Source organism: Gluconacetobacter azotocaptans, assembly GCF_014174355.1.
In the GTDB taxonomy this organism is placed as follows: Bacteria; Pseudomonadota; Alphaproteobacteria; order Acetobacterales; family Acetobacteraceae; genus Gluconacetobacter; species Gluconacetobacter azotocaptans.
Map to the genome: position 1 here is coordinate 1 of NZ_JABEQF010000010.1, position 111986 is coordinate 111986.

A 111986-nucleotide genomic window follows, 5' to 3' on the forward strand; every position below is an offset into this window, starting at 1 on the left:
ATCGGCACCGCCTTCGGGCCGCTGGCCGGGCGGATCTGGCGCATCGGCGCCATGGGCTACAACGCCATGAAGCACAAGGTGCTGCTGACCTTGGGCGCGCTGGAGGCCGTGTTGCGCCAGGAAGGCCACGCCCTGGCCTCCGGCGCCGCCGTCGATGCCGCACGCGCTGCGTACGAGGATTTGTGACGGATATGGCCCCCACCGATACCTATCCGCGCGACCTGATCGGCTATGCCGGCCGGCCGCCGGACCCGCACTGGCCCGGCGCGGCGCGGGTCGCCGTCCAGTTCGTCATCAATTACGAGGAAGGGGCCGAAAATTCGGTCCTGCACGGCGACAGGGGGTCGGAAGCCTTCCTGTCCGAGATGGTGGGCGCGCAATCCGTCCCGGGCGCGCGGGCCATCGCGATGGAAAGCCTGTATGAATACGGCGCCCGCGCCGGGTTCTGGCGCCTGCACCGGCTGTTCACCGAACGGTCTCTGCCCGTCACAATCTTCGGCGTCGCGGCGGCGATGGCGCGCAATCCGGGTGCGGTGGCGGCGATGCAGGACGCGGGATGGGAAATCGCCAGCCACGGCCTGCGCTGGATCGACTACCAGCATGTGCCCGAGGAACTGGAGCGCGAGCATATCCGCCAATGCATCGCCCTGCATGCCGAACTGACCGGGTCGCGCCCGCTGGGCTGGTACCAGGGACGCACCAGCCCGAACACCGCCCGTCTGGTCGCCGAGGAAGGGGGGTTCGTCTATGATGCGGATTCCTATGCCGACGACCTGCCCTATTACGACCGCCGGCACGGACGGGCGCAGTTGATCGTGCCCTATACGCTGGATGCGAACGACATGCGCTTCGTCGCGCTGAACGGCTTCACCGAGGGCGAGCAGTTCTTCCGCTACCTGCGCGATACGTTCGACGCGCTGTATGAAGAAGGCGCCGCGTCGCCCAAGATGATGTCCATCGGACTGCATTGCCGTGTTGCCGGCCGGCCGGGCCGGGCCCGCGCGGTCGCCCGTTTCCTGGACCATGTCCTGGCGCAGGACGGCGTATGGATCGCCACCCGCCTGGATATCGCACGCCACTGGCTGAAGGTGCACCCCACATGACCCCCCGGACGACCGACATCATGGATCGGGTCAACACGCTGGATGCCGAAGGATTCGTGACCCTGTTCGGGCCGTTGTTCGAGCATTCGCCCTGGGTGGCGGAACGCGCCGCGTCCCTGCGGCCCTTCGCCGGGCCGGAGGCGATGCTGGCGACGATGAAGGCGTTGGTGGATGGCGCGACCGAGGCCGAGAAACTGGCGCTGGTGCGCGCGCATCCGGAACTGGCGCGCCGGGCCGGGCTCGATCCGACATTGACGCAGGCTTCCGCCACCGAACAGGCATCGGCCGGGCTGGACCGGTTGAGCACGCAGGAATATGGCCGGTTCAACCAGCTGAACGACGCCTATGCCGCGCGGTTCGCCATGCCGTTCGTCATCTGTGTCCGCCTGTCGGACAAGGCTTTCATCCTGTCGGAAATGGAACGCCGCGTCGCCCATACGCCCGAGCAGGAACTGGACACCGCGCTGGTCGAGATCGGCAAGATCGCCGGCTTGCGGCTGGTGGACATTCTGGCGAAACTGGAGCGTACGGCATGATGACCCTGTCCAGCCACGTTCTGGATCTGGTGTCCGGCCGCCCCGCGGCCGGCATGGACATCGCCCTGTGGCAGGGCGAGCGCTGCCTGTTCAGCGGCCGCACGAACGCGGACGGACGCTGCCCGGATCTGGCGACGCTGGGCGGGCTGGCGCCGGGCCGCTATCGGCTGGAATTTTCGGTGGCAGCCTATTTCCAGGGGCAGGGCGTCGCCCAGAGCGACCCGCCTTTCCTGGATATCGTGCCGATCGCCTTCGGGATCGCGGTACCGGGCGCCGACGGGAAGGGGGGGCACTACCATGTGCCGCTGCTGGTTTCGCCCTACGGGTTTTCGACCTACCGGGGAAGTTGAGCCGGCCCTGAAACGCCAAAACGCGCGACGGGAGTAATTCCCGTCGCGCGTTTCGATATCCCTATCCCGCCGGCCTTTCAGGCCGGCGGAATGGATCAGACCAGCTTCTGCTTCAGCGCGGCCGTCAGTTCCCGCGTTCCGGCGGTGCCGCCCAGGTCGCGGGTCCGGACCTCGCCGGTGGTGATGACGGCTTCGATCGCGCCCTCGATACGGGAGGCCAGGTCCTGGCGGCCCACATGCTGCAGCATCATGTTCGCAGCCATCAGCAGGGCCAGCGGGTTGGCCAGGTTCTTGCCGGCGATATCCGGAGCGGAACCATGGACGGCTTCGAACACCGCCGCCTTCTCGCCGATATTGGCACCCGGGGCCATACCCAGGCCGCCGACCAGGCCGGCCGTCAGGTCGGACAAGATGTCGCCGAACAGGTTGGTGGTGACGATCACGTCGAACTGCCACGGGTCGATGACCAGTTGCATGGCGCAGGCGTCGACGATCCGCTCGTTCACCTCGACGCGGCCCTCGTATTCCTTCGCGACCTTGCGGCCCTCTTCAAGGAACAGGCCCGTCAGCAGCTTCAGGATGTTGGCCTTGTGGACCAGCGTCACCTTCTTGCGGTTGTTCTTGACCGCGTATTCGAAGGCGAAGCGGACGATGCGGTTGCATTCGGCGCGCGAGTTGTAGCCGGCGCCGGTGGCGATGCCATGCGGGTCGTCACCGACGGGGATGTAGCTTTCCATCGCCGCGTAATACCCCTCGAGGTTTTCACGGACGATGACGAGGTCGATCTTGTCGAAGCGGCCGCCCGGCACGATCGTGTGGGTCGGACGAAGATTGGCGTAGAGACCGAACTCCTGCCGCAATGTGACGTTGATCGACTTGAAGCCGCCGCCGACGGGCGTGGTCAGCGGCCCCTTGAGCGCGAGGCCGGTGCGATGGATGCTCTCGATCGTCTGGGCAGGCAGCGGATTGCCGGTGGCGTCGACGGCCGCCATGCCGGCAAGCTGGCGGTCCCAGTCGAACGGGGCGCCGACCGCGTCCAGGATCTCGATGACGGATTCGACGATCTCGGGGCCAATCCCGTCGCCGGGAATCAGGGTGGCCGGGATGTTTTTTTCTGCAGCGGACATTATGGAACGTCTCCCTCTGTGCAGGGTCTTTGACAGGGTGCGCGCCGGCGTCGGACTACCTGGTCGCGAGGCAGAGCAGCCGTGTCGGAACCCGTATGGTCCTAGGCCCGTGACCGGCATGTGACAATTCCACAGCCCCCCGGCAGGGCCGCTTTCACGGTCACATTATCCGGCGCTATCCCCCCGCCAGCGGGGCACAGGCTGCCCGCAGCCACGTCTGCCCGGCACTGTCCAGATGCGGCGCGATGTCTTCACAAACCCGTGCATGATAGGCGTCCAGCCATGATCGCTCGCCCTCGGTCAGAAGCGCGACGTCGATCAGCCGGCGGTCGAAGGGCGCCAGTGTCAGCGTTTCGAATTCCAGAAAAGCCCGGCCGGGGGCGCCCACCGGGGCCGGACGCACCAGCAGCAGGTTTTCCAGCCGGATCCCGAACGCGCCGGGACGATAGTATCCGGGTTCGTTCGACAGGATCATCCCGGCCTCGATCGCCACCGGGCGGTACACCGCCGAGATCGAGGCCGGCCCTTCGTGAACCGACAGGTAGCTGCCGATGCCGTGACCGGTCCCGTGATCGTAATCCAGCCCCGCCTGCCACAGGGCGTAGCGGGCCAGGGCATCCAGCGCATGCCCCGTGACCCCGGCCGGGAAGCGGGCTTGCGCCAGCGCGATATGCCCCTTCAGCACCCGGGTGAACGGTCCGCGCACATGATCGGGGCCCGCGTCGGGGCCGGTCCAGATCGTGCGCGTGACGTCGGTGGTGCCGAACGGGTACTGACCGCCGCTGTCGATCAGATAGACCTCGTTCGCGCCGAGCCTGCGATTGCTCTCCGGCGTGACGCGGTAGTGGATGACCGCCCCGTTGGGGCCGGCGCCCGAAATGGCGGGAAAGCTTTCCTCGCGATAATCGGGGCTGCCGGCGCGGCACGAATCCAGCCGGCCGGCGGCCTCCAGTTCGCCCTGGCCCACGCCCGCCTCATCCAGCCAGTGCAGAAAACGGCACAACGCCACGCCGTCCTGCATATGGGCGCGCCGCGCGCCGTCCTGCTCGACCTCGTTCTTGACGGCTTTCGGCACCACGCACGGATCGCTGCCCCGCACCACCGTGGCGCCCGCCGCCTGAACCGTCTGGATGAACCAGATGGCGGTGCCGACGGGATCGATCCGCACCCGCTGGCCGGTCAGCGCCGCCAGCGCCGCCTCCAGCCGGTCCGGGGGCGTGATGGAGACCTGCGGCCCCAGCCAGGTGCCGGTGTCGGCCGGCACGCGCGCGGGGTCGATGAACAGGTCCAGCCGTGCATCGGCATGCAGGATGGCAAACGCCAGGCAGACCGGAATGTAGGGTATATCGCCGCCCCGGATATTCAGCAGCCACGCGATCGAGGTCGGATCGCCAAGGATGACCGCGTCCTGGCCCTCGGCCTTCAGTGTGTCGGCAATCCGCTCCCGCTTCGCGGCGCTGTCGACCCCGGCATAGGTCAGCGGGTGGGGCAGGCAGGGCGTGGCCGGGGCGGCGGGGCGGTCGGTCCAGACCTGGTCCACCGGGTTGGCGGCCAGCGGAACCAGCGTCAGGCCGGCATCCAGAAAGGGCTGGAGCCCTGCCTCGCCGACCAGCCGGGGATCGTAGCCGATGCGCTTGCCCGCGCCGCCGTTGGCCGCCAGCCAGTGGGCCGGGGGCGTGTCGCGGATATGCAGGCGGGACCACAGCGCGCCGTCGATCTGCTGGTCCATCTGCGTGATGTAGCGGCCGTCGGAAAATACGGCCGACGGTCCATCCCGCTGGACCACGGTCATGCCGGCACTGCCGGTGAAGCCGGTCAGCCACGCCAGACGCTCGGCGCATGGCGCGACATATTCGCCCAGATGTTCGTCGCCGCGCGGCAGGACGAAGCCATCGACATTCATCTGGCCCAACGCCGCGCGTAGGGCCGCCAGGCGGGATGCAGAATCGGTCATGTCATCGTCCTTTATCTTTTAAAGACAGATTTTTATCCGGATATGTTCGTAAATCAGATGACCGCGCCGGACGGTTTGCGCAGGACCAGCGTCGTCCAGTCGCCCTCGCGCAGGCGGCGTTCCAGAACCAGGCCCTGCCGCCGGTGAGCCGCCAGGACCATGCCGGCCTGGCTGTTCAGCAATCCGGCCAGGATTGCCGTCCCGCCGGGCGACAGATGCAGCGCCAGATCCTGCGCCATGAGGCACAGCGGGCGGGCCAGGATATTGGCGAAGACCAGGTCGAACGGCGCGCGGCGGGACAGTCCGGGCGTCCGCCAGCCATTGCCCAGGCGGGCGTCGATCAGGGGCCCCAGCCCGTTCAGTTCCGTGTTCCGTGCCGTGGTGCGGACGGACCAGGGCTCGATATCGATCGCCAGGACCGGACGATGCAGCAGGGCCGCCGCCGCCATGGCCAGGATGCCCGAACCGCAGCCCATGTCCAGAATCCGGCGGGGGCGGCGATGGGCGACTGCCTCAAGCGCGCGAAGGCAGCCGCGGGTCGATCCGTGTTCGCCCGATCCGAAGGCGACGCCGGCATCCAGCGTGATGGTGATGCGACGCGAACGCTCCGACGGGGCCAGATGCGTGCCGCGCACGGCGAAACGCTGCCCGACCGTCTGTTCGGGGAAGGATTCGTAGGTGCGGGCCAGCCAGCCCTCGGCCTCGGTGCGGGTGCGGTCCAGCGTGGCCTCATGCCCGGTCACGGCGGCGGCTATGGCCAAAGCGCCGGTCAGTTCCACCTCGCCATGGCCGGCGTCGCGGACGCCCTCGACCCGCCAGAAGAGCTGGCTGTCATCCATTTCGAATATGCCGATCGTCGTGCAGACGACGGCCAGGGCGTCTTCGTATGCCTCGACGGCCTCGGCCGGTACGGTGACGGAAATGGTTTCCAGTTCCGTCGCGTGTCGACGGGTCAGTCTTGTCATGATGTTTTCTCAACGAAGGTATCGAGGACACGCTTCAGGCCGGCTTTCTCGAAAGCGACCTCCAAACGGTTTCCGTCCTTGGACGAGACCGTTCCGTATCCGAATTTCTGGTGGAACACCCGGCTGCCCACGGCGATGCCCCGTTCGGGGCTGGTGGTGCCGCCATCGGGCACATCCGTCACGCGCGGACGGCGCGCCATCACCGGGAAGGCGGTGGCGAAGATGGGGGCATGCCCATGCCCCCGCTGGCGGGCCTGCGACGCGGCGCCGGTCACGGTGACATGTTCGGGCGGCAGTTCGTCGATGAACCGGCTGGGAATCGCCGACTGCCAGTTGCCGTAGATCCGGCGGTTGGCGGCGTGGCTGATGATGGCGCGGTGCCGGGCACGGGTGATGCCGACGTACGCCAGGCGCCGTTCCTCCTCCAGCCCCTTCAGGCCGCCCTCATCCAGGGTGCGCTGCGAGGGGAAGACGCCTTCCTCCCACCCCGGCAGGAAGACGGTATCGAATTCCAGGCCCTTCGCCCCGTGCAGGGTCATGATGCTAGCCCGCTCGGCGCCGGCATTCTCCTCGTTCTCCATGACCAGGGCGACATGTTCCAGGAACCCGGCCAGGCTTTCGAAATCGGCCAGCGCGCGGACCAGTTCCTTCAAATTGTCCAGCCGGCCGGGGGCCTCGGGCGAGGTGTCGGCCTTCCACATGTCGATATAGCCGCTTTCCTCCAGCAGGGTTTCGACCACCACTACGTGGCCCTCGCGCGGCAGGGCCTCGCGGCCCCGGGCCAGGCACGACATCAGGGCGGTCATCTGTTCGCGCGCGCGGCCCTTGAGTTCGTTGCGCGCGATCAGATCCATGACCGCGGCGGCCAGGGGCATCTGCCGCTCGCGCGCAGCCAGGTGGAATTTCTGCATCGCGGCGGCGCCGATGCCGCGTCGGGGCACGTTGATGATCCGCTCGAACGCCAGATCGTCCGCCGGCTGGTTCATGACCCGCATATAGGCCAGCGCGTCGCGGATTTCGGCGCGTTCGTAAAAGCGCAATCCGCCCACCACCCGATAGGGAATGCCCAGGGTGATCAGCCGTTCCTCGAACGCGCGGGTCTGGAAACCGGCGCGGACCAGGATCGCGATTTCCGACAGCGAATGCCCGCCGGCGCGCACGCGCTCGATCTCCTCGCCGACCAGGCGGGCCTCGTCGTCCGAATCCCAGACCGAAACCACCCGCACCTTCTCGCCCGTCGCATCGTCGCGTCCGGGGCGCAGCGTCTTGCCCAGCCGCCCGTCGTTATGCGCGATCAGCCCGGATGCTGCGCCCAGGATCTGCACGGTCGAACGGTAGTTGCGTTCCAGCCGGACGACCGCAGCCCCGGGGAAATCTCGTTCGAAGCGCAGGATGTTCTCGACCTCGGCCCCGCGCCAGGAATAGATCGACTGGTCGTCGTCCCCCACGCAGCAGATATTGGCGGGCTGGCCGTCGCGCTGGGCCAGCAGGCGCAGCCACAGGTACTGGATGGTGTTCGTGTCCTGATATTCGTCCACCAGGATATAGCGGAAGAACCGGTGGTATTGCGCCAGCACGTCCGGATGGGTGCGCATGATCTCGGTCATATGCAGCATCAGGTCGCCGAAGTCGCAGGCGTTGAGCTGCGCCAGCCGGGTCTGGTAGTCGGTATAGATCGCGCAGCATTTTCCGCCGGCGAAATCGCTGTCCTCGGCCGGGGTGACGCGCGCGGGCGTCAGGCCGCGATCCTTCCAACGCTGGATCACGCCCAGGATGCCCTGGGGCGGCCAGCGCTTGGTGTCGATGCGATAGGGTTCCATCACCTGCTTCAGCAGGCGAAGCTGGTCGTCGGTGTCCAGGATGGAAAAGCCGCTGGTCAGCCCGACATATTCCGCGTGCCGGCGCAGCATGCGCGCGCACAGCGCATGGAACGTCCCCAGCCACAGCCCCTCGACCGGGGTACCCAGCAGGGCGCCGACGCGCTCGCGCATTTCGCGCGCGGCCTTGTTGGTGAACGTGACGGCCAGGATCTGGTTCGGCCGCGCCCGGCCCGATAGCAGGATATGGGCAAATCGCGTGGTCAGGACGCGCGTCTTGCCTGTCCCGGCGCCGGCAAGCACCAGCAGCGGGCCATCCGTCGTCTCGATCGCCGTCCGCTGTTCGGGATTGAGTCGCTGGAGGTAATCGGGACTGTCGGAAAGGGGGGGCGAAATCTGGGTCACGGTTTCCGTATAGGGCGTCCCGGGGCTATGACCAAGCATCTGGGGGCGCGCCGCGCACGAAACAGGGGGCCGGATGGCACGACAGGGCGGGAAGGGGGCGGCGACGCCCTCGCGGAATGCTCCGTTCAAGGACACCGGGCCGCAGGGGCACCGGGCCCGCATGCGTGCACGGGTGCTGACGGCGGGCGCGCACGCGCTGGCCGACTACGAAATCGTCGAGATGCTGCTGTTCCCGGGGATTCCGCGACGCGATACCAAGCCCATGGCCAAGGCGCTGATCAACCGGTTCGGCAGCTTGGCGGCCCTGCTGTCGGCCTCGTCCGACGACCTGCGCGGGGCGGGCCTGTCCGATGGGGTCGCGCTGCCCCTGATGCTGCCCGCGTGCGCCGCCACCCGCCTGTCGCGGCCCGAGCCGGTGACGCGCGCGCATGTCGGGGACTGGGACGCCGTGATGACCTATTGCGACACGGTGCTGGCCGACGCCCCGCCAGGGCAGTTGCGGATCCTGTTCCTGGACAGCGGCAACCACGTCATCGCCGACGATACGGTGTCGGCGACGCTGGATGGCGGCGAACTTGACGCCCTTCAGCGCCATATCCTGCTGCGGGCGCTGGACGTCCACGCCACCGCGTTCGTCGGCGTCCGCATTGCCGCGTCCTGGCCGCCGTCGGCAGCACAGATCGATCGCGACACCGTCCTGATGCAGGCGATATCCCATCATGCCCAGGCACTGTCCCTGACCGTGCAGGACCATCTTCTGCTCGGCCGGGGACGGTGGATCAGCCTGCGGCAGGAACGACGGCTCTAGCGCCTCAGATCTTACCCTGTTCGTCGGCCTGGGGCATGGCGTGCACGACCTCGGCGTGCAGATGCGCCGCCGCCAGTTGTTCGCGGATCGCAAGCAGCAATTCGCCGGGGTCGTTGACCAGCCCATCCGCGCCGGCTTCGGTCAGTTCGGTCTCGCCGCCATAACCCCACAGCACGCCCAGGGCGCGGATATGGTTCGCATGCGCGCCGCTGATGTCGAACCGGCGGTCGCCGATCATGACCGCGCGATTGGTCGGGATGGCGTGTTCGCGCAAAAGATCCGCGATCAGCTCCGGCTTCTCGGCACCGCTGTCGTCGGGGCGGGCGCCGTACAACGCCGTGAAATATTTCGTCAGCCCCCGCAGGTCGAGAATCGCACGCGCGAGGTGAACGGGCTTCGAGGTGGCAAGGAACAGCCGCGCGCCGGATGCCACCACGCTCTCGATGACCTCCTGCATGCCCGTGAAGACCGGGCTGCGGTGCATGCCGTGCCGCTCGTAATGATAGCGGTACAGCTTTACGGCTTCTTCGGCGCGATCGTCGCCGTAATGCTCCAGGACCCGGGCGACCAGATCGTGCAATGGAGGACCGACCACCCAGGTCAGGTCTTCCTTCGGATCGGGTTCATGGCCAAGATCACGCAGCGAATCGTGTAGAGAGCCAATAATTCCGGCCCGCGAATCAACGATGGTGCCATCAAGGTCGAGAAGAACAGCGTCATGATGGCTCAGAAACGACTGGAAATTCATTCGGATTATGGTCCTTCAGGCTCCATGAATCCCACGTATAGCAACGATGGTACGCCGATGCGACCTGTCCCGCGCCACGATCCCGTGTCCTGCCGAGATAGCGGGTGACGGCCGGGCCTGCCGCCCCGGGGGCGGCCGATTCTGCCCGCGCCGCGATCCTGTCGGGGGCGGGGGACGAACTGGACGACCGGGCGCTGATGACCGCGATCCTGTCCCTGGCCCTGCCGGCCAGCGCCGATCTCTCCGGCATCGCCGGCCGGCTGCTGGCCCGTTTCGGAACGGTTGGCGGCGTGCTGTCGGCCGAGGCGGACGATCTGGCGGTGGCGGTCGAGGGCAGGGCGCCGGTCGGCGTTGCCATCCTGTTGCTGCGCGAGGCCGCGATCCGCCTGATGCGGGCACGGATCAGGCAGGGGAACGTGCTGTCGTGCCATACGGACCTGATGGCCTATCTTCAGGCCGCCCTCGCGCGGGACGATGTGGAACAGTTCCGGGTGCTGTTTCTGGACCATCATGCGCGGCTGATCTCGGACGAGGTGCTGGCGCGCGGGACTGTCGATCACACCCCGGTCTACCCGCGCGAGGTCATGCGCCGCGCCATCCGGCTGAAGGCGCGCGAACTGATTCTGGTGCATAACCACCCGGGATGGAACCCGATGCCGTCGCGCGAGGACGTCGCGATGACGCGCCGCCTGGAACAGATCGCGACCGTACTGGGACTGTCCATCCGCGACCACATCATCGTCGGCAACGGGGCGTCCACCAGTTTCCGGCAATCCGGGCTGCTCTGAACCCGGGGGCGGGTTTCAGGACAGGACCTGGTCGGAGGGCATGGGTGCCTCCTCGAGACGATTGCGCCCTGTGCGCTTGGCGGCATAGAGCGCCTGGTCCGCCCGGGAAATCAGCATGTCCCGGTCCTCGTGATCCGTGCGGGTGGCAAGCCCCATGCTGATGGTGACATGGATCGTCGGGCCATCGGGCAGGACGATCGGAGCCGCCGAGACGGCGCGCAGGGTCCGGCGCGCCATAGCCACCGCCTGCGCGTAGCTTTCGCCCACGATCAGGATGGCAAATTCCTCCCCGCCGATCCGTGCGACCATGTCGCACTCGCGCATCGTCGCGCGGACGGTCTGGGCGACATGGCGCAGCACGACATCGCCGGCCGGGTGACCGTACTGATCGTTGACGCGCTTGAAATGATCGAGGTCGAACAGCGCGACGGTCAGGTTGTCGGACGGCGTGGCGTCCGACAGATGGACGCCGAGCACCTGGAAGAACGCGCGGCGATTGGGCAATGACGTCAGTTCGTCGGTATTGGCGGCGGTTTCGTAGGCGGCGGCGATCTGCCGGTTCTGCGCCTCCAGCGTCATCTGGTCCGTCACATCGCGGATCAGGCCTCCGAATCCGTCCCCCTCGTCCAGCCGGTAGGCCAGGATTTCGACATGACGGACGGTGCCGTCGCGGCGATGAATGCTGACGACCAGCCTGATCTCGTCGCGCGTGCCGTTGGTCAGTTCCGCCTGGGCCTGGGTCAGGGCCGGCCGGTCCTCGGGCACCACGTCGTCCAGGATGAGCTGACCCAGCTTGCTGTTGACGTCGAAGCCGGACATCCGCGCGTAGGCAGGGTTCAGGTAGCGCCACCGACCGGCGCCATCGGCACGGAACAGCACGTCGCCGACCCGGTCGGCCAGATGCCGGAAATCCTGGAAGCGCTGTTCCGCCAGGCTGGTCTTCTGGTCGCGCTGGGTCAGCACGGCGCCCAGGGGCAGCGCGCAGAAGAAGATGGTCACCAGGTAAAGCTGGAAAAGATAGATCTTCACCGCGGCGGGACCGTGAACCTGCATCAGCGGCCCGGTTTTGGTCAGGATGAAGAAACTGCCGATCACGGCGACGATGGCCACCGACAGTGCGGCCCCCTTGGCGTTGAGATGATACGTCGCCAGCAAAAGCGAGGGCAGGATCAGGAACTGGATCGGATAGCGGGATTGCGAGAATATAACGACCGATGTCGCAGCGACGAAGGCCATCAGGAACAATGTCGTTGTCATGTGCGGTTCGGCGGTGGCAAGGCGATGCCTGTCGCCTTGGGGATACAGCGCCAGAAGCATGGGGACGATGATCAGCAGGCCGGGCAGGTGCGACATCGTCCAGAATTCGCTGCCGGCGATCCATGGATGATGTTCGCTGAGCGAGAGTGCCCCGCCCGCTATCATGGCGGATACGACGACCGAGGCGAAGATCGCCACCGCGAAACGAAAGGCCCACCCCGGCTGTTCGAAGGAATGCGCGATCGGGCTGATCCGCCGGACCAGCAGGGCCGCCATGGTGACTTCGGCCATGTTGGCCACGGCAAACCCCAGGACGACACCCCAGGGGCGGTGGTCGCCGAGATTGATCAGGACCGTCATGACGCACAGCGCCATGACGTAAAGCCAGCCGTCCGATCGGGACGACCGCAGCATCGCAACGACAATGATCGCGTTGGCAGGCCAGATGGTGGCGACCCCGCCCGCATGCTTGGTCCATGTGACGCTGACGAACGCGCAGACCGCCGCCAGCACGAAGACCAGCACATGCGCCATTTTTCTGTTTTCAAATAATATGTCAGTCATTGCCCATGACCTGCCGGCGCCGTTTCCGTCGTAACAGGAAACACGCGACCCGAGAACCGGGGGAGAGGCGCGTTGGCCGAAAATCGGAACCAGCGACGCCGGGACTTTGGAATGTCGATGGTCTGGTGCCGGGTGAGGGATTTGAACCCCCGGCCTTCGGTTTACAAAACCGCTGCACTACCGCTGTGCTAACCCGGCAACGCCATGATAAAGCGTGGCTTTTATCATGAGAGAAAAGCCCGGCCGATCGTTCCGGCACGTGTCCGGCATCGGTCGGCCTTGCGCGCCTTTCTGCCTTTCCCGCCCGTCCCGGTCAAGGGCCGAGTGCGCTCCTGCCGGAAGGACGGTTTTCGCATCAGATCCATCGCCCGCACATCACCGTGACGACCCGGGACGCGCCACATTCATGCCGTCATTATCTCGTTGAACTGCCGCGCGCCGATGACATTCGTTTGAAAATATGCCCCGGGACGAAACCCGGATCGCCCTCTAACCGTTTGTTTCTGGAAAAAAGAGGGGGGCAATTCGCCCTCTCCACATTGCTGTAGGTATCTTGAGGTTTTTGATGATGCTGGAGTCCACGATTATCGAAATCGATGGCGTTTTCCTGGGTACGGCTGTCCTGTTTACCAGCGGCCTGCTGCGGTTCCACGCGGTGCATGACAGCGTCCGTGCCCTGCACAACCAGCTTCTGCCGGATCTGGACTCGCTGCGTCACAAGGTCGGCCTGCATTTCCGCAAGGTGAGGCATCCCCCCGTTGCGCGCGAGCTGAAACGGAGGGGGCCTCGGAAGGGTCGGGCCGGTCAGGACTGCTGATACAGCAGCCTGGCCCGGATCGTGCCCTTGAGGTCGCGCAGGCGCGCAAGGATGCGATTGTCCTTTTCGATGTCGCGCCCGGTGTCGGCCTCGACGACTACATAGCCCAGTTCGCCGTCGGTCTGCAGGTACTGGGCGGTGATGTTGCTGTTCTCGGACATGAAGATCTCGTTGATCTGCAGCATGATGCCGGGAACATTGCTGTGGACATGCATGAATCGCGTGCCCCGCGGGCTTTCGGGCAACTGCACGGTGGGGAAATTGACCGCCCCCAACGTCGAACCGATGTCCGAATATTCGATCAGCTTGCGCGCGACCTCGACACCGATGCGCTCCTGCGCCTCGGCGGTGGAGCCGCCGATATGCGGGGTGAGGATGACGTTATCCAGTTCCTGCAGCGGCGAGGAGAACCGGTCGCCCGCGCCCTTGGGCTCGGTCGGGAACACGTCGATCGCGGCGCCCAGCAGGTGCCCGTCACGCAGGGCCGCGGCCAGCGCGTCCAGGTCCACGACATTGCCGCGCGCGTTGTTGATCAGGAAGGACCCCGGCTTCATCGCGCGGATCTGCGCCTCGCCGATCAGATTGGCGGTGCTGGCCACCTGCGGCACGTGCAGGCTGACCACATCGCTCTGCGCCAGCAGGTCGTTCAATGTATCGACCGGGGCGGCGTTGCCGTGCACCAGCTTGTCGATGACGTCGAAATAGACCACCCGCATGCCGAACGCTTCGGCCAGAACCGAGAGTTGCGAGCCGATCGAGCCGTAGCCGACGATGCCCAGCGTCTTGCCGCGCACTTCCCAGCTGTTGGCGGCGGATTTGGTCCATCCCCCCGCGTGACACTGCACGGATTTGGGGAAAATCTGACGCATCAGCATCACGATTTCGCCCATCACCAGCTCGGCGACCGAGCGCGTGTTGCTGAACGGCGCGTTGAACACCGGAATACCGTGGTGCCGCGCCGCCTGAAGGTTGACCTGGTTGGTCCCTATGCAGAAACAGCCGATGGCGATCAGGCGATCGGCGGCCGCGATCATCTCCTCGGTCAACTGGGTACGTGACCGGATGCCGACGATATGCACGCCTTCCAGGGCCTCGCGCAACGCCGGGCCTTCCAGCGCCTTGGTCAGCCGGGTGACATTCTCGTAGCCGTTGTTCTTCAGCAGGGCCACCGCACTGTCGTGAATGCCTTCGAGCAGCAGGATACGGATCTTGTCCTTGGATAGGGAAAGCTGGCTGGTGGTCTCGCTGCTCATGTCGAATACTCGCGCCTATTCGAAGAAGATGTCGCTCCTATCCGATCGACGGATAAATGCCTAGGGGCCACACCGACATCGGAGGTATGTCGTCTCTGTTCAAGAGCGCGTCGGACGCCCCTCGCACAGCAGCGCCGACGCCGTGGCCAGCAACGTCGGGTCACCGACCGCCAGCACCGTTCCATCGCCGTCGGCCCGCAGGGGGCGGCCGCTCCAGTCGGTGACGCGGCCCCCGGCGCCCTCGATGACCGGCACCAGCGCCGCCCAGTCCCAGATTTTCATCGTGCATTCAGCGACGACGTCGATCTGACCCAGCGCCAGCAACCCGTAGGCGTAGCAGTCCCCGCCCCAGCTGACGCGCTTCGCGCTGCGCCGCAGGGCGTCCCAATGTGGCGTAGGGGCGCCCTCGATCATCTCGGGCGCGGTGCAGGACAGTTCGGCCTGTCCGATATCCGGGCAGGGGCGGGTGCGGATCGCGCCAGGCCAGCGGGACTCGTAGCGGGTCGGGCGCCCCCGCACGCCGATCCAGCGTTCGCCGGTCACCGGCTGGTCGATCACGCCCAGGACGGGAACCCCGTCCTCCAGCAATGCGATCAGGGTGCCGAAGGTCGGCCGTCCGGTCAGGAAGGCCCGGGTGCCGTCCACCGGGTCGATGACCCAGCAATAGCGCCCGCCGGGGCGTTCCTGCCCGAATTCCTCGCCCAGCACCCCGTGGTCGGGCAGGCGTTCGGCCAGCACGGCGCGGATGGCGCGTTCGGCCGTGCGGTCAGCGATGGTGACGGGGCTGCGGTCGTCCTTGTCGTCGGCGCCGATGCCCTGGCGAAAGAAGGGGCGGATCACACAGCCGGCGACGTCCGCCGCGGCCGTCGCCGCCGCGACCAGCCGGTCGCTGTCATGCAGGGTCATGGTCATTTTCCGCCGTCCGACAGGCTGCGCAGGAAGGCGATGATGGCGGCACGATCATTTTCGTCCGACACGCCGGGAAAGGCCATTCTGGTGCCGGCGGCGAAAGCCGACGGGCTCTGCAACCAGGCCGACAGGTTGTCGTCGGTCCAGCTTTCGGCCTTATGCGCGGCAAGGGCCGGTGAGAATTCATAGCCGGGAAGGTCGCCGATGTGTGTACCCACGACACCATACAGCGCCGGGCCGATCACGGCCGGCCCGTCCTTGGCGAAGCTGTGGCACATGGCGCACATACGCTCCGCCAGCGCCTGTCCGGCCTTGGGGTCGGCATGGGCGACCGCGTCGGCGATGGAATACGGGGCCACGGCCGTCGCCGGCGACGCGGGTGCCGATACAGGGGTGGGCAGGACGAAGGCCGGACGTGCCGGGGCGGCGGCGGGCACCGCCAGATATCCGGCGCCCCAGCTGCCGCCCAGGGCCAGGGCGGCCACCAGGACGGCTGCTGCGATACGGTTGGCGTCCTTGCTGTCCAATACGATGCTCCAGCTGGGGTACGGTTGCATGAGGGCGGGTCCTTACCTAGACTGCCGCCCGCCTTGTGTGAAGCATTGCCGGATTGTCCCGTAAAGGCGGGATTCCCATGTCCGCACCGGCAGTTCCATCATCCGGATCGTTTCCGTCGCTTCCGACCTGAGGCCCCGCTTCCCGCATGAACCCGATCGTTGTCATCCCCGCCCGCATGGCCTCGACGCGGCTGCCGGGCAAGCCTCTGGCCGTGATCGGCGATCGCCCCATGATCCTTCATGTGCTGGACCGTGCCCGGGCGGCGGATATCGGCCCCGTCGTCGTTGCGGTGGCGGACGCCGAACTGGCCCGGATCGTCGAGGCGGCGGGGGGCACGGCCGTCATGACCGACCCGGCGCTGCCGTCCGGGTCGGACCGCGTGTGGCAGGCGCTGGGCCAGGTCGACCCGCAGGCGCGCCATGATGTCGTGGTCAATCTGCAAGGCGACCTGCCGGGGCTGGACCCGCGCGCCCTGGGCGCGGCACTGCGTCCCCTGGCCGACCCGGTGGTCGATATCGGCACGCTGGTTGCCCCCATGACCGACCCCGAGGAATCGGGGCGCGAGTCGGTGGTCAAGGCAGCCTGCGCCTTCGACGACGACGACGCGGGGACGGTTGCCCGGGCGTTGTATTTTTCGCGTGCTTCGGTGCCCTGGGGGCACGGGCCGTTATGGCATCATGTGGGGATCTATGCCTATCGCCGGCAGGCGCTGGCCCGCTTCGTCGGTCTGGCGGAGTCGCCGCTGGAGAGGAGGGAGAGGCTGGAACAGCTCAGGGCCCTGGAGGCCGGAATGACGATCGGATGCTGCCGCGTCGCCACCGCGCCCTTCGGGGTGGACACGCCGGACGATCTGGAACGCGCCCGTCGCCTGCTGGCAGGTGCACGATGACCGCTGCGCCTCCCACCTCGTCTGCGGGCACGATCGCGTTCCAGGGGCAGCCCGGCGCCTATTCGGACCTGGCCTGCCGCCAGGCGCGGCCGGGCTGGACGACGCTGCCGTGCGCGACGTTCGCCGACGCGATCGCCGCCGTGCACGACGGCCGGGCGGAACTGGCGATGCTGGCCTGCGAAAACAGCCTGGCGGGGCGGGTGCCGGACATCCATGCGCTGTTGCCGCAGGCCGGCCTGTATATTGTGGGCGAGCACTTCCAGCGGGTCGAACATTGTCTGATGGGGGTGCCGGGCGCCCGCCTGTCCGATGCGCGGCGGGTCCACACGCACCCCGTCGCCATGGCCCAGATCAGGGGGATCATCCGCGAGTTGGACCTGACCCCGGTCGTGGAATTCGACACCGCCGGGGCCGCCGAACTGGTGGCGCAGTGGGGCAATCCCGAGGACGTGGCCGTGGCTTCGTCCCTGGCGGCGGAACTGAATAATCTGACGATCCTGCGCCGCAACGTCGAGGACGCGGCCCACAACACCACCCGATTCTACATCGCATCGCGCGAGGCGCTGCGTCCCGCCCCGGGGCAGGCCGACACGATCACGACCGTGCTGTTCCGCGTCCGCAATGCGGCGGGCGCGCTGTACAAGGTCCTGGGCGGCTTCGCGACCAATGGCGTCAACATGACGCGACTGGAAAGCTACATGCTCGACGGGTCGTTCGCCGCCACCCAGTTCCTGCTGGACGTCGAGGGCCATCCCGACGACCCGGCGCTGGGCCGCGCGCTGGCCGAATTAGCGTTCTTTTCCGAAGTGTCGACGATCCTGGGCGTCTATCCCGGATCACCGTTCCGCCGGACGGTGGAACAGGGCACGGCCGGCTAGGCTGCCCCCAACGGAGGGTGGTTGGCCCGCGCCGCTGCGGGCTTTATGATGCGGATGGGGTGGGACAGTTGTCTTCCCGGGCCGTCCCGCATTAACAGGACAGGCAGGATTGCCGTTCATTCCGCTGCATCGGGCAACGGATGGACGGCGCATTTTTCAGAACGTACGACATCAAATGGAAACGACCATGTTCAAGGGTTCCCTCACCGCCCTGATTACGCCGATGAACGATGACGGATCGCTGGATCTCCCGGCATTCGGCCGATTTGTCGACTGGCAGGTCAAAGAGGGATCGTCGGGCGTGGTTCCCGTCGGCACGACGGGCGAAAGCCCGACCCTGACGCATGACGAACATGCGCGCGTGGTCGAATACACGGTCGAGACCGTGGCCGGGCGCGTCCCGGTGATCGCCGGCGCCGGCTCGAACAGCACCGCCGAGGCCGTGGGCATGGCGCGGCACGCGAAGCAGGTCGGGGCGGATGCGGTTCTGGTCGTGACCCCCTATTACAACAAGCCGACGCAGGAAGGGCTGTACCGCCATTTCATGGCGGTCGCCGACGCGACGGACCTGCCGCTGGTCCTGTATAACATTCCCGGGCGTTCGGTGATCGAGATCACGGTCGACACCATCGCGCGGCTGGCCCGGCATGCCAATATCGTGGGCATCAAGGACGCCACGGCCAATCTGCTGCGCCCGCTTCAGGTTCGCCAGGCGATCGGGCACAAGCCGTTCAACCAACTGTCCGGCGAAGACGGTACGGCGGTGTCGTTCCTGGCGGCCGGCGGCGACGGCTGCATCAGCGTCACCTCCAACGTCGCGCCGCGCCTCTGCGCGGAAATGCAGCTTGCCTGGCAGGATGGACGGGTGGCGGAGGCAATGGCGATCCAGGACCGGCTGCTGCCGCTGCATGATGCGCTGTTCTGCGAAAGCAGCCCCGGCCCGGTGAAATATGCGGCAAGCCTGCTGGGTCTGGCCAACGAGACCTGCCGCCTGCCTCTGGCGCCTCTGGCCGAGGAGTCGCGCGCACGGGTGCGGAACGCCCTGCAGCTTGTCGGCCTGCTGGACTAGGGTCATGGCCGAAAAACGCAAGAGCGGCATGATCTCGACCGGGATTGCGGCCCAGAACCGCAAGGGCCGTTTCAACTATACGATCCTGGAGACGATCGAGGCCGGGCTGGTGCTGAAAGGCCCCGAGGTCAAGAGCCTGCGGCTGGGCAGGGCCACGATCAACGAGGCCTATGCCGGCGATCGGGACGGCGAGATCTGGCTGTTCAACAGCTATATCCCCGAATATCAGGGCGGCGTCCTGTCGCGCTTCGAGACGCGCGCGCCGCGCAAGCTGTTGCTGCACGGCAAACAGGTAGACAAGCTGCTGGGGGCCGTGGCGCGTGAGGGTGTCACGCTGGTACCGCTGGACATCCATTTCAACGCGCGTGGCTTGGCCAAGGTGACGCTGGGCATCGGCGAGGGCCGCAAGAAAGCGGACAAGCGGCAGGCGATCGCCGATCGCGACTGGCAGCGCGACAAGGCGCGGCTGATGCGGAACAAGGGCAGGGGCGATTAAAGAGGCCCGCATCAGGGCGTTGCCCTGAACCCCGCCAAAGGGCATCGCCCATCCAGGATCGGGGTCCAGGGCCTCAGGCCCTGGTGGGTTCGGGCAAAGCCCGACTTTTGTCGGTCGGATATGGACCCGGCGCGGGCGGTTCCTCCAAACGCAGACAGGGCCGCCCGAGAGCGGCCCTGTCCTGTATTCACCGGTAAACCGGGGTGTGTCAGTCGACGCTGACGGACGCGGCCTCGGGGCCCTTCTGGCCCTGAACGACCTGAACGTTCGCCGTCTGGCCCTCGGTCAGGCCCGTCAGGCCCGAACGCTCCAGAGCGGATGCATGGACGAAGATGTCCTTGCCGCCGGTTTCCGGCGTGATGAAGCCGAAGCCCTTGGTGGCGTTGTACCACTTGACCACGCCGCGCATCTCCTGCGCATGCGACAGGTCAGGGGCGGGGCGCGACGGACGGGCGCCGCCGAAGCCACCGGGGGCACGCGGGGCGCCGAAACCACGGGGACGTTCCGGCTGGGCCGTGCTCTCGTCCACCGAAACGACGGCGGCGACCTGGCGGCCCTTGGGGCCCTGGCCGATCCGCACAACCAGAGTCGTGCCGGGGGACACGGAGTCATGGCCGCTCTGCGTCAGCGCGTTGGCGTGGAGGAACACATCCCCCGAACCATCGGCCAGCTCGACGAAGCCGAAGCCCTTTTCGCCGTTGAACCACTTGACGGATGCACCAATTTCCGGCCCCGAGGCGAGGACCTGAGAAGGGCTGCTCCCCATCGGACGACGAGGTGCGCCGCCGCGATCGCCAAACGAAGGCGACGGCATGAAATCGTCATCAAATCCGCCGCGGCGCGGGGAGCGGGGGCTGCGGTCGGTCCTGTTACTTCTCAACGGTCGTAATCCCGAGGTCTAGATGGCGGGTCCCTGTCCCAGGAAACCACCGGATGAAAAACTTTTTACGGAACAAGGCGTCCTGTCCCCATGTCCCTGCCGTGACGGACGACCGGGCCGGAAAGCATCCTGTTCCGCGCGGACCCTAGCACGAAAGCGCCGGTGTCCGATATAGATAAGCATATAGGCCGCCCCGGGTTCCATCATGATTTGGCCTCGCTGACCGGTTCGTGAGCACAAGAATTATGTCAGCTCTGCGTTCACGATGTCCGTTCCGGGCTTTCTCGGAAAGGCCGAACGATTTAGAGAGGTCAAAACAGATCTTTAGGAGCCAGGAGCCCATGAGTCAGCCGAGGATTTCGACAATGACCGACCGGCTGCTGCGGATGGGCGCGCTGGCGGCGGGTTTCGGCGGCCTGGCGACATGGGCAGCCCCGGCCGGCGCGACGCCGTTGCAGGATCCGTACGGCACCTGGACCCTTCAGGGCGAGAACGACGCGGTCAGCACCCTCAAGGGCACGTCGGACCAGAATTATACCAGCGGCCTGCGCCTGAACTGGACATCGGGCACCGACAACCAGCCCGCGCCGATCGAGACGATCAACCACGCCATCATGGGCCGCGGCGTCACCCGCATCAGCCTGGGCGTCCAGCAGCTGATCTTCACGCCGCAGAATACCCAGACCCCGCTGGCCCAGCCGCACGACCGTCCCTATTCCAGCCTGCTGCTGGGCACCGTCAACCTGATCAACGACACGGATCTGTCGCGGACGGTGTTCGGTATCCAGTTCGGCGTCATGGGCCCTGCGGGCCTCGGGCGGCAGTTGCAGAACGGTTTCCATGGCGCGATCGGCGATACCAAGAATCTGGGCTGGAACCATCAGTTGCAGAACCAGCCGATCTTCCAGGTCCAGATGGGCCGCACTTGGCGCCTGCCGCTGGCCGAGGTGTTCGGTATCTCGATGGACATGCTGCCGGCGGCCTCGGCGGCGGTGGGCGATTACCGGATCTACGGATCGGTGGCCGACACGTTTCGGATCGGGCAGGGGCTGAACAGCGATTTCGGTACCCCGACCATCGGGCCGGGCGTCGATGGAACGGATGCCTATACCCTGACACGCCCCGTTGCCTGGTACGCGTTCGGCAACGTCACGGGCAGCGCCGTGGGGTATGACGCCACGTTGCAGGGCAACACCGTGCGCAACAATTCGCCGCATGTGCCCGTCAACTGGGATGTCGGCGAGATCCATGCCGGTGTGGCGATCATGTGGCACGGCATGCGCCTGTCCTACAGCCAGGTCTGGCAGACCCAGCAGTTCCGTGGGCAGCGCAGCGGCCTGTTCAACTACGGATCGCTGGCGCTGTCGGCGAAATTCTGACCTGACAGCCGGGCAGTGCCGCGACGGGAGCGTTCGCGGCACGCTCCCATGCCGGTGGGGTCATCCGGACCGCAGGATGCGGGCCGCGTCGTTCCTGGCGAACAATTCCAGCAGTACGGCCAGCGCATCGCGCCGAGGGCCGGTGATCCGGCCGTCCGGCGCCACCACCCGTTCCGCGTCCTGCGCCGCCAGCGTGACCAGCAGGTCGAGGCGCGCGCCTGTCGCCAGCCGCAGATCCGGCAGGCCGGACTGGCGCCGGCCCGTCAGGTCACCACCGCCACGCAGGCGGAAATCCTCATCCGCGATCAGGAAGCCGTCGTCGGTATCGCGCAGCAGGGCCAGCCTGCGCCGCGCCGTCTGTCCCAGCCCGTCATCATGCAGCAGCAGGCAGAACGATTCGTCGGCTCCGCGCCCGACACGCCCGCGTAGCTGGTGCAACTGGGCCAGGCCGAAACGCTCGGCATGTTCGATGACCATGACCGTGGCGGCCGGAATATCCACCCCGACCTCGATGACCGTCGTCGCCACCAGCAGGCGGGTCCGCCCCGCCGCGAAATCGGCGATCGCGGCCTCGCGCACCGCGATGTCCTGCTGGCCGTGCGCCAGGCCGACGATGGGGCCGAAACGTTCGGTCAGGGCGGCGAAGCGGGCCTCGGCCGCCGCGATGTCCACCGATTCGCTTTCGGTGACCAACGGGCAGACCCAGAAGATCCGCGCGCCCCGCCCGATCGCGCGACTGACGCCGTCCAGCAGGTCGGCAATGGACGCCATGCCGTGCAGCGAGGTGCGCACCGGTTGCCGTCCGGACGGTTTCTGGTCCAGGCGGCTGACCTGCATTTCCCCCCATTGGGTCAGCAGCAAGGTGCGGGGAATCGGGGTGGCGGTCATGACCAGGACGTCGGTCAGATGACCCTTTTCGCCCAGCAGCAGGCGTTGCTCGACGCCGAAGCGATGCTGTTCGTCGATGACGGCCAGCGCCAGGTCGTCGAACACCACCTTGTCCTGAAACAGCGCGTGGGTGCCGATCACCAGGGGGGCCGTGCCTTGGGCGATCTCCTCCAGCACCGTCTTGCGGGCGCGTCCCTTGATGCTGCCGCTGAGGAAGGTCACGGGTACCGGGGCCAGTTTCTGGAACGTTGCGTAATGCTGCCGCGCCAGGATCTCGGTCGGCGCCATCAGCACGGCCTGGTGCCCGGCCTCCGCCACGCCCAGCATCGCCATCAGCGCGACCAGTGTCTTGCCCGCTCCGACATCACCCTGCAGCAACCGCATCATCGGGTTCGGGGCGGCCAGATCCTGGTCGATATCGCGCAGCGCGCGGATCTGCGCGCCGGTCGGGGCATGGCCGAAACGCGCCAGGGCGGTATTGCGCAACATGCCGGTTCCCGCGATCGCGCGGCCGGGCCGGTTGCGGTTGCGCCGCCGCGCCTCGACCATCGCGATCTGCCCCGCCAGCAATTCGTCACAGGCCAGGCGCAGGCGCGCGCGTTCGGCGGCGGCCGTATAGGCGTCATCGCGCAGCAGTTCGTCGAAGGCGGCCGGGCAATGCAGATGGCGCAGCGCCGTTTCGAAATCCGGCCATTGCCGTTGCGCCACCAGCGCGGGGTCCAACCATTCCGGCAACGCCGGAAACCGCAGGAACGCCTGGTGCAACGCCCCGCGCACATGCCGGGGAAACAGGCCCGCCGTCAGCGGCCAGACCGGTTCCAGGGCGGGAATCGAGTCGGCGCGGTCCTGCGGGACGATATGGTCGGGATGGGCCATCGACAGGCGGTCACCGAATTTCTCCAGCATACCGGACACCGCGATGGCCGAACCCACGACCATCTGCCGCGCCTGATAGGGCGAGAAGAACACCAGGTCGGCCACGCCGCTGTCGTCCGCCACCTGCACCCGCCAGGGCTGGCGTGTCCCCCGCGCGGGGGCGTCAATCCGCCGGACGGTGACCGCCAGCGTGCAGATCCGCCCCGGAATCGCGTCGCGCAGAAGGGGGCGGTAGCGGCGGTCGATGACCGATTCCGGAAGATGGAACAGCAGGTCCATCACCCGCTCGCCCCGCACGGCCCGCGCCAGCAGCCGCGCGACCGCCGGCCCCACGCCCGGCAGGCTGCCAAGCGGGGCAAGCAGCGGGGCGAGGTTGTTCCCCCGGCCGTCCTGAAGGATGATGCCCGACACGCGTTCCTTGTCCGCTTTCTTTCCTGATGCCCCAGCCGGGCTGACAGAACCCTGTCGCAGGGCTATAGGACAGCGACGCCGGGGAACAAAACGAAACCATATCTGGGCAGGGTACTATGGCTGTCGATATTTCCGATCTCGCGACCCTCGATCCGCGCCGCCGCCGGATCTATTACCGCGCCACCCATCGCGGCACGCATGAGACCGATATCCTGATCGGCGGCTTCGTCGCCCCGCGCCTTGCCGGCATGACCGACGCCGAGCTGGACGCGCTGGAGGCGGTCATGGACCTGCCGGATGCCGACCTCGCCGACTGGCTGAGCGGCCGCCGTCCGGTCCCGACGGAAGTGGATGGACCGATGATGCGGGCCATCATCGCCGATGCGAACGACCCCGCCCGCCAGGCCGCGATCCGGGGAGTGCGATGACCGCGGTGGCCGGATCGCCGTCCCCCGCCATCGCCGCCATATGGGGCGTGCCGGACGGCTATGACGCCTTCCTGCTGGCCCGCCGTCTGGGCGAGCATGGCGGCCCCGTCCTGCATGTGGCGCGGGACGATGCCGGAATGGCGCGGATCGGCGACCAGTTGGCCCTGGTCGCCCCGAACGCCGAAATCCTGCGTTTTCCGGCCTGGGACTGTCTGCCTTACGACCGGGTGTCGCCCAACCCCGCCATCGTCGCCGAGCGCGTGGCGACCCTGACCCGGCTTCTGGAGCCCACGACGGCGCCCCGGGTGGTCCTGACCACGGTGGGTGGACTGGTGCAGCGCGTGGCCCCCCGCGCGGCGTTCCAGGGCCAATCCCTGACGCTTGCCGCCGGCGAAAGCCTGGACCAGGCTTTCCTGGTCGAATTGCTGGTCGCCAACGGCTACAACCGCACCGATACGGTCATGGAGCCCGGCGAATTCGCGACCCGGGGCGGCATCTTCGACATTTTTCCCGCCGGCGAGGCCGAGCCTGTGCGCCTGGACCTGTTCGGCGACGAGGTCGAGAACATCCGCCGCTTCGACCCCGCCACCCAGCGATCCACCGAACGACTGGACCGGTTCGTCATGCGGCCGGTGGCGGATTTCTCGCTGGACCAGGCCTGCGTGTCGCGCTTCCGGACCGGATGGCGCGACCTGTTCGGCCCGGCGGCAGCGGCCGATCCGATCTATCAGCATGTGTCCGACGGGCGGCGCCATCCCGGGCTGGAGCATTGGCTGCCGCTGTTCCACGAGCATCTGGAAACGCTGATCGACTATCTGCCTGGTGCGTCGATCATTCTGGCGCATCAGGCGCAGGACGTGCTGACCGCGCGGCTGGAGATGATCGCCGATCATTTCGAGGCCCGCCGCCAGCCGGTGCGCGAGGGCGAGGTGCCCTACCGCCCCCTGCCGCCGCACCTGATGTATCTGGACCGCAAGGGCTGGGATGGAATCCTGTCCGGCCGCCCGGTCATGGCCTTCAGCCCCTTCGCCCGCCCCGACGACGGCCCTGGCATCGATGCCGGGGGCAGGCCGGGCATTCTGTTCGCACGCGGTACCGGCACCGAATCCCGGGAAAACGTGTTCGCGCTGCTGGAGACGCAGGTGCGGCAGTGGGCCGAGGTCGGGCGTCGTACCTACGTCACGGCCTGGAGCCGTGGCTCGCGCGAGCGGATCGCGACGCTGCTGCGCGAACATGGGATGGCGGTCGAGACCTACGAGGGCTGGACGCGTGCCCGCGACCTGAAGCCCGGGGCGATCGGCCTGCTGACGATGGGGCTGGAACGCGGATTCATCGCCGATAACCTGGCCTTCGTGTCCGAGCAGGATCTGCTGGGCGAGCGGATATCGCGTCCGCCCCGCCGCCGGAAGAAGGCCGACCAGTTCATTGCCGAGGCGTCGGAAATCGCCGAGGGCGATCTGGTCGTCCATCAGGATTACGGAATCGGCCGCTATGACGGGCTGGAGACGATCGGCGTGGGCAGCGCGCCGCACGACTGCCTGCGCCTGGTCTATGACGGCAATGAAAAACTGTTCCTGCCGGTCGAGAATATCGAACTGCTGAGCCGCTTCGGTTCGGACCAGGCCGGGGTGGCGCTGGACAAGCTGGGCGGGGCCTCGTGGCAGAGCCGCAAGGCCCGGATGAAGCAGCGCATCCGCGACATGGCGGGCGAGCTGATCCGCACCGCCGCCCTGCGGGCCCTGCGCGAGGCGCCCAGCCTGACGCCCGCCGAAGGGCTGTGGGACGAATTCTGCGCCCGCTTCCCCTTCGTCGAGACCGAGGACCAGTCGCGCGCCATCGCCGACGTGCTGGAAGACATGGGATCGGGTCGCCCGATGGACCGCCTGGTCTGTGGCGACGTGGGGTTCGGCAAGACCGAGGTCGCGCTGCGCGCCGCCTTCGTCGCCGCCATGTCCGGCGCGCAGGTGGCGGTGGTGGTGCCGACGACCCTGCTGGCGCGCCAGCATTTCCGTACGTTCTCGGCCCGGTTCGCAGGCCTGCCGGTCACGGTCGCGCAATTGTCGCGCATGGTCACCGCCAAGGACGCCACCGCCGTGCGCAAGGGCCTGACCGACGGGACGGTCAACATCGTCATCGGCACCCATGCGCTGCTGGCCAAGACGGTGCAGTTCGCCGACCTGGAACTGCTGATCATCGACGAGGAGCAGCATTTCGGCGTCGCCCACAAGGAGAAGCTGAAGGCCCTGCGCGAGGACGTGCACGTCCTGACCCTGTCGGCGACACCGCTGCCCCGTACCTTGCAACTGGCGCTGACGGGGGTGCGGGAAATGAGCCTGATCGCCACCCCGCCGACCGATCGCCTGGCGGTACGCACCTTCATCATGCCGTTCGACAGTGTGGTGATCCGCGAGGCGATCCAGCGCGAACGGTTCCGGGGCGGGCAGATCTTCTGCGTCGTGCCCCGGATCGAGGATCTGGACCGGATGGCCACCCGTCTGCACGACATCGTGCCGGACGCCCGGATGGTCCAGGCCCACGGACGCCTGTCGCCGACCGACCTGGAACGGGTCATGACCGAATTCAGTGACGGCAAATACGACATCCTGCTGTCGACCAACATCGTCGAGAGCGGGCTGGACATGCCGGCGGTGAATACGCTGATCATCCATCGCGCCGACATGTTCGGGCTGGGGCAATTATACCAGTTGCGCGGCCGGGTGGGGCGCGGCAAGCAGCGCGGTTATGCCTATCTGACCTGGCCGCAGACCCATGTCCTGTCCGCCGCCGCCGAAAAGCGGCTGGAGGTCATGCAGACACTGGACACGCTGGGCGCGGGCTTCACCCTGGCCTCGCACGATCTGGACCTGCGCGGCGCGGGCAACCTCCTGGGTGACGAGCAGTCGGGACATATCCGCGAGGTCGGGATCGAACTCTACCAGCAGATGCTGGAAGACGCGGTCGCCGAGATGCGGGCCGAGAAGGGACGCCGCAAGATCCAGGACCGCGACTGGACGCCCAACATCATCCTGGGCCTGCCTGTCCTGATCCCCGAAACCTACGTGACCGACCTGCCGGTGCGGCTGGGCCTGTATCGGCGGATCGCCGCCCTGGCGGGCGACGCGGAAATCGAGGCGATGGAGGCCGAACTGGTTGATCGCTTCGGCACCCTGCCGGACGAGGTCCGGAACCTTCTGGACGTGGTCGCGATCAAGCGACTGTGCCGCGAGGCCGGTGTGGAACGGCTGGAAGCCGGGCCGAAGGGCATGGTCATCCAGTTCCGGGGCAATCATTTCGCCAACCCGGGCGGGCTGGTGACGTGGATCGCGACGCAGAAGGACGGCAATGTCCGCCTGCGCCCGGACCACAAGCTGGCCCTGGTGCGCGAGATGACGAACGCGCAGCGCATTCGTCTGGCCAAGGACACGGTGCTGACTCTCGGCCGGCTGGCGGGCCAGGAGAAGGCGGCCTGAGGACGACAGCACGAAAGGAACAGGCGACATGAAGATCGATCTGACGGGCAGGACGGCCATCGTCACGGGCTCGACAGCGGGAATCGGGCTGGCCATCGTGATGGCCCTGGCCGAAACCGGGGCGGAAGTCATCGTGAACGGTCGCGGCCAGGACCGGGTGGACGAGGCCCTGGCCCATGTCCGCGCCCGTGTGCCGACGGCGCGGCTGCGCGGGGTCGCGGGCGACCTGGGGACCGAGGCGGGGGTCGACGCCTTCATCCAGGCGGTGCCGCGGGCCGATATTCTGGTCAATAATCTGGGCATCTTCGAGCAGGTCGAATTTCTGCAGACGCCCGATTCCACCTGGCAGCATTTCTTCGACGTCAACGTCATGAGCGGCGTCCGCCTGACCCGCCACTATCTGCCGGGGATGGTGGAGGAAAAATGGGGGCGGGTGGTCTTCATCTCCAGCGAATCCGCGCTGAACATTCCGGCGGACATGATCGCGTACGGCTTCAGCAAGGCTGCCCAGGTCGCCATCGCCCGTGGACTCGCGGAAAGCGTTCCCGGCACCGGGGTCACCGTCAATTCGGTCCTGCCCGGCCCGACCCGGACCGAGGGCGTGATGGCGATGTTCGAGCACGCCGCCCGCGAGAGCGGCCGTCCGGTCGCCGAGATCGAGGCCGAGTTCATCCCCGCGCACCGTCCGACCTCGCTGATCCGCCGCCTGGCCGAGCCGGAGGAGATCGCCAGCATGGTGGCCTATGTCTGTTCGCCGCAGGCGTCGGCGACGACCGGGGCCACGTTGCGGGTCGAGGGCGGGCTGCTGCGCCACCCCGGCTGAGGGAACTCAGCCCCGGAGACTCAACGCAGGGGCAGGGGGATCCGGTTGACGGTCAAAATTCCTCCCTGCCACGCCACATCCCACGAGGTGTCGTCGGCATCGGCATGATGCCCCACCAGATTGGCCAGGATCAGCGCGGTGGCCACGCGGGTCTGGCCCATGGCGCGCACGGCCGCGATCAGGTCGGGCAGGTTGCGCATGCTCATGTGCCCGCTTGCCGACGCGGCGTCGGGATTGCCGGTCAGGACCGCCGACCCGCTGCCATCCAGGCGCATGTCCGAACGCTGGGCCGACAGGCTGCGAATGGTGACGGGCACGGCGACACCCTGTGTCGGCCGTCCACTGATGGCCGCCAGAAGCGGGCCGAGGGACCGGGCCGGAATCGAAAAGACCGAACGTGCCTGCTGCGGCAGCAGGGATGACAGGTCGGCCTGACCGTCCGTGGCTGCATCCTGAATATCGAGGGAGGCCACCACCGGCATGTCCGGCCCGGCGCCCGTCAGGTGCAGATGGATGGCCCGGAACGAAATCCGGGTCGATCCATTGACGATCGTCGGGTTGGACCAGGCCAGGTCGTAGGACCGGTCTGCCCCCAGCCCGCGCAGGACGGGACGGACGGTGTCGGCGAAATAGCCCGGCGTGCAGCCCGGGGCATGGTGGTTGGTCAGCGCCCCCAGCAGCACCACGGATGCCGCATCAAGGATATCGCGGCCGGGCGTGGCAGCCTCGCCGCCCTTGACACTGACGGTGGCGGCGTGAAGAGAAGGGGGCGCCATGCCGCCGGAAAAGCGCAGGCGATAGCCATGGGCCGTGGCGGCGCTTCCGCCCCCCGCCGGGCTGTCGGCCCCTGCGACCGCGCAATCGGCCGGCAGCGGCGCGGCCCTGGCGGATGGAAATATCGCGACGGCGGCGGCCAGAACGACGGCAGGGGAAAGGATTCGCATCTTCATCATCTCGGCCAGACAGTGACGCGACCGCGTCCATAAGGCAATTTGGCATGAGAGTATGGCGGCCCGGAGGCGATAGCCCGTCGGCCAGCCGATGTTCCAACGTGCTTTCTTCTACTGCCCCGGGGCCCCCATCGATGCTCAAGCCGGATCCGTTTCTGCTCAGCCTTATCTGCACCGTCATTCTGGCAACGATCGTGCCGTGTCATGGCGCCGCCGTGCCGGTATTCCAGGATCTGGCGATCGCGGTCATCGCGCTGATGTTCTTCATGCAGGGCGCCCGCCTGTCGCGCGACGCGGTGCTGGGCGGCATCGTGAACTGGCGGCTGCATCTGGCGATACTGCTGTGCACGTTCGCCGTGTTTCCCGTGCTGGGGCTGGGACTGCACGCGCTGTTCCCCAACCTGCTGGAACCTTCGGTCTGGCTGGGCATCCTGTTTCTGTGCTGCCTGCCGTCCACCGTGCAGTCGTCCATCGCGTTCACCTCCATCGCCCGTGGCAATGTCCCGGCGGCGGTCTGCGCGGCCACCACATCCAATATCGTCGGAATTTTCATCACCCCGGTGCTGACGGGGCTGGTGCTTGCCCGGCATGGCGCCTCGGCCGGGCATGGCGGCGTGCTGGCGATCATGACGCAGTTGCTGCTGCCCTTCATCCTGGGGCAGGTGCTCCAGCCCTGGCTGGGGGCGTGGGCGCACCGCAACAAGAAGCTGCTGTCGATGAGCGACCGCGGATCGATCCTGATCGTGGTCTACACCGCGTTCAGCGAGGCCGTGGTCCAGGGCCTGTGGCACACGCTGCCGCTGTCGCAGATCGGCCTGGTGCTGGTCGTCGACGGCGTCCTGCTGGCACTGGTGCTGCTGGCGACCACGCTGGGCAGCCGCGTGCTGGGCTTTCCCAAGGATGACGAGATCGCCATCGTCTTCTGCGGGTCGAAAAAGACGCTGGCATCGGGCGTGCCGATGGCCAACGTGCTGTTCGCACCGAGCACCGTCGGCCTGGTGGTGCTGCCCCTGATGATCTACCACCAGATCCAGCTTTTCGTCTGCGCGATGCTGGCACGGCGCTACGCGGCGGCGCAGGACGCGGCCGGAAGCGCGGGTCGCGCCACGCCCCCGCTGACGTCGCGATAGGCCCGGCGCGCGGTCAGGCCGGTCCGAAGAAGCCGGCCAATGCGCCGGCCAGGGCCTGCGGCGCCTCCTCGGGGACGTAGTAGCCGCAGTCCAGTTCCAGGCCCGTCACGCTGCCGCCCATATAGGGACGCCAGAGATCGCAGGGATCGTACCAGCCGCCGATCCGGCCATGGCGCGACCACACCACCAGCACCGGGCACTGGATCCGCATGGTGCCCGGATAGGGCGGAAAGTGGGAATGTCCCGTGCTTCCCGGGGCCTGCCCTGGGGAGGCCTCCAGATAGTCCGCCACCGCCGAGGGGTTGAACGGCCCCGGCGCATCACCGTCCGGCTGCGTCCATTCGTCGGGAATCGCAACCGTCGTTGATTCCGGCTTGGGATGAAGCTGGGCGAACCAGCACGCCTGATAGCGCGAGAGTTCGAACGCCAGATCGGCACGGCCGTGATGGCCGGGCGAGGGGATGCATTCGATTTCCGCCAGGCGGCTGATCCGGTCGGGCGCGGCGGCGGCGGCATAGGCGCCGACATGCCCACCCGTACCGTGCCCCGCGATGGACAGGGTCTGGTGCCCCAGCGCGGTGGCCAGGGCCAGCAGATGGCGCGCCTGGGCGGCGAAATCGCTGTCCGAGGGCAGGTCGGGACAGACCACCGTGTGCGTGGCGGCCAGCAGGGGCGCCACCTCATGCCATGCGGCGTGGCTCTGCATCCGTCCGTGCAGCAGCACCAGCAGGGGGCCGCTGCCGCCGATCCGCGCGCGGCAGCGGGTGGTGCCCCACGCCAGTTCCGTCAGTTCGAGTTGGCCAAAAAACATGGAAGATCCACAAAAGACACGGGCCGATTATAAGGGCATTATCCGACAATGGACAGAACCGGGTGCGTCGCCCGGATCGCATAGCCTGTCACTCAGGCAAAAGGATGGCGGGAGCGCATGACCGGACTGGACCCCGAGAACTGGGACGAACTGCGGGGCCTGGGGCACCGGATGCTGGACGACATGATCGACCGGCTGGCGACGCAGCGGGACCGGCCAGTCTGGCGCCCCATGCCCGACGCCGCCCGCGCGGCGCTGCGGACCGGCCTGCCGGTCGAGCCGACCCCGCCCGAGGCCCTGTACGATCGTTTCAGCGACCTGATCGCGCCCTATGCCACCGGCAACACCCATCCCGGCTTCATGGGGTGGGTGCATGGGGGTGGTACTGCGGTCGGCATGCTGGCCGAACTGCTGGCCGGCGGCCTGAACGCGAATTGCGGCGGCCGCGACCATGCGCCGATCGAAGTTGAGCGCGAGGTGATCCGCTGGGCCGCCGACATGCTGGGCTTCCCCCCGGACTGCTCCGGCCTGCTGGTCACGGGGTCGTCGATGGCGAACATGATCGCCGTCATCACCGCCAGCCGGGCCACACCCGACGGACAGGCGCTGCGCCGGACGGGAGTCGGTGGACGCCGGCTGGTCGGATATGCCGCCGCCACCGCCCATGGCTGCATCGCCCGCGCGTTCGACCTTGCCGGGCTGGGGACCGACGCCCTGCGGATCATCCCCGTGGACGATCGTCATCGCATGGACCTGCCCGCGCTACGCGCCGCGATCCGGTCGGACCGCGACAGCGGGGCCGAACCGTTCATCGTGATCGGCACGGCCGGAACCGTCGATACCGGCGCGATCGACGATCTGGACGGGATCGCCGACATCGCCCGGCGGGATGGGCTGTGGTTTCACGTCGACGGCGCCTTCGGCGCGCTGGCCATGCTGTCGCCGGACCTGCGCCCGGCCCTGTGTGGGCTGGAACGTGCCGACAGCGTGGCGTTCGATTTCCATAAATGGGCGCAGGTGCCCTACGACGCCGGCTGCATCCTGGTGCGCGAACCGGGGCGGCAGGCGGCGGCCTTCGCACAGTCCCTGGCCTATCTGTCGCGCGAGGACCGGGGCCTGGCGGGAAACGCGCCATGGTTCTGCGACCTGGGGCCCGACCTGTCGCGTGGCTTTCGCGCCTTGAAGGTCTGGATGACGCTGGGCACCTACGGCACGGCCCGCATGGGGCGCATGGTCGATGCCTGCTGCGCCGTGGCGCGTCACCTTGCCGAGCGGGTGGAACGCGAACCCATGCTGGAACTGCTGGCCCCGGTCACTCTGAACATCGTCTGCTTCCGGGTTCGCGTGGCAGGTACGGACCTGGACGCGCTGAACGGCGAACTGGTCAAGGATCTGCATGAATCCGGTGTCGCCGCACCATCGACCACCATGGTCGGCGGGGTGAAGGCGATCCGTGCCGCGATCGTCAACCACAGGACCGTGCCGGGAGATGTCGACCGGATGGTGGATGAAGTGCTGCGCCTGACCGGGCTGCGGCACGAGGCGATCTAGGCCCGCAGGACAGGTCGGGCGTTGCCCGAACCCACCAGGGCCTGAGGCCCTGGACCCCGGTCATGGACAACAGATGGGTTGCCACTGGCCGGTGGCCTTTGGCGGGTTTCAGGCCACGCGCCGCCGCCCCGCCGCCGCCGCTTTTTCGTCGAACAGTTCGGACAGTTTCTGCATCATCGTGCCGCCCAGTTCCTCGGCGTCGGTGATCGTCACCGCCCGCCGGTAATAGCGGGTCACGTCGTGGCCGATGCCGATGGCCACCAGTTCGATGGCGCTGCGTCCCTCGATCTGCGCGATGACCTCGCGCAGGTGGGATTCGAGATATGACCCCGGATTGACCGACAGCGTGCTGTCGTCCACCGGCGCTCCGTCGGAAATGACCATCAGGATCTTGCGGCTTTCGGGCCGCCCCTGAAGCCGCCGCCACGCCCACAGCAGGGCTTCGCCGTCGATATTTTCCTTCAGCAGCCCTTCGCGCAGCATCAGGCCCAGATTCTTCCGCGCCCGCCGCCAGGGCATGTCGGCCGCCTTGTAGACGATGTGCCGCAGGTCGTTCAGCCGCCCCGGATTGCGTGGCTTGCCGTTCGCGACCCAGCGCTCGCGGCTCTGCCCGCCTTTCCAGGCGCGGGTGGTGAATCCCAGCACTTCGACCTTCACGGCGCAGCGTTCCAGCGTCCGGGCCATGATATCGCCGCACATCGCGGCGACCGAAATCGGCCGCCCGCGCATCGAACCCGAATTGTCGATCAGCAGCGTGACGACGGTATCCCGGAAATCGGTATCCCGTTCATGCTTGTAGGACAGCGACAGAGTGGGATTGACCACCACCCGCGACAGCCGGCCCGCATCGAGGATGCCTTCTTCAAGGTCGAATTCCCATGCCCGCGTCTGCTGGGCCAGCAGGCGCCGCTGCAACCGGTTGGCCAGCCGCGACACCACGCCCTGCAGGCTGACCAGCTGCTGGTCCAACTGCTGCCGCAGGCGCGACAATTCATCGGCGTCGCACAGATCCTCGGCTCCGACTTCCTCGTCGAAGGCGGTGGTGTAGGCGTGATAGGCCAGGGCCGGGTCGGGGCCCTCATGGTCCTCGCCCGCACGTGGCCCACCGGCCTGGTCGGACCCGGACGCCGTACCGGATTCCGACTCGTCCGCGTCATCGTCGCCCACCCCGGCGCCCTGCGCCATCTGGGGTTGCAGGCCGGTTTCGTCCTCTTCCTGGCCGGTGCCGTCTTCATCTTGTTGCTGTGGCTTTTCGGGGGCCTCGCCCGGTTCTTCCTCGGCCTGGTCGGAGGGGGCGCTGTCGTCGCCTTCGGGGCTGTCCTCGATTTCGGCCTCGCCCTCGATCAACTCGCAGGCCACCAGCAGGCGCCGCGCGGCACGGGCGAACGCCGCCTGGTCATCCTGGGTCGCGGCCATGTCGTCCAGCGCACGGCGGGCCGCCGCGCCCAGATGGTCACGCCATTTGTCGGCGATGCCCCGCATGAAATCGGGGACCGGCTCGCCCGACAGGCGCTCGCGGGCCAGAAGACCCAACGCCGTCTGGACCGGCAGCTGGTCGATCGACTGCGCCTTGTCGTAGCCGCTGTCGCGATAGTCCTGCGCCAGCCGCTCGCGCAGGTTGGCGGCGACGCCGGCCATGTAGCGCGCGCCGACGCTTTCCACCCGCGCCTGTTCCAACACGTCGTACGCAACACGCGCGTCACCCGGGTCGGGGCGGACGGAATCGTGGATGGCCTGGTTGTGGTGACGCAGTTGCAAGGCCGCAGCGTCGGCCGCGCCCCGCAGCCGGCGGACATCGGCCTCGGGCAGTTGCAGGCCCGGCTGGGGCAGTCGGACATGATCGCCGGTCAGCGCCCCCGTCGGCGGGATAGGCCCGCTTTGGAACGTGACTTCAGTGGTGGGCCGGCCGCCCATGGCCCGGACTGCGCCGACGGTGGCGCGCTTGAAGGCATCGGCGCGCTCCGTCGTCGCGTTGACGTACCTGTGACGGTTGTTGTCTTTCCTGTCCGGCATGCGTCCGCCCTGCTCGGTCAGCGCGCCCGCAACGCCGTCCCGACCGGATCGACGTTGAAGCAGCGCTGGTAATATTCGGCCACGATGGGGCGTTCCGCTTCGTCGCACTTGTTCAGAAACGACACGCGGAATGCGAATTCCAGATCTTGGAAGATCCGGTAATTTTCCGCCCAACTGATGACGGTGCGGGGGGACATGACGGTGGAAATATCCCCGGCGATGAAGCCCGAGCGCGTCAGGTCGGCCAGCGCCACCATGCTTTCGATCCGCTTGCGGCCCGGGGCGTCGCTGGCATCGACAGCCATCTTGGCCATGATGATCGCGGTTTCCTCGGCATGGGGCAGGTAATTCAGGGTGGTCACGATGTTCCAGCGGTCCATCTGGCCCTGATTGATCTGCTGGGTGCCGTGATACAGGCCCGTGGTATCCCCCAGGCCGACCGTGTTGGCCGTGGCGAACAGCCGGAAGAAGGGATGGGGCCGGATGACGCGGTTCTGGTCCAGCAGGGTCAGGTGGCCTTCGATTTCCAGCACGCGCTGGATGACGAACATGACGTCCGGCCGACCGGCGTCGTATTCGTCGAAGACCAGCGCGCAGGGGTGCTGCAGGCCCCAGGGCAGCAGGCCCTCGCGGAATTCCGTCACCTGCATGCCGTCGCGCAGGACGATGGCGTCCTTCCCGATCAGGTCGATGCGCGAGATATGGCTGTCAAGGTTGATGCGCACGCACGGCCAGTTCAGCCGCGACGCCACCTGTTCGATATGCGACGACTTGCCCGTGCCATGATACCCCTGGATCATGACCCGCCGGTTGAACGCGAACCCGGCCAGGATGGCCAGCGTGGTGTCATGGTCGAACCGGTAGGTCGGATCGGCGTCGGGCACATGATCGGTCCGTACCGAAAAGGCGGGCACCTGCAGGTCGCTGTCGATGCCGAAGACATCGCGCGCCGAAACCATGCGATCGGGGGCGGACAGGACCGAGATCGGCGGAAGCGTGTCTCCGTTCTCGGCTACGGATCCGGCGGTCAGGGTGGCTAAATCATTCATCAGGATGGCATCCGTCACGGCTGGTTCGTCCCGGCGGCGTCGCAATGCGGGGAATGCGACGGGACGCTTCATCTTCTCGGGGGAGTATAGACCGGATCGGCCGCGTGGCCATGCTTATGCGGTCTTTTCCAGATCAGCCTGCCGCGAGGACGCAAGATGAGTCCGCACGGTGGTGTAGGCGACGTTGATGATCTTCAGCCGCTCCTCGGCGTGCCGGTCGCCCCCGTTGGCGTCGGGGTGATGGCGGCGCGCCAGATCCTTGTAACGGACCTTGAGTTCGTCCATCGACAGCGGCCAGTCCAGACCCAGCGTGCTCAACGGCTGTCGCAGGGCCTCGGGCGCTTCGGGGCGCGTGGGGGGCGCGCCGCGCGCGCCCGGACGACGCGCGCCGTTCAGCAGGTCCAGCGGATCGAGCACGTCTTCTTCAGTGAAGTAGGCGCCACGCTGTCCCAGCCGCCAGGACGGCCGGTTCCACGAGACGTCGTCACGGATGTGCGCCTCGATCTGGCCGGGGGACATGCCCTTATAATAGTCCCACTTGGCATTATATTCCCGCACGTGGGGCAGGCAGAACCAGAAATATTCGTTCAGGGTCTCACGCGATCGGGGCGCACGGTATCCGGCGGGCTCGTCGCAGCCGGCCATGTCGCAGCACCGCCCCGGCGCGTCCGGATCGGGATCGAAAGCCCTGTGTCGTGTGTTCCTTCTGTTCATCATCTGGCGTTATGTGCGCCCGAACCGTATTCGTGCAAGTGAGAAGCGCACGTTGAAACAGGAAGGCAGATCAGTGACCCAGACAGGACAGGACCGCGCGACCCGGATCGAACGCGCCATTCGCGACCGCCTTGCGCCAGCTACGCTGGACATCGTCGATGACAGCGCCCGCCATGCTCACCATGCGGGCGCGCGCGAGGCGGGCAGGGCGGGCGAGACGCATTACAACGTCCTGGTTGTCAGCGCAGGGTTCGATGGCATGGGGCGGGTCCAGCGGTCGCGGCTGGTGCACGATCTGCTGGGCGGCGAGTTCTCCTCGGGTCTCCATGCCTTGTCCCTGACCCTGCGCACGCCCGAAGAACATGACCGGATGCCCCGCGGATGAACGCGCGGCCCGTGACCCGCCGCCTTCTACTGGGGGCGCCCCTGGCGCTCGCGGCCTGTCAGGCCATGCCCAGAACGGGGGGCGGGCATGACGTCGCGCGGATCGCACATTATCTGAACACCACCCGGGGGCTGACCGCGCGGATGGTCCAGACCTGGCCGGACGGCGGCACCGGCGAAGGACGGCTCTCGTACGATCCGGGATATCTGCGCCTCGACTACGATACGCCCCATCCCATGAAACTGGTGGCGGCCGGCGGCCATCTGGTCTTCCGCGATTCGCTGCGTCAGTCGGTCACGCGCATGACGCTGTCGCGCCAGCCGCTTGGCCTGCTGCTGGCCACCCCCGTACAGCTTGGCGGGGCCATTACGGTGACATCGGTGCAGCATGGCAGCAACGTCGTGCAGATCTCGCTGGCCCGGACCTCCAACCCGTCGCAGGGCCTGCTGACGCTGGGGTTTTCCGACTTCGCAGGCCAGCTCTCGCTGGTCGCGATCGAGATTCTGGATGAGCGGCGGAACCGCACGCGCCTGCACCTGACGGACGTGCAAACGGGCGCCACGTTCCCCGACGGCTATTTCTCGTTGTCCACCGGAGAATAGGGGACGCTGCCGAACAGTTCCTGCCAGCATGCGCGCAATGCCGCGTCGGCCTCGGCCATCGTGACGGTTCGCCCCAGCGCATGAAGGCTGGTGACGCCATGTTCGCGAATGCCGCAGGGTACGATCCCGCCGAAATCGTCCAGGCGCGGCGCGACATTCAGCGCGACGCCATGCCAGCTTGTCCAGCGGGACACCCGGACCCCCAGGGCCGCAATCTTGTTTTCCGTCCCGGTGCGGGGATCGGCAACCCATACGCCGATGCGGCCGTCGCGCCGCTCCCCCGTTACGTCGAAGCGCCGCAAGGTCCGGATCAGCCATTCTTCCAGCGTCTGGACATAGTCCCGCAAATCACGCGCGGGAACGACGCCGTGCGGCCGGGTCAGGTCCAGCATCACATAGGCGACCCGCTGACCCGGCCCATGATAGGTCCATTGGCCGCCGCGGCCGGCGGCATAAGTCGGGAAACCCTGGGGATTGAACAGATCTTCGTCCCGGGCCGATGTTCCGGCCGTGAAGGTGGGCGGATGTTCCAGCAGCCAGACCCGTTCGGGGGCGGTGCCGCCGCGGATTCCCGCCACCTGGCGCTCCATCTCGGCAATGGCATCGGGATAGGGCACGAGGCCGGCGCTGGAATTCCAGAGAATCGTGTTTTCGGTCATTGCCCGTCGGTCATGCATCAGTTATACGGCCTCCGTCACACGGTATCGCCCAGGCGGTGACCGTTGTCACGGTGCGGTCGTGGCGGAATGGTAGACGCGCAAGCTTGAGGTGCTTGTGGGGGAAACCCCGTGGAAGTTCGAGTCTTCTCGACCGCACCAATATCCTGTCCCGTCCGGGGCGGTCGATAAAAATCCCTGCTTGAAAATTCGTGGGGGATGGTCGGCGGATCATCTCGCCTCATGCTGTCCCGGGAATCCCCGATCCGGGCAGTCGCGCACTTATTTTTTCGCCTTCCCGCAACGCTGGAACACGTTCCATCGTTAACCCCGACGGCGGGAAACAGCAGTTCGGATGCGCTTGAAATCAGGCATGGTGACCGGAAAATCGGATCAACTGTGCAATGATGCCTTACATAAGTCATTTTTTTCTCAAAATTTGCGGATAGAAGAATTTCACGAGCAACCGGTTAACGGCTGTTGTTTCCCTCCGACGGAAGCGATTGAATGTTCTGGATTCATAACGCGAATAGAAGGTGACGTTTGTGATAAAGCCCTTGCGAAAAGCCGTCCTTCCGGTGGCGGGCCTTGGCACGCGATTCCTGCCGGCGACCAAAGCAATGCCAAAGGAAATGCTGCCTGTCGTCGACAAGCCGCTGATCCAGTATGCGATCGACGAGGCACGCGCCGCCGGGATCGATCAGTTCTGCCTGATCACGGGACGCGGCAAGGATTCGCTGATCGATTATTTCGACGTTGCCTTCGAACTGGAAACGACACTCCGCGAGCGCAACAAGATCGAGGCGCTGGAGGCACTCGCCCCGACCAGTATCGAAGCCGGGGCGCTGAGCGCCGTCCGCCAGCAGGAGCCGCTGGGCCTGGGCCACGCCATCTGGTGCGCCCGCAGCTTCATCGGGGACGATCCGTTCGCGATCCTGCTGCCCGACGATATCGTCAAGAGCGATGTGCCGTGCCTGAAGCAGTTGGTGGACGCCTACAACCAGACCGGCGGCAACGTGGTGGCGGTGACCGAGGTGCCGCGCGAACACACCAACCGTTACGGCATCCTCAAGACCGGCCAGGATGACGGCAAGCTGGTCGAGGTCGCGGGACTGGTCGAGAAACCGAAGCCCGAGGATGCGCCGTCGAACCTGTCCATCATCGGACGCTACATCCTGACCGCCGACGTCATGCCCCATCTGGCGAAGCTGGAGCGCGGCGCGGGTGGCGAAGTCCAGTTGACCGACGCGATGGCCAAGGTCATAGGACATGTGCCGTTCCACGGCCTGCGCTACGAGGGACGCCGCTTTGACTGCGGCAACAAGATCGGTTTCCTCGAAGCCCAGATCGCGTTTTCGATCGACCGCCCTGACCTGGGGTCGGCCGTGCGCGAATTCCTGAAAACCTATACCGGTGAAATTTGATGTCTTTCACGCATAAGTTCGATCCGACCAGCCTGCGCGAATACGATATCCGTGGAATCGTGGGCAAGACCCTGCATCTCGAGGACGCTTTCGCGATCGGCCGGACGTTCGGCAGCATCGTGGCCCGCAAGGGCGGCCGGACGGTCGTGATCGGATATGACGGCCGCCTGTCGTCTCCGTCGCTGGAAGAGGCTCTGGTGCAGGGCGCCCTGGCCTCGGGGGTCGAGGTCGTGCGCGTGGGGCGCGGCCCGACACCGATGCTCTATTTCGCCTCCGTGACGCTGAAGGCCGACGGCGCGATCATGGTGACGGGCAGCCATAATCCGCCGAACTACAACGGCTTCAAGATGATGCTGTCCGGCAAGCCGTTCTTCGGCGAGCAGATCAAGGAACTGGGCGCGCTGTCGGCCGCCGGCGACGTCGTGCCGGAAGCCGCGGGGACCGTCCGCAGCATCGACATCAAGGACGATTACATTGCCCGCCTGATCCAGGACTGGGACGGCGGCACGCGTAAGCTGAAGGTCGTCTGGGATAACGGCAACTCGGTCGCGGGCGAGGTCCTGGCCGAACTGGTCAAGAAGATCCCGGGCGAGCACACCATCCTGAATGGCGAGATCGATGGAACCTTCCCGGCCCATCATCCGGACCCGACGGTTGCCAAGAATCTGGAACAGATGATCGCCAAGGTGGGCGAGATCCATGCCGACATCGGCATCGCCTTTGACGGCGACGCGGATCGCATCGGGATTGTCGACGACAAGGGACAGATCCTGTGGGGCGACCAGATCCTGGTCATCCTGGCGCGTGACGTCCTGCGCGAACGGCCGGGTGCGACGATCATCGCCGACGTGAAGGCCAGCCAGGTCCTGTTCGATGAAATCGCCAAGGCCGGGGGTACGCCGCTGATGTGGCGTACCGGTCATTCGCTCATCAAATCGAAGATGGCCGAAACCTCCTCGCCGTTGGCGGGCGAAATGTCGGGCCACATCTTCTTCGCCGACAAATGGTACGGCTTCGATGATGCGCTGTATGCCGCGATCCGGCTGCTGGGCATCGTCGCCCGTCTGGACGTGCCGCTGTCGGCGGTGCGCGACGCCCTGCCCGAAACGATCTCCACCCCCGAATTGCGGTTCGACTGCGACGATACCCGCAAATTCGCGGTGATCGAGGAGGTAGCGGCCCGCCTGAAGGAAAGCGGCGCCGACGTCTCGCTGATTGACGGGGTCCGCGTCAACACGAAGGACGGCTGGTGGTTGCTGCGGGCCTCCAACACCCAGGCGGTGCTGGTGGCGCGGGCCGAGGGCAACACCGAAGCCGGCCTGGAGCATCTGAAAAGCGCGCTGACCGAACAGTTGGAGAAATCGGGCATCGCCGCGCCGGATTTCTCCGGGGAAAATGCCGGCCACTGATCGCTGCCTTTCATAGGCTTTGAATATTCGGAGACGGCTTGGTATCCTGCCAAGCCGTTTTTCGTTATGGCCGATGGGGCGCGTGCACCCCATGCGATCGCCGCCAGCGCGGCGCGTCCCGGTCCGGAGTTCCGTGATCTCATGCCCGCTCCCTCAGCCTTCCGGTCGTTCCTGGAACCCGGACAGTCCGTTATCCATCCCGATCATCCGGAATGGGGACGAGGACAGGTGCAGTCGGCCGTCGCCCACCGCGTGACGGTCAATTTCGAGAATCAGGGAAAGGTGCTGATCGACGCCTCCGTGATCACGCTGACCCTCCTGTCCTGAGATCCATGCAGTGATGACGCCGTTCCAGGATTCCTTCGGTCGATCGGTGACCTATCTGCGCGTGTCGGTGACCGACCGGTGCGACATGCGCTGTGTCTATTGCATGTCGGAAAACATGGTGTTTCTGCCGAAGGCGGAGATCCTGTCTTTCGAGGAGCTGGAGCGCATTTGTGGGGCATTCATCCGCACTGGCGTGACACGGATCCGTATTACCGGGGGCGAACCCTTGGTGCGTCGGGATATTGATTCATTTTTCAACGCCTTGGGGAAATATATTCATAAACCGGGTGATGATGGCCATCTGGACGAACTGACCCTCACCACCAATGGCTCCCGCCTGTCGGTCCACGCGGAGATGTTGCGACGGGCAGGGGTTCGACGGGTGAATGTCAGCCTGGATTCCCTTGATTTTGAACGATTCGGCCGCATTACCCGCCGCGGGCGCCTTGATCAGACACTGGAGGGCATTCGCGCCGCGCGCGACGCCGGCCTTGCGGTGCGGATCAATACCGTTGCCATGGCCGGCGTAAACGACGACGAATTCGACACCCTGCTGTCCTGGTGTGGTGAGATCGGCGCCGATCTGTGCCTGATCGAGACGATGCCGATGGGCGAGACCGGCGAGGACAGGACCGACCGCTATCTCCCGCTCTCGACGGTCCGGGCCGATCTGGAACGGCGTTGGACCCTGGAGCCCCTGTCCCTTCGGACAGGAGGGCCGGCCCGCTATCTGCGGGTTGCCGAAACGGGCCGGCTTCTGGGCCTGATCACGCCGATGACCCATAATTTCTGCGAAAGCTGCAATCGGGTCCGGCTGTCTTGCACCGGGCAGTTCTATACCTGCCTGGGGCACGAGGGAGCGACCGACCTTCGTCAACCGGTGCGGGACGGGGCCAGCGACGCGGAATTGCTGGCTCTGGTCCGGGACGCCATCGGCCGCAAGCCGAAGGGTCATGATTTCGTAATCGGCCGTCGGCCGGATGACCCCGCGGCCATCAGGCGGCACATGAGCGTGACCGGGGGATAATATTTATTCTATTATCATATAGTTATTTTATATTCTTCAGGGCGTCTTCCAGCGGCGTCGTAAATTGCCCGGGACGTAACGGCTTCGGCTGAGCCGCATCGGGGGCCCAGCCGGTCATGATCGCAAGGCGCAAGGGCACCGCCAGACTCTCGCCTTCGGACGACGCCAGATCGGCCAGCGCCGCCGGAAACAGGCTGATGGGGGCGAAGCGGCGGCTGCGCAGGGTCAGGGCGTTGGTTTCCCCGGCGGCCCGCAAATCCCGCAGCAGGCCCATGGGCGTGCGATAGTCCAGCAGGATCGTGTCCGCATCCGCGACGGGCAGCGCGAATCCCGCCCGTTGCAGCAGTGACGCGCAATCCCGCAGGTCGGGGAACGGCGATACGCGCGGCGAGGCGCCGCCCAGCAGGGCGCATTCGGCGTCGGTCAGCGCATGTCGCAGGCCCGACAGGCTGGGCAGCACCGGCAGGCTGGCCAGGAACAACCCGTCCGGTTTCAGCGCGTGACGGATCTGCGCCAGGGCGCCGGGCAGGTCGTTGACCCAATGCAGCGACAGGTTGGCGACCACCAGGTCGAACGCGCCCGGTCCGAACGGCAGCCATTCCTCGTCGGCGCACAGGCAGGGCGTGCCGTTCAGCCGGGCCATCTCGGGCGCCAGATCGCACGAAATCACGCTGTCGATGCCCCGGCCGCGCAGGCGCGGGGCCACGACGCCGCGCCCCCCGATATCCAGCGCCGCGGCGAAACGGTAGGTCGTATCGTCCAGGCGATCGAGCAGGCGCTCGGCGACCTCGTCCAGGATCGCGGTGACGCTGCCCACCTGCCGTGCGGCGCGATCGCGATGCTGGCGCACGGCGCGGCGATCGAAAATCACGGAATCGTTCATAGGGAGGATGTGCTCTTTCGACCCGGCGCCGCCAATGGCACCTTTGCGTGATGAGTCTGTATCGCGACACCGGGGCAGTCGTCGCCCGGGGAATCATTCCCGGCGCGACACGCGCGCTGCTCCGGGCGGGATCGTTGCTGCTCGATACCCTTCTGCCGCCCGATTGCCCGTCCTGCCACGGCGACGTGGATCGGGCCGGACATTTCTGCCCGACCTGTTTCAGGCAACTGACCTTCATCGCCGACCCGTGCTGCGCGCGGTGCGGGCAGCCCTTCGTCTCGGCATCGTTCGGCGGTGCGCGGATGATATGCGCCCCGTGCGAGGAAACGCCGCCCCCCTGGCACGCCGGGCGGGCCGCGCTGGTCTATGACGAGTGGTCGCGTCGCCTGATCCTGGGACTGAAATACGGCGACCGCACCGAACTGGCGCCGATTCTGGCGGCCCATATGGGCCGGATCGGGCGATCCATGCTGGACCGTGCGGACATCGTGGTGCCGGTTCCACTGCACCGGCGGCGGCTGTTCGGGCGACGCTACAACCAGGCGGCCCTGCTGGTTTGGGCGCTGGCCCGGCAGGCGCGCATTGCCGTGGGTCCCGACACGCTGGTTCGTGTCCGGGCCACCGCGCCGCTGGCGCGGCTGGGCCGTGCGGCGCGGCGCGATATCCTGCGTGGCGTCATTGCGATTCGACCCAGGCGGCGTGACGCCATCGCGAATCGGCGCGTCGTTCTGGTGGACGACGTCATGACGACAGGTGCGACTCTGGGGGAATGCACGCGCGTCCTGCTGGCGGCCGGGGCGGCGTCGGTCGATGTGCTGGTCGCGGCCCGCGCGCCCGCGCCGGACGAACCTCGCCATTCCGAGAAAAGCGCCGTATCGCGAGAACGGTATGCCGTGGCGAGATGAATGCGCTATGTTTATCATGCCGTGTCTGACATTCCCCCTGCTGCCCAACAGAGGACGAGCATGCCCAAGATCGAGATCTATACCCAGCCGGGTTGCCCCTATTGCGTCCGCGCTGTGCGCCTGCTCGAGCAGAAGGGCATGAAATTCAACGAGATCCGCGCCCTGCACGGCACGCCTGAACGCAAGGAGGCCCAGGAGCGTTCGGGCGGCCGCACGACGGTGCCGCAGATCTTCATCGACGGACGGCATATTGGCGGGTGCGACGACCTGATGGCACTGGAACGCAGCGGCAAACTCGATCCGCTTCTGTCCGTCGCCTGACAACCCCCGGGAGGTCGTGTGATCCGCTATCAGTTGCGTTGCGGGGACGGGCACGGGTTCGAGGGCTGGTTTCCCAGCAGCCACGCATTCGACACCCAGGCCCAACGCGGGTTGCTGTCCTGCCCGCAATGTGGCGCCTCCGACGTGACCCGTGCGCTGATGGCCCCGGCGGTACGCACCGTGCCAGCAACGCCGCCGGCGCCGGCCGGAGACCACGCGGCACCGACCGAACGCGACGCGGCGATGCCGGCCACCATGCGGGCCGCATTGCAGCGGTTGCGACAGGAGGTGGAACAGCGATGCGAGGATGTCGGTGATCGTTTCGCCGAGGAAGCACTGAGGATCCATCGGGGCGAAACCGAAGAGCATGGCATTTACGGCAACGCCACGGAGGAGGAGAGGGAACGCCTGGCCGACGAGGGCGTGGACATCATATCGGTGCCCTGGGTCAGGCGTGCCGACAGCTGAGAAACGTCGGGGATGAATGTGTGTGACGGTGCGGCCTGATGCAGGACCGGGAAAAATGGTGCGTATGCAGGACAGAAAAGACAGGCCGGACGCGGCTTTCCCTGCCTGGAACCGACTGATGCGGGGATGGCTGCCTCATCCGGTCGCGGCGGCCGGCATTGTTGCCGTGGTCGCTGCCCTGAGCGGACCTCCGGCGATGCCCGCGTGGGCGGACGAGCCGGGCAACACGGTAACGTTATCCGCCCTGGGGTTGTGGGAAACCCAGGAACACGATGGTGTATTCGAAGTAAAATCCTGTGGGGACGGACAAATCTGCGGCCGCCTGGTGGGCATGCGCTATACCGGCGAGGTCCCGAAGGCCAAGGATGGTGGCTCGGAATGCGGTTTGCTGATGCTGACCGGATTCACGCCCGATTCGGACAAGGCCGGGCGGTGGAACGGACATATTCTCGATCCCGATACGGGTCGGGTCTATCACGCGCAGATCTGGTCCCCGCGGGAAGGCGTGCTGAAGCTGCGCGGTTATATCGGTATTCCCCTGTTCGGCGAGACCCATACGTGGACGCGCTATACGGGAACGATCGGGCCGCGCTGCCAGATGCCCTGACTTGTCCTTCCTGTGAGCCGAGACCGCCGATTCATGAGCCCGACCCTTTCGCGACGCGCCCTTCTTCTCTCGCTTGCAGCGTCCGGCGCGGCGCCGCTGCTTCGGCCGGCACCGGCCCGGGCCGCCATACCGGGCGGATCGCGCACGATCTGCTATATCGGCGGCTATAACAAGCATGCGCCGCCGGGCGGCGCCGGCAACGGGCAGGGCATAGCGGTATTCGAGATGAACCGGGAGACGGGTGCGCTGACCCCGCTCACCACCTATGTCGACATCGCCAGCCCCTCGTTCATCACGCTGTCGGCCGATACGCGCTTCCTCTACGCCCTGAGCGAGATCGACGATTTCAACGCCGCCCGAGACGGGTGCGTCACGGCGTTTTCGGTCGATCGGACGTCGGGCGAACTGACCATGCTGAACCGGGCCAGTTCGGGCGGCTCCATCCCGGCGCATCTCAGCCTGGATCATTCCGGGCGCTATGTCCTTGTCGCCAACTATGTCGGCGGCAGCATCGGGGTCCTGCCCATCCGGCCCGACGGCAGCCTGGGGGACCCGACGGACGTGGTGCACAATACCGGCCCCAGGATGCCGGAGCGCGCGGAGGACAATCCGCCTGGCAATTACGCCGTCAGCGATCATTCCGGACCCCATCCGCATATGGTGGCCTGCGATCCGTCCGGCCGGTACGTGCTGGCCTGCGACGCCGGGCTGGATCGTGTGTATGTCTGGACGCTGGACCTCGCCACGGGAAAATTGCGGCCGGCCGCGACGCCATACATCGCCCTGATGCCGGGGTCGGCCCCCCGTCATTTCGCCTTCGGCCATGACGGACGGATCGTCTACATCCTGTGCGAACAAAATTCGAAGGTGATCGTGGCGACCTTCGATCCCCGAACCGGCGCGTTGGTCCCGCAGCAGAAGGTCAGCACCGTGACCCCCTATTTCCAGGGAAGCTCGCTTGCGGCGGAAATCCTGGTGTCGCCGAACGGTCGCTATGTCTATGCGTCCAACCGGCTGGGCGATTCGCTGGCAATTTTCCGAGTCAGTCCCGACGGCTCGCTGACCCTGATCGACGAAGTCTGGATGCACGCCGATTACGGACGCGCGATGATGTTCGATCCCAGCGGAAAATTCCTGTTCTGTGCCAACCAGCGCAGCGACTCCGTGACGTCCTTCAGGGTCAATCCGGAAACCGGCGCCCTGGATTTCACCTGGCATTTCACCCCGGTCGGCAGCCCGACGACCTTCGCTTTCATGCACACCGCCTGAACCCTCCGAAAACGCCCGCAGGGGCGTTGCCGGGGAGCGCGGCGGGCCTCTTCAGTCCGCTACCATGCAGGCGATGTAGTTCACGCTCAGATCGTGACTTTCGCGCCAGCCGCGAATGGCGGGCACCATACCGGCGATGTCGGACACGCGCAGGCCCGCCTGGCCGGCGAGGCCGCCCAGTTCGACCGGGGTGATGAATTTCCGCCATTCGTGCGTCCCCGGCGGCAGCAGGCGCAGGATGTATTCCGCCCCGATCTTGGCCGTTGCCAGCGCGCGCAGCGAGCGGTTGAGCGTTGACAGGATGAGGGTGCCGCCGGGGCGCAGCATGCCGGACAGCAGGCGCAGGAAGGCCGCGGGATCGGTCACGTGCTCGATCACCTCCAGCGCCGTGATGACGTCGAAGCGCGCCCCTTCGGCCTGGAGATCCTCGGCGCTGCCGACCCGATAGGCCAGGGGGCCGCTGCCCGGGGGCAGGGGGTTGCGTTCCAGATGCATCCGCCCCGCGGAAATCGCCGCGGCCGCCGCATCCAGGCCCAGCACGTCATATCCCAGCCGGGCCAGCCCCTCGCTGGCCAGGCCGGCGCCGCACCCGATATCCAGCACCTGCCGCAGCCGTCCGCTATCGTCGCGGGGCGCGGGAAGGTGCCGGCGCGCCCAGTCGATCCGCAGGCCGTTCATGGCATGCAGGGGCCGCATCGGGCCGGACGGATCCCACCACCGGTCGGCCAGGGCGCTGAAGCGCGCGATTTCGTCCGGTGCGACGGACAATCCTGCCGGAAGGGACGAATCGTTGACCTGCATGGCGCCACTACCTTTCCACTTGCCATCTCCCGCTGGACGGCGCAGCGGGGGAAGGCTATGTGACGCGCCTTACAGATAACCGCAATGCCCCGGCTGCCGCCCAGGCGGCGCCCGTCGGGCTGGATCGGCCGTCACGCCGAGCTGGAGAGCCTCGTCCATGTTTCCTACCGTACCGCGGATCGTGATGAAATTCGGTGGCACTTCGGTGGCCGATATAGATCGCATTCGCGCCGTAGCGGAAAAAGTGCGCAAGCAGGTCGCGTCCGGCTGCGAGGTCGCGGTCGTCGTCTCGGCGATGTCCGGAGTCACGAACCGCCTGGTCGGCTATTGCCAGTCGCTGTCGGCGTTGCACGATGCGCGCGAATATGATGCCGTCGTCGCGACGGGCGAACAGGTTACCAGCGGCCTGCTGGCCATCGCCCTGCAGGCGATCGGGGTGGACGCGCGATCCTGGCAGGGATGGCAGATTGCCCTGAATACGGACGACGCGCACGGCAAGGCCCGGATCGCGTCGATCAATGGCGCGGCGCTGATCGAACGGATGCAGGCGGGGCAGGTGCCCATCATTGCCGGCTTCCAGGGGGTCACCCCCGACGGGCGGATCACGACGCTGGGCCGGGGCGGGTCGGATACCTCGGCGGTCGCGCTGGCGGCGGCGCTGAAGGCCGATCGCTGTGACATCTACACGGACGTTGACGGCATCTACACCACCGACCCGCGCATTGTTGCGAGGGCGCGGAAGCTGGATAAGATCACGTACGAGGAAATGCTCGAACTGGCGTCGGTCGGGGCCAAGGTGCTTCAGACCCGCAGTGTCGAACTGGCGATGAAGGAACGGGTGCGTGTGCAGGTGCTGTCAAGCTTTGTCGACGGCCCGGCGCCCACGGAAGGCAGCCTGCCGGGTTCATTAGTGGTGGATGAGGACGAAATAGTGGAAAAGGAACTGGTCGCCGGCATCGCCTATTCCCGCGACGAAGCCAAGATTTCCGTCAGAAGGGTGCCCGATCGGCCGGGGATCGCGGCGGCGATTTTCGGGCCGCTGACGGCCGCGAACGTCAATGTCGACATGATCGTGCAAAGCACCGGTGCCGACGGCCTGACGAACATGACGTTCACCACCAGCAAGTCGGACCTCGCCCGCGCCATCCAGTCGCTGGAACAGGCCCGCGACATCATCCAGTACGGCGAACTGGTCACGGACGATGACGTGGTGAAGATCAGCGTCGTCGGCGTCGGCATGCGCTCGCATGCGGGGGTGGCCAACACGATGTTCCGGACCCTGTCGGATCGCAACATCAACATCCAGGTCATCTCCACCAGCGAGATCAAGGTTTCGGTCCTGATCGCGGCGGAATATGCCGAACTGGCGGTTCGTGCCCTGCACACCGCCTATGGCCTCGACGCTGCCTGACATGGTGATGGACAACATGATCGTGGCACCGACCGAGGATACGGCGCAGCGCGCCGCCGCCCGCGCCAGGCTGGACCGGCTGTGGGCCGCCGGCACCGCCTTCCTCGGCACCGAGTTCGCCATCCTGGCCGGCGCGATGTCGTGGGTCAGCGAACGGAACCTGGTGTCGGCGATCTCCAACGCCGGGGGGTTCGGAGTGCTGGCCTGCGGGGCGATGGAGCCCGACCGGCTGGCCGAGGAAATCGCCGCCACGCAGGCCCTGACCAGCCGCCCGTTCGGCGTCAACCTGATTACGATGCATCCGCGGCTGGACGATCTGGTCCGCGTCTGTATCGAGGCGGGGGTGGCGCATGTGGTGCTAGCCGGCGGCATTCCGCCGGGGCCGGCGATCCGCGCCATCAAGGATGGCGGGGCGAAGGTGATGGCGTTCGCGCCCGCCTTGGTCCTGGCCAAGCGTCTGGTCCGCATGGGCGTCGACGCCCTGGTCATCGAAGGGGCCGAGGCCGGCGGCCATGTCGGCCCGGTGTCGCTGACGGTCCTGGCGCAGGAAGTCCTGCCGTTCATCCGCACGGTTCCGGTCTTCGTGGCCGGCGGGCTGGGGCGGGGTGAGGCCATCCTGTCCTATCTGGAACAGGGCGCGGCCGGCGCGCAGTTGGGGACCCGCTTCGCGGCTTCGGAAGAAAGCATCGCGCACGAACGCTTCAAGGCCGCGTTCGTCCGCGCGAACGCGCGTGACGCGGTGACGTCGGTGCAACTGGACGAGCGCTTCCCCGTCATCCCGGTGCGGGGCTTGTCGAACGCCGGCGGCCGGCGGTTCCTGCAGCACCAGGCGGATACCATCCAGCGGTTCCTGAGCGGCGAACTGACGCGGGAAGAGGCACAGCTGGATATCGAACATTTCTGGGCGGGCTCGCTGCGCCGGGCGGTCGTCGAGGGGGATGTGGAAAACGGATCGGTCATGGCCGGGCAATCGGTGGGCATGATTTCAGCCGTGCAGCCGGTCGCGTCCATCATTGCCGAACTGGTCGACCAGGCCGTCGAGGCGCTGGTGCGGCGCGAGGCGCCGGCGGGGGAATCGTGACCGACGGCGGCGACGCGCCGGAACCGGCTGCCGGGACCAGGGCGGCCGACACCCCGCAAGGGGTCGGGCCCACGCTGCGCGCGCGACGCGAACAACTGGGCTGGGGGCTGCCCGACGTGGCCACTTGGCTGCGCCTCCGCCTGTCTTTTCTCGAGGCCCTGGAAGAAGGCCGCCTGAAAGATCTGCCGGGCAACGTCTATACCGTGGGCTTCCTGCGCACCTATGCGACGGCGCTGGGGCTGGACGGCGAGGCGATGGTCCATCGTTTCAAGGCCGAGGCCCGGGGCAGCATCGACTACCGGCCGGAACTGTCGTTTCCGGCCCCTGTGCCCGACCGGAGTGTGCCGGCCGGCGTCATCGCATTGCTGGGTGGCCTGGTCGTCATCGGGGCCTATGTCGGCTGGTATCGGATGACGGGGTTCCAGACCACGCCGCCGCAGCAGGTGCCGTCCGTCTCGTCGGCCATTCCGGGGATGGCCCGTCAGGCCGCGACCTCGCCACAGGTGGCCTCGGTCCTGCCGCCGCCGGATCAGGCGCCGGTTCGTCCGCCGCAGCCTTTGTCCAGCGCCGAAAAATCGGCCCTCACCGGGGACGGCGCGTCATCCGCGCCCGCCATGCCAGCGCCGACGCCGCCGCCCACCTCGGCCCCTGTCCCGGCCCCGGTTCCCGCCGCCGGACCTGCGGGCACATCGCTCGCCGCTGCTTCGCCGGCCCAAACGGCCGACGCGCCGGCCGCGCCCCAGGCATCCGCTCCGGGCCAGATGACCCTGAGCGCATCGGCCCAGACCTGGGTGCAGGTCAGGGTTGCGGGTGGTCCGGTCATCTACGATCATATCCTGCAAGCTGGCGAAAGCTGGTCCCCGCCGGTGGACAAGGACAATCTGCTGCTGACGGTCGGCAATGCCGGCGGACTGGTATTGAGCAGCGGAGGCGTAACCACCCAGCCGCTGGGCCGGAACGGCGCTGTCCGCCGCAACCTGCCGCTGACGCCCGATGCGATCCGAAGCGGGGCCATCGTTGCAGCCCCATCGGCGCCCCCCGCGGCACGCCAGGTCGCGAACCCGCAGGCGCCGACCGGCGGGGCAGGGCATGGCCCGGCGGTTGCGCCGCCGGCCGTGTCTGCACCGCCTCCGAACGTTCCGCCTGCCGTCCCGTCAGGGGGCGGTCACTAATCTTGTGCCGGTGCGGGCTGGTCAAGAGAGGCGCTTTTTGGCAGGAAGCACCGACGGGAAGGCACCTGGCCGTCAGGCCGTCGGATAGAACCGTGTTACCATCGCCTCATCCGGAGGGCAGACCATGAGCAGCTATCGTCCGTATCAGCATATCGAACGTCGCAAGTCGCGGCAGATCCATGTTGGCAAGGTCCCTGTCGGCGGCGACGCACCGGTGTCGGTGCAGACGATGACCAACACCCTGACCACGGACGCCGAGGCGACGATCGCCCAGATCCGCCGGGCCGAGCTGGCGGGCGTCGACATCGTGCGCGTGTCATGCCCCGACGAGGAAAGCACCGCCGCCCTGGCCGAGATCGTGCGCGAAGTGAACGTGCCGATCGTCGCCGACATCCATTTCCACTACAAGCGCGCGATCGAAGCCGCCCAGGCTGGCGCCGCCTGCCTGCGGATCAACCCGGGCAATATCGGCAGCCCCGAGCGCGTGCGCGAGGTCGTGAGGGCGGCGAAGGATCATGGCTGCTCGATCCGGATCGGCGTGAATGCCGGGTCGCTGGAAAAGCACCTGCTGGAAAAATACGGCGAGCCGAACCCCGACGCGCTGGTCGAAAGCGCGCTGGAACATGCCAAGATCCTGCAAGATCACGATTTTCACGAATTCAAGATCAGCGTGAAGGCGTCCGATGTCTTCCTGGCGGTTGCCGCCTACCAGCAACTGGCCGAAGTCTGCGACCACCCGCTGCATATTGGCATCACCGAGGCGGGCAGCCGGCGCGCCGGCACCGTCAAATCCTCGATCGGCCTGGGCAATCTGCTGTGGGCGGGCGTCGGTGATACGATGCGCGTGTCCCTGTCGGCCGAGCCCGAAGAGGAAGTCCTGGTCGGGTGGGACATCCTCAAATCGCTGGGCCTGCGCCATCGCGGGGTGAAGATCATTTCCTGCCCGTCCTGCGCGCGCCAGGGTTTCAATGTCATCCAGACCGTGCAGACGCTGGAAGACCGGCTGGCGCACATCCAGACGCCGCTGACGCTGTCGATCATCGGCTGCGTGGTCAACGGCCCCGGCGAGGCCCTGATGACCGATATCGGCCTGACCGGCGGCGGATCGGGCCGCCACATGGTCTATTCCGCCGGCCGTCAGGACCACACCATCCCGGCCGACGACATGATCGAGCACATCGTCGACCTGGTCGAAAAGAAGGTCGAAGTCCTGCAGGCCGAGGATGCCGCCCGCAAGGCGGAAGCCGAGGCCCAGGCCGTCCTGTCCACCGCGCTCTAACGACCCAGGCCGTCCGAAGACGGCATCGGCGGTCGCGCCTAGTATCTTGGGGTCCCGCCTTTGAAATTCGTTTGCGAATTCAGAAGCAGGACCCTGGTCCATGTCAGGAATTCCATTCGTGAGCAGCTTGCAACCCGTCCGTGGCACCCATGACCTGATCGGCGAGACGCAGCGGCGCCATGCCCATGTGGTCGAGACCGCGCGGCGGATTGCCGGCCTGTACGGGTTCGACGAATGGGCGACGCCGATCTTCGAGGATACGCGCGTCTTCGCCCGGTCCCTGGGTGACACTTCGGATGTCGTGTCCAAGGAGATGTATTCGTTCGAGGATCGCGGCGGCGAATCCCTGACGCTGCGGCCCGAGGGTACGGCAGGGGTATGCCGGGCTCTGGTGACCAACGGCCTGACGCAGTCGCTGCCCCAGAAAATATTCTATGCGGGGCCGATGTTCCGCTACGAACGTCCGCAGAAGGGGCGCTACCGCCAGTTCCACCAGATCGGGGTGGAACTGATCGGCGCGGCCGAACCCCTGGCGGACGCCGAGACGATTGCGATGGGCCGCGACATCCTGCGGGCGCTGGGCATCGCCGATGAAACGGTGCTGGAGCTGAATACGCTGGGCGATGCCGAAAGCCGCACCGCATGGCGTGCCGCGCTGGTCGCCTATTTCACCGAGGTCAAGGACCAACTGTCCGAGGACAGCCGCAACCGCCTGGAACGCAATCCGTTGCGCATCCTCGACAGCAAGGCGCCGCAGGACCGGGCGCTGGTCGCCGATGCGCCGATGATCGGCGCGTTCCTGACCGACGACGCGCGCGCCTTCTGGGACGGGCTGCGGTCGGCGCTGGACCTGCTGGGAGTGCCGTTCCGCGAAAATCCGGGCATCGTGCGCGGGCTGGATTATTACGGCCATACCGCCTTCGAATTCGTGACCGAACGCCTGGGCGCGCAGGGTACCGTGCTGGCGGGCGGCCGCTATGACGGGCTGGTGGCCGAGATGGGCGGGCCGCGCACGCCGGCCATCGGCTGGGCCGGCGGCATTGAGCGGCTGTCGATGCTGCTGGAGGCGACGCCGCCCGCGCCGCGTCCCGTGGCGATCGTACCCATGGGCGATGCGGCCGGCGGTGTTTCCGTCATGCTGCTGCAGGCCCTGCGCGCCAGCGGAATCCGGGCCGAGATCGCCTATCGCGGCAATGCCAAGCGCCGGCTGGAACGGGCGAACCGGATCGGGGCAACCCATGCCGTCCTGATCGGCGAGGACGAGATCGCGCGCGGTGTGGCGCAGGTCAAGGCGCTGGACGAAGGAAGCCAGGGCGAAATCGCGCTGGACGCGGTGGTCGCCTATCTTGCCGGGGCGATGCGCGGGTAACGATCATGGGGCTCGACGACAGGCTGGACAGGATCGTCGCACGGTCCGAGGAATTGCAGGCGATGCTGTCCCAGGGGCTGGATGGCGAAGCCTTCAGCAAGGCCTCGCGCGAATATGCCGAGCTCGAGCCGATCGTGACGAGGATCGGCGAACTGCGCCAGGCCGAGCAGGAGGAACGTCAGTCGCAGGCCCTGCTGTCCGACCCCGAAATGCGGGAGTTGGCGGAGATGGAATTGCAGGCGCTGCGCGCGCGCATTCCCGATATCCGGCAGGATATCCGCATCGCCATGCTGCCGCGCGACGAGGCCGACGAACGCAGCGCGATCCTGGAAATCCGCCCGGCGGCCGGCGGGGACGAGGCTGCCTTGTTCGCGGCGGCCCTGTTCGACGCCTATCGCCGCTATGCCGCGCTGCGGGGGTGGCGGTTCGAGGTCATGGAATTCGACGAATCCGAACTGGGCGGCCTGCGCGAAGGCATCGCCAACATCACCGGGCGTGGCGTCTTCGCGCGGCTGAAATACGAATCGGGCGTGCATCGGGTCCAGCGCGTGCCGGCGACCGAAAGTCAGGGGCGCATCCATACTTCGACCGTGACCGTGGCCGTCCTGCCAGAGGCCGGCGACGTCGACGTGCAGATCAATGATGGCGACCTGCGGATTGATGTCTATCGCGCGTCCGGTGCGGGCGGCCAGCATGTCAACAAGACCGAAAGCGCGGTGCGCATCACCCATCTGCCCACGGGGCTGGTGGTGGCCATGCAGGAAGAAAAGAGCCAGCACAAGAACCGCGCCAAGGCGATGAAGATCCTGATGGCCCGCCTGTACGAACGCGAACGTGCCGCCGCCCACGCCACCCGCGCCGCCGATCGCAAGTCGCAGGTGGGAACGGGCGACCGGTCGGAACGGATCAGGACCTACAATTTTCCGCAGGGGCGGGTGACCGACCACCGCATCAATCTGACCGCCTACAAGATCGATCGGGTCATGGCCGGCGAATTCGATGAATTCGTCGATGCGCTGACCCAGGACGAGCAGGCGACCCTGCTGGCGGCGGAAGGGCTGTAGCAGGCCGGTCCCACCGTTACGAGGATGGCGCGGCGCATAGGCTGGACCGCCCGGTGTGGCGTTCCACCACGGTGGGGTCTTCAGGGTCGGACAGGTAGAATTCGGTGAAATTCCGCGTGCCCAGGGCGTCCAGCGTGTGCCCGTCGGGGTGATGCAGGACGCCTTCGCCGTTGACCTCGTGCATTTCGGTGCGCCCATCGGGCAGGCGCAGGGTAATCTCGCCACACAGCACATAGCTGTGGTTCATGCGCTCGGCCGGGGTTTCGATCCGGGCGATCTGATGTGGGTGGTCGGCGTCCAGGCGGAACGTGGCGGCAAGCTGGTCATCGACATAGAGTCGGGATATTTCCGACACTTCAGACTGGGCCCGCATATCGACCACGACGAACGACCCGGCACGGGCCTGCCGCAGCGGTGCCGCCAGGGCCAGGCCGGCCAACACGACGCAAACGCATATCCGTGGACGGACGGGAACGTTCATGGAGGCAAGATTAGGATGGATCATCGTTGAAATGAAAGGGGCGGATACAGCAGGCCATCAGGTGCCGGGGCCGCTTCTGGCCGAAGGGACCGAACGGCTGCGGGCGGCCGGGCTGGACAATCCACGGCGCGAGGCGCGGCTGCTGATGGCCCATGTCCTGCGGACCGACCTTGCGGGCCTGCTGGCGCGGCAAAATGTGGACATGGCGGCAAGCCGGGCGTTCTTCGATGCGGTCGGCCGCCGCGCGGCGCATGAACCGATCGCCTATATTACCGGTCATGCCGGTTTCTGGTCCCTGGATCTGGAAACCTCGCCGGCCACCCTCATTCCGCGTCCCGACAGCGAAACGCTGATCGAGGCCCTGCTGCACCACCGCCCGGATCGCGCATCGGTTCGCAGCGTGCTGGACCTGGGAACGGGCACGGGCTGCCTGTTGCTGGCCGCCTTGTCCGAATATGACGACGCCTGGGGGCTCGGGGTCGATATCGCGCCTGACGCCGCCCGTCTGGCCGCCCGTAATGCCCGCCGTACAGGGCTGGGGGCGCGATGTGCCATGATCAACGGCAGTTGGACGTCGGCGATCCAGGACAGGTTCGACGTCGTATTCAGCAACCCACCCTACATTCCGCACGGGGATCTGCCTGGGCTGATGCCCGACGTGCGCGACCACGAACCCCCACGGGCGCTGGATGGCGGGATGGACGGGCTGGACGCCTACCGTATTCTGACGGCTGCCTTACCGTCGCTTCTGGCGCATGGCGGCATTGCGATTTTCGAAATCGGGATCGGTCAGGAACGCGACATGCCGATGCTGGCGCGGCAGGCGGGGCTGGAAATCCTGGACGTCCGTGCCGATCTGGGCGGTATTCCGCGTGCAGTCCTGATGCAGAATTGCAGGTGTTGAACAAAAAACCATTTGGCAGAGCGTGTATAAGGGAATAAATTGCCCGTGGAATGCCGGCAGGGGGCGTATGGCTCCTCATAGCTGCCGCGTCCCGATCCTGAACGCATGACAATGGATCTGACCGCAAAGGCGGCAGAAAACTGCGATCGTTGCGTAGGGCGATGGGATCACATGCCGGGTGGTATGCCGGGCACCCAAAATGGCAATAGGGGACAGGTGGTCCCGACGGTTCCCCGATGGCGACCGTTAACAGGAAAGTGCTGCGACAGCTTATGAACATGAAACGCATGCGAGGCCGTCACCATCGTACGGGCGGCAGCAGTGGCGGCGGTGGCGGTAGTGTACGCCAGCAGAACGGCCAGATCCCGCTGAACCGGAACCATGTGTTCGACAGCAATGGCCCTGATCTGCGTATTCGCGGAACGGCCCAGCAGTTGTTTGAAAAATATCTGCAACTGGGCCGCGACGCCAGCGGTTCGGGCGACCGGGTCATGGCGGAAGCCTACTTCCAGCATGCCGAACATTATTTCCGCATTCTCAACGCCATGACCCAGGCGGCGCAGCAGAACCAGCAGGAACGCCAGGCGCGTCAGCGTCCCGCCGCCGCCGCCGCCAGCGATGACAGCGAGGGCGACGTGCCTGCGCCGGCCGAAGACGTGTCGAATGACAAGGGCAAGCCGCAGGCCGACGTGGAACTGGCTTCGGCCGAGGTCTGACCTTCCCCCGCAAGGCCTGCCCGGAACATATGCTCCGGGCAGGCCCGATCGCGGATCAGGCGGGATCGGACAATACGGTCCGGATGGCGCGGGTTAGCTGCGCCAGTTCCACCGGTACGATGGTAAAGGATGGCGTCAGATAGACGATCGTCCGGAATGGGCGGATCCAGACGCCCTGGCCGACAAGGCGCGCCTTCAGGCGATTCATATCCTCGATCCGGTCCAGTTCCACGACGCCGATGGCCCCCATGACCCGCACATCCCGGACGCCCGGCAGGCTGCGACACGGCTCCAGTTCCGTGCGCATCTGCGTGCCGATCGCCGCGATCTGTTCCAGGCGCGGTTCGCGCTCGAACAGGTCCAGCGACGCGTTGGCGCAGGCGCAGGCCAGTGGGTTGGCCATGAAGGTCGGACCGTGCATCAGGGCATGGAGCGGATCGTCGGACAGAAATGCCTCATGGACATGCCGCCGGGCGACGGTCGCGGCCAGGGGAACGGTGCCGCCCGACAGCGCCTTCGACAGCGTCACGATATCGGGCACCACCCCGGCCTGCTGGCAGGCGAAGAATGTACCTGTGCGTCCGAACCCGGTGAAGATTTCGTCGAAGATCAACAGGATGCCATGGCGATCGGCGAGGGTGCGCAGACGGCGCAGGGTCGCCGGATCGTGGAAGACCATTCCGCCCGCGCCCTGAACCAATGGTTCGACCAGGATCGCCGCCACATTCTCACCTTCGGTGGTCAGCAGCGCGTCCAGCGCCGCCCGCGATGCGTCGTCGCGGGGCAGGTCGGCGATGAAGTGGGTCGGCAGGACCCCTGAAAACAGGCTGTGCATCCCTTCCTCGGGGTCGCAGACGGCCATCGTTGCCAGCGTGTCCCCATGGTAGCCGCCACGAAACGCCACCAGGCGGGTGCGCCGGCTTTCGCCCCGGTTCAGCCAGTACTGGATCGCCATCTTGATGGCGACCTCGACGGCGACCGAACCGGAATCGGTGAAGAACACGCGCTCCAGGTCGCCCGGCAGCAGGTCGGCCAGGCGACGCGCCAGACGCAGCGCCGGTTCATGCACCAGTCCGCCGAACATGACATGCGGCATGCGCGCCAACTGTTCGATGGCGGCCTGCCGGATGTAGGGGTGGTTATACCCGTGGCAGGCCGTCCACCAGGACGCGATACCGTCGATCAGTTCGCGACCATCGGCCAGGCGGATCCGGCAGCCGTCGGTCGCGACGGCGGCCAGCGGGGGCGATGCCGTTTGCATCTGCGTGTAGGGCAGCCAGATATGGGGCAATCCGGCCTCGAACCAGTCCGGCGCGGTCATCGCTGCGTCCTCCGACATCATAGACGGGAATTGACCGGCACCCTGGGGTCCGGCAGAAAACGTCGCTTCATGACCCGTTTCGATCCTTTTTTCCAGAGCGCCCTGGACGACCTGTCCCGACGACAGGTGCGTCGCAGCCTGTCGCCGGTCGAGCGGGAGGGGCCGGTGGTCGTCCGCAGGGACGGCGCAAGGCTGCTGAATTTTTCGTCGAACGATTATCTGGGCCTGTCCTGGCATCCTGCCCTGCGCCAGCGCGCTGCGGAATGGACCGACCGGTTCGGAACCGGCAGCGGTGCGTCGCGGCTGGTGACGGGCACCAGCGCGCAGCATCTGGCGGTCGAGGACAAGCTGGCCCGTTTCAAGGGCACGGAGGCCGCCCTGCTGCTGGCGTCGGGCTGGCAGGCTAATGCCGCCGTCCTGCCGGCCTTGTTCCGCCTGTCGGTCGAGCAGACCGGTGCCCCGGCCCTGGTCTTTACCGACCGGCTGAACCACGCCAGCCTGCATCACGGCTGCCTGGCCGCCGGCGTAAGGCAGATCCGCTTCGCGCATAACGATCTCGACCATCTTCAACGGCTTCTGGAACAGAGGCGCACCGAGGCCGGCCTGCGCTTCTTCGTGACCGAAAGCGTGTTCAGCATGGATGGCGACCGTGCGGACGTCGCGGCCCTGCGCGCTCTGGCCGATCGGCACGACGCCTTCGTGTATCTGGACGAGGCCCATGCGACCGGCGTCCTGGGGCCCGGCGGCCGGGGATTGTCCGTCGCGGCCGGCGGCGTCGACCTGACCATGGGAACGTTCAGCAAGGCCCTGGGCGGGTTCGGCGCCTATATCGCGGGGTCACGGGCGCTGTGCGACTGGCTGATCAGCACCTGTTCGGGATTCATCTATACGACGTCCCTGCCGCCGGGGGTACTGGGCGCGATCGACGCGGCGCTCGACCTCGTGCCCAGTCTGGACCATGAACGCCGCCGTCTGGCCGACATGGCTGACCGGGTGCGGTCGAGCGTCGCGGCGCTGGGGCTGTCCACGGGGGCGTCCAGCACCCAGATCGTCCCGATCATGGTAGGGCAGTCCGGAGCGGCGCTGGCCCTGGCAGAGGCAATGGCGGCGCGCGGCATCGTCGGCACGGCGATCCGACCACCGACGGTACCAGCGGGCGGCGCCCGCATCCGCCTCGCGCTCAGCGCTGCACATGAGGACGACATGATCGACAGCCTGCTGCATGCGCTGGGCGCCGCCGTGAAGGAGCTCGGCCTTGGCATCTGATGCGCCGGATGGGGCCGGAACGGCATCCGTGCCCGGCCTCCTGTTCGTGCATGGGTGGGGATTTGACCCCGATTTCTGGACCCCCGTGCGCTCCGCTTTGGGCAGGGCAGACGGAATCGACCTCGATTTCGGATTTTTCGGGCCGGAACGGATGGCGGCGCGCCCGGCACGCCCCTTCGTGGCCGTCGGTCATTCGCTGGGGGCGTTGTGGCTGCTGCGCCATCGCCCCGAAAGGTGCATCGGGATGGTGCTGATCAACGGCTTTGCCCGCTTCAGCGCGGCAGCGGATTTTCCCCCGGGTGTACCGCCCCGCGTCGTCGGGCGCATGATCCAGGGGCTGGAACAGAATCCCGACGACGTTGTCCTGACATTCCGCCGTCGCGCGGGAATCGCCGCCGGCCTGCCGGGTCCGGCGCAGGCCGGGCGACTGGCGGCCGGACTGGCGATGCTGCGTGACGAAGACGCCCGCCCTGCACTGGACGAGAGAGCGAGCAGCGCGATTCTGCCGCCCATGACCGTTCTTGCCGGGCAGGACGATCCGATCGTGACGGCCGACATGACACGGGCCAGTTTCAGCACAGGCATGCCGATCGAATGGGTGGCGGATGGCGGACATCTTCTGCCGTTGACCCACCCGGACATCTGCGCCGCCACCATATCGCGGATGACGCAACGGAGCAGGGCCGCATGACGACACGCCGCCAAGCCATCGCCGCACGATTCGGCGGTGCCGAATCGTACGATGCCGCCGCCCGTGTCCAGTTTCTGGTGGCGCGCCGGCTGGCCGACCGCATTGCATCGGCGTATCCCGCCACCCGCCCGCCGGCCCGCATCCTGGAAATCGGATGCGGCACCGGCTTCCTGAGCGACATGCTGCGCCGGATGTTCCCCGATGCCGCCCTGACGGTAACCGACCTGGCCCCCGCGATGGTTGAACGCGCGCGGCGGCGGCTGGCCCCGCTGGGGGGCGATACCCGTTTCCTGGCGATGGACGCGGAAGACCCCGCCCTGGCGGGGGAGAGCTTCGACCTGGTCTGTTCCAGCCTGGCGATGCAATGGTTCGCGGACCGCGCGGGGACGTTAAGCCGGTTGTCCGACCTGCTGGCGCCGGGGGGTACCCTGGCGCTGTCCACCCTGTGCGCCGGCAGTTTCGCCGAATGGCGCGCGGCCTACACCCGGCGGGGCCTGGATTGCCCGATGGCATCCTATCCGGACGTGCGCCATCTGGATGCGGACAGGCCCTGGCCGCTTCAGGGCGGATGGGACAGAGAGACCATCCTCGATCGGCCGGCCACGGCCCTCGGTTTCGTGCGGGAACTGCGCCAGATCGGCGCCTCGCTCCCGCGCGAGGGGGCACGGCCCGCCGACCCGGGCACGTTACGGCGCCTCCTCGGCGATCTGGGGCAGGGCGGAGCGATCACCGCGACCTATGAAATCGGCTACGGGCTTTTTCGCAGGCCGGTGCGGCAGGGTGTTTTCGTCACCGGCACGGATACCGGCGTCGGCAAGACGCTGGTGTCGGCGTGCCTGCTGCGGGCGTGGGATGCGTCCTACTGGAAACCGCTGCAAACCGGCATTGCCGAGGAGACCGCCGACAGCGACACGGTCACGGCGCTGGCCGGCCTGGACGCCGCGCGACTGCACGCGCCTGCGGCAGTCCTGGCGGCGCCCCTGTCGCCCTTCGATGCAGCCGAACGGGAAGGAACTGCGATCAAGGCCGAGGCCATCGCCCTGCCGCCCGCGATCGACGACAGGCCGTTGGTCGTCGAGGGGGCAGGGGGGGTCATGGTTCCCGTCAGCGCCGACTGCATGATGATCGATCTGATCGCCCGCTTCGCGCTGCCGGTGGTGCTGGTCGCGCGCAGCCAGTTGGGCACGATCAACCATACGTTGATGAGTTTGTCGGCCCTGCGGCAAAAGGGGATCGCGGTGGCCGGCGTGATCCTGAACGGACCGCCGTCCCCCGAGGCCCGGCGGGCGATTACTTTATTCGGCGAGGCCCGAATCCTGGCGGAATTTCCGCATCTGGACAGAATCGGACCGGAACAGATCGGACACCTGGCCGGGATGCTGCCATCCTTCGACGCCCTGTGGCAGGAACGCGTTTAAGCGGTCGTTTCTAATACTGCCGCAGCAGGCCGACCAGCAGGCCCTGGATACGCACGCGATCCGATGGAACGATGCGGGATTCATAGCGCGCATTGGCCGGTTCCAGGGCAATCGTGCTGCCGCGCCGGCGCAACCGCTTCAGCGTGACCTCAAGATCGTCGATCAGCGCAACGACGATCTGCCCGTTGTCGGCCGTATCGCTTTGCCGGATGATGACCGTGTCGCCATCCAGGATCCCGGCTTCAATCATCGAATCGCCCGCAACCTCAAGCGCGTAATGGTCGCCCTGGCTCAGCAGGGTCAGCGGGACCTCGATCTGCGCACCGGTGTCGCGCATGGCTTCGATCGGCTGGCCGGCCGCGATCCGCCCATAGAACGGCAGATTGATGGCCCCGGCTTCGGTCGCGACATGGGCTCCGGTCAGGCGGCCGGCGAAATCGCCCTTGATGACGTTGGGCACGAAGGCCTCGGCCGGCAGCGGGGCAGGCGGGTCTTCCTGCGGTGGCGGCGCGATTTCAGGCAAGCGCAGTACCTCCAGTGCGCGGGCACGGTGGTGGCGCCGTTTCAGGAAGTCGCGTTCCTCCAGTGCAGAAATCAGGCGATGGATTCCGGATTTGGAACGCAGGTTCAGCGCATCCTTCATTTCGTCGAAGGATGGGGAAAAACCCGTCTGCTTCAGGTGCCGGTCGATGAACAGCAGGAGTTCATGTTGCTTGCGCGTCAGCATTGGGGGCCCCCGTGATCGTGCCGTTCCGATGGTTGACCGTTCCGTTGCCAGAATTTGGAACAAACAGGAAACCTCTTTTAAATGTTCTATATTGGTTCCTGCCTGCCCGTCAACATCACGGCCTGCCCGAATATCAGATGAACAGATGGTCCAGCCGGATGATCCGGCACATTTCGCCCTGTTCCGCCGCCGGGGCATGGGGCGGGCGGACAAGCAGCGCCTGGCTGTCGGCCAGGGTCCGCAACATGGCCGAATCCTGCCGGGAAAACGCCGTCGCGATCAGGCCGCCGTCGTCCGCGCGGGTCACGCTGGCGCGCAAATGGTCCAGCCGCAGGTCATTGGCGGGCAACGCGCCACCCAGACGCGCCATATCATGTTCCGCCATCAGGTCCGACCGGCCGGACATCGCCCGAATCGCGGGCAGGATGAACAGAATGCCGCAGACCAGGGCCGCCACCGGATTGCCAGGCAGGCCCAGGACGGGCAGCCGGCCGATCCGGCCATGCATCAGGGGCTTGCCCGGGCGCATGGCGATCTTCCAGAAATCGACTTTGAGCCCGATCCGGCCCAACCCCTCCTGCACCAGGTCATAACGCCCCACACTGGCGCCCCCCGCGGTCAGCAGCAGGTCGGCGGTCTCGAGCCCGCCGGCCAGGCGCGCGATCTCGGCTGCGTCGTCGCGGGCGGTCGGCAGGATCAGCGGCGTCCCCCCGCAGGCCCGTACCAGCGTGGCCAGCATGGGCGCATTGGAATTGACGATGCCACCCGGGGGTATGTCCCCCCCTGGCAGGGTGATCTCGTCCCCGGCCGACAGGATCGCGACGACGGGGCGCCGGTGAACCGGCACCCAGGCATGGTTCGCCGCCGCGATCAGCCCGACCTCGCGCGCCAGGATGTGGCGCCCCGCCGGCACGACCGTCTGCCCCAGCCCGAAATCCTGTCCGCGCTTCCGGATATGCCGGCCCGCCACCACGTCGGACAGCACGGTGATCCGCTGGTCCGCCTCCACCAGCGCGTTCTCCTGGATCAGGATACTGTCCGCCCCGGTCGGCACGAGGCTGCCGGTATACAGGCGCACACAGGTGCCGGGTTCCACCCCGCCGTCGAAGGGGTGGCCCGCCGGGCTTTCGCCGATGACGCGCAGCGTGTCGCCTGACCGGCAGTCCGTCGCGCGGACGGCATAGCCATCCATGGCCGATACATCCGCCGGCGGGTTGTCCAGCCGGGCGCCGATGTCGGTCGCGGCGACCCGTCTCCAGGATTCGGCCAGCGGGACCAGCTCGGCTCCCGTCGGCGCAAGGTTCGCCAGAATCCGTTCCTGGGCCTCGGAGACACTCAGCATCTGTCGGATTTTCCCTGTTTCCTGGCGGGATCGGCATATATCTTGCCGATTCGCGCGACTAACGCTTGACCTGAGGGCTGTGTATGCGCATTTTCCGCCGACTTGAACCACTGCTGCACCTGATTGTTCCAGCAGCGGCGGAGCAGTGCTGAGGATTCCATGGCCAAGACCAACACCATCCAGATCAAGCTCGTCTCGACGGCGGACACCGGATACTTCTACGTCACGAAGAAGAACGCCCGTGCCCAGACCGGCAAGCTCGAGATGCGGAAATACGATCCCGTCGCGCGGAAGCATGTCGCCTTCCGTGAAGCGAAGATCAAATAACCCGCTGACGTGTCCACGGGGGGACCTTCCCCCCAAAGGGCATGTCATAAAAAAACCGGGCGGTCCGTTATCGGACCGCCCGGTTTTTTTTGTTCGGCACGCTGTCCCGCGTATCAGTACAGGTGGTCGTGCGGCCCGTAAGGAACGATCAGCTCGTCCGGCCGCGCCAGGTTCAGCATCGCCCGCGACCGCTCGTCCAGCGTGTCGGTGTCCAGCGCGCTTTCCTTCAGGCCCCGTACCCGCCGGCCCCATGCCGCCTGTTCCGACATCGCGTCCTGCTGGGCGGCCCTGGCTTCGTCCAGCAGGCGAAGCTGGGCGGCGTAGCTGTGCAGCCCATGGTCGCCCTGCATGACGTTCCAGCCGAAATAGGCGGTGAGGCCGATGAAAAGGGCAGGGGGAACGACCATGCGGGCCACCCGTCGGATCATCCGGCCGATCTGCATGGGCGATCTTCCCTTTCATCTGTCCCGAACATGCGGGCGGGGCGGTTTTCGGTGGAAATTATTCCCGATCCGGCATGAGGAGGAAACTGTTTTTCTTCCATTTCCCACCGGATCGGGGCGTATTTTTTGGGAAATCAGGCCGATTTCAGGATCGTACGACCCGCGTAGCGGGCCGCCGTGGCCAGTTCGTTCTCGATGCGGATCAGCTGGTTGTACTTGGCTGTCCGGTCTGAACGCGACAGCGAACCCGTCTTGATCTGCCCGCAATTGGTGGCAACGGCCAGGTCGGCGATCGTCGAATCCTCGGTCTCGCCGGACCGATGGCTCATGACGGCGGTGTAGCCGGCGCGATGGGCCATCTCGACCGCCTCCAGCGTCTCGCTCAACGTGCCGATCTGGTTGACCTTTACCAGCAGCGAATTCGCCACCCCGGCCTGGATCCCGCGACGCAGGCGATCGGGGTTGGTGACGAACAGATCGTCCCCGACGAGCTGGACCGTCTTGCCCAGGGTCGCGGTCAGCGTCGCCCAACCTTCCCAATCGTCCTCGGCCAGGCCGTCCTCGATCGACACGATCGGATAGCGGCTGGCCAGGTCGGCCAGATAGGCGACCATGCCGGCCGAATCCAGGGTCTTGCCTTCGCCCTCCATCACGTAGCGACCGTCGCGATAGAATTCGGTCGAAGCGCAGTCCAGAGCGAAGGTCACGTCGTCGCCGGGGCGATAGCCGGCGGCTTCGACCGCCTTGGTGATGAAGCCCAGCGCTTCGTCGGCCGATTTCAGGCCGGGGGCGAAGCCGCCTTCGTCACCGACATTGGTGTTATGGCCGGCGGCCGACAGGCTCTTCTTCAGTTGCGCAAAGATCTCGGACCCGACGCGGACCGCATCGGCAATCGTGGGCGCCCCGACCGGCTGGATCATGAATTCCTGGATGTCGATCGGGTTGTCGGCATGCTGCCCGCCATTGACGATGTTCATCATCGGGACGGGAAGGGTGCGGGCATAGACCCCGCCGACATAGCGATAGAGCGGGACCTGCAGTTCCTCGGCCGACGCCTTGGCTACCGCCAGCGACACGGCCAGGATCGCATTGGCGCCCAGGCGGGCCTTGTTGGGCGTGCCGTCCAGATCGATCATCGCCTCGTCGATCGCGACCTGATCCATCGATTCGGCGCCCTGCAGGGCTTCCAGGATCTCTTTCTCGACGTGTTCGACGGCCTTCAGCACGCCCTTGCCGCCATAGCGCGACTTGTCGCCGTCCCGCAGTTCGACGGCCTCATGGGCGCCGGTCGACGCACCCGAAGGCACGGCGGCGCGGCCCTTGGCGCCCGACGCCAGTTCGACATCGACCTCGACGGTCGGGTTGCCGCGGCTGTCCAGGATCTCACGCGCGATGATATCGACGATAGCACTCATGGATCTGCTTCCTCGTTATGTGGATATTGGGCCCGTTGCTGGTTTGGCCGGAAGACGCAACGGCGACCGGCTCGCCCCACGAAGACCGGAGAGGACGAGGCGGATGTCCCATCGTCCGTCACGATCCGGCATGATGGGGCGCCCCCGTCACGGTGGGAACCATAGCAGGAGGTGATGGAGAAGAACATGAAACGCCTGCCCCTTCTGGCGATCATAATGGGGATCGTCAGCCTGTTTCCAGTCATCGTCTGTTCGGCAGGGGTGATCTTTTTCCCGGCGGATCGTCCGGTGCCCGGCCCCATGATGGCGCTGGTGGAATATTCCGCCCTTCTGCTGGCCTTTAGCGGGGCGATCCATTGGGGGCTGGCGCTGGAGTCGCCGGCAATCCTGTCCGCGCCGGGAACGGCGCGGACCGATAACCGGCGGCTGCTGCTGGGCGGACTGCCCGTTCTGATCGGCTGGCTGGCCATCCACGTGACCTTTCTGGGTCACATGACGACAGGCCTTGCCGTCCTGCTGGCCGGATTCGGAGGTGTTTTTCTGGCGGAGCGGGCTGCATGGCGCAGGGGAGACCTACCCTCAGGCTACCTCGCCCTGCGCCTGTGCGTCACCGTCGTCGTGCTGACGTGCCTTGCGGCCGTCCTTCTGAGCCGGCTTATATAAGCCCGGCCGTCAGGCGTCGGCGCCCTTCGTCAGGCGGTCATAGGCCGCCAGACGCGTGACCAGATCCTTCATTTCTCGGATCGGGATCATGTTGGGGCCGTCGCTGGGCGCGCTGTCCGGATCCTGGTGGGTTTCGATGAATACCGCCGCCACGCCGATCGCCAGCGCGGCCCGAGCCAGAATGGGCGCGAATTCCCGCTGCCCGCCCGACGCGCCGCCCAGGCCGCCCGGCTGCTGGACCGAATGGGTAGCGTCGTAGACGACCGGATAGCCCGTCGTGGCCATGATCGGCAGGCCGCGCATGTCATTGACCAGGGTATTGTAGCCGAAGGTGGTGCCCCGCTCGCACAGCATGATGCGGCTGTTGCCGGTCGATGCGATCTTGGCCGCGACGTTGGCCATGTCCCAGGGGGCCAGGAACTGCCCCTTCTTGACGTTGATCGCAGCTCCGGTCTCGCCGGCGGCCAGCAGCAGGTCGGTCTGCCGGCACAGGAAGGCCGGGATCTGCAGCACGTCCACGGCCTGGGCCGTGGGGGCGCATTGCTCGGCCGTATGCACGTCCGTCAGGACCGGAATGGCAAATCGTTCGCGCACGCGGGCCAGGATTTCCAGCCCCGCGCCCATGCCGACGCCGCGCGCGGCCCCCAGGCTGGTGCGGTTGGCCTTGTCGAACGAACTTTTATAGATCAGCCCGACCCCGGTTTCCTGCGCGATCGCGTGCAGGGCCTCGGCCATCTCCATCGCATGCGATTCGGATTCGATCTGGCACGGCCCCGCGATCAGGGTGAAGGGCCGGTCGTTGGCGACGAGCAGGCCGCCGACGGGAACAGCTACAGGAGCGGTCATACCAGGCGCATCTTCTTGACCGCCGCCTCGACGAAGCCGGAGAACAGCGGATGCGGATCGAACGGCTTGGACAGCAGTTCGGGATGGTACTGCACGGCGATGAACCAGGGGTGGTCCGGATATTCCACGACTTCGGGCAGGACATCGTCGGGGGACATGCCGGAGAATCGCAGCCCCGCCTTCTCCAGGATGTCGCGGTAATGGACGTTCACCTCGTAGCGATGACGATGCCGCTCGCGCACCTCGGTCTCGCCATAGATGTCAGCCACCCGCGACCCGGGGGCCAGCTTGGCCGAGTAGGCGCCGAGCCGCATGGTGCCGCCCAGTTCGCCGCCTTCGCGCCGGCGCAGCCAGTCGTTGCCGCGCGCCCATTCGGTCATGAGCCCGACCAGCGGCTCGTCCGTCGGGCCGAATTCGGTTGAGGAGGCGTTCGGCAGGCCGGCCAGGTTGCGAGCACATTCGATGACCGCCATCTGCATGCCGAAGCAGATGCCGAGGAACGGGATATTATGTTCCCGTGCGAAACGGACGGCCTGGATCTTGCCTTCGGCACCGCGTTCGCCGAATCCGCCGGGAACCAGGATGGCATGCGCGTCCTGCAGGGCTTCGATGGCGGTTTCCGATTTCTCGAAAATCTCCGACTCCACCCAGTCCAGCTTGACCCGCACGCGATTGGCGATGCCGCCATGCAGCAGTGCCTCGATCAGCGATTTATAGGCGTCCAGCAGGGCCGTGTACTTCCCCACGACCGCGATCCGGACCTCGCCCTCGGGGTGGCGTATGGCCTCCAGCACCCGGTTCCACGCCGTAAGGTCGGGTTCCTGGTCGAAGGGCAGGCCGAAATGGCGCAGGACCTCGGTATCCATGCCCTCGGCATGGTACGAGATGGGGCAGGCATAGATGGTGTCGACATCCAGGGCGGCGACCACGGCTTCGGGCCGTACGTTGCAGAAATTGGCGATCTTCCGCCGCTCGTTATCGGGAATCGGGCGGTCGGACCGGCAGAGCAGCATCTGGGGCTGGATGCCCACGTTCTGCAGCTCCTTGACGGAATGCTGCGTCGGCTTCGTCTTCAGTTCGCCGGCCGAGGGAATCCAGGGCAGCAGCGTCAAATGGACGAACATCGTCCGCGCCGCACCCAGATCGTTGCGCAGCTGCCGGATCGCTTCCAGGAAAGGAAGGCTTTCGATGTCGCCCACCGTTCCGCCGATTTCGACCAGGACGAAATCCAGGTCGTCCGTGCCGGCCACCACGGCTTCCTTGATGGCATCGGTGATGTGGGGGATGACCTGGACGGTCGCGCCCAGATAATCGCCGCGCCGTTCGCGGGCGATCACATCCGAATAGATCTGCCCGGTGGTGGCGTTATCGGCCCGGGTGGCATGAACGCCGGTGAAGCGTTCATAATGCCCAAGGTCCAGGTCGGTCTCGGCACCGTCATCGGTAACGAAGACCTCGCCGTGCTGATACGGGCTCATGGTGCCCGGATCGACGTTGAGATAGGGATCGAGCTTGCGTAGCCGGACCCGGTAGCCGCGTGCCTGCAGCAGCGCCGCGAGGGCTGCAGAGGCAATGCCTTTACCGAGGGAGGACACCACGCCGCCAGTGATGAATACAAACCGCGTCATGGACGGCCTCCCTACACCGTTTCGCCCCGCCATGGAAAGCCCATAGTCGACTATATCGACCGGCGGGGAGTGATAAAAATCCGTGTCCCGCGTCAGGGCGCGGGACGACCGGATGTCTTCAGTGGGAGGGTGGGGCCGTCGGCGCCGGAGGCTGCGCCAGGATATCGTGCCCGGCACCGGTCGAGGCGCCGCGATTCAGCACCGCCAGCGTCAGCGACAGCGCCATGAAGATCGCCGCCAGGATCGAGGTGGTGCGCGTCAGCAGATTGGCGGTGCCGCGGCCGGACATGAAGGTCCCCATGCCCTGGCTGCTGCCGATTCCCAGACCACCGCCCTCGCTGCGCTGGATCAGGACCGTGCCGATCAGTGCAAGGGTAACGAACAGATGCAAAAAGAGAAGGACGGTAATCATACTCGCTTCCAGATGAGACGCCGCGTGACGGACCGTTTACAGATCGACGGCGGCCCGGACAATCGGCAGAAATGTATCGGCCCGCAGGCTGGCGCTGCCGACAAGCGCGCCCCCGACTTCGGCGATGGGCAGGATGGTCGCGGCGTCGCGCGCGTTTACCGACCCACCATAGAGGATCCGAATCGTTTTTCCAGTCGCGCCGAACTGCCGCACCAGTTCGGCGCGAATGAACGCCATCATGTCGGCGATATCCTGACTGGATGCCGGGACGCCCGAACCGATAGCCCAGATCGGTTCATAGGCCACGATCCCGGAAAACCCATCGGGCAGCGACCCCTTGATCTGCCAGCCGATCGCATCCTGGCATTCGCCCGAAGCCCTCTGGTCCTCGCTTTCGCCCACGCAGACGATGGGCGTCAGTCCGGCCGCCGCTGCGGCGGTCGCCTTTTCCCGCACCGTCTCATCCAGTTCGCCATGATCGCGGCGGCGCTCGGAATGGCCGAGAATGACGTATTCGACGCCCACGTCCGCCAGCATGGCGGCGGAAATGTCGCCGGTATGCGCGCCGGACACCGACTGGTGGCAATCCTGCGCGCCAAGAAGAATGCCTGTTCCCTTCAGCATCGGCGCCAGCTGCGCCAGCAGTGTGAAAGGCGGGCAGATCACGATCTGGGGTGGGGACGGCATGGCGGCCAGCCCCTGCGCCACCTCGGTGACCAGATCGCGCGACGCGGCGCCCAGCCCGTTCATTTTCCAGTTGCCGACAATCATCTGCATCATATGTCTCGATCCCTCTGCCTGCGTGCCGCCGTTTCGCCCGGTCTGCGACGGTCTTTTCTTTTCCAGGGGGAGTACCGACCGGATAGGGCACCCTACACCATGCGCGCCATCGCATGGCAATGCCGCAACGCCTCTAAATCCCCGTAATGGCGTGAACAGGGTTCTGGTCAAGCAGCGGTCGTGTCCCTATGGTGCGCGGCCGAAAAGGTGGCCGCCTGCCGGCCGCGACGCTTCCGCCGCTTATGTTCGGATCCTGCACTTCATGATTTCCTTTCTGCGCCATGCCTTCGTCGATTCCTGGCTGGGCCGTGTCATCGCCGGCCTGCTGTTTCTTGCCTTTGTCGGCTGGGGGGTCGGCGACGTGCTGTCGAACATGGGGAGCGAACGCGCGGACGTCGTGGCGCATGTAGGCCCCAACACCATCACGACCGATGCGTTCATGGGGGCGGTGCAGAACGAAATGCCCCAGGTGGCGCGGCAGATGGGACTTGCCGATGCGTCGCAGATTCCAGCCGCGACCCGCCGGGAAGCGGCCCGGCAGGTCCTGCAGCGCCTTGTCATGCAGTCCGAGATCGCCTTGTCGGCCGAACGGCATGGCCTGATCGTTCCCGACGACGTGCTGCGCGACGAAGTCTTCGGCCTGCGTGACTTCAAGGGGCCCGACGGGCGTTTCGACCGCAAGCTGTTCGACGCGCGCCTGCGGCAGATCGGCATGACCGAAGGCCGCCTTCTGGACCTTGTCAGGATGGACATCTCATCCCGCGCCCTGATGGAACCGATTCGGAACAGCGTACGCGCGCCCGAGACGATGGTACGCCGGGCCTTCGACTTCGACGCCCAGACCCGGACGCTCGATCTGGTCCGCATCGCCCCAGGCGACCAGTCCGCCCCCACGCCGGAGCCTGCGCAGATGCGGCGGTTCTACGACAATCATCCTTGGCTGTTCCAGACGCCGGAATACCGCCACGCGCGGATCGTGGTCCTGTCGCCCGAGACGATCGCCCGTTCGATGGAGGTTCCCGAGGTGGAACTGCATCGCCTGTATGACGCCGAGCAGGCGAAATATCATCTGCCGGAAACCCGGACCGTACAGATCGTGACGGCTCCCGACGAGGCCCGGGCCCGTGCGATCGCGACCCAGTGGCAGGCCGGTGCGACCTGGGCACAGGTCCAGGCCGCCGCGAAGGATAGCGCGTCGGTGCAGATGGACGGGGTCCGGGCCGTGTCCATTCCCTCGGCGCCGCTGTCCAAGATGGTCTTCGCCGCCCCGGTGGACAGCCTGCAGGGCCCCGCGCAGACCGATACCGGCTGGGTCGTGTTCAAGGTGACGCAGATCCTGCCGCCACACGATACGGACTTTGCCGCCGCCCGGCAGGAACTGCACGACCAGATCGCCCAGGCCCACGCCGGCGAACAGATCGGCGGCCGTGTCCAGCAGTTGCAGGACGCCATTGCCGGCAGCGGCCTGGACCGGATCCCCGATACGCTCGGCGCCAGTGCCACCAGCGGGACACTGGATGCCCAGGGCCGGACGCAAGCCGGCGAGCCGGCGCCTATCCCCGCCTCGGGCGAGGCCCGCCAGGCAATTCTTGCGCGGATCTTCAGCCAGGCGAAAGGGGCGAATCCCTCCCTGATCCAGGGCCCGGACCAGACCTGGTACGCGGTATCGGTCGACAGCGTGACGCCCGGCCAGGTGCAGCCCTTTTCGGCCATTTCGGATCAGGCGGGCGCAGCGTGGCAGGACGAGGCCCGTCGCCATGCGGCAAACATTCAGGCGACGGATCTGTATCTGGCGGCGAAGACCAAGGGCGGGGTGGCGCAGGCTGCGCCGGCCGGCCAGGTGGTGCACAGCGCGCCGTTGGCGCGCGGCCGCCAGACGACGGGCGTCCCCGACGGCCTGGCGCAGCTGGCGTTCCGGATCGGGTCGATCGGCCAGTCGGTGATGGTCGAGGAGTCCGACGGGTTCTACGTCGCGACCCTGACCGCCATCACCCAGCCCGATCCCTCCACGCAGCGGATGCTGATCGGCCGGATCCGGACGGGCCTGAGCCAATCCATGGCCGAGGATATCGAAATGTCCTACGCCATGGCACTGCAGAATGACGTGAAGCCCAAGACCAACATGGCCGCAGTCCAGTCGGTCCTGTCATCCGTGACCGGCCCCGATGGCGCGGAAGGCGGTGCCCGGTGACCCTCTTTGCCGATTCGTCCCGTCCGACCCCGCCTGAACGCGAGGACGTCCTGGCGGCCCTGGAACAGGGACGCGCCAGCGTTGTGTGGAGCATCGAAGTCGCCGATCTGCTGACTCCGGTTTCGGCATTCATGCGCCTGTCCCGCCTGGCCGGCGCCAGTGATTCGTCTCCCCCGTGCAATGCCTTCCTTCTGGAAAGCGTCGAGGGCGGCGTGGCGCGCGGGCGCTATTCCGTCATCGGCCTGCTGCCCGACCTAATCTGGCGCTGCCATGACGGCCAGGCCGCCGTCAACCACGCCCCCGACGATGCGGCCGCGCCTTATGAACCCGTGGCGGGCCAGCCGCTGGAATCGCTGCGGACGATCATCCGGGATAGCCAGATGGCGCTTCCTGACGGACTGCCGCCGATGACGGGCGGCATATTCGGCTACCTGGGCTATGACATGGTAAGGCAGATGGAATATCTGCCCAACATGCCGCCCGATGATCTCGGCCTGCCGGAAGGGATCATGATCCGGCCGGGGCTGTTCGCGATCTTCGACACCGTCCGTGACGAATTGACCCTGGCCGTCCCGATCCGTCCCCGGGGCGACCGGTCGCCTGAAGAGGCATGGCAGCGCGCGCAGGACCTTCTGGCGCTGGCGCGCCGGACCCTGTCCGAGCCCCTGGCGTTGCAGGAGATCATGCCGGCTTACACCGGGCCGGTCGATCCGCCGCGCTCGACCTTCACCCGCGAGGCATTCTGCGACGCCGTGCGGCGGATCCAGGAGTATATCGCCGCAGGCGACGCGTTCCAGGTGGTGCCCAGCCAGCGGTTCTCGACCCCGTTCACGTTGCCGGCGCTGGCCCTGTACCGGGCGCTGCGCCGCATCAATCCGGCGCCGTTCCTGTTCTATCTGGCGCTCGACGGCTTCAGCCTGGTGGGTTCGTCGCCCGAAATCCTGGTGCGCCTGCGCGACGGCCAGGTAACGGTGCGCCCGCTGGCCGGCACCCGTCCGCGTGGCCGGACCGCCGCCGAAGACCGCGCGCTGGAGGAGGAGCTGCTGGCCGATCCCAAGGAACGCGCGGAACATCTGATGCTGATCGACCTGGGCCGCAACGATGTCGGGCGCGTGTGCGAAATCGGCTCGGTCCGCGTCACGGAAAAATTCGTGATCGAGCGGTTCAGCCACGTGATGCACATTTCGTCGAACGTCGAGGGCCGGCTTCGTCCGGGACTGGAAGCGCTGGACGCCCTGATCGCCGGCTTTCCGGCCGGCACATTGACCGGCGCCCCGAAGATCCGGGCAATGGAAATCATCGACGAGGTCGAACCGACGCGCCGCGCCGCCTATGCCGGCTGCATCGGCTATTTCGGGGCCAGCGGCGAGATGGACACCTGCATCGGACTGCGCATGGCGGTGGTGAAGGGCGGAGAGATGCACGTCCAGGCCGGATGCGGCGTCGTTGCCGACAGCGTCCCCCAGGCCGAGTATGAGGAAACCCAACACAAGGCGCGGGCACTGTTCCGTGCGGCCGAGGCTGCCGCACAGTTCACGCGGGGCCGGAACGAAGGGTAGGCGGCAGGGACGCCTCCTTGCCGCCCGCGTCATAAAATTGCGTCGGTCTTGCTGATCGGCGCAATAAGATGCCTGTTTTCTGTAGATAAACATTATTTCGATCAATTCCCGATCTGCTGTTTGACCGGGCCGAAACGGGAGGTCATCATATTGCCATGATCCTGCTGATCGACAATTACGACAGCTTCACCTTCAACCTCGTCCATTACCTGGGCGACCTTGGAGAGAGGTGCGACGTCCGTCGCAACGACGCCCTGACGGCCGACGAGGCCCTGGCGCTGAACCCCGAGGCCATCGTGCTTTCGCCCGGCCCCTGCTCGCCGAACGAGGCGGGGATCTGCTGCGAACTGATCCGCAAGGCCGCGGGCCAGGTTCCCATCTTCGGCGTCTGCCTGGGACATCAGGCGATCGGCCAGGTCTTCGGCGGCACGGTCGTCCGGTCCGCCACGCCGATGCACGGCAAGGTCAGCCTCGTCATGCATGACGGGACGGACGTGTTCGAAGGACTGCCCAACCCTTTCCGCGCCACGCGCTATCACAGCCTGACGGTCGATCCGGCAAGCGTGCCGGCCGACCTGATCCCGACCGCGTGGACGGCGGACGGGGTCATCATGGGGCTGCGGCATCGCGTCCTGCCCATCTTCGGTGTGCAGTTCCATCCCGAAAGCATCGCGTCCGAACATGGGCACGATATCCTGGCTAATTTCATGGCGATCGCGCGGGGCCGTAACACGCCGCGGAAAGCGGCCTGACCCGATCATGGAAGGTGTGCCGTCCCCGTCCATCGATCCAGTCGGAGCGTTTCGGGCCGTCCTGGGCCGCCTGGCACAGGGCGAATGCCTGACCGAGCGTGAGGCCGAACAGGCGTTCGGCCTGATCATGGATGGCGGCGTACCCGACACGCTGATCGCGGCCTTCCTGATGGGTCTGCGGGTGCGGGGCGAGCGGCATGCGGAATTGCTCGGCGCGGTGCGGGCCGTCCGGGCCCGCATGCGCAGCGTGGCACCTGTGCCGGCGGGCACGATCGACGTCTGCGGGACCGGTGGCGACGGGCTGGGCACCCTCAATATCTCGACAGCCGTAGCCTTCGTCCTGGCCGCGCTGGGGGTGCCGGTGGCCAAGCATGGCAATCGCGCCCTGTCGTCCCGGTCGGGCGCCACGGATGTGCTTGGGGAACTGGGCGTGCCGCTGTCGGGCGACCCGGCGGTCATCAGCGACAGGCTCGCCCGGCTGAATCTGGCGTTCATGGCGGCGCCCGCCCATCATCCGGCCATGCGGCACGCGGCCCCGGCGCGGGTGGCCCTGGGTATCAGGACCTTGTTCAACCTGGTCGGGCCGCTGTGCAACCCGGCCAACGTGACGCGGCAACTGGTGGGCGTAGCCGATTCCGTCTGGCTGCGGCCGGTCATCGAGACATTGCAGCTTCTGGGCAGCGAACGGGTCTGGGCGGTCCATGGCCGGTGCGGCGCGGGGCGCGGGATTGACGAGCTGACGCTGGCCGGAACGACCGACATCGTGGCGCTTCAGGGCGGACAGGTCTACGAACTGACGCTGGAGCCCGAGGATGCGGGCCTCCGCACCACGCCGATCGAAGCGATTGCCGGCGGCAGCCCCAGGGAAAATGCCGAGGCCCTGGCGGCCATGCTGGCCGGCTCCCATGGCGCCTATCGCGACACGGTCCTGCTGAATGCCGCCGCCGCACTTCATGTTGCGGGACGCGGGGAGGTGCTTCACGATGGGGCCATCCGACCGTCGGCGTTGCGGGTGCTGGTCGCCGATGCCGCCCGGGTTCTGGATAACGGAGCGGCGCTGGCCGTGCTGAACACCATGCGCGACCACGGTGCCGATACCGTAGAGGGGATTGTGCAGGCTATATGATGAACGACACGCCGATGAATCAGACCGAGGCCGATGGCGGAAACGCACCGGACCCGGACGACATTCCGGACGTTTTGGCACGGATCTGCGCCAGGACACGGGTCGATGTCGCCCAGCGTGCTACGATCATGCCGCTGAAGGACATCACGGCCCGCGCACGCGAGGTCGACACGCCCACCCGTGGTTTCGGACAGGCGCTGAAGCAGCGGACGGCAGACCGGCAGATCGGGCTGATCGCTGAAATCAAGAAGGCGTCCCCGTCGGCGGGCATCCTGCGCCCCGACTACAAGCCGGCGGCAATCGCCGCGCAATACGAGCAGGCCGGGGCGGCCTGTATATCGGTCCTGACCGAAGGATCGTGCTTCCATGGCTGCACCGAGGATCTGAAACGGGTCCGCGATGCGTGCAGCCTGCCGATCCTGCGGAAGGATTTCATCCTGGACCCATGGCAGGTCCATGAAAGCCGCCTGATCGGCGCGGATTGCATCCTGCTGATCCTGGCGGCATTGACCGACGCCGAGGCGTCGGAACTTCTGGATGTCGCGCGGGGCCTGGACATGGACGTTCTGGTCGAGGTGCATGACGAGGGGGAACTGAACCGCGCGCTGGCTCTCGATACCGCGTTGATCGGGATCAACAACCGCAACCTCAGGACGTTGAAGACCGATCTTGAGACAACGATCCAACTGACGCCTCTGGTGCCCCCCGACCGGATCGTCGTATCCGAAAGCGGCATCCGGACGCATGACGACGTTGTCCGCCTCAGCACCATCGGGGCCAGCGGTTTCCTGGTCGGGGAAAGCCTGCTTCGTCACGATAGCCCCGGCGACGCCGCCCGCGCGTTGCTCGGCCTGTCATAAGATGACGGGCGGCGGGAAACTGTCCCACCTCGACGCGGCCGGCCATGCCGTGATGGTCGACGTGTCCGACAAGCCGACCACGGCGCGGCAGGCCGTGGCGCGGGGCCGGGTTTCCATGCGCGCCGAAACACTGGAAATGATCCTGTCCGGTGGCATGCCCAAAGGGGACGTTCTGGCGGTGTCGCGGATCGCCGGCATCATGGCGGCCAAGAAGACGGCCGACCTCATACCGCTGTGCCATCCGCTGCCGCTGTCGTCGGTGCGCGTGGGGCTGGTGGTTGCCCAGGACGGAGCTGGGATTGACATCGAGGCCTACGTCGGGACCGCCGGACCGACGGGGGTGGAAATGGAGGCCCTGACGGCGGTCAGCGTGGCGGCGCTGACGCTGTACGACATGTGCAAGGCCGTCGATCGCGGCATGACGATCGAAGCCATCTATCTGGAGCGCAAATCGGGCGGGCGGTCGGGCCTGTACGAACGACCCGGGGCAGGGGAACGATCACCAGGATCGTAGGAGATTGCGGCAGTTATGCCCGCCCGGGGGCAACCGCATGTGGTCATATCTGTTATAACAATAACAAGGGAGCGTTCAGAATGAGCGGGAACCAAGACCCCAAAACAGAGGCCGGACGCAACAGTCCGTCGATGAGCGCGGAAGACCTGGCACGCGCGTTTTATGACATGGTCCTGATCCGACGGTTCGAGGAACGGGCCGGGCAGCTTTACGGCATGGGACTGATCGGCGGATTCTGCCACCTGTACATCGGGCAGGAAGCCGTGGTCGTCGGCCTGCAGATGGAACTGAAGCAGGGTGACAAGATCATCACCTCGTACCGCGACCATGGGCAGATGCTGGCGGCCGGCATGGACCCGCGCGGGGTCATGGCCGAGCTGACCGGGCGCGAGGGGGGATATTCCCGCGGCAAGGGCGGCTCCATGCACATGTTCTCGTCCGAAAAGCATTTTTATGGCGGGCATGGGATCGTCGGCGCCCAGGTGTCGCTGGGCATCGGCCTGGCCTTCGCCAACAAATATCGTGGAACGGACGAAGTCTCGCTCGCCTATTTCGGCGAGGGAGCGTCGAGCCAGGGACAGGTCTACGAAAGCTTCAACCTGGCTGCCCTGCACAAGCTGCCCTGCGTGTTCGTGCTGGAAAACAACCACTACGGCATGGGCACCAGCGTCGAGCGCTCCTCGGCTTCGAAGGAACTGTGGCGCAATGGCGAGCCCTGGGGCATCCCGGGGCGTAAGGTCGACGGCATGGACGTCGAGGCCGTGCGTGAGGCGGCGCGGGAGGCGATCACGCACTGCCGCCAGGGCAAGGGGCCGTTCCTGCTGGAGATGGCGACCTATCGCTATCGCGGCCACTCGATGTCCGACCCGGCGAAATATCGCCCACGGAGCGAAGTGGACGAAATGCGGAAGAATCACGACCCGATCGACCGGGTACGCAAGGAACTGCTGAGCATGGGCGTCGAAGAGGCCGAACTGAAAGCCATGGAGGACAAGGTCCGGGCCGTCGTGGTGGACGCCGCCGACTTCGCGCAGACCAGTCCGGAGCCCGACCCGTCGGAACTCTGGACCGACGTGCTGGTGGAGGGCTGAACGGTCATGAGCACGCAGATCCTGATGCCGGCGCTGTCGCCGACGATGACCGAGGGCAAGCTGGCCCGCTGGCTGAAGAAGACGGGCGATCATGTGGCGGCCGGCGACGTGATCGCCGAGATCGAGACCGACAAGGCCACGATGGAAGTGGAAGCCGTTGACGAGGGGACGCTGGGCGACATCCTGATCGCCGAGGGGACGGAAAACGTCGCCGTCAACACACCGATCGCGAACCTGCAGTCCGAAGGCGGCGCCGCCGCGCCGGCATCCGCACCGGCCGCTGCCGCCCAGCCTGAGGCCCCGCAGGAACTAGCACCCCAGGCGTCGGCCCCCAAGCCACCCGCCGCACCCATGGCCGCGCCCGAGAAGGAATGGGGCGAGACCGTGGAGATCACCGTCCGCGAAGCCCTGCGCGACGCCATGGCGGCCGAACTGCGCCGTGACGAGGACGTCTTCCTGATCGGCGAGGAGGTCGCGCAGTACCAGGGCGCCTACAAGGTGTCGCAGGGGCTGCTGGACGAGTTCGGCGAGAAGCGGGTGATCGACACCCCCATCACCGAGCACGGCTTCACCGGCATGGCCGTCGGCGCGGCGCTGACCGGGCTGAAACCGATCGTGGAATTCATGACCATGAATTTCGCGATGCAGGCCATCGACCAGATCATCAATTCGGCAGCCAAGACCCGCTATATGTCCGGCGGCCAGATGTCGTGCCCCATCGTCTTCCGCGGCCCCAACGGGGCGGCGTCGCGCGTGGGGGCGCAGCATTCGCAATGCTATGCCAGTTGGTACGGCCATATTCCCGGCCTGAAGGTCGTGGCGCCGTGGTCATCGGCCGACGCGAAGGGCCTGCTGCGCGCCGCGATCCGCGACCCCAACCCGGTGATCGTGCTGGAGAACGAAATTCTCTACGGGCACAAATTCCCGTGCCCGGTCGCTGAGGATTTCATCCTGCCGATCGGCCAAGCGAAGATCGAGCGCGAGGGCAGCGACGTCACAATCGTTGCGTTCTCGATCATGGTCGGCACCGCGCTGGAAGCGGCGGCGATCCTGGCTGAACAGGGGATCGAGGCCGAAGTCATTAATCTGCGGACGATCCGTCCCCTGGATACCGAGACGATCGTCGCCAGCGTCAAGAAGACCAGCCGCCTGGTCTGCGTCGAGGAAGGCTGGCCGTTTGCCGGCATCGGGGCCGAAATCTCGATGCAGGTCATCGAACATGCGTTCGATTATCTCGACGCCCCGCCCGCGCGGGTGGCCGGCGCCGACGTGCCGATGCCCTTCGCCGCCAATCTTGAAAAGCTGGCCCTTCCCAACCCGACCTGGGTGGTGGATGCGGTCCGCAAGCTGGTCTGAGGGGGCGTCGCGATGTCTGTGAATATCCTGATGCCGGCGCTGTCGCCGACGATGACCGAGGGCAAGCTGGCCCGCTGGCTGAAGAAGGAAGGCGAGCACATCCAGTCCGGCGACGTGATCGCCGAGATCGAGACCGACAAGGCCACGATGGAAGTCGAAGCGGTCGATGAAGGTACCCTGGGACGCATCCTGGTCACCGAGGGCACCGAAGGGGTGAAGGTCAACGCGCCGATCGCCATCCTGGTGGCCGAGGGCGAAACCGTGCCCGAAGGCGGGGCGTCCGCGCCGGCACCCGAAGCGCCGGTCCAGGTTTCGGCCCCGGCCAAAGCCGCGCCGGCCCCTGCGGCGGCACCGGCACCCACCCCGGCGGCGTCGGCTCCGGCCCCGGCCCCGGCCCCAAGCGGTGCGCGCATCTTTGCGTCACCGCTGGCGCGCCGGATCGCGAAGCTGAAGGGCATCGACCTGGCAGGCGTGAAGGGGTCCGGCCCCAACGGCCGCATCGTCCGGCGCGATGTCGAGGGTGCGTCGGCCGCACCGGCGCCGACCCGGCCGGCCGTGCTTGCGGCGCCCGTGACTATCGAGGCCCCGCACAAGGCGGTCCCGAACTCCATGATCCGCAAGGTCATCGCCAGGCGCCTGACCGAGGCCAAATCGACCATCCCGCATTTCTACGTGGCGGTCGATGTCGAACTCGACGCCCTTCTGGCGCTGCGGACGCAGTTGAATGCCGCATCCCCGGCCGAGGGACCGGACGCCTACAAGCTGTCGGTCAATGACATGCTGATCAAGGCCGCCGCGGTGACGCTGCGCCGGGTGCCCGGCGTCAATGCGTCGTACACCGAGGACGCGACGATCCTGTACGACGACGTGGACATTTCCATCGCCGTGTCGATCCCCGACGGGCTGATCACGCCGATCGTGCGCAATGCCGACAGCAAGTCGCTGCGCCAGATCAGCCAGGATGCCAAGGACCTGATCGCCCGCGCGCGGGCGGGAAAGCTGAAGCCACAGGAATTCCAGGGGGGATCGTTCTCGATCTCCAACATGGGGATGTATGGGGTGAAGGAGTTCTCGGCCATCATCAACCCGCCGCAGGCGGCGATCCTGGCCATTGCGGCCGGCGAGAAGCGCGCCGTCGTCAAGGATGACGCGATCAAGGTCGCGACCGTCATGACGGTGACGCTGTCGGTCGATCACCGCGTCGTCGACGGGGCCTTGGCCGCCGAATGGGTGTCGACCTTCCGTTCGGTGGTCGAATCGCCGTTCAGCCTGGTGGTCTGAGGACATAATTCATGAGCAAGACAGAGTTCGACATCGTCATTGTCGGCGGTGGCCCCGGCGGCTATGTCGCCGCCATTCGCGGGGCGCAACTGGGACTGAGCGTCGCCGTGGTCGAGGCAGCCCAACTGGGCGGCATCTGCCTCAACTGGGGGTGCATCCCCACCAAGGCGCTGCTGCGGTCATCCGAGATCAACCATCTTCTGCACCATCTGGGCGAATTCGGCTTCGCGGCGGATAACATCCGATTCGACCTCGACAAGGTGGTCAAACGCTCGCGCAAGGTGGCAGGGCAACTGTCGTCCGGGGTGGCGCACCTGTTGAAGAAGAACAAGGTGACGGTCTTCGACGGGTTCGCCAAGCTGGCTGGCAAGGACGGCGCGCGCCGCAAGGTCGACGTCAGCAAGGACGGCAAATCCGTGGCGACCCTGACGGCGCCCCACGTCATCCTGGCCACGGGTGCGCGGGCGCGCGTCCTGCCGGGGCTGGAACCCGACGGCAAGCTGATCTGGTCGTACCGCGAGGCCATGGTGCCGACCGAACTGCCGAAGCGGCTGATGGTCATCGGATCCGGGGCCATCGGCGTGGAATTCGCGTCCTTCTACCGCAACATGGGGGCCGAGGTCACACTGGTGGAGGTCCTGGACCGGATCCTGCCGGTCGAGGACGAGGAGATCAGCGCCCTGGCCCATAAGGCCTTCCTGAAGCAGGGAATGACCATCCTGACCGGGGCGAAGATCGGTGCCATCCGCAAGAATGGGGACAGCGTGACCGTCCCGGTCGAGGCCGGCGGCAAGAGCCAGGAGATTGCGGTCGATCGGGTCATCTCGGCGGTAGGCATCGTCGGCAACGTGGAAAATATCGGCCTGGAAGGCACCGCGATCGAGGTCGACCGGACCCATATCAAGGTCGATCCGTATTGCCGCACCGGCGAAGCCGGGGTCTATGCCATCGGCGATATCGCCGGTCCGCCGTGGCTGGCGCACAAGGCCAGCCACGAGGGCGTGCTGTGCGTCGAGGCGATCGCAGGCCACACGGTCCATCCGATCGATCCCACGAACATCCCCGGGTGTACCTACTGCCGGCCGCAGATCGCCTCGGTCGGCCTGACCGAAGCCCGGGCCAAGGAAGCCGGTCATAAAATCCGCGTCGGGCGCTTCCCCTTCATCGGCAACGGCAAGGCCATTGCGGCCGGCGAGCCCGAGGGCATGGTCAAGACCATCTTCGACGCCTCCACCGGCGAATTGCTGGGCGCGCACATGATCGGCGCCGAAGTGACCGAGATGATCCAGGGCTACGTCATCGCCAGGACGTCCGAGCTGACCGAGGCCGAACTCAAGGAAACGGTGTTCCCGCATCCGACGATTTCGGAGACGATGCACGAGGCCGTCCTGGCCGCTTATGACGGCGCCCTGCATATCTGAAGATCGGGCTGTCGCGGTCCCGGCAGGGGGGGCGGATTTCTTTCCAAAGGGGCCGCCTCCGCTGCTTGTGATCGTCGCCGCCGCAGGGCCGGGGATGTTTGCTTGACGCGTTCCCCGCGCCGTTCCACTTGTGAGTGTCTATTGTCCTGCTGGGTTTGCCACCATGTCCACGCGCCTGTTGATCGACCATAGAAAAGGCGGGGTGTCCGTCCGCCATCCGGAAAAGGCGCACCGGCCCGATAACCCGATCGCGCGCAAGCCCGACTGGATTCGCGTCAAGGCCCCCACGCATCCGATCTATCACGAGACCCGGACGCTGATGCGCGAGCAGAAGCTGGTGACGGTCTGCGAGGAAGCGGCCTGCCCGAATATCGGCGAATGCTGGTCGCAGCGGCACGCCACCATGATGATCATGGGCGAGATCTGCACCCGGGCCTGCGCGTTCTGCAACGTGACCACCGGCATGCCCAACCCGCTGGACGACGACGAACCCGGCCGGGTAGGGGATGCGGTGGCGAAACTGGGCCTGCGTCACGTAGTCATCACGTCGGTTGACCGCGACGACCTGACGGATGGCGGCGCCCACCATTTCGCACGGGTCATTTCCGCGATCCGGGCGGCCGCACCCGAGACGACGATCGAAATCCTGACCCCCGATTTCCTGCGCAAGCCGGGCGCGCTGGAGGTTGTGGTGGCGGCGCGGCCGGATGTCTTCAACCACAATCTGGAAACCGTGCCCCGCCGGTATCCGGCAATTCGACCCGGCGCGCGCTATTATCAGTCGCTGCGCCTGCTGGACGACGTGAAGCGCCTGGACCCGTCGATCTTCACCAAGTCGGGCCTGATGGTCGGCCTGGGCGAGGAACGGCCCGAGATCCTGCAGGTCATGGACGACCTGCGCGTCGCCGACGTCGATTTCATCACCCTGGGCCAATATCTGCAGCCGACCGTCAAGCATGCGGCGGTCCAGCATTTCGTGACGCCCGACGAATTCGCCGATTACGCGGCGATGGCCCGTGCCAAGGGCTTCCTGCAGGTCAGCGCCTCGCCGCTGACGCGGTCGTCCTATCACGCCGATTCCGATTTCGCGGAACTTCGCGCCACGCGGGAGGCAAAGCTCGCGGCCGCGCGGATCGTGGTGGAGGCTCCCTGATGCCGACCCATGCCGAACGTCGCATGATCGCCTATTCGTCGGAGCAACTGTTCGATCTGGTCGCCGACGTGGGCAAGTATCCGCAATTCCTGCCGTGGTGCACCAATGCCCGCGTCCGCACGCGCACCGCAACCGAACTGGTCGCCGACCTGACCATCGGGTTCGGGCCGTTCCGCGAGACGTTCACCAGCAGGGTATCCCTGGAACGGCCGTCGCGGATCCGCGTGCAGTACGAAAAGGGGCCGTTCCGCTACCTGAACAATGTCTGGACCTTCACGCCGGACCAGCAGTGGTGCCTGATCGACTTCTTCGTCGAATTCGAATTCCGTTCCCGCCTGCTGCAGGCCGCGATCGGGGTCGTCTTCAACGAGGCCGTGCGCCTGATGGTGTCGGCCTTCATCCGTCGCGCCAGGGAAATCTACGGCCCGCCTGTCGGCACACCGCCGGTAAGCACCCAGCCGCCCGGCCGCATCCAGCCCGCCGGAACCGGAGGCGTCTGACGGGCGTTCCCCCCATGTCCGGGCGTACAGGTGGCTCCGCCACCGATCCGTCGCGCGTCATGGACGGATACGACCCAGTTGAAGGAGCCCCTCCGATGAAATTGTCTTTTGGCGCGATCCTTGTCGCCACAGCGATCGTCTCGACCGCCCCGGCACTTGTTGCCGCGCCGCCGGCCCATGCGGCCCGGCACAAGCATCATATGGCCAAGGGGACCGAAAAGAAGTCCCAAGTCAGCGCGACGGAAGACCTGAACGCCAAGAGCCTCGCCGCCGCCCGCGCCGGTACGACGACGCCCACCGCGCCGTCGATGGAATCTCCCTCATCCATGACGCCGCCGGCTGTCGTGCCGTCGGGGACCGGGGTCACGACCCCTCCGACCGCCCCGTCGCCGTCGATGCCCGGAAACGCTCCCGACGGCAACTGATCCCACAGCCGTTCGCAATGACCGATATCCTGAGCCCGAAGGTCGAGCATGACCTTCAGGCTCAGGATATTTTTATTCCCGGTCGCTGAAATCATGGGGTGAAACTCTGAACGTATTGGGACGATATGACCGCGCGGTGATCCCGCCGCATCGGCAGGACACATCCCATGCCCCGCAAACTTGCCGCCGAGTTCTTCGGTACATTCTGGCTGGTGCTGGGAGGGTGCGGCAGCGCTGTCCTGGCTGCCGCGTTTCCCGAACATGGGATCGGCTTCCTTGGCGTCGCGCTCGCCTTCGGCCTGACGGTCCTGACGATGGCCTATGCGGTAGGCGGCATCTCGGGCGGGCATTTCAACCCCGCGGTGACGCTGGGCCTTGCCGTCGCGGGCCGGATCTCATGGAAGGATGTTCCGTCCTACTGGGTCGCGCAGATCCTGGGCGGGGTGGGGGCCGCTGTAATTCTTTACATCATCGCCTCCGGGGTGCCCGGTTTCGCGGCCGGAGGATTCGCCTCCAACGGGTATGGAGACCTGTCCCCCGGGCATTACGGGTTGCTGTCCGCCCTGGTCTGCGAAGTGACGCTGACCGCATTCTTTCTTCTGGTCATCCTCGGATCGACCTCATCGGCCGCGCCGGCAGGATTCGCGCCGCTCGCGATCGGGCTTGCGCTGACCCTGATCCACCTGATCTCGATCCCGGTGACCAACACGTCGGTCAATCCGGCCCGTTCCACCGCCGTGGCCTTCTTCGCGCAGACCGCCGCCCTGGGCCAGCTCTGGCTGTTCTGGCTGGCGCCGCTTGCCGGCGGCGCGATCGGGGCGCTGATCTGGCGGCATCTCCTGTCCCCCGGAGAATCGCCCGGCCTGATCGGTCGGGAGCCCAGATAGGGAACGACAGGACACTCAGGATCGGACGCGCTGCCCGACCAGATCCAGCGCCTGTGCCACCGCCTGTTGCCGGACCGACGCGCGATCTCCGTCGAACACCCGCGACAACGTGACCGTTTCTCCGCTCCGGCGCGCCGTCGCGAACCAGACCAGCCCGACCGGCTTGGCGGCCGATCCTCCCCCCGGTCCCGCGATGCCCGTGATGGACACGGCGATGTCGGTACGGGGCGCATGGGCCAGCGCGCCGTCCGCCATTGCAGCGGCGACTTCGGCGCTGACCGCGCCATGGCGGGCCAGCAAGGCCGAATCGACGCCCAGCAGGGCAGTCTTCATGACGTTGGAATAGGTCACGAACCCGCCTTCCACCACGTCGGACGATCCGGCGTGGTGGGTCAGGGACGCGGCGACCAGACCGCCGGTGCAGCTTTCGGCGGTAACGACCCGCAGCCCGGCTCCACGCAGCAGGACCAGCAGCGTGCCCGCATGGTCGAGCGTCGGGTCATCCAGCAGGAAAGGGGGCATGGGCGGCCTCGCGGGTCAGGACAGGACGGGCAGGTAACGGAGGGCAAACAGGATCGCCGCGGCAAGCAGCCCGGCGACGACATCGTCGCCCATGATCCCCAGCGAATCGTGACGCCGGTCGAACCAGCCCACCGGCCCGGGCTTGGTGATGTCGAACAGGCGGAACAGCGCGAACGCCAGCAGCAGCAACAGCACGTGCCGCCCCGACAGATACAGGGGATCCATAGGTGCCACGGGCAGCATGGCGATCCACATGCCCGCGACTTCGTCAATCACGATCCATCCATGGTCCTCGCCACCGCTGACCCGTTCGGTCGCGGCATATCCGATCCAGCAGCACAACAGGATCGCCATCCCCATCAGGACCGGGCTGGACAGCAGCGGCACCCCGCACACAAGGGCGGCGAACGACCCCACCGTGCCGGGAGCCTTCGGGGAAAAGCCGCAGCCGCCGAAACTGGCGATCAGACGGGCAGGGGTCATGGTGTCGCCTCCGGCCGGGGATTGGAGGCCATGGCCTGGTAGATGGCCATGCTTTCCTCCACGCGCTGGATATATCCCCGGGTCTCGGCGAACGGAATGCTCTCGATCCAGTCCAGCATGGCGTCGGATGTCGGCGTGCCCCCGGTCGGATTGCCCTTGGCCGGATCGCCCAGTTGGGCCAGCCACTGGTCCGCCCGGTGGGGCCCGGCATTATAGGCGGCCAGCACGTAGGGAATCGCGCCACCGAATTTCTGCATCAGACGGGACAGGTAGGCCGTGCCGATCCGCATGTTCAGAACCGGGTCGATCAGGGTCGCGCCGGTGACCGGACCGCCGGCCATGCGGGTCTGTCGCGTCACGTCCCGCGCCGCCCCGGGCAGAAGCTGCATCAGGCCATAGGCCCCCGCCGGACTGACGATGGCGGGATCGAACCCGCTTTCCTGTCGGATGACCGCCATGACGAAGCCGGGCGGCAGGGTGTCCCCCGACGGTGGCAGGAACGGGTCGGGGAAAGTGGGGCTGGGCCATCCCGATTGCAGCAGCGCGATCCCCTCGCGCCCGGCCCGGCGCGCGATGGCGACCGCGACGTCGGGCATGCCCAGCCTGAGCGCAAGCATCGCGGCCAGGGCATGCCCCGCGGGCGTATCGGTCCGTGCGTCCTGCAACAGGATGAAGTCACGCGCATGCCCCGTATCCTGACGCGCCGCCAGAAGCCGCGCGGCCTGGATCAGGTCGCTGCCTTCAAAGCGCGCCATGTCGGCGCGGGTCCAGACCGGCCCGGCCTGTTGCCGCAACAGGTCGCGCACCCCTTCGCCGGATCTTTCGGGAAACAGCAGGGGGTTGAATGTATCGCCAGCCAGCCTGGACAGGGCCATCTGGCCGTAGAACGTGCCGGGCATGTGCGAGGCCTCGGTCCAGGCGGCGCGCGCGGCAGGCAGGTTGCCGGCGGCCTCCAGCGCGCGGCCGGTCCAGTAGAATCCCCGGCTGCGGGAAATTAGGGCCCGGGCATCGCACAGACGCTGGAACTGCGCTTCGGCGGCTTGCGGGTCATGCTGCCGCTGCAACAGGATCCAGCCCGTCAGGAAATGCGCTTCATCCCGGCCGGCGGGGGTCATGTCGTCCGTGGCCACTGCCAGGGCCAGCGCCGCCCCGTCATTGCCGGCCAGCAGCATGTCATGGGCCAGCGCCTCGCGCTCGGCCCAGAAGGCGGGCAGGCGGGCGCGCTGTTCCACCGCCAGGCCGGCGTGGGTCCAGACGGCGTAGGCATCGTCGAATTGCCCGGCCCGGCGGAACCATCTGGCCTGGTCCAGGATCAGCACCGGGTCGTCTGACAGGCTGGGGGGCAAGGCACGCAGCATATCCGGCGCGTCCGCACGCCCGCGCCGCAACGCAAGCCGCGCCTGTGCCAGAGCCTGGCACCCGGCATCCAGGCGCCCGGCCTGCCGGGCCGCGTCATCCAGACGTCCGGCCAGTTCCTGCCGCCCGAAGCGCGCCCATTGGTCATCGGCCGTCAGGGACGTGCCGAAAACGGCTAGGAAAAGTGCCTCGTCCCGGGGCGAATCAATGCCGGCGATCCAGGCCCGCCGCGCGCGGGCCGTCAGATTGGGCGCCGGTACCGGGCGACCCGCACACGCGACCAAGGCTGGTGCCGAGGTCAATGTCATCGATGCGCAGGCATCGTCCATGCCGGGGACGGGTAATCCGGCTGCCATCAGCGCCTGAAGGCGCGTCACCATCAGTTGACGTCGTGGCCATGCCGGTGTCTGGGCCAGAAAGGCCACGTACTCCGCGACCGTACCGCCCTCCGGCGACAGCAGGTGCAGATACAGCTCCAGCCGCGCCGCGACGTCGGCGCTTTCAGTTGCGATCGGGGGCGGGGTTGGAGCGGAGGCAGCATAACCCCCAGCCTGGAACACGGCGAAAGCCGCGACGCCCAGCCATGCCAGGCGCCGGCAGCGGGACGGCCGATCACCTCGGATTCGGGCGGCCCGGGATGTGATGGACGGATGTCGTACGCGCTGCATGGGCCGGCATGACCTGATGGCGGGAAAACCCGATCATGCCACGGAATGCCAGATTTCGCCGCCCCCCTTTACGATCAATTCGATCGCGACGCCCAGCACGATCAGCAGGCCCACCCAGGCGATCCAGCGATAGCGTTCCAGCAGGCGCGCGATCAGCGCAGCGGCAACCGCCATCATCAACACCGACACCGCCAGGCCGATGATCAGGACCCAGACATGCTCGCCCGCCGCGCCCGCAACCGCCAGCACATTGTCCAGGCTCATCGAAAGGTCGGCGATCACGATCCTGATGATTGCGGTGCGCAGCGAGGTCGGCGGTCGGGATGCCCCCCCCGCATCCCCGTCATGCGGGCCGTGCAGTTCGCGATACATCCGCCAGCAGACCCACAGCAGCAGCAGTCCGCCCGCCAGGGTCAGGCCGATGATCGCCAGAAGCCTGACCGCGACGATGGCAAGCCCGACCCGGATCAGAGCCGCCGCCAGCACACCGGACAGGATGGCCTTTCGGCGATGATCGGCCGGCAGCCCCCGCACGGCCATTCCGATGACGACGGCATTATCCCCGGCGAGGGTCAGGTCGATCAGGATAACCTGCAGGAGCGAGGCGAGGGCGGAGAGCGAAAAAATATCGCTCATGGAAAGACGATCATCGGCAAAAGGATCTCGACGGCTTCATGAAGACAGGCTTGGGATAGGCTGCGATCTTGCCCGTCACCGCCGGGCTTCCGCAAGTGCCGCCATTTTCGGCAGGAGACGCGGCGGCCGAAATCGGATAAAGGGGCGGCCGCCGCATCTGCCGACAAGAGGAAGCTGAACACGATGGTTCCGCGTTATACCCGTCCCGCCATGGCCGCCATCTGGGCCCCCGAGAACCGGTATCGCATCTGGTTCGAGATCGAGGCCCTGGCATGCGAAGCCATGGCGCAGTACGGCGCTGTACCCGCCGAAGCCGCGCAGGTGGTGCGGGAAAAGGGCGATGCCGCGATGGCCGCGTTCTCGCAGGCCGACCTGGACCGGATCGACGAGATCGAGGCCGAGACCCGGCATGACGTCATCGCGTTCCTGACGTGGCTTGCGGAAAAGATCGGGCCGGAAAGCCGCTTCGTGCATCTGGGCATGACGTCGTCCGACGTGCTCGACACCTGCCTGTCCGTCCAGTTGACGCAGGCCACGGACATTCTGCTGGCCGATCTCGACGCCGTGCTGGATGCGCTGAGGCGCCGCGCGTTCGAACATAAATATACGATCACCATCGGCCGCAGCCACGCGATCCATGCCGAACCGACCTCGTTCGGGCTGAAGCTGGCGGGGCATTACGCCGAATTCGCCCGCAATCGCGAACGCCTGCTGCAGGCGCGGGCCGAGATCGCCACGTGCGCGATTTCGGGCGCGGTGGGGACCTACGCTCATGTCGACCCGCGGGTCGAGGAATTCGTGGCGGCACGGCTGGGCCTGGCGCCCGAGGGCGTATCGACCCAGGTCATTCCCCGCGATCGTCACGCGGCCTATTTCTGCGCGCTGGCCGTGATCGCAAGCGGGATCGAGCGCCTGGCAGTCGAGGTGCGGCACCTGCAGCGGTCCGAGGTGCGGGAGGCGGAAGAATTCTTCCATCCCGGCCAGAAGGGATCGTCGGCGATGCCGCACAAGCGCAACCCGGTCCTGTCGGAGAATCTGACCGGTCTGGCCCGCCTGGTACGGGCCCACGTCATCCCGGCGCTGGAGAACGTGGCCCTGTGGCACGAGCGCGACATCAGCCATTCGGCCGTCGAACGCAACATCTGCCCCGACGGCACCATCGGCCTGGATTTCGCGCTGGCCCGGCTGGCCGGCATGATGGACAAGCTGGTGATCTACCCGGACCGCATGATCGCCAACCTGGAAAGCCTGGGCGGCGTCGTCCATTCGGGCGAGGTCCTGCTGGCCCTGGCGCGCGCGGGCATCCTGCGCGAGGATGCTTACCGCATCGTCCAGCGCAACGCGATGGCGACCTGGACCCTGCTGGGCAAACCCGAGGGGCGCAGCTTCCGCGAAAACCTCGCGGCCGACCCCGAGGTGGCCGGGCGCGTGGAGCCCGCGATCCTGGACGCCGCGATGAACAGCGACGCCCATCTGGGGGCGCTTGACCATACTTATGCCCGCGTGTTCGGCGAAGCCGGACCGTCCCGCGCGGGCTGACCCGACCGCAACCCACGGCCGCAACCGGGGCCGGGATCCAGGATAGAAGAGAGAGCCGTGTGTACCATCGTCCTGTCCTTTGCCCCCGATTCCGCATGGCCGCTTCTGGTGGCCGCGAACCGTGACGAACGCCTGGACCGCCCCTGGGACGCGCCAGGGCGGCACTGGCCGGATCGGCCGGCGATCGTGGGTGGGCGCGATCATGTCGCCGGCGGGTCGTGGCTGGCCCTGAACGACAGCGGCGTCGTCGCCGGCGTCATGAACAGAGTCGGCAGCCTGGGCCCGGCGCCGGGCAAGCGCTCGCGCGGCGAACTGCCGCTGATCGCGCTGGAGCACGACAATGCGACCGCTGCTATGCGGACCATCGCCGCCCTGGATGCGGGGGCCTGGCGGTCGTTCAACATGCTCATCGCCGACCGCCACGCGGCATATTATATTTCGGGACTGGGCTACGCGACGCCCGAAATCATGATGCTGGAACCCGGCGTCCACATGGCCGCCACGACCGGGCCGGACGACATGGCCATTCCGCGCATCGGCCGCCATCTTCCCCGTTTCCGCGAGGCCGTCCGCCCCGTTCCGCCGGACTGGACGTCCTGGACGCAGCTGTTGTCCGACCGGTCGCTGCCCGCGGGCAGCGAACTCAACATCCCGCCGCGATCGGGATTCGGGACGTGCAGTTCCTCGGCCATCGGGGTTCCTGCGGACCGGAACGCGCCCGCGTCCTGGTATTTTGCCGCCGGCGCGCCTGATCGCGTCGGCTACCGCCCCATCGACCTGGGTGGCCCCGGGGCCTGAAGGGCGCCCGTTGCATGAAAGGGAGTGGTATCTTCCGCGTGCAATCATTGCTATGAGGCTCTCGCATTACCGAGACCTCGTTGCACGTCTCATCGGGAGGATGCCCGGGCATGCCTCCCCCAGCCGTATGAAGGACGAGTATGGCCCGCCGCCGTCAGCTCTATGAAGGAAAAGCCAAGATCCTCTTCGAGGGTCCGGAACCGGGAACGCTGGTCCAGTATTTCAAGGACGACGCGACCGCCGGCAACGGCGCCAAGAAGGGGATCATCACCGGCAAGGGTGTCCTGAACAACCGGATCAGCGAGCATCTGATGCTGCGCCTCCACGACATCGGGATTCCCACCCATTTCATCCGTCGGCTGAACATGCGCGAGCAGCTGATCCGCGAGGTGGAGATCATCCCGCTTGAGGTCGTGGTCCGCAACGTGGCGGCGGGCAGCCTGGCCAAGCGCCTGGGCATCCCCGAGGGCACGCGTCTGCCCCGGACGATCATCGAATATTACTACAAGAACGACAGCCTGAACGACCCGATGGTGAGCGAAGAGCACATCACGGCATTCGGCTGGGCCTGCACGAACGACCTGGACGACATGGTCACACTGACGATGCGGGTGAATGATTTCCTGTCCGGCCTGTTTGTCGGCATCGGCATCACGCTGGTCGATTTCAAGCTGGAATTCGGCCGGCTGTGGGAAGGCGAGGACATGCGTATCGTCCTGGCGGACGAGATCTCGCCGGATAATTGCCGCCTGTGGGATGCGAAGACCAGCGAAAAGCTGGACAAGGACCGCTTCCGTCGCGATCTGGGACGGGTCGAGGAAGCCTATCAGGAAGTGGCGTGGCGGCTGGGCATCCTGCCCGAAGCCACGAATTCCGACATGAAGGGACCGGAGGTGATGCAATGAAGGTGCGCGTGACGGTCATGCTGAAGGACGGCGTGCTGGACCCGCAGGGCAAGGCCGTGGCCCATGCGCTGCACGTCCTGGGGTTCGGCGGTGTCGGCGAGGTCCGCATCGGCCGAGTCATCGAACTGGAACTGGACGAGACCGATCCCGTCCAGGCCCGTGAGAAGGCCGACGCCATGGCGCGCGGCCTGCTGGCCAATCTGGTCATCGAGGATTTCGTGACGGAGGTCATGGCATGACGACGGGACGTTCGATGCTTCTGCTTGCCGCCGGCCTGACGTTCGGCCTGCCGGCCAGTTCGGCGCTGGCCCAGCGCGTATCCCCCCTGCAGGGCGGACGCTTCCTTCAGCTTTGCTCGCGCGCACCCAGCATCGGGATCTGCGACGCCTATATTTCCGGCGTGGCGGACGCGGTGGCGCTGACGCACGTGTATGACAAGAACGAAGGCGACAAGGCCGCGCCGACCGGTTTCTGCGTGGCGTCCGGCGTCACCAGCGCGGACATGCGGAGCAAGGTGGTGGCCTGGCTGAAAGGCCATACGGACAAGCTGACCAGCCCGGTCGGCGGGCTGGTGTTCACCGCCCTGCATGAATCCTACCCCTGCGGCGGTAGCAAATGAAGGCGGGGATCGTCGTTTTTCCCGGGACGAACCGGGAACGGGACATGGCGATCGCCCTGCGGACCGTGACCGGACGCGCGCCGGCGATGATCTGGCATCGTGAGACCGACCTGCCGGACCTCGACCTGGTGGTGCTGGCCGGGGGGTTCAGCTACGGCGATTATCTGCGCTGCGGCGCGATGGCGGCCCATGCCCCGATCATGGCGGCCATCCGGCGGTTCGCCGAGGCCGGCGGCCATGTGCTGGGCGTCTGCAACGGGTTCCAGATCCTGACGGAAACCGGCCTGCTGCCCGGCGCGCTGCTGCGCAACGCGGCGCTGCGCTTCCTGTCGCAGGATTGCCACCTGCGGGTCGAACGCAACGACACGCCCTTTACCCGCCACTGGGCCACGGGCGACGTGTTCCGCACGCCGATGGCCCATGGCGATGGCAACTACATCGCCGATGCCGACACGATCAAGGCGCTGGAGGGCGAAGGCCGCGTGGCGTTCCGCTACGCCCGCCCCGACGGCCGGGTCGATCCCGGCGACAGGCTGAGCAACCCGAACGGCAGCGTGAATGCGATCGCGGGCGTGCTGAGCCCCAACCTGCGCATTTGCGGCATGATGCCGCATCCCGAAGACCTGGTTGATCCGCTGATGGGCGGGGAAGATGGAAAGCCCCTGTTCGAAGGGCTGGTGGAGGCTCTGGTCCGATGAGCAGCGGTAGCGCGGGGCAGAAGCCCGTCGATCAAGCCCTGGCACAGGAATTCGGCCTGACCGCCGAAGAATACGGCAATGTGCTGTCGATCATGCGGCGCGCGCCGACCCTAACCGAACTGGGCATCTTTTCGGTGATGTGGTCGGAACATTGTTCCTACAAATCATCGCGCGTGTGGCTGAAGACCCTGCCGACCACGGCGCCGTGGGTGATCCACGGCCCCGGCGAGAACGCGGGCGTCGTCGATATCGGGCAGGGCCTGGCCGCCATCTTCAAGATGGAAAGCCATAACCACCCTTCCTTCATCGAACCCTACCAGGGGGCGGCCACCGGCGTCGGCGGCATATTGCGCGATGTCTTTACCATGGGCGCGCGTCCGGTCGCCAACCTCAACGCCCTGCGTTTCGGCAGCCCGGATAATCCGCAGACCCGCCGCATCGTCGACGGCGTGGTGCGCGGCGTCGGCGGCTACGGCAATTGCGTCGGCGTGCCCACCGTGGGCGGCGAGGTCAATTTCCACCCGGCCTATGACGGCAATCCGCTGGTCAACGCCATGACGGTGGGCGTCGCGCGCCAGGACCGGATCTTCCTGTCCGCCGCGGCGGGCATCGGCAATCCGGTCGTCTATGTCGGGTCCAAGACCGGACGCGACGGCATTCACGGCGCGACCATGTCGTCGTCCGAATTCGACGAGGACGCGCTGGCCAAGCGCCCGACCGTGCAGGTCGGCGACCCGTTCGTGGAAAAGCTGCTGATCGAGGCTTGCCTCGAACTGATGGCGACGGACGCGATCGTGGCCATCCAGGACATGGGGGCCGCCGGACTGACGTCCTCGTCCGTCGAGATGGCGGGCAAGGGCGGGGTGGGGATCGACCTCGACCTCGACGCCGTGCCGCAGCGCGAACGCGGCATGACCGCCTACGAAATGATGCTCTCGGAAAGTCAGGAGCGCATGCTGATCGTGATCCGGCCCGACCGGACCGACGTGGCGCGCGCGATCTTCGACAAATGGGAACTCGATTTCGCGGTGATCGGCCATCTGACCGATACCGGTCATATCGTGGTCCGTCACCATGGACAGGTCGAGGCCGACATTCCGCTGGATCCGCTGGCCGACCAGGCGCCGATCTATCGCCGGCCGACCGTGCCGTCGCCCGCGCCGGCGCCGCTCGGCCCCATCACCGACCCGCTCGGGATCGAGCAGGCGCTGATCCGCCTGATCGGCTGCCCCGACCTGGCGTCGCGCGCCTGGGTGTGGAACCAGTACGACAGCACGGTCGGCGGGCAGACGGTCAAGCGCCCCGGCGCTGCGGATGCCGCGATCGTCAAGATTGAGGACACGTCCATCGGCCTGGCGCTGACCACGGACTGCACGCCGCGCTATTGCCGTGCCGACGCCCGCCTGGGCGGGGCCCAGGCGGTGGCCGAGGCGTGGCGCAACATCGTCGCGACCGGTGCGCGTCCGCTGGCGGTGACCGACAACCTCAATTTCGGATCGCCGGAAAAGCCCGAGGTGATGGGCCAGTTCGTCTCGGCCATCGAAGGCATGGGCGAGGCCTGCCGCGCGCTGGATTTCCCGGTCGTCAGCGGCAATGTCTCGCTGTACAACGAAACGCGGGCGCCGGACGGATCGTCGGTGTCGATCCTGCCGACGCCGGCCATCGGCGGCCTGGGCGTGCTGGATGATGTCACCGCGGCCATCGGCCTGTCCATGCCGGCCGACTGCACGCTCGTCCTCGTAGGGGCGACGAGCGGGGAGCTGGGGCAGTCTCTGTGGCTGCGCGAGGTTCACGGGCGCGAAGACGGACCGCCGCCGACACTGGATCTGGCGGCCGAACGCCGGAATGGCGATTTCATCCGGGAACAGATCCTGTCTGGCGCGGTCGTGGCGTGCCATGACATCGCCGACGGCGGCCTGCTGGTCACTCTGGCGGAAATGGTCATGGCCGGGGATGTCGGCTGCGTTCTGCTGGCCCCGCAATCGGGCATGCGGCCCGAGGCCTTCTGGTTCGGCGAGGATCAGTCACGATATGTTGTAGCAGTCCGTGATGCGGACGCCTTTACCCTGGCGGCCACGCAGGCCGGCGTCGATACCCGGGTTCTGGGCCATTCGGGCGGCAACGGTTTGACATTGCCCAGCGGCGCTACAATATCGATAGCACGGTTGAATGCGGTCAATTCGGCGTTTTTCCCCGCCCTGATGGACCAGTAGGCGTAACGCGCCGGAAAGAGGAGTTTTGCGCCGATGGCAATGACGGCACAGGAAATTGAAGACTATATCCGCACCGCATTGCCGGACGCTTCGATCAGCATCGAGGATCTGGCCGGCGACGGCGATCATTATGCCTGCACGGTGGTCTGCGAATCCTTTCGCGGGTTGTCGCGCGTGCGCCAGCATCAGATCGTCTATGCGGCGTTGCAGGGCCATATGGGGGGCAAGCTCCATGCCCTGGCGCTGCAGACCAGTGCTCCGGACCGATAAGACGACCCGTCAAGACAGCAATCGTGCGGCCGCACCGGCCGCCCTTCGGACAGGACCGAACCATGGCTGACACCATTACCCAGCGTATCCAGAACGAGATCGATACCAACCCGATCATGCTGTACATGAAGGGCAACGCCCTGTTCCCGCAGTGCGGCTTCTCGGCCCGGGTGGTGCAGGTCCTGACCCATATGGGCGTCCCGTTCCAGACCGCCAACGTTCTGGAAGACCCCGAACTGCGCCAGGGGATCAAGGATTTCTCGAACTGGCCGACGGTGCCGCAGCTCTACGTGAAGGGCGAATTCATCGGCGGCTGCGACATCGTGACCGAGATGTTCCAGTCCGGCGAACTGGAAAAGCTGTTCGAGGAAAAGGGCATCGTTGCCGCATCGGCGTAAGAGTACACCTCGCCTCGAAGCCGGAAAGGACGGATCGGATATTCATCCGGTCCGTTTTTTTGTACCATCCCCCAACGAGCCTCTTGTCGCCGCCCCGGGCTTTCGCTTAGCCTTGAAAGACCGGTTGGTGATGAGGACAATGATGCTTCAGGTCGTGATCAGGAAAGTCGCCCTGTGCGTGCTCGGAACGGGGACCCTGCTGCTGGCGGTCGGAACCCATTCGGCGCAGGCGCAGCATCTGGTCACAGATTATGAAGCAGGCCGCCTGACGCTTGATGCCCTGACGGCCGCGCCCCCGCCGCCGGTGCGGCATGTCGTCTATCGCCAGTCCGTTCACGCCATGCCCGCCCTGGTCCATCGCGCTTCGGCCACGTCGACCGTCCGCAGCAGGGGACTGGTGCATAATATCGTCTACCATCCGCGTGCGACCGCCCATCATGCGACGCGCAAGGGACATCATCGGACCTGATCCGTTTTCTCCCTATTCCAGCCTGAATGCGTCCGCGATCTGATGCGCGGCGTTGTCCGCCGTCACCACGATGACATCGAAACGCATTTCGTTATAAACCCATCCGGGGTTTTCGGCGCACAGCATGGATGCGGCGTCGATCAGACGGCGAATCTGGCGGGTGCCGAGGCTGGACGCGGCCTGCGAGAATGTCGGGCGGCATTTGACCTCGACAAAGATCATCATCCCATCCCGCGCGGCAATCAGGTCGATTTCGCCCCAGGGGGTGCGCGCCCGATGTTTCAGGATCGTCCAGCCGTCACCCGCCAGTTTTTCCATCGCGACCTGTTCGGCGTGGCGACCGCGCCGGTACGAGGCCGCGCCTGCAAGACGCCGTGAATTTACCATGCCCTGTTCTTGCCGCCTGAACGCCATCGGGTGATGACGGTGGCCCATCCGGGGGGATTCGGCAATCCTGTCGAGCTGCATCTTGGATCGAAGTGGTTTCATGTTTCCCTTGTACTGGCGGACGTTCCTGTATGTTGTCCTGGTGGCCCGGGTGGTCGTTGCGGGAACGGTCAGCCTGCATGTTCTGCTGACGAAACGTGACGTCGGGGCGTCCATCGGCTGGATCGGGATCGCGGTGCTGATGCCGTTCACCGGCGGCGTGCTCTACACGATGTTCGGGATCAATCGAGTCCATCGGCGGGCGCGCAAGCTGATCGGGCGGCAATCCTGGCATAGTCGCACCCTGACATCGCGCTGGAAGCGGGCCGAACAGGGCAGCTTCGCGCCGCTGGCGGACATGGTCAGCAAGCTGACCGGACGCCCGCTGATGACGGGAAACAGCATCCGCGTGCTGCATGACGGGGACGAAGCCTACCCCCAGATGCTCGATGCCATCGCCAACGCCACCACCACCATATTGCTGTGTTCCTATATCTTTCGGAACGACAACGTGGGCGGCCGGTTCGTGACAGCACTGGTCGATGCCCATCGGCGGGGCGTCGCCGTTCGCGTGTTGGTGGATGGCATCGGCAGCGGCTACTTCCGCTGTCCCGTCGCCCACGCGCTGCACGCGGCAGGTGTGCCGGTCGGGCGTTTCATGCATTCGATGCTGCCGTGGCGCATGCCGTTCATCAACATGCGCAACCACAAGAAGATCCTGGTGGTGGACGGGCGCGTGGGGTTTCTGGGCGGCCTGAATATCGGGCAGGAAAATCTGGTCGCAAGCCGGCCCGTCCATCCGGTCTCGGACACGCATTTCCATGTCGAAGGGCCGGTCATCCACCAGTTGACCGAGGCGTTCGCACAGGACTGGTCTTTCGTGTCGGGCGAGGACCTGCATGCCGCCCTGTTCTTTCCCGACGTCAGCCAGCGCGGCGAGACCCTGACGCGCATCGTCACGGCCGGCCCGGATTCCGACCTCGAGAAAATCGAATATACGATGCTGCAGGCCATCACCCTGGCCCGGCGTTCCGTGCGCCTGATGACCCCCTATTTCCTGCCCGGCGAGCGTTTCCTGACGGAACTGGCCCTGGCAGCACTGCGGGGGGTCGAGGTGGACATCGTCGTTCCGCGCCACAGCAACCACACCCTGATCGACTGGGCGCGGGCGGCCAACCTGCCGCGTTTCCTGGATTCGGGCTGTCGGGTCTGGCAGGCGAGCCCGCCGTTCAATCATTCGAAACTGATGGTGGTGGACCGGCACTGGACGTTCGTCGGCAGTTCCAATCTGGACGTCCGGAGCCTGCGGCTGAATTTCGAAATCAACCTGGAGGCCTATGACGACGCGCTTGCCAACATGCTGGACGATTTCGTCGTCCGTCACCGGCATGATCGCCTGACCCATCATGACCTGGACCGACGTCGCCTGCCGATCCGGATCCGCGATGCCGGGGCGCGGCTGCTGCTGCCTTATTTGTAGCCGGACAATTCCAGCCGGACGGTAATGGGGCGATGATCGGACACATAATTGTCCAGCACGCGGGCCTCGGTGCAGCTCAGTCCCCGGACCAGGCAGCGGTCGATACGGATCGGCACCATATCGGCCATGCGATGGGTCGGCGCCCGTGGGCCGACATCGCGGAAGTGGGGCATCATGGTCGGCCCGACCAGGTTGAAATCGCCCAGGACGGCGGCGTGCGGCGGCAGGAGCTCGGCGATGCGGCGCAACTGCCGCCGGTTCATGATCTGGCCGTGCGACAGATGGACGTTCGCAACCGTAAATGTGAACGGCGTGCATTCGATCATCTGAGCGACACGCCTGACCAGCGGGCCTGACGGCAGCGTGCAACTCAGGGGCGGACGGCGAAAGGGCCACGGGCTCCAGCATGCGACGCCATGGATCCTGCCGGGCAACGGGGCGCGGGCATAGTAGCCGCCGATCAGGTCGGGCAGGGCATCGAAGTCGGACGTCGCCTCCTGCATCAGCAGCAGGTCGGGTGTCTCTTTCTCGATCAGATGGATGACGTCGCGCGGCGTGGCGCCCACCCGTCGCAGCAGGTTCCAGCTGACGATCTTGCGTTCGGACCCGCTTGCCGTCGCGGGCAGGTGAATCGGGCGCGGCCGCGTGCCTGGGGGCAATGGCACGGCAACATGCGAAAAAGGGTGGGCGCGGGTCATGATTCGAAGAAAGGCTCCTGTAACGGGGCGCCGTGTCGGGCGCGGCCGGATCCATTGGCGGCGAATTCCGCCGTCAGCGTGTAGCCGACGCCCAACAGCACCGGCCCGAGGAAGATTCCCAGCCCCCCGAACGTCCACACCCCGCCCAGGACACCCAGAACCGTCAGCAGATAGGGCAATTGCGCGCCGCGCGAGATGAACATGGGGCGGATGATATGATCCGCACCGGAGATAATGGCGATGCCATAGACGATCAGGAAGACGCCCCAGCCGACATGGTGGGACAGAAGCAGCGCGACAGCCCCTGGAATCCAGATCAGCGGTGCGCCGATGGGCAACACGGCGACGAACGCCGCAATCCCGCCGAACAGGACGGGATAGGGCAGGCCCGTGATCGCGAAGCCGATGCCCGTCAGAATTCCCTGGACGATGGCGGTTCCCAGGATCCCGTAGACCGTGCCCCTGATCGTGCGGCCGATGATGTTCAGGATGCGGTCGGCATAGGGCCCGGCAATCCGCCGGATGATCGCGGCGAAGGTCGCCCCGAGCGAATCCCCGCCCAGCCAGAAGAAAAATGCGATGAACAGCGCCATGCCCAGATGGGCCAGGCCGCTTGCGATCAGCATCAGCCCGGCAAGCATGGACTGCGCGATGCTGCCGGCATAGGGTCGGATCATGCGTTCGGCATGCCCCAGGTCGGTCCCCCACTGGGTCCAGGTATCGGCCAGATCGTGGCCGAAATGCGGGATACGCGACAGCCAGAGTGGCGGCGGGGGCAAATGGACCGATTGGGTCACCGTGGCCACCAGATTCTCGATGGTGCCCGGCAGGTCGGCGATGCTGCTGGACACGACCAGGCCGAAAGGCAGCACCACGACCAGCGCCGACAGGATGGTCATGCCCAGCGCCGCCAGGACGGGGCTGGAGCGCTGGCGCAGCCGGACATGGATCGGCCAGGTCGAGAAGGTCAGGATCGCCGCCCACAGCAGCGCGGACATGAACGGATAGAGAATGGCGCCGCACCCGAAGGCCACCCCGCCCAGCAACAATCCCATCATGATGCGTTCGGCCATGCGCTCCCGCCATTCCGTCCGGTGCCGGACGGCATCCGGCATGGCGTGATGATGTGGCAGACCGGCAGGGCGGTAAAGACCCGGTCATGCTGCCTCCGTCGTTCGTGCGCGATCGCGATGCCTCTGGCCCCATATCGGGCGCCCGACGCCTGTTGATCGGGGCACGTACGCTCCGGTAAGGACATGGGAAGACCGGTCGATGGTGCGTGTCTGTCGCGCGCCGGACCGGCGAGGGACCCGCGCATGCATCCTCTGATTTCGCCGGCCCAGCTTCTGGACGGCCTGTCCTTGCCCAGCCTGGTCATCCTGGATGCCACGCTCGCCTTGCCGGGCGAGAATTTCGACCCCGTGCAGCGATTCGCCCAGGCCCGGATCCCCGGCGCCAGGTATTTCGACATCGAGCTGTTCTCGGATCCGGAATCGACCCTGCCGCACATGATCCCGTCGCAGGCCCGATTCGAACGGCTGGCGCGGGGTCTGGGAATCGACGCCGACTCCCCCATCATCTTCTACGATCAGGGCAATGCGGCGTCGGCGGCCCGCGCATGGTGGCTGGCCGGACTGTTCGGGCTGGATCGCGTGCAGGTGCTCGATGGCGGCCTGCCGGCATGGCTGCGCGCCGGGGGGCCGGTGCAGGCGGAAACGGCGACGAAAGAGGCCAGCCCCGCCGACACGACCGCCGCCTTCCGGACCGCCCCCCGGTTCGGAAGGGTACGGGGCCTGGGGGACATGAAGAACCTCGTCGGACGGGACGACGTGCTGATCCTGGACGCGCGCTCGCGGGGCCGGTTCGAGGGCACGGCGGCCGAACCGCGCGCCGGCCTGCCATCGGGCCATATGCCCGGCGCGGCCAGCCTTCCATACGGCGACCTGCTGGATGAAAACCGGGCGTTCCTGCCAGGCCCGGCGCTGCGGGAGCGTTTCATCCGCACGGGCGTCGCCGACGATCGGCCGGTGATCACGACATGCGGGTCGGGTTTGTCGGCGTCCGTCCTCTCGCTGGGTCTTGCGGCATGCGGCTGGACGTCGCATGCGCTCTATGACGGGTCGTGGGCCGAATGGGCCTCGACGCCGGGCGTGCCGATCGAGACGGGGCCGGGACGGAGTGAAATGGCGTGACATTCGACCGGGATACATTGCACCGAAAGGTCTCGCGCGGATGGCGCGAGATGGCGACGCTGCTGGTCCAGGTGGCCCGCGACCAGCCGACGGACCAGGCCGGCGTATTGGTGAACCCGGCGGTAACCCGGGGATCCACGGTCCTGTTTCCCACCGTCGACGCCATGCAGCGCAACGGCCAGCGGCGTTATGACCACGAGATGATCTATGGCGCGATGGGAACGCCGATCCAGCATCAGCTGGAAACGGCGATCGCCGCCATCGAAGGCGCGCGCCATACCCAGATCGTGTCGTCGGGCCTGGCGGCCTGTACGACCCCGCTTCTGGCTTTCCTGAGCAAGAATGGCCATTGCCTGATCCCGGATTCGGTCTACGGCCCGACGCGACGCTTCGCGAACACAGTGCTGCGCCGCTTTGGGGTGGAGACGACCTATTATCCGCCGACGATCGACGCGGCGGGCCTGCATGCGGCAATGCGCCCCAATACCCAGATCGTGTTCACCGAAAGCCCGGGCAGCCATACGTTCGAGGTCCAGGACATCCGCATGATCGCCGACGTGGCCCACGAGCATGGCGCGCGCGTCATGCTGGACAACACCTGGGGCATCGGCGTGTTCCAGCCATTCCGGCACGGCGTCGACATCTCGATCCAGGCCCTGACCAAATATCCATCCGGCCATTCCGACACCATCGTCGGCGCGGTGTCCGTGGCCGATGAACAGGATTGGCATGTGCTGCGCGACACCTGCATCCAGATCGGGCAACTGGCGGGACCGGACGATTGCTGGCTGACCCTTCGGGGCCTGCGCACCATGGGCGCCCGCCTGGAAAAGCAGTCGTGCGCGGCCATTGATATCGCCTTGTGGCTGGCCGAGCGGCCGGAAGTCAGCCGCGTGCTGCACCCGGCGCTGCCGTCCTGTCCGGGACATGCCTTGTGGGAGCGTGATTTTACCGGTGCGTCGGCGTTGTTCGGTGTGGTGTTCAAACCGGAATACGGGGTGGCGGACATGACCGCCATGATCGATTCCCTGACCATGTTCGGGCTGGGGGCATCATGGGGCGGTTACGAAAGCCTGGTCCTGCCCACGACCCATGGCATTACCCGCTCATGCCCGGCGCCGGCCGACGATGGCCCGGCCTTGCGCCTGCATATCGGCCTGGAAAACCCGAACGACTTGATTGCCGACCTGTCTGCCGGGCTGGATGTCCTGTCGCGCAGGACCATGCCTCAGGACTGACCGCAAGGAAATCAGGCGTCGCCCAGGCCCGACAAGCCTGACACCAGGGTCGATAGCTGGCTCTGGCTTGCGATGTTCAGTTTCCTGAAGACGACCTTCAGCAGGGAACGCGCATATTGGTCGGAAATACCCAGCGATTTTGCCGCGTCCTTCGGGGATACGCCGCTTCCGATTTTCTGGGCGAGCCGGATCTCGGCCGCCGTCAGCCCCAGCGGGCGCAGCGCGGCGGAAACGTCCGTCTCTCTTGACCCGGTTTTATATGCCAGGATCAGCATGGCCGACTGGCGCGCCTCATGGACATGAAACATGCTTTCGCGCGGAAGCCTGACAGCTCTGACGATCAAATTTTGTCCTGACGGGCAGTTCAGCACGATGAATCCCTTATGGGCGGATTGTACCTCTCCGCAGGCGGTTGCCTTCAGAAGGGCGTCCAGGCGGTTCTGATTGTCCCGATTGCCGGAAATGATCCGGCCGTTCAGGTAATCGACGCCGTCCCCCAGCATGCCCCTGAGTTTCTGATTGATGAGTACGACGCCGCCGTCTCCGTTCAACAGGGCGGCGCCACACTGAAGACGATGGCAAAGATCTGCAAAGCCCTCGGCCAGAAGACGTGTCTTTCCGATTTCGGCGGACAGGCTCAACGATCTGGAGATATGGCGCGCAAGAATGCCACGTACCCGTCGCTCGTCGGGCGTCTCGGGTTCCGCATTCAGGGCCCTTTGGACCGCGAAGACGAATTCAGGGGCGCTTGGCTCCGCAAAACCAAAGCGACACGTCCGTCCACGGTCGAATTTTCTTAGGAAATCCTGATAGAACGGATGGCGTTTCATTTCATCGTCGCTGATGAATTCGATGTCGGACACGTCTCCTACCAATCTGTCGGGACAGTATGTTTTGTAAGGATTATATCGCCACCAATATTCATAATACAATAAATCGGAAACGCGGTCCTCTGATGAACTGAATCGCAGTTCCTTATTCAAGTGATCGCTCGGAATGATCGCAGCCCCAGCCGCACCCACGCATTCTGCTATAGCTTTGAGGGTAGGCTGCCAGTTTTCTTCGTGCGAAGAACATTTATATATATCTTCAATTATCGAATTTATTCTTTCGATATACATAAAAATTCCTCCGAAATGAGCATCATCGCCGGTCCGGCCGCCGCAGGCGATATCCCGCGGCCTCGGCCACGTGGGGTTGCGCGATTTCCTCTTGGCCCGCCAGATCGGCGATCGTCCGGGCAACCCGCAGCAGCCGTGTGAAGCCACGGGCCGACAGGCGCAGCCGCTCGGCCACCAGCACGGCATAATCGCGCGCGGCAGGGGCGGTCGGAAACTGGTCCGGCGCGACTTCGGCATTGCACAGGCCGTTCTGGCGCGCCTTTTGCCGCGCACGGGCCGCCGCGACCCGCGCCGCCACCACCGCGCTGGTTTCGCCCGTCGGCAGGCCGGCCAGTTGCGACGGCGGCACGGGTTCGACATGCACGGTCATGTCCATCCGGTCCAGCATCGGGCCCGAGATCCGCGACACGTAATCCTCGCCGCAGCGGGGTGCCTTCCGGCATTCCTGCGCGGCATCGCCCAGATAGCCGCACCGGCAGGGATTCATCGCGGCGATCAATTGGAAGCGGGCAGGGAAGGTCACATGGGCGGAGGCGCGTGCGATGGTGATCGTGCCCGTTTCGATGGGCTGCCGCAGGGCCTCGAGCGCCGGACGCGAGAATTCGGGCAATTCGTCCAGAAACAGAACGCCGCGATGGGCCAGGCTGACCTCGCCGGGCCGGACACGGCTGCTGCCGCCCACCAGGGCGACCTGGCTGGTCGAATGATGCGGATCGCGAAAAGGCGGACGAAAGATCGGCATCCCCATGGGCAGTTGCCCCGCGACACTGTGGATGCGGCTGATCTCCAGGATTTCCTCGGCGTCCAGGTCCGGGAGCAGCGAGGGCAGCCGGGCGGCCAGCATCGATTTGCCGGCCCCCGGCGGCCCGGTCATCAGCAGGGAATGGCCCCCGGCCGCCGCGATTTCCAAGGCGCGCTTGGCGGTTTCCATGCCACGCACGTCGGCCAGGTCGGTCCGTGGCCCATCCGGATCGTCGGGCAGGCGCTGGGGCAGTTCCACGGATGGAAGAACCTGCTCGCCATTGAAATGATTGACCAGCGCCAGCAGGGATTCGGCAGCCAGGATATCCAGGGCATCGCCCGCCCAGCGCGCCTCGCGCCCTTGGGCGGCGGCACACACCAGCCCCATGGACTGCTCTACCGCGCAGATGGCGGCGGGCAGAACGCCCGGCACCGGGTTGATCCGGCCGTCCAGCGACAATTCGCCGATCGCCCCGAAACGTCCGCTATCCTCGGGGGGTACCAGCTTCATGGCCGTCAGCAGCGCCATCGCGATCGGCAGATCGAAATGCGAGCCTTCCTTGACGATATTGGCCGGGGCCAGATTGACCACGATGCGTTTGGGCGGCAACGCCAGCCCCATGGCCGACAGCGCCGCGCGAACGCGCTCGCGCGCTTCGGCGACGGCCTTGTCCGCCAGGCCGACGATCAGGAAGGATGGCAGACCCGACGCCAGTTGCACTTCCACCCGCACGGGGATCGCCTCTATGCCCGAAAAGGCAAAGCCCAACACAGTGGAGATGCTCATAAGGTCCCGATCGTCAGACAATGCGCCAGAATGATCATTTTTAACCGAGAAACCGGAATTCGGAAGCCCGGCCCGTCCGGCGGTGATAACGGCAATATGAGTTGGCATAATATATCTTATGCGACTTTTGGCGCAAACGATGGCTGGCGAGCGGGAACGATAACGTCGTGTCCTGACGTCGGGCGCGCGGCAACCGGACCCGATCCGTTCGCCGCGCGCCTGAGGTTTCGACCCGAGCGTGAGCCGGTCTTACAGCCGCGTTCCCTTCGGTTCGTCAGGAACCGAGACGGTCCCTATCCCTTCGATCTCTTTCGTCAGGGACGCCGGCCGCCTTGTCAGTTCGACCGCGCCGACACCGCTGAGATGAACCCCTGCGTGCCCTGTCGGACCGACGCTGACATGACCGGCCCCCTGGATGTCTATGTCCGCGTCCGTCACGATCATGTCGGAAAGGTCCGCATTCGCCGCTCCCGCGACCGACAGCGAGATCTTGTCCGCCCGGCCGTGGCCCACGACGTCCGCCGCCCCTTCCACCGTCAGCTTGAGGTGATCCACCGCAAGGTCCTGCAGGGTCAGTTTCCCCGCCGAACGGACGGTGATGGCCTTCAGCGCCGGCGCCGTCACGACGATACGCAGCCGCCCGGAATGCCAATGGTGATGATGGCCATTGTCGTCCATGTCGAGCGTATTGTCCTGAAGGCTGACCCGATCGACCAGCTTGCCGGGACCGCTGACGGTAATGCCTGCCGCCGGCCCCTGCGTATAGACGATCGTGGCCGGCACGGCGAAGGTCAGGTTCTCGGCCCCTGCCCAGGGGATGGCGCGCGTTGCCGAGGGCGCCCCCTTTCCCGCGTCGTCATCGTCGTCGGTCCATATCATGTCCGGAAAATGCCAGTTCATCGGCCCCCGGACGGCCGCGACGCTGAAACATGCCACCGAAAGCGCCGCCCCACCGACGGCCACAAGTGCGATCCCGCGAATCATGGGACAATTCTCCTATTGTCAGACGGACGGCTGGGGGGCGATCAGGCGGTAATGCGCGCGGCCGTAGCGGGCGAGCACATTGACCAGCCCGATCGTGAAGAGGATGCACACGGCGACCAGCGACGCCCCGCCGCTGGCCAGGCCCAGGCTGAGCAGACCCGCCTGAAGACGGTCGCCGGCAAAGCCCGGCAGGTTGGTGATCAGCGCGAACGGCAGCATCACGCTGCCGCTGAGACAGATCGCCAGGCCCGCGACGAAGAACGAAAAGACAGACGCCACCGCGGCGGTCAGCAGCGGCAGGACGATGAACAAATCCAGCGCCGCCAGCCCCAGCACGCCGACGATCACCCCCAGCGCAGCGGCCATGCTGCGTTCGTCTTCCCACCGGCGCAGGCCGGCCTCGGCCTGCAGTTCCCGCGCCAGGCGCGTCGGGTCTCCCAAACGGGCGGCGACCTCGGCCTCGCTTCGGCCGGCCGCCTGCCCTGCCTCGAAATGGCTGTCGTAATCGGCGACGATGTCCGCGACGGCCGATCGCGGCATCCCCTTCAGTCCGGCCTTCAGCCGCCGAAGGAAGGTCTGTCGCTCGTTCATGGCGTTTTCTCCTGATGCTGCTCCAGAACGGCGGCGACAGAGCGTGTGAAATCGGTCCATGCGGCCTTTTGGGCATTGAGGCTGTCCCGACCGCTCGCGGTCAGGCGGTAATATTTCCTGGGGGGGCCTGAGGCGGATTCGACCAGATAGGTCGAGACCATCCCGTCCTTCTGCATCCTGCGCATCAGCGGGTAGATCGTGCCCTCGCCCATGTCGATCGCATCGGCCAACCGGCTGGCGATGTCGTAGCCGTACGAGTCGGCCTGGGACAGAAGCGCCAGGACACAGAGTTCCAGCACCCCTTTTTTGAACTGGACAAGATTAGGGTCCACGGCGTGTCGATCCTCGGGGCGGTGCCGCACCGACGCGGAACCGTTCTATGCAAGATAGCCATCATTCACCGGTTCCTTGCAATAGTCTTGTCGATGTCGGCGTGAAAAATCAGTACAAGCGGGTATCCGTCCGCTCTGGCGGGTCGCCGGCGTGTGGCGCATGGTCCCTGCCCGCGCCCCGTCTGGGGGCAGTTCTGAGCGGCCACGGCGCGATTTTCAGGCGGATGACCGGGCGGCAGCGGCGCTCCGTCCGCACCAAAGGGCATCACGCAGCCTATGGCTTCGCCGCGGAGATTGTAATAATATTACAAAAATATGCATCAAAACGCCTCATTTATATCAATAATTTACTTGAACACATTATATTTAGACGGTATCTCTCCCGACCTCCCCTTTCTATGCGTTTCATGCATAACTATCCGCCTCCGACGCATGGACATGACATTCAGGAGTTACGGTCTTGCCCGCTCTGCATCGAATCCGACGCCGCTGTGACGGTCCCTTCCAATGCAGATGAATCCTGTCCTGGCCGAAGTGACGGCCCGCGTGATCCGCCGTTCCGCGCCGACACGCGCAGCCTATCTCGACCTGATCGCCCGTCAGCGCGACCGTGGCGTCGCCCGTCCCCGCCTGGCGTGCGGAAACCTGGCCCATGGCTTCGCCGCGTCGGGCGAGGACAAGGCCGCCATCCGCGCGGGCGGCGGGATGAATATCGGCATCGTCACCGCCTATAACGACATGCTGTCCGCCCATCAGCCCTATGCCCGCTATCCCGACCAGATGCGTCTGTTCGCGCGCGAAAAGGGGGCGACGGCCCAGGTGGCCGGGGGCGTGCCGGCCATGTGCGACGGCGTGACCCAGGGCCAGCCGGGCATGGAACTGTCGCTGTTCAGCCGCGACACGATCGCGCTGTCGACGGCGGTGGCCCTCAGCCACGGCATGTTCGAAGGGGCCGCATTGCTGGGCATCTGCGACAAGATCGTCCCCGGCCTGCTGATGGGCGCCCTGCGTTTTGGCCACCTGCCGATGGTGCTGGTGCCGGCCGGTCCGATGTCGTCCGGCCTGCCGAACAAGACGAAGCAGCAGGTCCGCCAGCTTTATTCGGAAGGCAAGGTCGGCCGGGACGAATTGCTGGAGGCCGAGGCCGCGTCCTATCACGGCGCCGGGACCTGTACCTTCTACGGCACGGCCAACACCAACCAGATGATGATGGAGGTGATGGGCCTGCACATTCCGGGTGCGGCTTTCGTCCCCCCCCATGCCCGGCTGCGCCAGGAACTGACGCGGGCGGCCGTGCACCGCATTCTGGCGATGGGCATGAACAGCGACGATTACCGCCCCCTGGGGCACTGCATCGACGAAAAGGCGATCGTCAACGCGGCGGTGGGACTGCTGGCGACGGGTGGATCGACGAACCTGGCCATCCATCTGCCGGCGATCGCGCGGGCCGCCGGCATCGTCATCGACTGGGAGGACCTGGACCGGCTGTCCAGCGCCGTGCCGCTGCTGGCGCGCGTCTATCCGAACGGCGCGGCGGACGTGAACGGGTTCCACGCGGCGGGGGGCATGGGCTTCGTTATTGCGACGCTGCTGGAGGCCGGGCTGCTGCATGGCGACATCCTGACCGTGGCCCCCGACGGCTTCCGGGCCTACACGCGAACGCCCGAACTGCGCGACGACCATCTGGTCTGGACGGATACGCCGCCTGTCCCGGCTGACGAGACGATCCTGCGCCCGGCCACGGCCCCCTTCAGCACCGACGGCGGCATGCGCCTGGTCCAGGGCAATCTCGGCCGCGGCATCTTCAAGACCAGCGCGGTGTCCCGCGACCGCTGGACCATCGAGGCCCCGGCTGCCGTCTTCAACGACCAGGAAGACGTCCTGACCGCCTATCGGGCCGGCGAACTCGATCGTGACGTGATCGTCGTCGTGCGTTTCCAGGGACCGGCCGCAAACGGCATGCCGGAACTGCATAAGCTGACGCCGGCACTGAGCGTGCTTCAGGACCGGGGGCATCGGGTGGCGCTGGTGACCGACGGGCGCATGTCGGGCGCCAGCGGCAAGGTCCCGGCGGTGATTCATCTCTCGCCCGAGGCCCTGCCCCACGGCCCGCTGGCCCGGTTGCGCGACGGCGATGTGGTGCGGCTGAGCGCCCAGGACGGCCGGATCGACGCATTGGTCGACGCCGCCGAATGGGACGCCCGCGACCTCTGCCCCCCGCCCCAGGCGCAGGACGGCACGGGCCGCGAACTGTTCGCCTTCATGCGCCGTGGCGCCGACAGCGCCGAGCGTGGCGCATCGGCGATGCTGGCGGCGATGGAGCAATAAGCCGATCCGATACGAGGCCCTGGCCCGGTCATGGGTCAGTGGCCTTTGACGAGTTTCAGGGCGCCTGGCGCGCCGCACAAGGAAAGAAAGAAGCAGACATGTCCGAAATAGATCGCATCATGGGCCTCTCGCCGGTCATTCCGGTGCTTGTGGTGCACGACGCGGCCCATGCCCGCCCGATTGCCGAGGCTTTGGTGGCGGGCGGTCTGCGGGTTCTGGAAGTGACCCTGCGCACCGAGGCGGCGCTGGATGTCATCACGGAAATGGCCAGGGTCGAAGGCGCGGTCGTCGGCGCGGGCACCGTGCTGAACGAGGCCGACCTGGATGCCAGCATCGAGGCCGGGGCGGAATTCATCGTCAGTCCGGGCCTGACCGACGGCCTCGCCAAGGCCGCGATCGCCCGCCGCATCCCGTTCCTGCCCGGCATCGCCAACAGCAGCGACATCATGCGCGGGCTGGATCTGGGCCTCGATCGCTTCAAGTTTTTTCCGGCCGAGGCGTCGGGCGGCATCAAGGCGCTGAAGGCCCTGTCCGCACCCTTCGGCCGGATCCGCTTCTGCCCCACCGGCGGCATCGACCTTGAACGCGCATCCCAGTGGCTGGAACTGCCGTCGGTGCGTTGCGTCGGCGGATCGTGGCTCGTCCCGCCCGGCGCGCCGGACGTGGCCGAAATCCGTGATCGCGCAGCGGCCGCCTCGCAACTGGCGACTACCCGCTAACGCATCAGGCCACCGTGGATATCCCCCGACCTTTGCATTGCGCGATGGTCGGGGGAACGATCAGGACGGATCGACGAAGAAGGTCGGAATGACGCCGCCCTGCCGCGCGATATCCAACACGCGATCGGATGCCGCCAGGGCTTCGGAAATCGTCACGTCCATGTCCAGGTAGCGGTAGGTTCCCAGCCGCCCCATGAACGACACCCCCGGCGTCGCACGCGCCCTCTCGATATAGCGGGTCAGCAGCGCCTTCTCGCCGACCTGACGGATCGGATAGTAGGGCACGTCGTCCGCGCCGGCCTGGCGGCTGTATTCGCGGAAGCAGACGGTGCGGGTGAAACGATCCTGCTCCCACGGCGCGAAATGCTTGTGTTCCGTGATCCTGGTATAGGGCACGGTCTCGTCGCAGTAATTCATGACCGCCGTGCCCTGGTAATCCCCGTCGGCGACGAATGCCTCGAAATCCAGGGTGCGGTAGCCCAGGCGTCCCAGGGAGTAGGAAAAATACCGGTCGATCGGCCCGGTATAGAAGACATGGGCAAAACGCTCGTCCACCGTCTCGAACGACTGGCCGAGACGCAGTTCGATCCCTTCGGCCTTCAGGATGTTCTCGATGATCGCGGTGTAGCCGTCCTGCGGCATGCCCTGCCACGGATGGCTGAAATAATTGTCGTCGTAATTGAAGCGAACCGGCAGACGATTCAGGATCGAGGCCGGCAGCTCGGTCGGCGATACGCCCCACTGCTTCTTGGTATAGCCATGGAAGAACGCCCGGTACAATTCCGGACCGATCATCGACAGCGCCTGCTCCTCGAACGACTGAGGGGCTGTGATGGACTGGTCGGCCCGCGCGGCGATGAATTGCCGGGCCTCGTCGGGGCGCAGCGTCGTGCCGAAGAACTGGTTGATCGTCATCAGGTTGATGGGCAGGCTGTAGATCCGCCCCTGCGACTGCGCCTTTACGCGGTTGACGTAGGGCTTCATCACGCCGAAGCGATTGATGTAGGTCCATGCCCGCTCGTCGGCCGTGTGGAAAATATGCGGTCCGAACCGATGTACCATGACCCCGGTCTCGCCATCGCGGCTGGTATGGCAATTTCCCGCCACGTGCGGCCGCTCGTCCAGCAGCAGGACCTTGTGACCGGCCTCGGCAAG

The 111986-nt window shown here is 66.5% G+C and carries 111 protein-coding genes, 2 tRNA genes and 1 pseudogene (1 of these 114 running past the window's edge); 70 read left to right on the top strand and 44 right to left on the bottom strand.

Going from position 1 to position 111986, the window contains the following annotated elements:
• The 4 genes and pseudogenes from HLH34_RS12910 to uraH all read left to right on the top strand — a co-directional run.
• Positions 1–186 (top strand): annotated as a pseudogene (locus HLH34_RS12910) (alanine--glyoxylate aminotransferase family protein); the annotation flags it as partial.
• 5 nt (positions 187–191) lie between these two features.
• The gene (gene puuE, locus HLH34_RS12915; protein ID WP_183120001.1) at positions 192–1103 is read left to right on the top strand and encodes an allantoinase PuuE; all 912 of its coding nucleotides are present in this window, start codon (positions 192–194) and stop codon (positions 1101–1103) included.
• The gene (gene uraD / locus HLH34_RS12920) at positions 1100–1639 is read left to right on the top strand and encodes a 2-oxo-4-hydroxy-4-carboxy-5-ureidoimidazoline decarboxylase (RefSeq protein ID WP_244959932.1); all 540 of its coding nucleotides are present in this window, start codon (positions 1100–1102) and stop codon (positions 1637–1639) included. Before puuE ends, uraD begins: the two co-directional genes overlap by 4 nt.
• On the top strand, positions 1636–1989 hold the full coding sequence (gene uraH, locus HLH34_RS12925) for a hydroxyisourate hydrolase (RefSeq protein WP_183120002.1): 354 nt from the start codon (positions 1636–1638) through the stop codon (positions 1987–1989). The genes uraD and uraH overlap by 4 nt, the downstream gene beginning before the upstream one ends.
• A gap of 95 nt (positions 1990–2084) precedes the next feature.
• Here uraH and HLH34_RS12930 read toward each other — a convergent pair whose 3' ends face one another.
• From HLH34_RS12930 to HLH34_RS12945, 4 genes are all read right to left on the bottom strand, one after another.
• Positions 2085–3116 carry an isocitrate/isopropylmalate dehydrogenase family protein gene (locus HLH34_RS12930; protein ID WP_183120003.1) on the bottom strand — a complete coding sequence of 344 codons (1032 nt, stop codon included), beginning with the start codon at positions 3114–3116 and terminating at the stop codon, positions 2085–2087.
• A 175-nt stretch (positions 3117–3291) separates the two neighbouring features.
• Positions 3292–5070 carry an aminopeptidase P family protein gene (locus HLH34_RS12935; protein ID WP_183120004.1) on the bottom strand — a complete coding sequence of 593 codons (1779 nt, stop codon included), beginning with the start codon at positions 5068–5070 and terminating at the stop codon, positions 3292–3294.
• A 53-nt stretch (positions 5071–5123) separates the two neighbouring features.
• Positions 5124–6035: a 50S ribosomal protein L11 methyltransferase gene (locus tag HLH34_RS12940; protein ID WP_183120005.1), complete on the bottom strand. Its 912-nt coding sequence runs from the start codon at positions 6033–6035 to the stop codon at positions 5124–5126.
• Positions 6032–8296, bottom strand: coding sequence for an ATP-dependent helicase (locus HLH34_RS12945; RefSeq protein WP_220792171.1), 2265 nt, complete (start codon positions 8294–8296; stop codon positions 6032–6034). Before HLH34_RS12945 ends, HLH34_RS12940 begins: the two co-directional genes overlap by 4 nt.
• Positions 8297–8417: 121 nt before the next feature.
• Here HLH34_RS12945 and HLH34_RS12950 point away from each other — a divergent pair, with 121 nt between their 5' ends.
• A complete protein-coding gene (locus HLH34_RS12950; RefSeq protein ID WP_240161823.1) occupies positions 8418–9065 on the top strand; it encodes a JAB domain-containing protein in 648 nt (215 codons plus the stop codon).
• A gap of 4 nt (positions 9066–9069) precedes the next feature.
• On the opposite strand, the gene HLH34_RS12955 is transcribed toward HLH34_RS12950, so the two are convergent.
• Positions 9070–9813, bottom strand: coding sequence for an HAD hydrolase-like protein (locus tag HLH34_RS12955; protein WP_183120007.1), 744 nt, complete (start codon positions 9811–9813; stop codon positions 9070–9072).
• A gap of 104 nt (positions 9814–9917) precedes the next feature.
• Here HLH34_RS12955 and HLH34_RS12960 point away from each other — a divergent pair, with 104 nt between their 5' ends.
• Positions 9918–10601 (top strand): JAB domain-containing protein, encoded by a 684-nt coding sequence (locus HLH34_RS12960; protein WP_264784371.1) that lies wholly within the window; start codon positions 9918–9920, stop codon positions 10599–10601.
• A gap of 15 nt (positions 10602–10616) precedes the next feature.
• Here HLH34_RS12960 and HLH34_RS12965 read toward each other — a convergent pair whose 3' ends face one another.
• A complete protein-coding gene (locus HLH34_RS12965; RefSeq protein ID WP_244959934.1) occupies positions 10617–12392 on the bottom strand; it encodes a sensor domain-containing diguanylate cyclase in 1776 nt (591 codons plus the stop codon).
• Between the two features lie 153 nt (positions 12393–12545).
• Positions 12546–12620: transfer RNA gene (locus HLH34_RS12970), tRNA-Thr, on the bottom strand.
• Positions 12621–12987: 367 nt separating this feature from the next.
• Here HLH34_RS12970 and HLH34_RS12975 point away from each other — a divergent pair.
• Positions 12988–13239 (top strand): hypothetical protein, encoded by a 252-nt coding sequence (locus HLH34_RS12975; RefSeq protein ID WP_244959935.1) that lies wholly within the window; start codon positions 12988–12990, stop codon positions 13237–13239.
• On the opposite strand, the gene serA is transcribed toward HLH34_RS12975, so the two are convergent.
• The 3 genes from serA to HLH34_RS12990 form a co-directional block, all read right to left on the bottom strand.
• On the bottom strand, positions 13227–14492 hold the full coding sequence (gene serA / locus HLH34_RS12980; RefSeq protein WP_183120009.1) for a phosphoglycerate dehydrogenase: 1266 nt from the start codon (positions 14490–14492) through the stop codon (positions 13227–13229). The genes HLH34_RS12975 and serA overlap by 13 nt on opposite strands.
• Positions 14493–14591: 99 nt before the next feature.
• Complete coding sequence (locus tag HLH34_RS12985; RefSeq protein ID WP_183120010.1) at positions 14592–15404, bottom strand: inositol monophosphatase family protein; 813 nt, start codon at positions 15402–15404, stop codon at positions 14592–14594.
• Entirely contained in the window at positions 15401–15958 is a 558-nt protein-coding gene (locus HLH34_RS12990; RefSeq protein ID WP_306417755.1) for a c-type cytochrome, read from the bottom strand. The genes HLH34_RS12985 and HLH34_RS12990 overlap by 4 nt, the downstream gene beginning before the upstream one ends.
• A gap of 146 nt (positions 15959–16104) precedes the next feature.
• Here HLH34_RS12990 and HLH34_RS12995 point away from each other — a divergent pair, with 146 nt between their 5' ends.
• The 4 genes from HLH34_RS12995 (at position 16105) to smpB (ending at position 19291) form a co-directional block, all read left to right on the top strand.
• Positions 16105–16848 carry a 3-deoxy-manno-octulosonate cytidylyltransferase gene (locus HLH34_RS12995; protein ID WP_183120011.1) on the top strand — a complete coding sequence of 248 codons (744 nt, stop codon included), beginning with the start codon at positions 16105–16107 and terminating at the stop codon, positions 16846–16848.
• Positions 16845–17726 (top strand): prephenate dehydratase, encoded by an 882-nt coding sequence (locus HLH34_RS13000; protein ID WP_183120012.1) that lies wholly within the window; start codon positions 16845–16847, stop codon positions 17724–17726. Before HLH34_RS12995 ends, HLH34_RS13000 begins: the two co-directional genes overlap by 4 nt.
• A gap of 175 nt (positions 17727–17901) precedes the next feature.
• The gene (dapA, locus tag HLH34_RS13005) at positions 17902–18795 is read left to right on the top strand and encodes a 4-hydroxy-tetrahydrodipicolinate synthase (protein ID WP_183120013.1); all 894 of its coding nucleotides are present in this window, start codon (positions 17902–17904) and stop codon (positions 18793–18795) included.
• Positions 18796–18799: 4 nt separating this feature from the next.
• Positions 18800–19291 carry an SsrA-binding protein SmpB gene (smpB, locus tag HLH34_RS13010; protein WP_183120014.1) on the top strand — a complete coding sequence of 164 codons (492 nt, stop codon included), beginning with the start codon at positions 18800–18802 and terminating at the stop codon, positions 19289–19291.
• A gap of 208 nt (positions 19292–19499) precedes the next feature.
• Here the strand turns inward: smpB and HLH34_RS19660 are convergent, their stop codons facing one another.
• Positions 19500–20171, bottom strand: a complete 672-nt coding sequence (locus HLH34_RS19660; protein ID WP_183120015.1) for a cold-shock protein — start codon at positions 20169–20171, stop codon at positions 19500–19502.
• 386 nt (positions 20172–20557) lie between these two features.
• On the opposite strand from HLH34_RS19660, the gene HLH34_RS13020 reads away from it, so the two are divergent.
• A complete protein-coding gene (locus HLH34_RS13020; RefSeq protein WP_240161851.1) occupies positions 20558–21550 on the top strand; it encodes a lipid A deacylase LpxR family protein in 993 nt (330 codons plus the stop codon).
• Positions 21551–21610: 60 nt separating this feature from the next.
• Here the strand turns inward: HLH34_RS13020 and recG are convergent, their stop codons facing one another.
• The gene (gene recG, locus HLH34_RS13025) at positions 21611–23725 is read right to left on the bottom strand and encodes an ATP-dependent DNA helicase RecG (RefSeq protein WP_183120017.1); all 2115 of its coding nucleotides are present in this window, start codon (positions 23723–23725) and stop codon (positions 21611–21613) included.
• Between the two features lie 116 nt (positions 23726–23841).
• Between recG and HLH34_RS13030 the strand changes: the two genes are divergently transcribed.
• Genes HLH34_RS13030 through HLH34_RS13040 form a run of 3 tightly spaced genes read left to right on the top strand, consistent with a single transcriptional unit; the run spans position 23842 to position 28446 of the window.
• Positions 23842–24153 (top strand): FAD assembly factor SdhE, encoded by a 312-nt coding sequence (locus HLH34_RS13030; RefSeq protein WP_183120018.1) that lies wholly within the window; start codon positions 23842–23844, stop codon positions 24151–24153.
• Positions 24150–27623, top strand: coding sequence for a transcription-repair coupling factor (mfd, locus tag HLH34_RS13035; RefSeq protein WP_183120019.1), 3474 nt, complete (start codon positions 24150–24152; stop codon positions 27621–27623). Before HLH34_RS13030 ends, mfd begins: the two co-directional genes overlap by 4 nt.
• 28 nt (positions 27624–27651) lie before the next feature.
• Positions 27652–28446: an SDR family NAD(P)-dependent oxidoreductase gene (locus tag HLH34_RS13040; protein WP_183120020.1), complete on the top strand. Its 795-nt coding sequence runs from the start codon at positions 27652–27654 to the stop codon at positions 28444–28446.
• 20 nt (positions 28447–28466) lie between these two features.
• Here HLH34_RS13040 and HLH34_RS13045 read toward each other — a convergent pair whose 3' ends face one another.
• Positions 28467–29390: a hypothetical protein gene (locus tag HLH34_RS13045; protein WP_183120021.1), complete on the bottom strand. Its 924-nt coding sequence runs from the start codon at positions 29388–29390 to the stop codon at positions 28467–28469.
• A gap of 140 nt (positions 29391–29530) precedes the next feature.
• On the opposite strand from HLH34_RS13045, the gene HLH34_RS13050 reads away from it, so the two are divergent.
• On the top strand, positions 29531–30526 hold the full coding sequence (locus HLH34_RS13050) for a bile acid:sodium symporter family protein (protein WP_183120022.1): 996 nt from the start codon (positions 29531–29533) through the stop codon (positions 30524–30526).
• A 13-nt stretch (positions 30527–30539) separates the two neighbouring features.
• Here the strand turns inward: HLH34_RS13050 and HLH34_RS13055 are convergent, their stop codons facing one another.
• Positions 30540–31337 carry an alpha/beta fold hydrolase gene (locus HLH34_RS13055; protein WP_183120023.1) on the bottom strand — a complete coding sequence of 266 codons (798 nt, stop codon included), beginning with the start codon at positions 31335–31337 and terminating at the stop codon, positions 30540–30542.
• Positions 31338–31454: 117 nt separating this feature from the next.
• Here HLH34_RS13055 and HLH34_RS13060 point away from each other — a divergent pair, with 117 nt between their 5' ends.
• Positions 31455–32888: a pyridoxal phosphate-dependent decarboxylase family protein gene (locus HLH34_RS13060; RefSeq protein WP_183120024.1), complete on the top strand. Its 1434-nt coding sequence runs from the start codon at positions 31455–31457 to the stop codon at positions 32886–32888.
• A 108-nt stretch (positions 32889–32996) separates the two neighbouring features.
• Here HLH34_RS13060 and cobT read toward each other — a convergent pair whose 3' ends face one another.
• From cobT to HLH34_RS13075, 3 genes are all read right to left on the bottom strand, one after another.
• Positions 32997–34901, bottom strand: a complete 1905-nt coding sequence (gene cobT / locus HLH34_RS13065) for a cobaltochelatase subunit CobT (protein WP_183120025.1) — start codon at positions 34899–34901, stop codon at positions 32997–32999.
• A 17-nt stretch (positions 34902–34918) separates the two neighbouring features.
• Entirely contained in the window at positions 34919–35950 is a 1032-nt protein-coding gene (gene cobS / locus HLH34_RS13070) for a cobaltochelatase subunit CobS (RefSeq protein ID WP_183120026.1), read from the bottom strand.
• 114 nt (positions 35951–36064) lie between these two features.
• Positions 36065–36667 (bottom strand): J domain-containing protein, encoded by a 603-nt coding sequence (locus HLH34_RS13075; protein ID WP_183120027.1) that lies wholly within the window; start codon positions 36665–36667, stop codon positions 36065–36067.
• 70 nt (positions 36668–36737) lie between these two features.
• On the opposite strand from HLH34_RS13075, the gene HLH34_RS13080 reads away from it, so the two are divergent.
• Together HLH34_RS13080 and HLH34_RS13085 are read left to right on the top strand one after the other, a co-directional pair.
• On the top strand, positions 36738–37049 hold the full coding sequence (locus HLH34_RS13080; protein ID WP_264784372.1) for a BolA family protein: 312 nt from the start codon (positions 36738–36740) through the stop codon (positions 37047–37049).
• Positions 37046–37651, top strand: coding sequence for a LolA family protein (locus tag HLH34_RS13085; protein WP_183120029.1), 606 nt, complete (start codon positions 37046–37048; stop codon positions 37649–37651). The genes HLH34_RS13080 and HLH34_RS13085 overlap by 4 nt, the downstream gene beginning before the upstream one ends.
• Here HLH34_RS13085 and lipB read toward each other — a convergent pair.
• Positions 37624–38328, bottom strand: a complete 705-nt coding sequence (gene lipB / locus HLH34_RS13090; protein WP_183120030.1) for a lipoyl(octanoyl) transferase LipB — start codon at positions 38326–38328, stop codon at positions 37624–37626. The two genes, HLH34_RS13085 and lipB, sit on opposite strands and share 28 nt — an antisense overlap.
• A 55-nt stretch (positions 38329–38383) precedes the next feature.
• On the opposite strand from lipB, the gene HLH34_RS13095 reads away from it, so the two are divergent.
• The 5 genes from HLH34_RS13095 to moaA all read left to right on the top strand — a co-directional run bounded on the left by HLH34_RS13095 (position 38384) and on the right by moaA (position 42494).
• Positions 38384–38469, top strand: a tRNA-Leu gene (locus HLH34_RS13095).
• Positions 38470–38852: 383 nt separating this feature from the next.
• Complete coding sequence (gene galU, locus HLH34_RS13100) at positions 38853–39731, top strand: UTP--glucose-1-phosphate uridylyltransferase GalU (protein ID WP_183120105.1); 879 nt, start codon at positions 38853–38855, stop codon at positions 39729–39731.
• Complete coding sequence (gene pgmG / locus HLH34_RS13105; RefSeq protein WP_183120031.1) at positions 39731–41140, top strand: phosphoglucomutase/phosphomannomutase PgmG; 1410 nt, start codon at positions 39731–39733, stop codon at positions 41138–41140. The genes galU and pgmG overlap by 1 nt, the downstream gene beginning before the upstream one ends.
• Before the next feature lie 141 nt (positions 41141–41281).
• The gene (locus HLH34_RS13110) at positions 41282–41467 is read left to right on the top strand and encodes a DUF3553 domain-containing protein (protein WP_183120032.1); all 186 of its coding nucleotides are present in this window, start codon (positions 41282–41284) and stop codon (positions 41465–41467) included.
• Positions 41468–41477: 10 nt separating this feature from the next.
• Positions 41478–42494: a GTP 3',8-cyclase MoaA gene (moaA, locus tag HLH34_RS13115; RefSeq protein ID WP_373318614.1), complete on the top strand. Its 1017-nt coding sequence runs from the start codon at positions 41478–41480 to the stop codon at positions 42492–42494.
• A 22-nt stretch (positions 42495–42516) separates the two neighbouring features.
• Here moaA and HLH34_RS13120 read toward each other — a convergent pair whose 3' ends face one another.
• Entirely contained in the window at positions 42517–43377 is an 861-nt protein-coding gene (locus tag HLH34_RS13120; protein WP_183120033.1) for a methyltransferase domain-containing protein, read from the bottom strand.
• Positions 43378–43427: 50 nt separating this feature from the next.
• On the opposite strand from HLH34_RS13120, the gene HLH34_RS13125 reads away from it, so the two are divergent.
• From HLH34_RS13125 to HLH34_RS13145, 5 genes are all read left to right on the top strand, one after another.
• The gene (locus tag HLH34_RS13125; RefSeq protein ID WP_183120107.1) at positions 43428–44282 is read left to right on the top strand and encodes a ComF family protein; all 855 of its coding nucleotides are present in this window, start codon (positions 43428–43430) and stop codon (positions 44280–44282) included.
• 60 nt (positions 44283–44342) lie between these two features.
• Positions 44343–44603 (top strand): glutaredoxin 3, encoded by a 261-nt coding sequence (gene grxC, locus HLH34_RS13130; RefSeq protein ID WP_183120034.1) that lies wholly within the window; start codon positions 44343–44345, stop codon positions 44601–44603.
• A gap of 18 nt (positions 44604–44621) precedes the next feature.
• Positions 44622–45071, top strand: a complete 450-nt coding sequence (locus HLH34_RS13135) for a DUF1178 family protein (RefSeq protein WP_183120035.1) — start codon at positions 44622–44624, stop codon at positions 45069–45071.
• 118 nt (positions 45072–45189) lie between these two features.
• Positions 45190–45678 carry a DUF2147 domain-containing protein gene (locus tag HLH34_RS13140; RefSeq protein ID WP_240161800.1) on the top strand — a complete coding sequence of 163 codons (489 nt, stop codon included), beginning with the start codon at positions 45190–45192 and terminating at the stop codon, positions 45676–45678.
• A gap of 33 nt (positions 45679–45711) precedes the next feature.
• Positions 45712–46947: a lactonase family protein gene (locus HLH34_RS13145; protein ID WP_183120037.1), complete on the top strand. Its 1236-nt coding sequence runs from the start codon at positions 45712–45714 to the stop codon at positions 46945–46947.
• 51 nt (positions 46948–46998) lie between these two features.
• Here the strand turns inward: HLH34_RS13145 and ubiG are convergent, their stop codons facing one another.
• Positions 46999–47748, bottom strand: a complete 750-nt coding sequence (gene ubiG, locus HLH34_RS13150) for a bifunctional 2-polyprenyl-6-hydroxyphenol methylase/3-demethylubiquinol 3-O-methyltransferase UbiG (protein WP_183120038.1) — start codon at positions 47746–47748, stop codon at positions 46999–47001.
• A 157-nt stretch (positions 47749–47905) separates the two neighbouring features.
• On the opposite strand from ubiG, the gene HLH34_RS13155 reads away from it, so the two are divergent.
• The 6 genes from HLH34_RS13155 to prfA all read left to right on the top strand — a co-directional run bounded on the left by HLH34_RS13155 (position 47906) and on the right by prfA (position 55124).
• Positions 47906–49159, top strand: coding sequence for an aspartate kinase (locus tag HLH34_RS13155; RefSeq protein WP_183120039.1), 1254 nt, complete (start codon positions 47906–47908; stop codon positions 49157–49159).
• A gap of 1 nt (position 49160) precedes the next feature.
• Complete coding sequence (locus HLH34_RS13160) at positions 49161–50240, top strand: NAD(P)H-dependent flavin oxidoreductase (protein WP_183120108.1); 1080 nt, start codon at positions 49161–49163, stop codon at positions 50238–50240.
• Positions 50237–51412 (top strand): helix-turn-helix domain-containing protein, encoded by a 1176-nt coding sequence (locus HLH34_RS13165; RefSeq protein ID WP_183120040.1) that lies wholly within the window; start codon positions 50237–50239, stop codon positions 51410–51412. The genes HLH34_RS13160 and HLH34_RS13165 overlap by 4 nt, the downstream gene beginning before the upstream one ends.
• A 124-nt stretch (positions 51413–51536) precedes the next feature.
• Positions 51537–52691, top strand: a complete 1155-nt coding sequence (gene ispG, locus HLH34_RS13170; protein ID WP_183120041.1) for a flavodoxin-dependent (E)-4-hydroxy-3-methylbut-2-enyl-diphosphate synthase — start codon at positions 51537–51539, stop codon at positions 52689–52691.
• A 118-nt stretch (positions 52692–52809) separates the two neighbouring features.
• On the top strand, positions 52810–54060 hold the full coding sequence (hisS, locus tag HLH34_RS13175; RefSeq protein WP_183120042.1) for a histidine--tRNA ligase: 1251 nt from the start codon (positions 52810–52812) through the stop codon (positions 54058–54060).
• Positions 54061–54065: 5 nt separating this feature from the next.
• Positions 54066–55124 carry a peptide chain release factor 1 gene (gene prfA / locus HLH34_RS13180; protein ID WP_183120043.1) on the top strand — a complete coding sequence of 353 codons (1059 nt, stop codon included), beginning with the start codon at positions 54066–54068 and terminating at the stop codon, positions 55122–55124.
• 16 nt (positions 55125–55140) lie between these two features.
• Here the strand turns inward: prfA and HLH34_RS13185 are convergent, their stop codons facing one another.
• A complete protein-coding gene (locus tag HLH34_RS13185) occupies positions 55141–55605 on the bottom strand; it encodes a hypothetical protein (protein WP_183120044.1) in 465 nt (154 codons plus the stop codon).
• 31 nt (positions 55606–55636) lie between these two features.
• On the opposite strand from HLH34_RS13185, the gene prmC reads away from it, so the two are divergent.
• Complete coding sequence (prmC, locus tag HLH34_RS13190; RefSeq protein ID WP_183120045.1) at positions 55637–56509, top strand: peptide chain release factor N(5)-glutamine methyltransferase; 873 nt, start codon at positions 55637–55639, stop codon at positions 56507–56509.
• Between the two features lie 272 nt (positions 56510–56781).
• On the top strand, positions 56782–57225 hold the full coding sequence (locus HLH34_RS13195; RefSeq protein WP_183120109.1) for a DUF4167 domain-containing protein: 444 nt from the start codon (positions 56782–56784) through the stop codon (positions 57223–57225).
• 55 nt (positions 57226–57280) lie between these two features.
• Here the strand turns inward: HLH34_RS13195 and HLH34_RS13200 are convergent, their stop codons facing one another.
• A complete protein-coding gene (locus HLH34_RS13200) occupies positions 57281–58546 on the bottom strand; it encodes an adenosylmethionine--8-amino-7-oxononanoate transaminase (RefSeq protein ID WP_183120046.1) in 1266 nt (421 codons plus the stop codon).
• Positions 58547–58615: 69 nt separating this feature from the next.
• Here HLH34_RS13200 and HLH34_RS13205 point away from each other — a divergent pair, with 69 nt between their 5' ends.
• From HLH34_RS13205 to bioD, 3 genes are read left to right on the top strand one after another with little or no spacing between them, the layout of a single operon-like run.
• Entirely contained in the window at positions 58616–59812 is a 1197-nt protein-coding gene (locus tag HLH34_RS13205) for an aminotransferase class I/II-fold pyridoxal phosphate-dependent enzyme (RefSeq protein WP_183120047.1), read from the top strand.
• A 28-nt stretch (positions 59813–59840) separates the two neighbouring features.
• Positions 59841–60503, top strand: coding sequence for an alpha/beta fold hydrolase (locus tag HLH34_RS13210; RefSeq protein WP_264784374.1), 663 nt, complete (start codon positions 59841–59843; stop codon positions 60501–60503).
• A complete protein-coding gene (gene bioD / locus HLH34_RS13215) occupies positions 60500–61921 on the top strand; it encodes a dethiobiotin synthase (RefSeq protein ID WP_183120048.1) in 1422 nt (473 codons plus the stop codon). The genes HLH34_RS13210 and bioD overlap by 4 nt, the downstream gene beginning before the upstream one ends.
• Before the next feature lie 10 nt (positions 61922–61931).
• On the opposite strand, the gene lexA is transcribed toward bioD, so the two are convergent.
• A complete protein-coding gene (gene lexA / locus HLH34_RS13220; RefSeq protein WP_183120049.1) occupies positions 61932–62648 on the bottom strand; it encodes a transcriptional repressor LexA in 717 nt (238 codons plus the stop codon).
• 133 nt (positions 62649–62781) lie between these two features.
• Positions 62782–63990 (bottom strand): molybdopterin molybdotransferase MoeA, encoded by a 1209-nt coding sequence (locus HLH34_RS13225; RefSeq protein WP_183120050.1) that lies wholly within the window; start codon positions 63988–63990, stop codon positions 62782–62784.
• Between the two features lie 159 nt (positions 63991–64149).
• Here HLH34_RS13225 and rpmG point away from each other — a divergent pair, with 159 nt between their 5' ends.
• The gene (gene rpmG / locus HLH34_RS13230) at positions 64150–64317 is read left to right on the top strand and encodes a 50S ribosomal protein L33 (protein WP_176640578.1); all 168 of its coding nucleotides are present in this window, start codon (positions 64150–64152) and stop codon (positions 64315–64317) included.
• Between the two features lie 113 nt (positions 64318–64430).
• Here the strand turns inward: rpmG and HLH34_RS13235 are convergent, their stop codons facing one another.
• Both HLH34_RS13235 and eno read right to left on the bottom strand, forming a co-directional pair.
• A complete protein-coding gene (locus HLH34_RS13235; protein ID WP_183120051.1) occupies positions 64431–64760 on the bottom strand; it encodes an FtsB family cell division protein in 330 nt (109 codons plus the stop codon).
• Between the two features lie 134 nt (positions 64761–64894).
• Complete coding sequence (eno, locus tag HLH34_RS13240; protein ID WP_183120052.1) at positions 64895–66175, bottom strand: phosphopyruvate hydratase; 1281 nt, start codon at positions 66173–66175, stop codon at positions 64895–64897.
• A 186-nt stretch (positions 66176–66361) separates the two neighbouring features.
• Between eno and HLH34_RS13245 the strand changes: the two genes are divergently transcribed.
• Positions 66362–66838 (top strand): DUF3429 domain-containing protein, encoded by a 477-nt coding sequence (locus HLH34_RS13245; protein WP_183120053.1) that lies wholly within the window; start codon positions 66362–66364, stop codon positions 66836–66838.
• 9 nt (positions 66839–66847) lie between these two features.
• Here HLH34_RS13245 and kdsA read toward each other — a convergent pair whose 3' ends face one another.
• The 4 genes from kdsA to tpiA all read right to left on the bottom strand — a co-directional run bounded on the left by kdsA (position 66848) and on the right by tpiA (position 70504).
• The gene (gene kdsA, locus HLH34_RS13250; RefSeq protein ID WP_183120054.1) at positions 66848–67684 is read right to left on the bottom strand and encodes a 3-deoxy-8-phosphooctulonate synthase; all 837 of its coding nucleotides are present in this window, start codon (positions 67682–67684) and stop codon (positions 66848–66850) included.
• The gene (locus HLH34_RS13255; protein WP_183120055.1) at positions 67681–69312 is read right to left on the bottom strand and encodes a CTP synthase; all 1632 of its coding nucleotides are present in this window, start codon (positions 69310–69312) and stop codon (positions 67681–67683) included. The genes kdsA and HLH34_RS13255 overlap by 4 nt, the downstream gene beginning before the upstream one ends.
• A gap of 118 nt (positions 69313–69430) precedes the next feature.
• A complete protein-coding gene (gene secG / locus HLH34_RS13260) occupies positions 69431–69724 on the bottom strand; it encodes a preprotein translocase subunit SecG (protein WP_182943732.1) in 294 nt (97 codons plus the stop codon).
• Between the two features lie 36 nt (positions 69725–69760).
• Entirely contained in the window at positions 69761–70504 is a 744-nt protein-coding gene (gene tpiA / locus HLH34_RS13265) for a triose-phosphate isomerase (RefSeq protein ID WP_183120056.1), read from the bottom strand.
• A 262-nt stretch (positions 70505–70766) separates the two neighbouring features.
• Between tpiA and HLH34_RS13270 the strand changes: the two genes are divergently transcribed.
• From HLH34_RS13270 to HLH34_RS13325, 12 genes are all read left to right on the top strand, one after another.
• On the top strand, positions 70767–72695 hold the full coding sequence (locus tag HLH34_RS13270) for a peptidylprolyl isomerase (RefSeq protein WP_183120057.1): 1929 nt from the start codon (positions 70767–70769) through the stop codon (positions 72693–72695).
• Positions 72692–74254 (top strand): anthranilate synthase component I, encoded by a 1563-nt coding sequence (gene trpE, locus HLH34_RS13275; protein WP_183120058.1) that lies wholly within the window; start codon positions 72692–72694, stop codon positions 74252–74254. Before HLH34_RS13270 ends, trpE begins: the two co-directional genes overlap by 4 nt.
• A 155-nt stretch (positions 74255–74409) precedes the next feature.
• The gene (locus HLH34_RS13280; protein WP_183120059.1) at positions 74410–75006 is read left to right on the top strand and encodes an anthranilate synthase component II; all 597 of its coding nucleotides are present in this window, start codon (positions 74410–74412) and stop codon (positions 75004–75006) included.
• Positions 75007–75013: 7 nt separating this feature from the next.
• On the top strand, positions 75014–76132 hold the full coding sequence (gene trpD / locus HLH34_RS13285) for an anthranilate phosphoribosyltransferase (RefSeq protein ID WP_183120060.1): 1119 nt from the start codon (positions 75014–75016) through the stop codon (positions 76130–76132).
• Complete coding sequence (trpC, locus tag HLH34_RS13290; protein ID WP_183120111.1) at positions 76132–76992, top strand: indole-3-glycerol phosphate synthase TrpC; 861 nt, start codon at positions 76132–76134, stop codon at positions 76990–76992. The genes trpD and trpC overlap by 1 nt, the downstream gene beginning before the upstream one ends.
• 1 nt (position 76993) lies before the next feature.
• Positions 76994–77506, top strand: a complete 513-nt coding sequence (gene moaC / locus HLH34_RS13295; protein WP_183120061.1) for a cyclic pyranopterin monophosphate synthase MoaC — start codon at positions 76994–76996, stop codon at positions 77504–77506.
• 80 nt (positions 77507–77586) lie between these two features.
• Positions 77587–78597, top strand: a complete 1011-nt coding sequence (pdhA, locus tag HLH34_RS13300) for a pyruvate dehydrogenase (acetyl-transferring) E1 component subunit alpha (RefSeq protein WP_183120062.1) — start codon at positions 77587–77589, stop codon at positions 78595–78597.
• Positions 78598–78603: 6 nt separating this feature from the next.
• Positions 78604–79953 carry a pyruvate dehydrogenase complex E1 component subunit beta gene (locus tag HLH34_RS13305; RefSeq protein WP_183120063.1) on the top strand — a complete coding sequence of 450 codons (1350 nt, stop codon included), beginning with the start codon at positions 78604–78606 and terminating at the stop codon, positions 79951–79953.
• Positions 79954–79965: 12 nt separating this feature from the next.
• Positions 79966–81234, top strand: a complete 1269-nt coding sequence (locus HLH34_RS13310) for a pyruvate dehydrogenase complex dihydrolipoamide acetyltransferase (protein ID WP_183120064.1) — start codon at positions 79966–79968, stop codon at positions 81232–81234.
• Between the two features lie 11 nt (positions 81235–81245).
• Positions 81246–82655 carry a dihydrolipoyl dehydrogenase gene (lpdA, locus tag HLH34_RS13315; protein ID WP_183120065.1) on the top strand — a complete coding sequence of 470 codons (1410 nt, stop codon included), beginning with the start codon at positions 81246–81248 and terminating at the stop codon, positions 82653–82655.
• Positions 82656–82818: 163 nt separating this feature from the next.
• Positions 82819–83808 (top strand): lipoyl synthase, encoded by a 990-nt coding sequence (gene lipA, locus HLH34_RS13320; RefSeq protein ID WP_183120066.1) that lies wholly within the window; start codon positions 82819–82821, stop codon positions 83806–83808.
• Positions 83808–84308, top strand: a complete 501-nt coding sequence (locus HLH34_RS13325) for a type II toxin-antitoxin system RatA family toxin (RefSeq protein ID WP_240161790.1) — start codon at positions 83808–83810, stop codon at positions 84306–84308. The genes lipA and HLH34_RS13325 overlap by 1 nt, the downstream gene beginning before the upstream one ends.
• A gap of 196 nt (positions 84309–84504) precedes the next feature.
• Here the strand turns inward: HLH34_RS13325 and HLH34_RS19200 are convergent, their stop codons facing one another.
• Positions 84505–84828: a hypothetical protein gene (locus HLH34_RS19200; protein WP_220792174.1), complete on the bottom strand. Its 324-nt coding sequence runs from the start codon at positions 84826–84828 to the stop codon at positions 84505–84507.
• Positions 84829–84900: 72 nt separating this feature from the next.
• Between HLH34_RS19200 and aqpZ the strand changes: the two genes are divergently transcribed.
• A complete protein-coding gene (aqpZ, locus tag HLH34_RS13335; RefSeq protein ID WP_183120068.1) occupies positions 84901–85620 on the top strand; it encodes an aquaporin Z in 720 nt (239 codons plus the stop codon).
• Positions 85621–85635: 15 nt separating this feature from the next.
• On the opposite strand, the gene HLH34_RS13340 is transcribed toward aqpZ, so the two are convergent.
• The 4 genes from HLH34_RS13340 to HLH34_RS13355 form a co-directional block, all read right to left on the bottom strand.
• Positions 85636–86142, bottom strand: a complete 507-nt coding sequence (locus HLH34_RS13340) for a CinA family protein (RefSeq protein WP_183120069.1) — start codon at positions 86140–86142, stop codon at positions 85636–85638.
• Positions 86143–86157: 15 nt separating this feature from the next.
• Positions 86158–86625: a phosphatidylglycerophosphatase A family protein gene (locus HLH34_RS13345; RefSeq protein ID WP_183120070.1), complete on the bottom strand. Its 468-nt coding sequence runs from the start codon at positions 86623–86625 to the stop codon at positions 86158–86160.
• Entirely contained in the window at positions 86622–88541 is a 1920-nt protein-coding gene (locus tag HLH34_RS19770; protein WP_264784375.1) for a lytic transglycosylase domain-containing protein, read from the bottom strand. Before HLH34_RS19770 ends, HLH34_RS13345 begins: the two co-directional genes overlap by 4 nt.
• Positions 88542–88682: 141 nt before the next feature.
• Complete coding sequence (locus tag HLH34_RS13355; RefSeq protein WP_183120072.1) at positions 88683–89285, bottom strand: YjbE family putative metal transport protein; 603 nt, start codon at positions 89283–89285, stop codon at positions 88683–88685.
• 183 nt (positions 89286–89468) lie between these two features.
• On the opposite strand from HLH34_RS13355, the gene purB reads away from it, so the two are divergent.
• From purB to HLH34_RS13405, 10 genes are all read left to right on the top strand, one after another.
• Entirely contained in the window at positions 89469–90824 is a 1356-nt protein-coding gene (gene purB, locus HLH34_RS13360; RefSeq protein WP_183120073.1) for an adenylosuccinate lyase, read from the top strand.
• 57 nt (positions 90825–90881) lie between these two features.
• Positions 90882–91622 carry an NRDE family protein gene (locus HLH34_RS13365; protein WP_183120074.1) on the top strand — a complete coding sequence of 247 codons (741 nt, stop codon included), beginning with the start codon at positions 90882–90884 and terminating at the stop codon, positions 91620–91622.
• 140 nt (positions 91623–91762) lie between these two features.
• Positions 91763–92527 (top strand): phosphoribosylaminoimidazolesuccinocarboxamide synthase, encoded by a 765-nt coding sequence (purC, locus tag HLH34_RS13370; RefSeq protein ID WP_183120075.1) that lies wholly within the window; start codon positions 91763–91765, stop codon positions 92525–92527.
• Positions 92524–92766, top strand: coding sequence for a phosphoribosylformylglycinamidine synthase subunit PurS (gene purS, locus HLH34_RS13375; RefSeq protein WP_183120076.1), 243 nt, complete (start codon positions 92524–92526; stop codon positions 92764–92766). The genes purC and purS overlap by 4 nt, the downstream gene beginning before the upstream one ends.
• The gene (locus HLH34_RS13380) at positions 92763–93146 is read left to right on the top strand and encodes a Rap1a/Tai family immunity protein (protein WP_183120077.1); all 384 of its coding nucleotides are present in this window, start codon (positions 92763–92765) and stop codon (positions 93144–93146) included. The genes purS and HLH34_RS13380 overlap by 4 nt, the downstream gene beginning before the upstream one ends.
• On the top strand, positions 93143–93844 hold the full coding sequence (purQ, locus tag HLH34_RS13385; RefSeq protein ID WP_183120078.1) for a phosphoribosylformylglycinamidine synthase subunit PurQ: 702 nt from the start codon (positions 93143–93145) through the stop codon (positions 93842–93844). Before HLH34_RS13380 ends, purQ begins: the two co-directional genes overlap by 4 nt.
• Positions 93841–96057 carry a phosphoribosylformylglycinamidine synthase subunit PurL gene (gene purL / locus HLH34_RS13390; RefSeq protein WP_183120079.1) on the top strand — a complete coding sequence of 739 codons (2217 nt, stop codon included), beginning with the start codon at positions 93841–93843 and terminating at the stop codon, positions 96055–96057. Before purQ ends, purL begins: the two co-directional genes overlap by 4 nt.
• A gap of 33 nt (positions 96058–96090) precedes the next feature.
• Positions 96091–96327 carry a BolA family protein gene (locus HLH34_RS13395; protein ID WP_182957777.1) on the top strand — a complete coding sequence of 79 codons (237 nt, stop codon included), beginning with the start codon at positions 96091–96093 and terminating at the stop codon, positions 96325–96327.
• A gap of 62 nt (positions 96328–96389) precedes the next feature.
• Positions 96390–96725, top strand: a complete 336-nt coding sequence (gene grxD, locus HLH34_RS13400) for a Grx4 family monothiol glutaredoxin (RefSeq protein WP_183120080.1) — start codon at positions 96390–96392, stop codon at positions 96723–96725.
• 139 nt (positions 96726–96864) lie between these two features.
• Positions 96865–97194, top strand: coding sequence for a hypothetical protein (locus tag HLH34_RS13405; protein ID WP_244959938.1), 330 nt, complete (start codon positions 96865–96867; stop codon positions 97192–97194).
• A 12-nt stretch (positions 97195–97206) separates the two neighbouring features.
• Here the strand turns inward: HLH34_RS13405 and HLH34_RS13410 are convergent, their stop codons facing one another.
• Entirely contained in the window at positions 97207–97581 is a 375-nt protein-coding gene (locus tag HLH34_RS13410; RefSeq protein ID WP_240161780.1) for a YraN family protein, read from the bottom strand.
• 100 nt (positions 97582–97681) lie between these two features.
• Between HLH34_RS13410 and cls the strand changes: the two genes are divergently transcribed.
• Positions 97682–99100, top strand: coding sequence for a cardiolipin synthase (gene cls / locus HLH34_RS13415; protein WP_183120081.1), 1419 nt, complete (start codon positions 97682–97684; stop codon positions 99098–99100).
• Here the strand turns inward: cls and HLH34_RS13420 are convergent.
• The gene (locus HLH34_RS13420) at positions 99091–99798 is read right to left on the bottom strand and encodes an endonuclease/exonuclease/phosphatase family protein (protein WP_183120082.1); all 708 of its coding nucleotides are present in this window, start codon (positions 99796–99798) and stop codon (positions 99091–99093) included. The genes cls and HLH34_RS13420 overlap by 10 nt on opposite strands.
• Positions 99795–100871, bottom strand: coding sequence for an AI-2E family transporter (locus HLH34_RS13425; protein ID WP_183120083.1), 1077 nt, complete (start codon positions 100869–100871; stop codon positions 99795–99797). The genes HLH34_RS13420 and HLH34_RS13425 overlap by 4 nt, the downstream gene beginning before the upstream one ends.
• A 243-nt stretch (positions 100872–101114) precedes the next feature.
• Here HLH34_RS13425 and HLH34_RS13430 point away from each other — a divergent pair, with 243 nt between their 5' ends.
• Together HLH34_RS13430 and metC are read left to right on the top strand one after the other, a co-directional pair.
• Positions 101115–101990 (top strand): sulfurtransferase, encoded by an 876-nt coding sequence (locus HLH34_RS13430; protein WP_183120084.1) that lies wholly within the window; start codon positions 101115–101117, stop codon positions 101988–101990.
• Positions 101991–102040: 50 nt separating this feature from the next.
• Complete coding sequence (gene metC / locus HLH34_RS13435; protein ID WP_183120114.1) at positions 102041–103228, top strand: cystathionine beta-lyase; 1188 nt, start codon at positions 102041–102043, stop codon at positions 103226–103228.
• A gap of 11 nt (positions 103229–103239) precedes the next feature.
• Here the strand turns inward: metC and HLH34_RS13440 are convergent, their stop codons facing one another.
• From HLH34_RS13440 to HLH34_RS13460, 5 genes are all read right to left on the bottom strand, one after another.
• Complete coding sequence (locus tag HLH34_RS13440; RefSeq protein ID WP_183120085.1) at positions 103240–104091, bottom strand: helix-turn-helix transcriptional regulator; 852 nt, start codon at positions 104089–104091, stop codon at positions 103240–103242.
• A gap of 280 nt (positions 104092–104371) precedes the next feature.
• A complete protein-coding gene (locus HLH34_RS13445) occupies positions 104372–105877 on the bottom strand; it encodes a YifB family Mg chelatase-like AAA ATPase (protein WP_183120086.1) in 1506 nt (501 codons plus the stop codon).
• A gap of 249 nt (positions 105878–106126) precedes the next feature.
• The gene (locus tag HLH34_RS13450; protein ID WP_183120087.1) at positions 106127–106861 is read right to left on the bottom strand and encodes a GIN domain-containing protein; all 735 of its coding nucleotides are present in this window, start codon (positions 106859–106861) and stop codon (positions 106127–106129) included.
• An 18-nt stretch (positions 106862–106879) separates the two neighbouring features.
• Entirely contained in the window at positions 106880–107452 is a 573-nt protein-coding gene (locus tag HLH34_RS13455; RefSeq protein WP_183120088.1) for a DUF1700 domain-containing protein, read from the bottom strand.
• Complete coding sequence (locus tag HLH34_RS13460; protein WP_183120089.1) at positions 107449–107784, bottom strand: PadR family transcriptional regulator; 336 nt, start codon at positions 107782–107784, stop codon at positions 107449–107451. The genes HLH34_RS13455 and HLH34_RS13460 overlap by 4 nt, the downstream gene beginning before the upstream one ends.
• 507 nt (positions 107785–108291) lie before the next feature.
• Between HLH34_RS13460 and edd the strand changes: the two genes are divergently transcribed.
• Together edd and eda are read left to right on the top strand one after the other, a co-directional pair.
• Positions 108292–110112 (top strand): phosphogluconate dehydratase, encoded by a 1821-nt coding sequence (gene edd / locus HLH34_RS13465; RefSeq protein ID WP_183120090.1) that lies wholly within the window; start codon positions 108292–108294, stop codon positions 110110–110112.
• A gap of 98 nt (positions 110113–110210) precedes the next feature.
• On the top strand, positions 110211–110831 hold the full coding sequence (gene eda, locus HLH34_RS13470) for a bifunctional 4-hydroxy-2-oxoglutarate aldolase/2-dehydro-3-deoxy-phosphogluconate aldolase (protein ID WP_183120091.1): 621 nt from the start codon (positions 110211–110213) through the stop codon (positions 110829–110831).
• Positions 110832–110891: 60 nt separating this feature from the next.
• Here the strand turns inward: eda and glf are convergent, their stop codons facing one another.
• On the bottom strand, positions 110892–111986 hold the 3' portion of the coding sequence (gene glf / locus HLH34_RS13475; protein ID WP_183120092.1) for a UDP-galactopyranose mutase. It continues 54 nt past the right edge of the window; the window shows 1095 of its 1149 coding nt (coding positions 55–1149); the start codon falls outside the window, past its right edge; the stop codon is at positions 110892–110894.

Excerpts from the sequence above, each read along its gene's own strand:
- puuE (WP_183120001.1), top strand. The coding sequence starts at position 192 with ATGGCCCCCACCGATACCTATCCGCGCGACCTGATCGGCTATGCCGGC.
- uraD (WP_244959932.1), top strand. The coding sequence starts at position 1,100 with ATGACCCCCCGGACGACCGACATCATGGATCGGGTCAACACGCTGGAT.
- uraH (WP_183120002.1), top strand. The coding sequence starts at position 1,636 with ATGATGACCCTGTCCAGCCACGTTCTGGATCTGGTGTCCGGCCGCCCC.
- HLH34_RS12930 (WP_183120003.1), bottom strand. The coding sequence starts at position 3,116 with ATGTCCGCTGCAGAAAAAAACATCCCGGCCACCCTGATTCCCGGCGAC.
- HLH34_RS12935 (WP_183120004.1), bottom strand. The coding sequence starts at position 5,070 with ATGACCGATTCTGCATCCCGCCTGGCGGCCCTACGCGCGGCGTTGGGC.
- HLH34_RS12940 (WP_183120005.1), bottom strand. The coding sequence starts at position 6,035 with ATGACAAGACTGACCCGTCGACACGCGACGGAACTGGAAACCATTTCC.
- HLH34_RS12945 (WP_220792171.1), bottom strand. The coding sequence starts at position 8,296 with ATGCTTGGTCATAGCCCCGGGACGCCCTATACGGAAACCGTGACCCAG.
- HLH34_RS12950 (WP_240161823.1), top strand. The coding sequence starts at position 8,418 with ATGCGTGCACGGGTGCTGACGGCGGGCGCGCACGCGCTGGCCGACTAC.
- HLH34_RS12955 (WP_183120007.1), bottom strand. The coding sequence starts at position 9,813 with ATGAATTTCCAGTCGTTTCTGAGCCATCATGACGCTGTTCTTCTCGAC.
- HLH34_RS12965 (WP_244959934.1), bottom strand. The coding sequence starts at position 12,392 with ATGGCGCATGTGCTGGTCTTCGTGCTGGCGGCGGTCTGCGCGTTCGTC.
- HLH34_RS12975 (WP_244959935.1), top strand. The coding sequence starts at position 12,988 with ATGATGCTGGAGTCCACGATTATCGAAATCGATGGCGTTTTCCTGGGT.
- serA (WP_183120009.1), bottom strand. The coding sequence starts at position 14,492 with ATGAGCAGCGAGACCACCAGCCAGCTTTCCCTATCCAAGGACAAGATC.
- HLH34_RS12985 (WP_183120010.1), bottom strand. The coding sequence starts at position 15,404 with ATGACCATGACCCTGCATGACAGCGACCGGCTGGTCGCGGCGGCGACG.
- HLH34_RS12990 (WP_306417755.1), bottom strand. The coding sequence starts at position 15,958 with ATGCAACCGTACCCCAGCTGGAGCATCGTATTGGACAGCAAGGACGCC.
- HLH34_RS12995 (WP_183120011.1), top strand. The coding sequence starts at position 16,105 with ATGAACCCGATCGTTGTCATCCCCGCCCGCATGGCCTCGACGCGGCTG.
- HLH34_RS13000 (WP_183120012.1), top strand. The coding sequence starts at position 16,845 with ATGACCGCTGCGCCTCCCACCTCGTCTGCGGGCACGATCGCGTTCCAG.
- dapA (WP_183120013.1), top strand. The coding sequence starts at position 17,902 with ATGGAAACGACCATGTTCAAGGGTTCCCTCACCGCCCTGATTACGCCG.
- smpB (WP_183120014.1), top strand. The coding sequence starts at position 18,800 with ATGGCCGAAAAACGCAAGAGCGGCATGATCTCGACCGGGATTGCGGCC.
- HLH34_RS13020 (WP_240161851.1), top strand. The coding sequence starts at position 20,558 with ATGGGCGCGCTGGCGGCGGGTTTCGGCGGCCTGGCGACATGGGCAGCC.
- HLH34_RS13030 (WP_183120018.1), top strand. The coding sequence starts at position 23,842 with ATGGCTGTCGATATTTCCGATCTCGCGACCCTCGATCCGCGCCGCCGC.
- mfd (WP_183120019.1), top strand. The coding sequence starts at position 24,150 with ATGACCGCGGTGGCCGGATCGCCGTCCCCCGCCATCGCCGCCATATGG.
- HLH34_RS13040 (WP_183120020.1), top strand. The coding sequence starts at position 27,652 with ATGAAGATCGATCTGACGGGCAGGACGGCCATCGTCACGGGCTCGACA.
- HLH34_RS13045 (WP_183120021.1), bottom strand. The coding sequence starts at position 29,390 with ATGCGAATCCTTTCCCCTGCCGTCGTTCTGGCCGCCGCCGTCGCGATA.
- HLH34_RS13050 (WP_183120022.1), top strand. The coding sequence starts at position 29,531 with ATGCTCAAGCCGGATCCGTTTCTGCTCAGCCTTATCTGCACCGTCATT.
- HLH34_RS13055 (WP_183120023.1), bottom strand. The coding sequence starts at position 31,337 with ATGTTTTTTGGCCAACTCGAACTGACGGAACTGGCGTGGGGCACCACC.
- HLH34_RS13060 (WP_183120024.1), top strand. The coding sequence starts at position 31,455 with ATGACCGGACTGGACCCCGAGAACTGGGACGAACTGCGGGGCCTGGGG.
- cobT (WP_183120025.1), bottom strand. The coding sequence starts at position 34,901 with ATGCCGGACAGGAAAGACAACAACCGTCACAGGTACGTCAACGCGACG.
- cobS (WP_183120026.1), bottom strand. The coding sequence starts at position 35,950 with ATGAATGATTTAGCCACCCTGACCGCCGGATCCGTAGCCGAGAACGGA.
- HLH34_RS13075 (WP_183120027.1), bottom strand. The coding sequence starts at position 36,667 with ATGATGAACAGAAGGAACACACGACACAGGGCTTTCGATCCCGATCCG.
- HLH34_RS13085 (WP_183120029.1), top strand. The coding sequence starts at position 37,046 with ATGAACGCGCGGCCCGTGACCCGCCGCCTTCTACTGGGGGCGCCCCTG.
- lipB (WP_183120030.1), bottom strand. The coding sequence starts at position 38,328 with ATGCATGACCGACGGGCAATGACCGAAAACACGATTCTCTGGAATTCC.
- pgmG (WP_183120031.1), top strand. The coding sequence starts at position 39,731 with ATGTCTTTCACGCATAAGTTCGATCCGACCAGCCTGCGCGAATACGAT.
- HLH34_RS13110 (WP_183120032.1), top strand. The coding sequence starts at position 41,282 with ATGCCCGCTCCCTCAGCCTTCCGGTCGTTCCTGGAACCCGGACAGTCC.
- HLH34_RS13120 (WP_183120033.1), bottom strand. The coding sequence starts at position 43,377 with ATGAACGATTCCGTGATTTTCGATCGCCGCGCCGTGCGCCAGCATCGC.
- HLH34_RS13125 (WP_183120107.1), top strand. The coding sequence starts at position 43,428 with ATGAGTCTGTATCGCGACACCGGGGCAGTCGTCGCCCGGGGAATCATT.
- grxC (WP_183120034.1), top strand. The coding sequence starts at position 44,343 with ATGCCCAAGATCGAGATCTATACCCAGCCGGGTTGCCCCTATTGCGTC.
- HLH34_RS13140 (WP_240161800.1), top strand. The coding sequence starts at position 45,190 with ATGCGGGGATGGCTGCCTCATCCGGTCGCGGCGGCCGGCATTGTTGCC.
- HLH34_RS13145 (WP_183120037.1), top strand. The coding sequence starts at position 45,712 with ATGAGCCCGACCCTTTCGCGACGCGCCCTTCTTCTCTCGCTTGCAGCG.
- ubiG (WP_183120038.1), bottom strand. The coding sequence starts at position 47,748 with ATGCAGGTCAACGATTCGTCCCTTCCGGCAGGATTGTCCGTCGCACCG.
- HLH34_RS13155 (WP_183120039.1), top strand. The coding sequence starts at position 47,906 with ATGTTTCCTACCGTACCGCGGATCGTGATGAAATTCGGTGGCACTTCG.
- HLH34_RS13160 (WP_183120108.1), top strand. The coding sequence starts at position 49,161 with ATGGTGATGGACAACATGATCGTGGCACCGACCGAGGATACGGCGCAG.
- ispG (WP_183120041.1), top strand. The coding sequence starts at position 51,537 with ATGAGCAGCTATCGTCCGTATCAGCATATCGAACGTCGCAAGTCGCGG.
- prfA (WP_183120043.1), top strand. The coding sequence starts at position 54,066 with ATGGGGCTCGACGACAGGCTGGACAGGATCGTCGCACGGTCCGAGGAA.
- HLH34_RS13185 (WP_183120044.1), bottom strand. The coding sequence starts at position 55,605 with ATGAACGTTCCCGTCCGTCCACGGATATGCGTTTGCGTCGTGTTGGCC.
- prmC (WP_183120045.1), top strand. The coding sequence starts at position 55,637 with ATGAAAGGGGCGGATACAGCAGGCCATCAGGTGCCGGGGCCGCTTCTG.
- HLH34_RS13195 (WP_183120109.1), top strand. The coding sequence starts at position 56,782 with ATGAACATGAAACGCATGCGAGGCCGTCACCATCGTACGGGCGGCAGC.
- HLH34_RS13200 (WP_183120046.1), bottom strand. The coding sequence starts at position 58,546 with ATGACCGCGCCGGACTGGTTCGAGGCCGGATTGCCCCATATCTGGCTG.
- HLH34_RS13205 (WP_183120047.1), top strand. The coding sequence starts at position 58,616 with ATGACCCGTTTCGATCCTTTTTTCCAGAGCGCCCTGGACGACCTGTCC.
- bioD (WP_183120048.1), top strand. The coding sequence starts at position 60,500 with ATGACGACACGCCGCCAAGCCATCGCCGCACGATTCGGCGGTGCCGAA.
- lexA (WP_183120049.1), bottom strand. The coding sequence starts at position 62,648 with ATGCTGACGCGCAAGCAACATGAACTCCTGCTGTTCATCGACCGGCAC.
- HLH34_RS13225 (WP_183120050.1), bottom strand. The coding sequence starts at position 63,990 with ATGCTGAGTGTCTCCGAGGCCCAGGAACGGATTCTGGCGAACCTTGCG.
- rpmG (WP_176640578.1), top strand. The coding sequence starts at position 64,150 with ATGGCCAAGACCAACACCATCCAGATCAAGCTCGTCTCGACGGCGGAC.
- HLH34_RS13235 (WP_183120051.1), bottom strand. The coding sequence starts at position 64,760 with ATGCAGATCGGCCGGATGATCCGACGGGTGGCCCGCATGGTCGTTCCC.
- eno (WP_183120052.1), bottom strand. The coding sequence starts at position 66,175 with ATGAGTGCTATCGTCGATATCATCGCGCGTGAGATCCTGGACAGCCGC.
- HLH34_RS13245 (WP_183120053.1), top strand. The coding sequence starts at position 66,362 with ATGAAACGCCTGCCCCTTCTGGCGATCATAATGGGGATCGTCAGCCTG.
- kdsA (WP_183120054.1), bottom strand. The coding sequence starts at position 67,684 with ATGACCGCTCCTGTAGCTGTTCCCGTCGGCGGCCTGCTCGTCGCCAAC.
- HLH34_RS13255 (WP_183120055.1), bottom strand. The coding sequence starts at position 69,312 with ATGACGCGGTTTGTATTCATCACTGGCGGCGTGGTGTCCTCCCTCGGT.
- secG (WP_182943732.1), bottom strand. The coding sequence starts at position 69,724 with ATGATTACCGTCCTTCTCTTTTTGCATCTGTTCGTTACCCTTGCACTG.
- tpiA (WP_183120056.1), bottom strand. The coding sequence starts at position 70,504 with ATGATGCAGATGATTGTCGGCAACTGGAAAATGAACGGGCTGGGCGCC.
- HLH34_RS13270 (WP_183120057.1), top strand. The coding sequence starts at position 70,767 with ATGATTTCCTTTCTGCGCCATGCCTTCGTCGATTCCTGGCTGGGCCGT.
- HLH34_RS13280 (WP_183120059.1), top strand. The coding sequence starts at position 74,410 with ATGATCCTGCTGATCGACAATTACGACAGCTTCACCTTCAACCTCGTC.
- trpD (WP_183120060.1), top strand. The coding sequence starts at position 75,014 with ATGGAAGGTGTGCCGTCCCCGTCCATCGATCCAGTCGGAGCGTTTCGG.
- trpC (WP_183120111.1), top strand. The coding sequence starts at position 76,132 with ATGAACGACACGCCGATGAATCAGACCGAGGCCGATGGCGGAAACGCA.
- moaC (WP_183120061.1), top strand. The coding sequence starts at position 76,994 with ATGACGGGCGGCGGGAAACTGTCCCACCTCGACGCGGCCGGCCATGCC.
- pdhA (WP_183120062.1), top strand. The coding sequence starts at position 77,587 with ATGAGCGGGAACCAAGACCCCAAAACAGAGGCCGGACGCAACAGTCCG.
- HLH34_RS13305 (WP_183120063.1), top strand. The coding sequence starts at position 78,604 with ATGAGCACGCAGATCCTGATGCCGGCGCTGTCGCCGACGATGACCGAG.
- HLH34_RS13310 (WP_183120064.1), top strand. The coding sequence starts at position 79,966 with ATGTCTGTGAATATCCTGATGCCGGCGCTGTCGCCGACGATGACCGAG.
- lpdA (WP_183120065.1), top strand. The coding sequence starts at position 81,246 with ATGAGCAAGACAGAGTTCGACATCGTCATTGTCGGCGGTGGCCCCGGC.
- lipA (WP_183120066.1), top strand. The coding sequence starts at position 82,819 with ATGTCCACGCGCCTGTTGATCGACCATAGAAAAGGCGGGGTGTCCGTC.
- HLH34_RS13325 (WP_240161790.1), top strand. The coding sequence starts at position 83,808 with ATGCCGACCCATGCCGAACGTCGCATGATCGCCTATTCGTCGGAGCAA.
- HLH34_RS19200 (WP_220792174.1), bottom strand. The coding sequence starts at position 84,828 with ATGATTTCAGCGACCGGGAATAAAAATATCCTGAGCCTGAAGGTCATG.
- aqpZ (WP_183120068.1), top strand. The coding sequence starts at position 84,901 with ATGCCCCGCAAACTTGCCGCCGAGTTCTTCGGTACATTCTGGCTGGTG.
- HLH34_RS13340 (WP_183120069.1), bottom strand. The coding sequence starts at position 86,142 with ATGCCCCCTTTCCTGCTGGATGACCCGACGCTCGACCATGCGGGCACG.
- HLH34_RS13345 (WP_183120070.1), bottom strand. The coding sequence starts at position 86,625 with ATGACCCCTGCCCGTCTGATCGCCAGTTTCGGCGGCTGCGGCTTTTCC.
- HLH34_RS13355 (WP_183120072.1), bottom strand. The coding sequence starts at position 89,285 with ATGAGCGATATTTTTTCGCTCTCCGCCCTCGCCTCGCTCCTGCAGGTT.
- purB (WP_183120073.1), top strand. The coding sequence starts at position 89,469 with ATGGTTCCGCGTTATACCCGTCCCGCCATGGCCGCCATCTGGGCCCCC.
- purC (WP_183120075.1), top strand. The coding sequence starts at position 91,763 with ATGGCCCGCCGCCGTCAGCTCTATGAAGGAAAAGCCAAGATCCTCTTC.
- purS (WP_183120076.1), top strand. The coding sequence starts at position 92,524 with ATGAAGGTGCGCGTGACGGTCATGCTGAAGGACGGCGTGCTGGACCCG.
- HLH34_RS13380 (WP_183120077.1), top strand. The coding sequence starts at position 92,763 with ATGACGACGGGACGTTCGATGCTTCTGCTTGCCGCCGGCCTGACGTTC.
- purQ (WP_183120078.1), top strand. The coding sequence starts at position 93,143 with ATGAAGGCGGGGATCGTCGTTTTTCCCGGGACGAACCGGGAACGGGAC.
- purL (WP_183120079.1), top strand. The coding sequence starts at position 93,841 with ATGAGCAGCGGTAGCGCGGGGCAGAAGCCCGTCGATCAAGCCCTGGCA.
- HLH34_RS13395 (WP_182957777.1), top strand. The coding sequence starts at position 96,091 with ATGGCAATGACGGCACAGGAAATTGAAGACTATATCCGCACCGCATTG.
- grxD (WP_183120080.1), top strand. The coding sequence starts at position 96,390 with ATGGCTGACACCATTACCCAGCGTATCCAGAACGAGATCGATACCAAC.
- HLH34_RS13405 (WP_244959938.1), top strand. The coding sequence starts at position 96,865 with ATGATGCTTCAGGTCGTGATCAGGAAAGTCGCCCTGTGCGTGCTCGGA.
- HLH34_RS13410 (WP_240161780.1), bottom strand. The coding sequence starts at position 97,581 with ATGGTAAATTCACGGCGTCTTGCAGGCGCGGCCTCGTACCGGCGCGGT.
- cls (WP_183120081.1), top strand. The coding sequence starts at position 97,682 with ATGTTTCCCTTGTACTGGCGGACGTTCCTGTATGTTGTCCTGGTGGCC.
- HLH34_RS13420 (WP_183120082.1), bottom strand. The coding sequence starts at position 99,798 with ATGACCCGCGCCCACCCTTTTTCGCATGTTGCCGTGCCATTGCCCCCA.
- HLH34_RS13425 (WP_183120083.1), bottom strand. The coding sequence starts at position 100,871 with ATGGCCGAACGCATCATGATGGGATTGTTGCTGGGCGGGGTGGCCTTC.
- HLH34_RS13430 (WP_183120084.1), top strand. The coding sequence starts at position 101,115 with ATGCATCCTCTGATTTCGCCGGCCCAGCTTCTGGACGGCCTGTCCTTG.
- metC (WP_183120114.1), top strand. The coding sequence starts at position 102,041 with ATGGCGACGCTGCTGGTCCAGGTGGCCCGCGACCAGCCGACGGACCAG.
- HLH34_RS13445 (WP_183120086.1), bottom strand. The coding sequence starts at position 105,877 with ATGAGCATCTCCACTGTGTTGGGCTTTGCCTTTTCGGGCATAGAGGCG.
- HLH34_RS13450 (WP_183120087.1), bottom strand. The coding sequence starts at position 106,861 with ATGATTCGCGGGATCGCACTTGTGGCCGTCGGTGGGGCGGCGCTTTCG.
- HLH34_RS13455 (WP_183120088.1), bottom strand. The coding sequence starts at position 107,452 with ATGAACGAGCGACAGACCTTCCTTCGGCGGCTGAAGGCCGGACTGAAG.
- edd (WP_183120090.1), top strand. The coding sequence starts at position 108,292 with ATGCAGATGAATCCTGTCCTGGCCGAAGTGACGGCCCGCGTGATCCGC.
- eda (WP_183120091.1), top strand. The coding sequence starts at position 110,211 with ATGTCCGAAATAGATCGCATCATGGGCCTCTCGCCGGTCATTCCGGTG.